Genomic DNA, 88,291 nt, shown 5'->3' on the forward strand with positions numbered 1-88,291 from the left:
GCGCGCCGCCGAAGATGCGGAAGTCGTGCGCGTACACGAAGACCGTGCGGCCCTCGACCGTGCCCCAGCCGGTGATGACACCGTCGGTGTAGGGCTTCTTGCCCTCCAGGCCGAAGCCCGTCGCGCGGTGCCGGCGGAGCTGCTCGACCTCCTTGAAGGAGCCTTCGTCGAGGAGCAGCGCGATGCGCTCGCGGGCGGTCAGCTTGCCCTTGGCGTGCTGGGTCTCGGTCGCGCGGTCACTGGGGCCGCGCCGCGCCTGCTCGCGCAGGGAGTGCAGCTCGGCCACGCGCCCACGGGCGTCCGTCGGCTCGCTCGGGGTCTGGTCCACAACGGTCATGTACCGACCTTACGAAGCGCGAGGTCAAAAACCTCCGTTGATTCCACACAGTCTCGGGTGTCATCAGCTGTCCGGCCCGCACAGAACGGTTCGGGGATGCGCGTACTCCACCAGACGGGGCCGTCGTCCTTTGTCACTCCTCTACAAATCGGCCTGACACCCCGCCTAGAAGTTGAAATTTGAACGAAATGGGTCTAGCGTCGTTCTTGTTGAAAGTTCAACGAACATCCTACCGAGGAGGAAGCCATGGGTCTCTTCACCCGCCGCAACCAGACCGCTCACGTCCAGGAGGGTTCCAGCGCCGTCGCCACGCTCGAAGCGGACCCGGCCCTCGCCGCCCTCACCGGCGACTACGTCATCGACGCCGGTCACAGCAGCATCGGATTCACCGTCCGCCACGCCATGGTGACCAACGTCCGGGGCAGCTTCACCGACCACGAGGGCACTCTGCACCTCGACGGCGGCGACCCGTCCCGCTCCACCGCCGCCATCGACGTCAAGATCGCCTCGATCAGCACCGGGATCGCCGACCGCGACACCCACCTGCGCAGCGGGGACTTCTTCGACGCCGAGGCCTTCCCGCTGATGACGTTCCGCTCCACCGGGGCGGCCCGGGTCGGCGGCGACACGTACCGCATCACCGGCGAGCTGACGATCAAGGACGTCACGCGGCCGCTCTCCATCGACCTGGAGTTCGCCGGCTCCGCCACGGACGTCTACGGCAACGAGCGCGTCGGCTTCGAGGGCTCCGCCGAGATCCTGCGCTCCGACTGGGGTCTGACCTGGAACGCGGCGCTGGAGGCCGGTGGTGTGATGGTCAGCGACAAGGTGAAGCTGACCTTCGACATCTCGGCCATCAAGCAGGCAGCCTGACCCGCCCGCCACCGCCCCGGTGGGGGAGGCTAGAAGCCGCCCCCACCGTCGAATCCGCCGCCTCCGTCGAATCCGCCGCCGCCGCCCCAGTCGCCGCCTCCGAAGTCGGACGGGTTGAAGTCGGCCCCCGAGACGTCCCCGCCCTCGGAACCGCCGCCCCAGTCCCCGCCGCCGAAGTCCGAGGCGTACGCGGGGCTGGACATCATCGAACCGAGCATCGTGCCCACGAGCAGGCCGGGCAGGATGCCGCCGCCGAAGTACCCGCCGGCCCACGGGCCGTACGCCGGGCCCGCGTCGTAGTAGGGACGCCGGCCGTAGTCCGTGTCCACCGTGCGGACCGCGGGGTCCAGGCCGTCGCGCAGCCGGACGGCGTCCGCCGTGCAGACCGGCACGGTACGGGCGGCGCCGCCGGCCGGAGCCCAGGAGGCGTCCTCGGTGCTCGGCCCGTGCCGGGGGTCGAAGAAGCAGGGCGAACGGCGCTCGGGTACCGGCCGCCCCTGACGGCGCGCGTCCAGGCTGGCCAGGGCGAAGCGGCCGTCCTCCAGTGCCTGCGTCACGCCCTGGACCTCGTCGGGCCGCTGCACGGAGGCCATGATCTGCTTGGCCTTCTCGTACGAGTCGAGCCCCTGCTCGTAGTCCCTGCGCATGGCGTCGTCGGCGCCGGGCTCACCGGGGTGGAAGTCGAGGCGGTCGAGTTCCTCGCCGAAGGCGGTGATGTCCTCGTCGACGACCACGCTCAGCCGCTCGATGGCCTCGCGGCGGGCCTCTTCCTTCTTCTTCCGGTTGCGTCGGACCAGCGCGTACGCCCCGCCGCCGCCTACCGCGGCCACCACGCCCAGGGTGATCAGACCGCCGACCGGGGCGCCGCCGTCATCGGCGGCGCCGCCCCAGGAGGCCGGGGCGCTGCCCTTGGCCTGGCTCAGTGCCTGGTCCACGAAGTTGTTGAGCTGCGTGCTCGCGTCCACCGGGGCGCCCGTCTTCACGGCCTCGGTGAGGTTGCGCACGGCATTGGCCGGCATGACCCCCCTGTCGGCGCCGGCGTTGAAACCGTCGCCGAGCCGGATCGCGTAGAGCCCGGTGATCCCGGTCTCGGCGCGGACGGCGCCCAGCACCTTGTCCTGCGGGAATTCGGCGGTGGCCGGCAGCACGGCGACGAAGACCGGCTTCCCCGCGTCCTTGATCTTCTGGGCGAGCGCCTGCGCCGCCGGAGCCGGCAGCTGCGCCTCGGCCCGGGGATCGACGTAGACCGGCCCCTCCTTGAGGGCCTCCGCGACGGCGGCGACTCCGGTGGCCGCGGCTGCCTGCGGCGCGGCCACGAGGGCGCTCGCCGACAGGGCCAGCAGCAGGCCGGACAGCAGGGATCCACAACGTACGGGTAGCAGCCTGATCCTCATACGCACGACGCTACCCGAACCGGCACTTTCCTGTGTGAGCAGGACATAAGTCCCGTCGTGCTCACCGCCGAGGACCTCGCCGGGCCCTGGCCCGGCGAGGTGGGGCGGACTACTCGGCGGGTTCGACGCCCGCGTGGAGCAGGCCGTACGTGAAGGCGTCCTCCAGGGCCTGCCAGGACGCCGCGATCACGTTCGGGGCCACCCCGACCGTGGACCACTCGCGGACGCCGTCCGTCGTGGCGATCAGCACGCGGGTCGTGGACTCCGTGCCGTGCTTGCCCTCCAGGATGCGGACCTTGTAGTCGACCAGCTCGAACTTGGCGAGCTGCGGGTAGAACCGCTCCAGCGCGACCCGCAGTGCCCGGTCCAGGGCGTTGACGGGGCCGTTGCCCTCGGCCGTCGCGACGATCCGCTCGCCCTTGGCCCACAGCTTGACCGTGGCCTCGTTGGCGTGGGTGCCGTCCGGGCGGTCCTCGACGATCGCCCGCCAGGACTCGATGCGGAAGTACTTGCGGGCCCGGCCCTCCGCCTCGGCCCGCAGCAGCAGCTCGAAGGAGGCGTCGGCCGCCTCGTACGTGTAGCCCTGGAGCTCCCGCTCCTTGACCCGCTCCACGACCCGGGAGATCAGCGCGCGGTCCCCGTTCAGCTCGACGCCGAGCTCCTTGCCCTTGAGCTCGATGGAGGCGCGGCCGGCCATGTCGGAGACCAGCATCCGCATGGTGTTGCCGACCCGCTCGGGGTCGATGTGCTGGTAGAGGTCCGGGTCGACCTTGATGGCCGAGGCGTGCAGGCCCGCCTTGTGCGCGAAGGCGGAGACGCCGACGTACGGCTGGTGCGTGGAGGGCGTGAGGTTGACGACCTCGGCGATGGCGTGCGAGATGCGGGTCATCTCGGCGAGCGCGCCCTCGGGGAGCACCTTGCGGCCGTACTTGATCTCCAGGGCGGCGACGACGGGGAAGAGGTTGGCGTTGCCGACGCGCTCGCCGTAGCCGTTCGCCGTGCACTGCACGTGGGTGGCGCCCGCGTCGACCGCGGCCAGGGTGTTGGCGACGGCGCAGCCGGTGTCGTCCTGGGCGTGGATGCCCAGACGGGCGCCGGTGTCGGCGAGGACCGTCGCGACGGTCGCCGCCACCTGCGCGGGCAGCATGCCGCCGTTGGTGTCGCAGAGGATGACGACGTCGGCTCCGGCCTCGTGGGCGGCGCGTACGACGGACTTCGCGTACTCGGCGTTGGCCCGGTAGCCGTCGAAGAAGTGCTCGCAGTCGACGAAGACCCGGCGGCCCTGGCCGACCAGGTAGGAGACGGTGTCCCGGACCATCTCCAGGTTCTCGTCCAGGGTGGTGCGCAGGGCGAGTTCGACGTGACGGTCGTGGGACTTGGCGACGAGCGTGACGACCGGGGCGCCGGACTCCAGCAGGGCCCGCACCTGCGGGTCCTCGGCGGCCGAGCCGCCCGCCCGCCGGGTCGCGCCGAAAGCGACCAGCTGCGCGTTCTTGAAGTCGATCTCGGCGCGGGCGCGGGCGAAGAACTCGGTGTCGCGCGGGTTGGCACCGGGCCAGCCGCCCTCGATGAACCCCACTCCGAACTCGTCGAGGTGACGGGCGATCGTCAGCTTGTCGGCGACCGTGAGGTTGATGCCCTCGCGCTGGGCGCCGTCGCGCAGGGTGGTGTCGAAGACGTGGAAGCAGTCGTCCAGGCCTCCGGACAGCGCGGATGCCGCCTCTGGTGTCGTCGTCATGCTGATCTGACTCCTGTCGGTGAGTGGTTCCGGATGCCCGCCAAAGGGGCAGGCCGCCGCCACTGCCCCCATCATCGCGCGCAGGCCGGTCCCGGCAGGGTTGGGCCGGGAAACGAAAAAACCCCTCGCGGGTAGCGAGAGGTCTGCGCGCGGGTCTGGGGCACGGTGGCCGCTTCCGCGAAGTTCTTCCACGGTTCAGCGGCCACTGGGGACCGGCGCGCTGCTGGCGATAATCATGAGCTGAGCAGGCACGCTCGCAGTGTGCCACAACGCGTGCGGCTCGCGGACACGGATCTCAGCATGCGGGCACGACCCCGTCCGCCGGACGGCGCCGGTGCCGCCCGGCCCGGTGCGGCCCCGTTGCCGGGCTACGGCCGGGGGGCGAGGGATTCCGTGAGGAACTCGCGGACGTGGTCCAGGATCTCCTCCCGGTCCACCGTCGGCAGACCGACCGCCAGCTGGATGCTGAATCCGTCCAGCAGGGCCCTGATGCGGGCCGCCACGCGGTCGGGGTCCACCGGCCGGAACTCGCCGCGCGAGATGCCCTCCGCGAGCAGGGCCACCAGGTCGCGGTGCCAGGCGCCCTCGATGGCCGCCTGGCGGTCGCGCTCCTGGGGTCCGGCGTTCTGGGAGCGGTTCCAGACCTCCAGCCACAGCGTCCAGTGCGGGTCGCGGGCCCGCGTGGGCACGTACAGGTCGACGTAGGCCCGCAGGCGCTCGGCCACCGGGCCGCGCCGGGACAGCAGGGCCCGCCGCTCGGTGCCCAGTTCCGCCTCGCTCCACTCCAGGGTCTGCAGCAGGAGCTCGTCCTTGCTGCGGAAGTAGTAGAGGAGGTGGCCGCTGCTCATGCCGACCTCGCGGCCGAGACCGGCCATGGTCAGGCCTTCCAGGCCCCGCTCGGCGATCGTGGCCATGGCGGCGACGAGTACGTCCTCGCGCGGGGGCGCGTTCTTGCGCGCCGCCCGTACCGGTACTCCACCCGCCGCCATGGGCCCACTCCTCGTTCGTCCGTCCGCCGCCGGTCCCCCGTGGGTCAGACCTTCGGCTGCTGCTGGGTGATGCAGTGGATTCCGCCGCCCCCTGCGAAAATCGTACGTGCGTCGACGAGCGTCACGGTCCGCTCGGGGAACAGTCCGCGGAAGATCTCGGCGGCCTCCTCGTCGCGCGGGTCGTCGAAGGAGCACAGCACGACACCGCCGTTGCACAGGTAGTGGTTGATGTACGAGTAGTCCACCCACTCCCCGTCCTCCTCCAGCACGGTCGGCGCGGGGATCTCCACGACCTCCAGCCGCCGGCCCCGGGCGTCGGTGGAGGCCCGCAGGATGGCGGCGATGGTCTTGCAGCGCTCGTGGTCCGGGTGGGCCGGGTCGGGCTGCGCGTGCACCATGACCACGCCGGGGCGGGCGAAGGCGGCGACGATGTCCACGTGGCCCTGGGTGCCGTAGGTGCCGTAGTCGCCGGCCAGGCCGTACGGGAGCCAGATCGCCTTCGTGGTGCCCAGGTGGGCGTGGATCTCGGCCTCCACCCGCCGGCGGGTCCAGCCGGGATTGCGGCCCTCGCCGAGCTGAACGGTGTCGGTGAGGAGCACGGTGCCCTCGCCGTCGACGTGGATGGCGCCGCCCTCGTTGACGAGCGCGGTGCTGTACGTCCGGGTGCCCGCCAGGTCGGAGACGGCCCGGGCGATCTTCGAGTCGTGGTCCCAGCGCGCCCACTCCTGGGCGCCCCAGCCGTTGAAGGTCCAGTCCACCGCGGCCAGTTCGCCGGCGTCGTTGGTGACGAAGGTCGGACCGATGTCGCGCATCCAGGCGTCGTCGAGCTCGCGCTCGACCAGCTGCACGTCGTCGCCGACGACGGCGCGGGCGCCCTCGGCGTCGCCGGGCGAGACGACCAGGGTCACGGGCTCGTACGAGCGGACCGCCCGGGCCACGGCGCCCCATGCCTCCCGGGCCTCGGCGAGCTCCTGCTCGTTGGTGAAGGTGGGGTTGGGGCCGGGCCAGGCCATCCAGGTGCGCTCGTGGGGGGTCCACTCGGCGGGCATCCGGAAGCCGTCGTTCACGGGCTGTGCGGTCATGGCAGGCGGGTCCTTACGGGCTGTGCTGACTTAAAGGAAGTACAGGCGGTTGAGGGAGACCGACTCGGCGGCTTCGGAGCGCAGCGGTTCCCCGTCGAGGGAGACGAGGCCGCTGCGCGCGTCCACGTCGACCGCGCCCACCCGGGAGTTGAGGAGCAGGTCCTTCGGGCCGATGCCGCGGGTGCCGCGGACGGCCACCCGGCGCCGGCGGGTCGGCATCCCGTCGGAGCCGAGCGCAGCGGCCGCGGCGGAGACGAAGGCGACGGAGATGTCGGCCGCGGTGGCTCCGTACGAGCCGAACTGCGGTCCGAGGACCAGCGGTTCGCAGGTGTCCGTGGCGGCGTTGGGGTCGCCGGTGACCCCGTACGCCGGAAAGCCGGACTTGAGGACCAGCTGCGGTTTGGCGCCGAAGAACTGCGGGCGCCACAGGACGATGTCGGCGAGCTTGCCGACCTCGATGGAGCCGATCTCGTGGGCCAGGCCGTGTGCGATGGCGGGGTTGATGGTCAGCTTGGCCATGTAGCGCAGGACGCGGGCGTTGTCGTCGCCCTCGCCGTCGCCGTCCAGCGGACCCAGCTCGCCCTTCATCTTGGCGGCCATGGCGAAGGTGCGGCGGATGGTCTCGCCCGCGCGGCCCATGCCCTGGGCGTCGGAGGAGGTGATGCCGATGGCGCCCAGGTCGTGCAGGACGTCCTCGGCCCCCATGGTGCCGGCGCGGATCCGGTCGCGGGCCATGGCGGCGTCGCCCGGCAGGTCCGGCTTGAGGTCGTGGACGGAGACGATCATGCCGTAGTGCTCGGCGACCGCGTCCCGGCCGAAGGGCAGGGTGGGATTGGTGGAGGAGCCGATGACGTTCGGTACGCCCGCCATCTTCAGGACGTTCGGTACGTGTCCGCCGCCGCAGCCCTCGATGTGGAAGGCGTGGATGGTCCGGCCGTCCAGTACCCGCAGGGTGTCCTCGACGGAGAGGCACTCGTTGAGGCCGTCGCTGTGCAGGGCGACCTGTACGTCGTGCTCCTCGGCGACCCGCAGGGCGGTGTCCAGGGCGCGGGTGTGCGCGCCCATGTCCTCGTGGACCTTGAAACCGGAGGCACCGCCCTCGGTCAGGGCCTCGACCAGGGGGGCCGCGTCCGAGGAGGAACCCCGGGCCAGGAAGCCGATGTTGACGGGCCAGGCGTCGAAGGCGTTGAAGGCGTGCTTCAGCGCCCACGGGGAGTTGACACCGACGCCCCAGACCGGGCCGAACTCCTGGCCGATGACCGTGGTGACGCCCGCCGCGAGCGAGGCCTCCATGATCCGCGGGGAGAGCAGGTGCACGTGGGTGTCCACGGCGCCGGCGGTGGCGATCAGGCCCTCGCCGGAGACGATGCTCGTGCCGGTTCCGACGACCACGTCCACCCCGTCGAGGGTGTCGGGGTTGCCGGCCCGGCCGATCGCGTGGATGCGGCCCTCGCGGATGCCGACGGAGACCTTCCGGATACCGAGGACGGCGTCGATGACCAGCACGTTGCTGATGACGACGTCGCAGGTCCCGCGCACGGCGGCGGCCTTCAGGTGCAGGCCGTCGCGGGCGGTCTTGCCGAAGCCCGCCAGGAACTCGTCGCCGGGCTTCTGGGCGTCGGACTCCACCCGCACGGTGAGCCCGGAGTCGCCCAGCCGCACCCGGTCGCCCGCGCGGGGGCCGAAGACCGAGGCGTACTCGTGCGGGTCGATGTGCCGGCTGCCGGGCGCGCAGTGATCGCTGTGGGGGGTCTGGCGGCTCACGCCTGTGCTCCTTCGCTGCCGGTGTCACGTACGCCGAGGTAGCCGCAGGCGGCGGCCCGGCGCAGGGCCTCTTCCTTCGCGCCGGGCGCGTCCAGCGGCCCGTCCACCAGGCCGGCGAAGCCGATGGCGATCCGGTCGCCGCCGACCGGCACCAGACCGACCTCGCCCTCTCCGTGCGGGTCGAACCGGACGGACGAGCCGGCCGGGACGCACAGCCGCATGCCGTAGGCCGCCGCGCGGTCGAAGTCGAGCCGCGGGTTGGCCTCGAAGAAGTGGAAGTGGGAGGTGACGCTCACCGGGACGGGCGCGGTGTTGCGCACGCGCAGGTGCACTGCCGGCTCCGGCTGGGGGACGCCGGGTCCCGGGAGGACCGCCCCGGGGGCGTCGTCGCCGAGCGGCACGGCGCCCCTGACGGGGGACGAGACCACCGCGAGCCGGGAGCCGTCGTCGAAGACGGCCTCCACGTGCACCTCGGTGACCACGTCGGCCACGCCCGGCAGGACGTCGTCGGGGCCCAGCACGCTGCGGGCCTCCTCGATGGCCTCCGCGAGCCGCTTGCCGTCGCGCGCGGCCTCGCAGACCGTGTCCGCGATCAGCGCGGTGGCCTCCGGGACGTTGAGCTTCAGGCCCCGGGCCCGTCGGGCCCTGGCCAGTTCCGCAGCGCTGCGGAGCAGCAGCCGGTCGCGCTCCGTAGGGGTCAGCCGCACGCCGATCCACCACCTCTTGAGTCGATGGGTTAGAGCATCACTCTAACTCTTCATTCGTCGGCAAGGAATCATTGACCTGGGACCTGGGCTTAGGTCACATTGAGTGTCGCTCAAAGAATGCGCAACCACCCCCCGCCCTGCCAAGGGAGTCCCCCTATGCCCATCGAACAGCGCGGAGTCGACACCATCCCCGAGGAGGAGCGGACGAGCGGTCCCCGTGACCTGATCTCGATCCTGCTCGGCTCCAACCTCTGCCTCGGCGTGATCGTGTTCGGCTGGCTTCCCCCGTCCTTCGGACTGGGCCTGTGGCCCTCGGTCACCGCCATCGTGACCGGCACGCTCGTCGGCATCGCGTTCACCGCGCCGCTGGCGCTGGTCTCCCTGCGGACCGCCACCAACCTCTCCACCTCCAGCGGTGCGCAGTTCGGCGTCCGCGGCCGCCTCGTCGGCTCGGTGGTCGGACTGCTGCTCTCCCTCGGCTACACCGCGCTGACCCTGTGGATCGGCGGCGACGTGATGGCCGGCGTCCTGTCCCGGCTCACCGGGCTGCCGGACACCGGAGCGTCCAGGGCCGTGATGTACGGGGTGCTGGCCGCGTGCACCGTCGTCGGGGCCGTCTTCGGCTACCGGCTGCTGCTGCGCATGAGCAAGGTCCTGTCCATCGGCATGGTGGTCCTGCTGGCCGCCGGGCTCTTCGCGTACGCGCCGGACTTCACCACCGCCGCGCCGCCGGACACCGCCTACCTGCTCGGCTCCTTCTGGCCGACCTGGCTGCTCGCCGCCGTCGCCGCCGGGCTCAGCGGCCCGGTCGCCTTCATCACCCTGCTCGGCGACTACACGCGCTACATCTCGCCCCGCAAGCACGGCTCGCGCACGGTGTTCCGGGCCACCGGCCTCGGCCTGCTGGCCGGCCTGCTGGTACCGCAGCTCTTCGGCACCTACACCGCGCTCGCCGCCGGAGCCGGCGCCGAGTACGCGGGGCCGCTGGTCGGCGCCGCCCCGTTCTGGTACCTGGTGCCGCTGCTCGCCGCCGCCGCGGCCGGTTCGGTGGGCAACGCCGGCCTGATGCTCTACTCCATGGGCCTCGACCTCGACGCGATCGTCCCCAGGGCCACCCGCACCACGGCCACCGTGATCGCCGCGGCCGTCGCCACCGCCTTCGTGTTCGTCGGCTCCTTCGAGTGGGACGTGCAGTCGGCGATGACCTCCTTCGTCCTGCTGCTGACCGCGGTCGGCACCCCGTGGGCCGTGATCACCCTGATCGGCTACGTGCGCTGCCGCGGGCAGTACGACGCCGACGCCCTCCAGGTCTTCAACCGCCGCACGGTGGGCGGGGTCTACTGGTACCGCGGCGGCTGGAACGTGGCCGCCACCGCTTCCTGGGCGATCGGCGCGGGCGTCGGCCTGCTGTCCGTGACCACCCCCTTCTACGAGGGCCCGCTGCTCGCCCTGACCGGCGGCGTGGACTGTTCCTTCGTCCTCTCCGGCCTGACCGGCGGGCTGGTCTACACGGCCCTGACCGCCCGCACCGCTCCGGCGGCCGTTCCCGCCGAGGACCCGGAGCCCGCGCCCGCGGCCGCCTGAGCCGCCCCGCACGCAGGAAGGCCCGCGCCCCCGGAGACCGGGGCGCGGGCCTTCGTACGTGCGGGGGCCGGGTCAGCCCAGCGGGTGCATCCAGCCGTGGGTGTCGGCCGCGTGGCCGGTCTGGAGTTCCAGCAGGGCCTTGCGCAGGCGCATGGTGACCTGGCCCGGCCGGCCGTCGCCCTGGGTCCAGTTGGCGCGCTCGGACTTGACCGAGCCGACGGGGGTGATCACGGCGGCGGTGCCACAGGCGAACACCTCGGTGAGGGTCCCGTTCGCGTTGTCGCGCTCCCAGTCCTCGGTGGTGAGGCGGCCCTCCTCGGCGGTGTAGCCGAGGTCGCGGGCGATGGTGAGGAGCGAGTCGCGGGTGATGCCGGGAAGGAGCGAGCCCGTCAGCTCCGGGGTGACGATGCGGTCGCCGTACACGAAGTACAGGTTCATCCCGCCCATCTCCTCGATCCAGCGGTGCTCGACGGCGTCGAGCCAGACCACCTGGTCGCAGCCGTGCGAGGCGGCCTGGGCCTGGGCGACGAGGGAGGCCGCGTAGTTGCCGCCGGTCTTGGCGGCGCCGGTGCCGCCCTTGACGGCGCGCACGTACTCCTCGGAGAGCCAGACGGAGACCGGCTTGACGCCGCCGGGGAAGTACGCGCCCGCGGGCGAGGCGATGACGATGAAGAGGAACTCGTTGGCCGGACGGACGCCCAGGCCGACCTCGGAGGCGAACATGAACGGCCGCAGGTACAGGGAGGCCTCGCCGGAGTCCGGGACCCAGCCCCGGTCCTGCGTGACGAGCGCGTCGCAGGCGGCGATGAACAGGTCCACCGGCAGCTCCGGCATCGCCATGCGGCGGGCGGAGGCCTGGAAGCGCTCGGCGTTGGCCTCGGGCCGGAAGGTGGCGACGGTGCCGTCGGGCTGGCGGTAGGCCTTGAGACCCTCGAAGATCGTCTGCGCGTAGTGCAGCGTCATGTTCGCCGGGTCGATCGCCAGGGGCGCGTACGGGACCAGCTCGGCATCGTGCCAGCCGCGGCCCTCGGTCCACTTGATCGTCACCATGTGGTCGGTGAAGTGGCGGCCGAAGCCGGGGCTGGCCAGGATCGCCTCGCGCTCCGCGTCGGACAGCGGGTTCGAGGAGGGCTTGAGCTCGATCGTGGGCGTCGTCATGAGTGCTTGTCCTTCACCGGTTGTGTATGGCGGACCGCGCTCACGGCGTACTAGGACGTCCGAGCTTCCCCGCATTCCGCGGCCTCGCGTTCGATTATCGCGCGCACGGAGGTTTCGGAGAAGCGGGGGTTGCGGCCCAGGGAGATGGTGGCACCCGGGGCCGCACAGGGAAAGCCGCCGGGTCCCCTATCCGACCCGACGGCTTCCTGGAGTGGCGCCGCCGGGTCAGCCGGCTACGCGCGCGGCGAGGGCGTCGCCGATGGCGTCGGTGGAGCGGAAGGTGCCGTCGCGCTCCGCGAGGTCGGCGCTGACCGCGTCCTCGATGCGGCCGGCCTCGGCCTCGTAACCGAGGTGGCGCAGCAGGAGGGCGACCGAGAGGATCGTCGCGGTCGGGTCGGCCTTGCCGGTGCCGGCGATGTCCGGGGCCGAGCCGTGGACGGGCTCGAACATGGACGGGAAGGCACCGGTCGGGTTGATGTTCCCCGAGGCGGCCAGGCCGATTCCGCCGGTCACGGCCGCGGCCAGGTCGGTGAGGATGTCGCCGAAGAGGTTGTCCGTGACGATGACGTCGAAGCGCTCGGGCTGGGTGACGAAGAAGATCGTCGCGGCGTCGACGTGCAGGTAGTCGGTGCTGACCTCGGGGTACTCCTGGCCGACCTTGTCGAAGATGTTCTTCCACAGGTGGCCGGCGTACACGAGGACGTTGTTCTTGTGGACCAGCGTCAGCTTCTTGCGCGGGCGGGCGTTCGCCCGCTCGTACGCGTCACGGACCACGCGCTCCACGCCGTACGCGGTGTTGAGGCTGACCTCGGTGGCCACCTCGGCGGGGGTGCCGGTGCGCAGCGAGCCGCCGTTGCCGGTGTAGGGGCCTTCGGTGCCCTCGCGGACCACGACGAAGTCGATCTCCGGACGGCCGGCCAGCGGGGTGGCCGTGTTGGGGAAGAGCTTCGACGGGCGCAGGTTGATGAAGTGGTCGAAGGCGAAGCGGAGCTTGAGCAGCAGCCCGCGCTCCAGCACGCCCGACGGGACCGAGGGGTCGCCGATGGCTCCCAGCAGGATCGCGTCGTGGTGCCTCAGGGCTTCGAGCTCCGCGTCCGGGAGGGTCTCACCGGTGCGGTGCCAGCGCTGGGCGCCGAGATCGTATTGCCTGGTCTCCAGCTTCACATCCTGGGGCAGGACCGCGGTAAGGACCTTGAGTCCCTGAGCCACGACTTCCTGGCCGATGCCATCACCGGGGATCACTGCGAGATTGATGCTGGTCGACATGGCGAAACCGTACTCCGTGTCCCAGCCCTCAGACATATTGCGTCCAGCATTCGGACCAATGGGGACGCAACATGTCCGGGCCGGACGGTCGTCAGCGGCCGGTCGAGCCGCCGTTGTCACGGCGGTCGAGGGCCCGCTGGAGGGCTGCGGCGGCGTTCTTGCGGTCGGCGTCGGCGGTGGAGGAGTGGCGGACGCGGCGGACGGCAGCGGTGGTGGGGGTCATGTGGATCGACTCCTTGAGATCACGGCGTGGCGGGGCCACGGATGAGGGGGTTCCTTCAAGGCGCCGGAAGAGGCGGGGAGCGGTGCGCGGCAGGGGTTGCCTGCCCGGGGCGCACGCTCTCGACCGCCATTCGCCTGATCGGCGAGACGTTCGGCTCCTACAAAGCTAGGCCAGGTCCCGCTGTATGTCTCCGCAATTACTCGGACTTCCTACTATCTGAGACGCCGGACCGGCCGGTAGGCCTCCCACACGGCTCCGCTTTCAGCTTCTCTCCGAACGAAGTTCCCTGATCAGAGCCACTACGGCGAGAGTTGAGGCGGCTTCCGGTGTGGTGACGTACCCCACGCGCCTCACCGGCCCCCGGGGACCCAATCCAGTGATGTCGACGGCCTCGGTCGCCTCGCGGAGGGACAGCCCGGGCATGATCGCCATGCCGAGCCCGCGGCCGACCATGGTCAGCACCATCGCGTCGTCCTCCGCCTTCACCGTCGCCCGCGGGATCCAGTCCTGCGCCAGCCACCAGGTGCGGGTGTAGGAGCCGCAGTTCTCGTCCCAGTCCATCAGGGGCAGCGCCTTCGGATCGGGATGCCCGGCCGGGTGCACCAGCGCGTACGCATCCTCCATGAGCACCCCGCTCAACAGGCCGGGCGGCAGTCCCCGCGCCATGCCCAGGGTGGCGATGCCCAGGTCGGCGCGGCCGGCCGCCACCTCGCCGGCCGTGCCGGGGCCGATCTCGCGGACCACCCGGACCTCGGGGCGGATGCCCGGGTGCCGGGCCGTGAGCCGGTGCAGGGCGGGCGGCAGCAGGTGCAGGGCCGCGCTGCGGAACGCGGCGATCCGCAGCACGCCCCCGACCGTGTCGCGATCCGGTGCGCCCCGGCCCGCGCCGCGCACCTCCGCGCCCATGACCTCGTACAGCCGCAGGATCCTGCGCGCGTGGCCGACGGCCCGCTCCCCCGCCGGGGTGGGCGCGGCCCCGGTCCGGCCGCGCTCGAAGAGGACCGCGCCGATCTTGGCCTCGCTGCCGCGCACGGAGTGCGAGACGGCCGACTGGGTGAGGCCCAGCGCGGCGGCCGCCGCGGAGAAGCCGCCGGACTCGGCCACGGCGACCAGGATCCGCAGTTCCTGCGGGAGGAGTTCGGACACCGGGGCCCCCACCTCGTTCTATGAGCGTCGTTCATGGCTGTGCGGCTTCCATGAGCGAAACCCCCTGCCCGGCCCGGAGATTCCTTCCTAGCGTCTGGGGCATGACCACCGTTACCGCTCGCGCCGTGCACCAGATCGCCCGCCCCGCCGGCTTCCCCGCCGCCACGGACTTCGCCTACGCCGCCTACCCGGTCCCGGAACCGGGGCCCGGGACCGCCCTGGTGGAGAACCTGCTGCTCTCGGTGGACCCGTACCACCGCGGGCTGATGGACGGCGGCGAGGGAGGTTTCGCGCTCGGCACCCCGCTGGAAGGCCGCTCGGTGGGCCGCGTGGTCGCCTCGCGCGACCCGGGACTGGCGCAGGGCGACCTCGTCTTCCACCGCGAGGGCTGGCGCACGCACGCCCTCGTCACCCTCGGGGTGGCCGGAACGCGCAAACTGCGCGGCCACGCGGGCGTTCCGCTGGAGGCCTACCTCTCGATCCTCGGCGGCACCGGCCTCACCGCGTACGCCGCCCTGACCCGGACCGCGGCGCTGCGGGAGGGCGAGGACCTGTTCGTCTCCGCCGCCGCGGGCGGGGTGGGCGTGGCGACCGGCCACATCGCCCGGCTGCTCGGCGCCCGCCGGATCATCGGGAGCGCGGGATCGGCGGCCAAGGTCCGCCACCTGACGGAGAACCTCGGCTTCGACGCGGCCTTCGACTACCACGACGGCCCGGTCGGCGAGCAGCTCGCGAAGGCGGCCGCGGCGGTGTCCGGGGGAGGCGTCGACGTCTACGTGGACAACGTGGGCGGCGACCACCTGGAGGGCGCGATCGACGTGCTGCGCGAGCACGGGCGGATCGCCTGGGTGGGGGGCATCTCGATGTACAACGGCGACCGCTCCCCCGCCGCGCCCCGCAACCTCTTCGAGGTGGTGCACAAGTCGCTGCGTCTCGAGGGGGTATTGGTTCGCCATCACACCAATCTCCAGGAGGAGCTGGAGGACTTCCTCGTCCCTCATCTGCGCAGCGGCCGGATCGGTACCGATACCACCGTTGTCCAGGGATTCGACCACACGGTGGACGCCTTTCTCGGCATGCTCCGAGGCGAGAACCTGGGCAAGATGCTCGTCCGGATCAGCAGCTGATTCCAGCCACCCGGATGTTCACCGATTTCTTACCGCACGGCTGTAGACCTTTGGTGCCCCTCCCGCCACTCTTGCCGTCGATGTGCCAGCGGGGCACGCGAGTTGGAGGCGAGGGGCCAGTGACACCGATCAGCCGAAGAGGGTTCGTGGGAATCGGCGCCGGGCTCGTGGCGGGAGCGGCCCTGCCCGCCGTCACGGCGACGACGGCGGCCGCGGCCGCCGCGACCGGCACGATCACCGATGTGAAGCACGTGGTGATCCTGATGCAGGAGAACCGCAGCTTCGACCACTACTTCGGAAGGCTGAAGGGTGTCCGCGGGTTCGGCGACCGCGCCGCCGGCAACCTCCCCGGCGGCTGGGGCATGTTCAACCAGCCCAACTGGGGCGGCCGCCAGTACCCGTGGAAGCTCTCCGCCACCCCGGCGGCCGGCGGGGCCGACAGCGAGACCCTGGCCCAGTGCACCGGCGACCTCCCGCACAGCTGGACCTCGCAGCACGCGGCCTGGAACAAGGGCCGGATGGACAACTGGGTCGTCGGCGTCGGCAAGACCCACACCCTCGGCTACCTGGACCGCGGGGACATACCCTTCCACTACGGGCTCGCCGACAACTACACGGTCTGCGACGCGTACTTCTGTTCCACGCTCAGCGCCACCGGCCCGAACCGCACCTTCCTGTGGAGCGGCAAGGTCGACGCCTCCAGCAAGGACGGCGGCGACGAGTCCGGGCTGACCTGGGAGACGTACGCGGAGGCCCTCCAGCGCGCCGGCGTGAGCTGGAAGGTCTACCAGAACGCCCAGGACAACTACGGCGACAACGGCCTGGCCTACTTCAAGAAGTTCACGGACGCCGCCCCCGGCAACCCGCTGTGGGACCGGGGCATGGGCTCCGTCCCCAAGGTCACCGGCTCCACTCCGGACGACATCGCGGCCGCCATCCGCGCGGACGTCGTCGCCGGCACCCTCCCCCAGGTCTCCTGGGTCGTGGCCAACGAGGCCTTCTCGGAGCACCCGTACGCCCCGCCGGGCGACGGCGCCCACTTCGTGGACCTCGTCTACCGGGCGCTGGCGGCCAGCCCCGAGGTCTTCGACTCCACCGTCCTCTTCCTCAACTACGACGAGAACGACGGCTTCTTCGACCACGTGCCGCCGCCGGTCGCCCCGCCCGGCACACCGGGCGAGTACATCGACGGCACCCCGATCGGCCTCGGCTTCCGGGTCCCGATGATCGTCATGTCCCCGTGGACGCGCGGTGGCTGGGTGAGCTCCGAGGTCTTCGACCACACCTCGGTGCTGCGGTTCATGGAGAAGTGGACGGCCGCCCTCGGCACCCCCGCCACCTGTCCCAACATCAGCGCGTGGCGCCGCACGGTGACCGGCGACCTGACCGGCGTCTTCGACTTCGCGCACCCGGTCTACGGGGTCCCCGCCGGCCTGCCGTCCACGGCCAAGGTGATCGGCCAGGCGACCTGCGGCCCGCTGCCCAACCCGGCGCCGCAGGACAACGCCCTCCCTGCGCAGGAGCCCGGCACGCGCCCGGCGCGCGCCCTTCCGTACCAGGTCAACGGCAACCTGGACCGCTTCGAGTTCGGCGCGGCCGGCAAGATCCTGGCGTGGTTCTCGATGACCAACCAGGGCGCGGAGGCGAAGCGGGCGGCGCACTTCTCGATCCACCCGCACCAGTACCGGGACACGGCGGCCTGGCAGTACACGGTGGACGCGGGCGGCACCGGCAGCGACTACTTCAACATCGGCCTCGGATACGGCTCGGGCAAGTACGACATCTCGATGCACGGGCCGAACCGCTTCCTGCGCCGCTTCACCGGCGACGCGTCGAAGGCGGGCAAGGCGATCGAGGTGGCGGCCCGCTTCGCGGTGGAGCCTGGCACGGGCAAGACCGCGATCTACTTCAGGATGACGAACACGTCGGCCGCGCCCGTCACCTTCACGATCCGCTCGAACGCCTACCGCACGGACGGCCCGTGGACGTACACCGTCCCGGCGAACTCCTCCCGCGAGGACTACTTCAACGCCGTGGCCTACAGCAACGGCTGGTACGACTTCACGGTCCTGGCCGACTCCGACGGCACCTGGTCGCGCCGCTACACGGGCCACATCGAGTCGGGGGCGGCCAGCATCTCCGGCTGACGGAGCTACAGCACGTCCCCGTTGCGCCAGTCGAAGTCCAGTCGCCCGGCGGGGTCCGGAAGGGCCCCGCCGGGCGGCACCCACAGGTAGGTGCCGCCCTCCTCGCCCGGGAGCGGCTCGGGCCCCCGCGGCCCGAGCACTCCGATGTGCCCGCCCCACACCTGCCAGCCGCGGCCGCGGTACAGCCCGGCCCCGTCCTGCGACGCCGACAGCGCGCCGAGCACGTAGGCCCGCCCGATGACCGCTTCCAGCCCGGCCATGACGGCGCTCCCGATCCCGCGCCGCCGCCGGTCGGCCCGTACGGCCACGGCCTCGACGTACCCGGCCCGCAGCGCCCGCCCCCGGTGCACGACCCGCCGCTGCACGACGCTCCCGTGCGCGACGAGCTCCCCGCCCTCGTGCACCAGGGCGTGCATCCCGCCGAGCCCGTGCTCGAAGTCCTCGTCGGAGAAGTCCTCCTCGAACGCGCGGTCGAGCAGGGCCCGGATCTCCTCCAGCGCGCCGGGGCCCAGCTGCGAGGTGTGCGCGAGGTGCGTCCGTGTATCGGTCATGGAACCAGTGTCCCTCCGCCAACGATCGGCCTGTAGGTTCCTGGCCGTCGCCGGGCGCGCCCCGCCACACTCGCCCCATGTCGCCTGATGCCCAGCAGTGGACCCCCACCCACGGCCTGCCGTACCGCCCGGCCGCCTACCGGCCCGCGCGGATGCCGAGCCTGGAATCCCTCGCCCGCGCAGCCGAGTTGCGCGCCCGGATGGACGAGCGGCGGACCGTACGCCACTTCTCCACCGACCCCGTGCCCGAGCAGGTCGTCCGGGACGCCGTCGCGTGCGCCGCGACCGCCCCCTCCGGGGCGCACCAGCAGCCCTGGACCTTCGTCCTCGTCAAGGACCCGGCGGTGCGCCGGCGGATCCGCGCCGCCGCCGAGCAGGAGGAGGCGCGCTCCTACGACGGCCGCCTCGGCGACGAGTGGCTCGCCGCCCTGCGCCCGCTCGGCACGGACGCCGTGAAGACCCACCTCACGGACGCCCCGGCCCTGATCGTGGTCTTCCAGCAGCGCTACTGGCTCGGCCCGGACGGCACGAAGCGCAAGCACTACTACGTCGACGAGTCGGTCGGCATCGCGGTCGGCATGCTCCTGACCGCGCTCCACCTGTCCGGCCTGGCGGCCCTGGTCCATACGCCGAGCCCGATGCGTTTCCTCTCCCACGTCCTGGGCCGCCCGGAGAACGAGAAGGCCTTCGCGGTCGTCCCGGTCGGCTACCCGGCGGACGACTGCGAGGTCCCGGACCTGGTCCGCAAGTCCCTGGACCAGGTCATCGTCGAGGTCTGACCACGTCATCGGCGGAGGGCTCCGGGGGCTGCTCCGGAGCCGCTCCGAGGTCCGGAGCGCCACCGAGCGCCGAAGCCAGCCGCATCCCGATCCGGACCCGGTCCTCCGGCGTGCAGGTCTCCATGGCCGCCCGCACCTGCCGCAGGATCAGCCAGTCCCTCACCACCTTGGCGACACCGAGCACGGCCGCCGTCACGATCGCCGCGGTCAGCATCAGCGGTACCTCGCCCGGTTCTGCTCGGTTATCCACTCGGCGGTGAAGGTGGACTCCCCGGTATCGCAAGAGCCCAGCGCGCGCACGACCACATACGCGTCTTCGAGTGCGATGGTCCCCCGCGCGCGCGGCTTTCCGCGGGCCGGGCGGTAGGCGACGCCTTCCGGCGGGGGCGCCGCGAGTCCGCTCCTGCGCAGGTTGCGTTCCACGTCGTCCTGGTCCCTGCCGCAGCACCATTCGATGACCAGGTCGGTATAGGCGTGGCTGTACGTGTTGGCCCAGCCGTGCGCGGCCCCGGCCTCGTTGACCAGGAGCGGGCGCCTGAGCAGCCGGCTGAGCACGACGTCGCGCAGCACCGGCTGCGGGCCGCCGCGCCTGTCGTACCAGGCGGGCAGGTCCTCTTCCTCCCGACGGTCGAGGGCGGTGGGGCTCCCGCGCCACAGCTCGGTCAGCACCTCGGTGTCCTCCGGAAGGCGCGGGCCCCACTCCGGGTCCGGGTGGGTGAGCCGGATCGCGGCGTCGTCTCCGACGTTCCGGAGCGTCCACGCCCCGTCGTGGCCGGCCGGCCTCAGACCGGGCACACCGCGCAGGCCGCCGTAGTCCGAGTCGAACGTGGGCAGCAGTTCCGCGATGACGCGGTGTGCCATCTGCGGGTGGAGCGCGAGCGTCAGTCCGTCCGTCGTCGGTACCGCGCCCGTCACGCCGAGGACGGCACCGTCGACCTGTTCGTCGCGCAGCGCGTTGGCGAGCACGTACGCCACCCGCGCCTCGAAGGCGCGCTGCGCCGCCGAGCGGCCGTCCGGGACCGGCTGGTGTCGTGTGATGAGGCCTGCGGCCGCCCACTGGGCGCACCTGGTGTGGGGGATCCCCGTCGCCCTGGCGCAGAGTGTCGCGGTCCGATGCCGATTGCTGCCGTGCGTGGACATACGTCTCCTCGAAGCCCCGTCCCGGAACGGCGCGCAGAGGTCTCGTACATCTCGACAAGCTGCACAGTCACGTACGGGAACTCGTGAGAGCCCTTTACCCCCCTCGGGTTACCGGGCCCGAGTCTGTGGAGCATGTCTCCGTACCAACGCATCGAAGGCTAGCAGCGGTTACGGGCCCTTGTCCGCCCGCTGCGGGATCTCCCGCAGATGCGCTGAACGGATCGGCGCCCCGGCCGGAAACTGGAACCGCCCCCGCTCCGGACTTGGGGGTACCGGAGCGGGGGCGGGGCTCAGTGGGGCGGGGTTCAGCCCATGTGCGGGTAGCCGTACTCGGTCGGCGCGACCAGGGTCTCCTTGATGGAGCGGGTCGAGGTCCAGCGCTGCAGGTTGGTAGCGGCGCCCGCCTTGTCGTTCGTACCCGAGGCGCGGCCGCCGCCGAAGGGCTGCTGGCCGACCACGGCGCCGGTGGACTTGTCGTTGATGTAGAAGTTGCCCGCCGCGAAGCGGAGCTTCTCCATCGCGTCCGCCGCCGCGTACCGGTCCGCCGCGATGATCGAGCCGGTCAGGGCGTACGCCGAGACGGACTCCATCTGGGCCAGCATCGCGTCGAACTCGGCGTCCTCGTAGACGTGCACGGCGAGGATCGGGCCGAAGTACTCGGTCGTGAAGACCTCGTTCGACGGGTCGGTGCACGCGATGACGGTCGGGCGGACGAAGTAGCCCTCCGAGTCGTCGTACGTGCCGCCCGCGACGATCTCGCAGGTCGGGTCGGCGATGGCGCGGTCGATGGCGGCCTTGTTCTTGGCGAACGACCGCTCGTCGATGACGGCGCCGATGAAGTTGGTCAGGTCGCGGACGTCACCCATGGCGATGCCGTCGACCTCGGCCGCGAAGGCCTCCTTGAAGCCGTCGTTCCAGATCGAGGCCGGAACGTAGGCGCGCGAGGACGCCGAGCACTTCTGGCCCTGGAACTCGAAGGAGCCGCGGGTCAGCGCCGTCTTCAGGACCGCGCGGTCCGCGGACGGGTGCGCGACGACGAAGTCCTTGCCGCCGGTCTCGCCGACCAGGCGCGGGTAGGACTTGTACTTCTCGATGTTGTTGCCGACCGTCTTCCACAGGTACTGGAAGGTCTTGGTCGAGCCGGTGAAGTGGATCCCGGCCAGCTCGGGGTGGTTCAGGGCCACCTCCGACACCGCGATGCCGTCGCCCGTCACCAGGTTGATGACGCCCTTCGGCAGGCCGGCCTCCTCCAGGAGCTCCATGAGGAGGACCGCGGAGTGGGTCTGCGTCGGGGACGGCTTCCACAGGACCACGTTGCCCATGAGGGCGGGGGCGGTCGGCAGGTTGCCGGCGATGGCCGTGAAGTTGAACGGCGTGATCGCGTAGACGAAGCCTTCGAGCGGGCGGTGGTCGCTGCGGTTCCACACGCCGGCGGAGTTCGCGACCGGCTGCTCGGCCAGGATCTGGCGGGCGAAGTGGACGTTGAAGCGCCAGAAGTCGACGAGCTCGCACGGGGTGTCGATCTCGGCCTGCTGCGCGGTCTTCGACTGGCCCAGCATGGTGGAGGCGGCGAGCTTCTCGCGCCACGGGCCGGACAGCAGCTCGGCGGCGCGCAGGATGATCGCGGCGCGGTCGTCGAAGGACATCGAACGCCAGGCCGGGGCGGCGGCGAGGGCGGCGTCGATGGCCTCCTGCGCGTCGGCCTGGGTGGCGTTGGCGTAGGTGCCGAGCACGGACTTGTGGTCGTGCGGCTGGACCACGTCGAAGCGCTCGCCGCCGCCCATCCGCTTGACGCCGTTGATCGTCATCGGGAGGTCGATCGGGTTCTCGGACAGCTGCTTGAGCTGCGTTTCGAGACGTGCGCGCTCCGGGGTGCCGGGGGCGTACGAGTGGACCGGCTCGTTGACCGGAGCGGGGACCTGGGTCACAGCATCCATGGGGCTGGTAACTCCTTGACCTAGTTCTTGGCTAGTTCTTGGTGATCATCGAGCGGAGGAAGAACAGCAGGTTGGCCGGCTTCTCCGCGAGGCGGCGCATGAAGTAGCCGTACCAGTCGGTCCCGTACGCGGTGTAGACCCGCATCCGGTGGCCCTCGGCGGCCAGCCGCAGGTGCTCTTCGCTGCGGATGCCGTACAGCATCTGGAACTCGTACTCGTCCAGTTTGCGCCCGGCCTGGCGGGCCAGCTCCTGGCCGATGGCGATGAGCCGCGGGTCGTGGGACCCGATCATCGGGTAGCCCTCGCCCTCCATGAGGATCTTCATGATCCGGACGTACGCCTTGTCGATCTCACCCTTGTCCTGGTACGCGACCTCGGCGGGCTCCTTGTAGGCGCCCTTCACGATCCGGACGCGGCTGCCGGCGGCGGCCAGGCGGCGGGCGTCGGCCTCGGTGCGGAAGAGGTAGGCCTGGATCACGCAGCCGGTCTGCGGGAAGTCCCGGCGCAGCTCCTCGTGGATGGCGAACATCGAGTCGAGGGTGGTGTGGTCCTCGGCATCGAGCGTCACGGTGGTGCCGATGGCGGCGGCGGCCTCGACGACCGGGCGGACGTTGGCGAGGGCGAGCTCGTGGCCGCCCTCCAGCGCCTGGCCGAACATCGACAGCTTGACCGACATCTCGGCGGTCTCGCCGAGGCCCAGCTCCGCGAGGCGCTCGATCAGCTGGAGGTAGGCGTCGCGGGCGGCGTGCGACTGCGCGACCTCGGTGATGTCCTCGCCCACGACGTCGAGGGTGACCTCCAGGCCCTTGCGCGTGAGGTCCTCGACGATCGGGATGACCTGGTCGACCGTCTCACCGGGGATGAACCGGTTCACCACGGGCTTGGTCACCGGGGCGGCAGAGACGATACGGCGCATCTTGTCGCTGCGCGAAGCGGCGAGGATCACGGGACCCAGCACGGGGCACCTCCAGCGGGTGGCAGAAGAAAAGCTCAAGTAAAACCACCGTGAAACCTAAGGATCGGTTTGATCCTCTGCCATCGACAGCTGTCACGCATCCGTGGCCCCGATCTCATACATCTGTCTGAAGAGCCTCTGCGAGGGTGGGAGAATGCTGGGGTGAAGGGCGATTACCAGGACCTGGTGGACGAGATCTCCGCGCTGCTCGGCGCCCCGGCGACCCTGGAGAACCGGGACTTCCGGCTCATCGCCTTCGGCGCCCACGACAGCGACGACGATCAGGCGATGGACCCGGTACGGACCCGCTCGATCCTGACCCGCCAGTCGACCGCGGCCGTCCGCTCCTGGTTCGAGGGCTTCGGCATCGCCCGCGCCACCGGGCCGGTCCACATCCCGGCGGCGCCCGAGGCCGGGGTGTTCCGGGGGCGGATCTGCCTGCCGGTGCGCTTCCGGGGCATCGTGCAGGGGTACGTGTGGCTCCTCGACCAGGAGCCGGGGCCGGGCCCGGCGGAACTGGCCGCGGCCATGGAGGTGGCCCAGCGGATCGGGGTCCTGCTGGCCGAGGAGGCGAAGGCGGGGGCGGACCTGTCGCGGGAGTTCCAGGCGGTGCTCACGGCCGCGCGGGGCTGGCAGCAGGACATGGCGGTGGCCGCGCTGCGGGTCGCCCTCGGCCCGGGCGGGGACGGGCTGCACGCGGCGGTGTGCGTGGCGCCGTGGTCCGGGGAGGCTCCGCCGTCGGTGCCGGGCGCGGCGGCGCTGTGCGTCGTACCGCGGCGCGGCGGCGCTCACGCGGGCGGGGCCGCGGGCACGGGCACGGGTGGCACCGCGGGCGGGGGCGGTCTGGCGCTGGCGGTGCTGCTCCGGCTGCGCTCGACGGACGCACTGGCTCCGGCCCTGACGGCGGTCGCGCGGCTGCTGCCGCGCGCGCCGGCGCCCGCGGCGGACGCCGCGGCGGCCCCGAGGACCGTGACCGCCGGGGTCGCCGATCCCGTCCGCACCCTCGCGGCGCTGCCCGACGCGTGGGAGCAGGCCGTCGCGGCGGCCCGGGCGGCCGCCGCGCAACCCCGGTTCGGCCCCGTCGCCCAGTGGTCGGCGATCGGCCCGTACCGGCTGCTGGCCGCCGTGGCCGCCGACCCGGTGGACGACCCGGCGACGCGCGCCCTGCTGAGCCCGGCCCACCGCGAACTCTCCCGTACCGCGGAGGTGTTCCTCGACTGCGCCGGCCAGGCGGGCCGCGCGGCGGCGGCCCTGGGCATCCACCGCCAGACGCTGTACTACCGCCTCGCCCGGGTGGAGCAGCTCACCGGACTCGACCTGGACGAGGGCGAGGACCGGCTGCTCCTCCACATGGCCCTGAAGGCCGCCCGCATGGCCTGAGCCGTGCCCTTCGGATCCGGGGCACACCTAGGGGCTGTCCCCGATGTCCGCACCGGCACGAGTCGCCTACCTTCTCCAACAGCGTTGGCCTCCAGGTCAGCCGAACGGAGGTCTGATGAAGGCGATCGTCCAGGACCGGTACGGCTCACCCGACGTGCTGGAGCTCAGGGAGGTCGACAAGCCGGTCGTCGCCGACGGCGAGGTGCTGGTCCGGGTCCGCGCGGCCGCGGTCAACGCGCGCGACTGGCACCTCATGCGGGGCGATCCGTACCTGGCCAGACTGGTGCTGGGGCTGCGCGCGCCGAAGGAGAGGATCCGGGGCACGGACTTCGCGGGCCGGGTGGAGGCGGTGGGCAGGGACGTCACGCGGCTGCGCCCCGGTGACGAGGTGTTCGGCGAGGCCGACGGGGCGTTCGCCGAGTACGTGTGCGCCTCCCAGGCCGTCGTGGAGCCGAAGCCGGACGGCCTGACGTTCGAACAGGCGGCCGCGCTGCCGCTGGCGGGCAACACCGCACTCATGGGCCTTCGCGATCTGGCGCGGGTGCGGCCGGGAGACAGGGTTCTGGTCAACGGGGCGTCAGGCGGGGTGGGGACCTTCGCCGTCCAGATCGCCAAGGCGTTCGGCGCGGAGGTGACCGGGGTGTGCAGTACGAAGAACGCGGAGCTGGTCCGGTCGCTCGGCGCGGATCACGTCGTCGACTACACCCGCGAGGACTTCACCCTCGGCGGCCCCCGCTACGACGTGGTGTTCGACCTGGTGGGGAACCGTTCGCTGGCCGAGTGCCGGCGCGCGCTGACCCCCTCGGGGACGCTCGTCCTGTCCGGTGGCGGGGTGTCCGGTGGCGGCAGCCTGGTCGGGCCGATGGGGCTCCTCGTCAGAGGGTGGATGCTGTCCCGGTTCGTCAGCCAGCGCCTGCTCGTCCTCACGGCGACGCCGGACAGGAAGAACCTGGCCGCGCTGAGGGAACTCGTCGAGCGAGGTGACCTCGCCCCGGTCGTCGACCGGACCTACCCGCTCCCCGACGTCGCCGCGGCCATCCGGTACGTGGAGGTGGAGCACGCCCGCGCGAAGGTCGTCGTCACCGTCTGACGGACCGCCCGGCGCCCTCTTCGGCGCCGGTGGTCCGCTCCTCACGCCAGCTGCCCCGCGGCGAAGGCGAGTTTGCCGGGGCTCAGGACCGTGCGGACGCCGACGACCAGGCCCTCCCGGACCTCGGGGACGAGGACTCCGGCCAGCGCCCCGTCCGCGAGGATGAGGGCCGCCGGCTCGCCGTTCGCCTCGCCGAACTCGAAGGTGAGGAACGCCGTCTGGGGCCGGGAGCCCATGCCCAGCAGATAGCGGAGCACCTTGGCGCGTCCGGTCACCGGCCGACGTGCCGCCGACACCTGGCCGCCTCCGTCGGACCAGGCGACCACCTCGTCGGCGAGCAGCCGCTCAAGGCCGGCCACGTCGCCTTGGAGGGCGGCGGCGAAGAAGCGCTCGACGATCTTCGTGCGCTGTCTCTCGTCGACGTCGAAGCGCCTTCGCGGGTGACCGAGCCGTTCTCGGGCCCGGCGGTGGAGCTGCCGCGAGTGGGCCTCCTCGATGCCCACCGCCCCGGCGACCTCCCGGTGGCTGTGCCCGAAGGCCTCGCGGAGCACGAACACCGCACGTTCGGCGGGAGTGAGCCGCTCCATGAGGGTGAGCAGCGCGAGCGAGACCGACTCGCGCTGCACGATGCTCTCCAGCGGGCCGAGCGGTTCGGCGGCGCCGGCGTGGGTGAGCACCGGCTCGGGCAGCCAGGGCCCGACGTACGTCTCCCGCCGGGCACGGGCCGAGGTGAGCCGGTTGAGGCAGAGGTTCGTCACGACCTTGGTCAGCCAGGCGGCCGGGGCGAGGACGGAGCCGGAGGCAGCACCGCTCCAGCGCAGGTACGCGTCCTGCACGACGTCCTCGGCCTCGCTCGCAGAGCCGAGCATCCGGTAGGCGAGCGAGAAGAGCCGGGGCCGGTGCGCCTCGAACTCCGCGGCGGACGCCGTGGTTTCCCCGGCTTCCGTGGCTTCCCTGGCTTCCGTGCGCCCCGTGGACTCCGTGGTCATATCCGTAGCATGCCACGCGCCTCAGGGGACTCCGCTTGCTCCGGGTCCCCCGTCACTCCCGGTCCCCGGAGGCCTTCGCCGGAGAACGGGTCAGCGCCTCGGACGCCGCCCGCATGCCCTCGGTGAACTCCTCCGCGCTCGCCGCGGTCTTCGGATCGAACAGCCACTGGATCATCAGGCCGTTCAGCAGCGCCTGGTAGAAGGCACCCAGCGTCCGTTCCTCCCGCTCGGTGATCTCCTCCTCGGGGGTGCCGGTCAGCATCGCGATCAGGCCGCGGCGCCCCTCGGCCTGCGAGGCCGCGAGCATCGCGCGCAGATCCGGCATCCGGTCGCGGGCCAGCGCGACCTCCAGGCTGGCCGCCCAGACCGGACCGGCTTCCTCCCGGTGGGTCAGGAAGCCCTGCCAGACCGCGTGGAACCGTTCCAGCGAGCCGCCCTCGCCCTGCACGCCTTCCTGGAAGCCGGCGCCCAGCTCCTGCATCAAGGCGATGAACGCCTCGGTGAGCAGGGCGTCCTTCGAGCCGTAGTGGTAGCCGATGGAGGCCAGGTTCGCGCCCGAAACCTTCACGATGTCGCGCGCCGTGGTGCGCACGAAACCCTTCTCGACCAGGCACTTCTTGGCGCCTTCGAGCAGATCCTCACGATGTCCCATGCCGCCACCGTAGCAAGACGGGCGTCATAGACGGAAGTTCCAGACAAGCGTTCTATACATCCGTCATAGACAAACGTTTATGACGGATGTACATTGCTTCTCATGACGAACCCCGCCGCCACAGCGCGCCTCGCCGGCCGCCGCGAATGGACCGCCTTCACCGTCCTCGTGCTGCCACTGCTCCTGGTCTCGATGGACGTCTCCGTCCTCTACTTCGCCATCCCCGCCATCACCGAGCAGCTGGACCCGAGCGCCACCCAGCAGCTGTGGATCTTCGACAGCTACGCCTTCGCCCTTTCCGGTCTGCTGATCACGATGGGATCGCTCGGTGACCGGATCGGCCGCCGCAAGCTGCTGCTGATCGGCGCGACCGCCTTCGGCCTCGCCTCGATCGGCGCCGGGTACGCCACGAGCGCCGAGATGCTCATCGCCTGCCGCGTCCTGCTCGGCATCGGCGGCGCGACCCTGATGCCCTCCACGCTGGCCCTCGTACGCAACCTCTTCCAGGACGACAAGCAGCGCGGCAAGGCCATCGCCATCTGGTCCGGGGCCATGACCGGCGGCATCGCGCTGGGCTCGGTGCTGAGCGGTGTGATGCTGAACCACTTCTACTGGGGCTCCGTCTTCCTCATCAACGTGCCCGCGATGCTGCTCCTGCTGATCCTGGTCCCCGTGCTGGTCCCCGAGTTCAAGGACCCTGCCCCCGGCCGCTTCGACCTGCTGTCCGTCCCGTTGTCCATGGCCGCCGTGCTCCCGGTCGTCTACGGGCTCAAGGAGATCGCCGCCGAGGGCTTCGAGCCGCTCTACCTCGGCTGCCTGCTGGCCGGCCTGGTCTTCGGCTACGTCTTCGTCCGCCGTCAGCGCACCCGCGACGACGCCATGGTCAGCCGGGCGCTGTTCCGGGGCCGCGGCTTCGGTGCCGGCGTCGGCCTCAACACGATCGCCGCGTTCGCCATGATGGGATCGGCCTACTTCACCACCCAGTACCTGCAGTCCGTGCTCGGCATGGGCACCCTGGAGGCCGCCCTGTGGAGCCTCGCGCCCTCGGTGGTCATCGGCGCCGCGGCCCCCGTCTCCGCCGCCCTGGCCCAGAAGACGGAGCGGGCCTACGTCATCGCCGGCGGGTTCGTCCTCGCCGCCGCCGGATTCGCCCTGGTCGGCATGGTCGGAACCGACTCCCTGTGGCTGCTCCTGACCGGCGCCGGCGTACTGGCCTCGGGCATCGTGACCATCATGTCGCTGGTCTCGGACATGGCACTCGCCTCGGCCCCCGCCGAGAAGGCCGGTTCGGCCGCCTCCCTGCTGGAGACGGGCCAGGAGTTCGGCGGCGCCCTCGGCATGGCGGTCCTCGGCAGCCTGGGCACCGCGGTCTACCGCGGCGACCTGGCGGACTCCGAGCCCGCGGTACGGGAAACCCTCGGCGGCGCCGTGGCCACCGCCCACCAGCTCGGCGGGGCGGCCGGCGAGCAGGTCCTCGCCCTGGCCCGCGAGGCCTTCGTCCACGGAATGCAGTACGCGGCCTGGGGCGCCACGGCGCTGCTGCTCGCGGCGGCCGTACTCGCCACGGCTCTGATGCGGGGTGTGGAGGCACCCGCCACGCCCACGGCGGAGCGGGCCCCGGCTGCGGGGGACGGCGCGCAGGAGCCGACGTACACCTGATCCCGGCCGGTGCGGGGCGGGCAGAGGAACGCGGAAGGGCCCGGGGGTCTCCCCCGGGCCCTTCCCCTGTGTTTCAGCCGTTCAGCCGATCAGCCGAGGCTGACCGTGCGCGCCGAGACGGCGCCGATCTCGGAGGCGATGTCCGCGAGGACGTTCGCCGGGACCTCGGCGTCGACGGTGAGGACGGCGAGCGCCTCGCCGTGCTCCTCGGCGCGGGCGACCTGCATGCCCGCGATGTTCAGGCCGCCTTCACCGAGGACGCGGCCGACGGTGCCGACCACGCCCGGGCGGTCGGTGTAGCGCAGCACGACCATGTGGTCGGCGAGCGCCAGGTCCACGTCGTACTCGCCGACGCCGACGATCTTCTGGAGGTGCTTCGGGCCGGCGAGCGTGCCGGAGACCGAGACCTCCTGGCCGTCCGACAGGGTGCCGCGGACGGTCACCACGTTGCGGTGGTCCGGGGACTCGGAGCTGGTGGTCAGGCGGACCTCGACGCCGCGCTCCTGCGCGAACAGCGGGGCGTTGACGTAGGAGACCGTCTCGTCGACGACGTCCTCGAAGACACCCTTGAGCGCGGAGAGTTCGAGCACCTTGACGTCGTGCTGGGTGATCTCGCCGCAGACCTCGACGTCGAGGCGGACCGCGACCTCGCCCGCGAGGGCGGTGAAGATGCGGCCGAGCTTCTCGGCGAGCGGCAGGCCCGGGCGTACGTCCTCGGCGATGACGCCGCCCTGGACGTTGACCGCGTCCGGCACGAGCTCACCGGCGAGGGCGAGGCGCACCGACTTGGCGACCGAGACACCGGCCTTCTCCTGGGCCTCGTCCGTGGACGCGCCGAGGTGCGGGGTGCAGACCACCTGGTCGAGCTCGAAGAGCGGGGAGTCCGTGCAGGGCTCCTTCGCGTACACGTCGAGGCCGGCGCCGGCGACGCGTCCTTCCTTGATGGCCGAGTACAGCGCGGCCTCGTCCACGATCCCGCCACGGGCGGCGTTGACGATGCGGACGGTCGGCTTCACCTTGTGCAGGGCCTCGTCCCCGATGAGACCGAGGGTCTCGGGGGTCTTGGGCAGGTGCACGGTGATGAAGTCGGCGACCTCCAGGAGCTCGTCCAGCGTCAGCATCTTGACGCCCATCTGGGCGGCGCGCGCGGGCTGTACGTAGGGGTCGTACGCGACGACCTTCATCCCGAAGGCCGACATGCGCTGGGCGACCAGGACGCCGATGCGGCCGAGGCCGACGACGCCGAGGGTCTTCTCGCTGAGCTCGACACCCGTGTACTTGTTCCGCTTCCACTCACCGTTCTTCAGGGCGGTGTTGGCCTGCGGGATGTTGCGGGCGGTGGCGACGAGCAGGCCGCAGGCGAGCTCGGCCGCGGTCACGATGTTCGAGGTCGGCGCGTTGACGACCATCACGCCGGCCTTGGTGGCGGCGGAGACGTCGACGTTGTCCAGACCGACGCCGGCCCGGGCGACGACCCGCAGCTTCTTGGCGACGGCGATGGCCTCGGCGTCGACCTTGGTCGCGGAGCGGACGAGGATCGCGTCGGCGTCGACGATCGCGGGGAGCAGCTCGGCGCGGTCGGCGCCGTTGCAGTGCCGGATCTCGAAGTCCGGGCCGAGCGCCTCGACGGTGGCGGGCGACAGCTCTTCGGCGATGAGTACGACAGGTTTCGAGCTCACGTGGGTCCTCACAAGTCCAGTGCGGACGGCCGTCCCGACGGCCGCAGGCGGTGGAGGGGGTAGCCGCGTGGAAGACGCACGACACTGTGGGCCTGACGCGTATGTGTTGAGCAGTGTAGTGGCGCCGGCGGGCCGGATTTCCGCCTGTACGGAAGGATCACCCTTCCGTGGTTGGCCGAGGTGGACAAGGCGGGCCCGCAGATGCCGCGTGCCCGGCCTTCCCGGCCGTCCGTGCTGTGCGGCGGGGCCGGGACGCGCCGCCCCGGCCCCCGCGCACACGCGATCAGTTCTCGCTGCTGTCGACCCAGCTCATGAGCTTGCGCAGCTTCTTGCCGGTGGTCTCCAGCAGGTGCGCCTCGTCGGCCTTCTTGTACTCGTTGTACTTGGGCAGACCGGCCTTGTACTCGGCCATCCAGGTGTTGGCGAACTCGCCGCTCTGGATCTCCGCGAGGACCTTCTTCATCTCGGCCTTGGTGGCGTCGGTGATGATGCGGGGGCCGGTGATGTAGTCGCCCCACTCGGCGGTCTCGGAGACCGACCAGCGCATCTTCTCCAGGCCGCCCTCGTACATGAGGTCGACGATGAGCTTCAGCTCGTGCAGGCACTCGAAGTACGCGATCTCCGGCTGGTAGCCGGCCTCGGTCAGGGTCTCGAAACCGGCCTTGACGAGGGCGGAGGCGCCACCGCAGAGGACGGCCTGCTCACCGAACAGGTCGGTCTCGGTCTCCTCGGTGAAGGTGGTCTTGATGACGCCGGCGCGGGTGCCGCCGATGCCGGCCGCGTACGAGAGCGCAAGGGCGAAGGCGTTGCCGGAGTGGTCCTGCTCGACGGCCGCGATGCACGGAACGCCGCGGCCCTCCTCGTACTGACGGCGAACCAGGTGGCCCGGGCCCTTCGGGGCGACGAGGGCGACGTCCACGTTGGCCGGGGGCTTGATGAAGCCGTAGCGGACGTTGAAGCCGTGGCCGAAGAACAGCGCGTCGCCGTCCTTGAGGTGGTCCTTGATGGACTCCTCGTAGATCTCGGCCTGGAGCGGGTCCGGGGTCAGGATCATGATGACGTTCGCCCACTCGGCGGCCTCGGCCACGGGGACGACCTTCAGGCCCTGCTCCTCGGCCTTGGCCTTGGACTTCGAGCCCTCCTTCAGGCCGACGACGACGTCGACGCCGGAGTCACGGAGCGACAGCGCGTGGGCGTGGCCCTGGCTGCCGTAACCGATGACCGCGACCTTGCGGCCCTGGATGATGGACAGGTCGGCGTCGTTCTCGTAGAACAGCTCGGCCACTGGGATATCTCCTTGGTGCGCTGGTGTTGCACCCACCGTACGGCGGGGAACGGTATCTGGGTCTGTCGGTCTCGCCATGCGGGCTTGAGCGTGTCCGACGTGTCTTGCGTGTCTGTTGCGTCCGACGTCGCGGGCGCGCCGGACAGGTCGTGCGTGCCGGGCGTCGGGCCCCTCAGGCGCCTCAGGCGCTGCGGTCGAGCGCCCGCAGGCTGCGGTCCGTGATGGACCGTCCGCCACGCCCTATGGCGATCGTGCCGGACTGCACGAGCTCCTTGATGCCGAAGGGCTCCAGCATCTTGAGCATCGCGCCGAGCTTGTCGGTGCCGCCGGTGGCCTCGATGGTGACGGCCTCCGGGGAGACGTCGACCGTCTTGGCGCGGAACAGCTGGACGATCTCGACGATCTGCGACCGGGTCTCGTTGTCGGCCCGGACCTTCACCAGGACGAGTTCGCGCTCGATCGCGTTGTGCGACTCCAGCTCGACGATCTTGAGCACGTTGACCAGCTTGTTGAGCTGCTTGGTCACCTGCTCCAGCGGGAGGTCCTCGACGTTCACGACGATGGTGATGCGGGAGATGTCGGGGTGCTCCGTGACACCGACCGCGAGGGAGTCGATGTTGAACCCGCGGCGGGAGAACAGCGCGGCGATCCGGGCGAGGATGCCGGGCGTGTTCTCGACCAGGACGGAGAGCGTGTGCTTGGACATGTGAGGCGTTCTCTCTCTCGGCTCTCTCGGCTCAGTCGTCTTCGTTGTCGCCGAAGTCGGGACGGACGCCCCGGGCTGCCATGACTTCGTCGTTGGAGGTGCCGGCGGCGACCATCGGCCACACCATGGCGTCCTCGTGGACGATGAAGTCGATGACCACCGTACGGTCGTTGATCGCGTTGGCCTCGGCGATGACCTTGTCGAGGTCGGCCGGGTCCTCGCAGCGCAGGGCGACACAGCCCATGGCCTCGGCCAGCTTGACGAAGTCCGGGACGCGGGTGCCCTTGCGGGGGGCCGTCGACTCGCCGAGCTGGGAGCCGACCGTGTCGTGGCCGGTCTCGTCCGCGTGGAGGACGGTGTTCGAGTAGCGCTGGTTGTAGAACAGGGTCTGCCACTGGCGGACCATGCCCAGCGCGCCGTTGTTGATGATCGCGACCTTGATCGGGATGTTGTTCAGCGCGCAGGTGACCAGTTCCTGATTGGTCATCTGGAAGCAGCCGTCGCCGTCGATCGCCCAGACCGTGCGCTCGGGCATGCCGACCTTGGCACCCATCGCGGCCGGGACCGCGTAGCCCATGGTTCCGGCGCCGCCGGAGTTCAGCCAGGTGCGGGGCTCCTCGTACTTGACGAAGTGCGAGGCCCACATCTGGTGCTGGCCGACGCCGGCCGCGAAGACCGTGCTCTTCGGCGCGAGCGCCCCGATCCGCTCGATGACCTGCTGGGGCGAGAGGCTGCCGTCCGCGGGCAGGTCGTAGCCCAGCGGGTACGTGTCGCGCCAGCGGTTGAGGTCGTTCCACCAGGCGGTGTAGTCGCCCGCGTTGCCCTCGGTGTGCTCGGCCTGGACGGCCTGGATCAGGTCGGCGATGACCTCGCGGGCGTCGCCCACGATCGGCACGTCGACCTCGCGGTTCTTGCCGATCTCGGCCGGGTCGATGTCCGCGTGGATGACCTTGGCGAACGGGGCGAAGCTGTCCAGCTTGCCGGTGACGCGGTCGTCGAAGCGGGTGCCGAGCGCGATCAGCAGGTCCGACTTCTGCAGGGCGGTGACGGCGGTGACGGCACCGTGCATGCCGGGCATGCCGACGTGCAGCGGGTGGCTGTCGGGGAAGGAGCCCAGCGCCATCAGGGTGGTGGTGACCGGGACGCCGGTCAGCTCGGCCAGGACCTTCAGTTCGGCGGTCGCGCCGGACTTCATGACGCCGCCGCCGACGTACAGGACCGGGCGCTTGGCCTGGCAGATGAGCTTGGCGGCCTCGCGGATCTGCTTGGCGTGCGGCTTGGTGACCGGCCGGTAACCGGGGAGGTCCTGGGAGGGCGGCCACGAGAAGGTGGTCTTCGCCTGCAGGGCGTCCTTGGCGATGTCGACCAGGACCGGGCCGGGGCGGCCGGTGGAGGCGATGTGGAAGGCCTCGGCGATCGTCCGCGGGATGTCCTCGGCCTTGGTGACCAGGAAGTTGTGCTTGGTGATCGGCATCGTGATGCCGACGATGTCCGCCTCCTGGAAGGCGTCGGTGCCGATCGCCTTGGAGGAGACCTGGCCGGTGATCGCGACGAGCGGGACGGAGTCCATGTGCGCGTCGGCGATCGGGGTGACCAGGTTCGTGGCGCCCGGACCGGACGTGGCCATGCAGACGCCGACCTTCCCGGTGGCCTGCGCGTAGCCGGTGGCGGCGTGGCCGGCCCCCTGCTCGTGGCGGACCAGGATGTGACGGACCTTCTTGGAGTCCATCATCGGGTCGTACGCGGGAAGGATGGCGCCTCCCGGAATGCCGAAGACGGTGTCGCACCCCACCTCTTCGAGAGAGCGGATGAGGGACTGCGCGCCCGTGACGTGCTCAACTGCGGCGGACTGCTGTCCGCCGGAACGGGGCCGCGGCTGCGGATGGTGGGCCCCGGTGGCCTGCTCGGTCATCGGCATTCTCTTCTCGAAGCTGAGGGTTTTACGCGGATTCGACTCTGTGCCAGTGCAACAAAAAACCCCTCGTGCCGGGAGGCAAGCGAGGGGAGCGCGTCGGGTGCGTTGAGCGGGGACATGCTGGTCCCGGCTTCAGCCGACGCGCTTTCCAAGTACGAGAATTCGGGTGCGCATGGCATTGACCCTCCCTCCGGCGGGAGGGTGATGTCAAGTAGGTGGGACGGGCGTCTCATTATGTGAGCCTCTGTGGATGGCCATCGATCCCCCGGGCGAACCACCGGCCAGGGCGGGCTGCACCGCACCACCCGGTACTGGGAAACTACCGCGCACGAGCGCACGCCGCAGCCTGTATTCGTCCAGTGGCCCGGAGAAAGCCATTCCCTGGCCGTGGGTGCACCCCATGGCGCGCAGGGCCATGACCTGTTCGGGCAGGTCCACCCCGTCGGCCACGGACCGCATGCCCAGGTCGTTTGCGATCCGCAACAGACCTGCGGTGATCTTGTGGAGGCGGGCGGACTCGACGACGCCCTCCACCAGCCCGCGGTCCAGCTTGAGCATGTCCACCGGAAGGCGGCGCAGGGCGCTGATCGCCGCGTAGCCGCTGCCGAAGCCGTCCAGGGCGATTCCCACCCCGAGCCGTTGCAGGGCCGTCAGGCGGCGCTCCAGGTCGTCGAAGGGCACTCTGGGATCGGAAACGGCCAGCTCCAGGACCAGAGCCCCGGAGGGCAGTCCGTGCCTGGTCAGCAGGGCCTCCACACAGCCCAGCGGCATGGCCCGGTCGAGGAGCCGCTGGGCGGTCATCCGGACGGCCACGGGGACGCCGTGCCCGGCCCGGTGGCGGTCGGCCGCCTGCTCCACGGCCTGCTCCAGCAGCCAGCGCCCCAGCTCGGCGGTCCGTGCCGCGTCCTTGCCGGCCGCGGCCGCGGACCCCTCGCTGTACTCCGCCACCCGGAGGAACTCCGCGGGGGTGAAGAGGATGCCCTGGGCCGAACGCCAGCGGGCCTGCGCGACGACGGCGGACACCTCACCGGTGGCCAGCGAGACGACGGGCTGGTGCAGCAGGGCGAACTCGCCCTCGTGCAGTGCGGTCCGCAGCCGCCCCGCCAGTTCGGCCTTCCGGACGATTTCGGCCTGCATCTGCGGCGCGTACATCTCGACGCGGTCCTTGCCTCCCGCCTTGGCGCGGTACATCGCGAGATCCGCGTTGCGCATCAGGTCCGAAGGGGTGATGCCGGGGTCGGCGAAGGCCACGCCGATGCTGGCGGCGACCCGGACCTCGTTGCCCGCGATCCGGTACGGCTGGGAGAGGGTGGTGCGCAGCCGGTCGGCGATCTCGCGCGCCTGGTGCTCGCGGGCGCTGCGGCCCCGGCTGCCGTCGCCGAGGATCAGCGCGGCGAACTCGTCGCCGCCGAGGCGGGCGGCGGTGTCCCCGGCCCGGACCGAGTCCTGGAGCCTGCGCGCGGCCTCGACGAGCAGCTCGTCGCCGGCCTGGTGGCCGATGGTGTCGTTGACCGCCTTGAAGCCGTCGAGGTCGATGAAGAGCACGGCGGTGCTGTGGTCCCCCGCGCGCCGGCCGGTCAGGGCCTGGCGGACCCGCCGCGTGAACAGTGCCCGGTTGGGCAGGTCGGTCAGCGGATCGTGCTCGGCGCTGTGCTGGAGCTGGGCCTGGAGGCGGACCCGCTCGGTGACGTCCCGGCTGTTGAGGATGAGCCCGCCCTGGTGGCGGTTGACGGTGGACTCCACGTTGAGCCATTCGCCGTCGCCCGACTTGAAGCGGCATTCGATGCGCGTGGTGGGCTCCTGGGCCGGCGGCGCGGCGAGGAAGCGGCGCACCTCGTGGACCACCTTGCCGAGGTCGTCGGGGTGGATCAGGGCGGCAAGCTCGGTGCCGACCAGCTCCTCCGCCTCGCGGCCGTAGACCCCTGCGGCGGCGGGGCTCACGTAGTGCAGGGTCCCGGTGGGCGCGGCGATCATGATGACATCGCTGGAGCCCTGGACCAGGGAGCGGAAGTGGTTCTCCTTCTGGGCCAGTTCCTGGGTCAGCGCGATGTTGTCGAGGAGCATGATGCCCTGGCGGATGACGAGGGCGAGGACGACCGTGCAGCCGGTGAAGACGACCATCCGGTCGACCTTCCGGCCGTCCACGACGTTGTAGAGGATGCCCAGGGTGCACACGGCGGCCGCGAGGTACGGGGTGAGGGCAGGCAGTGAGCCGGTGATGGGGCGGCTGTGCGGGCGCTCCCCGCGCGAGTGGCCGACGGGCTCCGGTCCGGGGTGGAGGCGCCGGGCGCCCCAGGGCGCGTACGCGAGGAGCAGCGAGCCCGCGAACCAGCCGGCGTCGAGCAGCTGTCCGGACTGGTACTCCGCGCTCAGCAGCGGCGAGGTGAACAGGGCGTCGCTGAGCACGGTGAGGGCGAGCGCGGCGATGGCGGTGTTGACGGCGGAGCGGTTGGTCTCGGACCGCCGGAAGTGCAGGACCAGGACCATCGAGACCAGCGCGATGTCCAGGAGCGGGTAGGCGAGGGAGAGCGCGGCGCGCGGCACGCTGCCGGGGGCGCCGGACTGGGCGGTCCGCGCCGCGTGGGCCAGGGCCAGGCTCCAGGAGAGGGTGAGCAGGGAGCCGCCGATGAGCCAGGAGTCGAGCCCGAGGCACACCCAGCCGGCGCGGGTGACCGGGCGTTTGGCGAGGACGAGGAGGCCCACGATGGCCGGCGGTGCGAAGCAGAGGAAAGCGAAGTCGGCGAGCGAGGGCTTCGGCACGGCCTGGCCGAGGATCACCTCGTACCAGCCCCAGACCGCGTTGCCGCAGGCGCCCATGAGGGAGGAGAAGGCGAAGAGCAGCCACGCGGGCCGTTCACGGCTGTCGATCGCCCGCGCATAGGAGTAGCAGGAGACCGCGGCGAGTAACCCGGCGGCGCTGAGCCCGAAGTCACCCATGATCTCGGCGACTTCCTCCGACCCCCAGTTGAGGGCGGCGCCGACGGCGTAACCGCCGCTGACCACCGCGAGGAGCAGTTGCATGGCCAGGCCCTTGCCTCCGCCCGAAAGGGACGGGCGGTTCAGGAGCGCCGCCCCCTGGGCACTCACCGGCCCCCCTCGCGAGCTGCTTCCGGCGCACCCCATCGTCGCCTCCGGCGGCTGTGCCGTGTCGGATCCTTCGTCCATTGGCCGTGCATCGCCCGTCGCCCCCCAAAGTGTCCGATCACTCCCCAGCGCCAGACGTTCGTGGCGCAGCCCCTTCTTCCGGACGATACACCACTTTCGTTACTCAGGGACATACCTTCTCTACGCTCCGTTACCATCAAGGGAGTTGGGCCCACTGAAAGCATCCGGGCGACTGCGGAGCGTGCGCATCGCCACGGGCGTCACTCGGTGATCAGCACCGTGTGCTCAACGGGCTGCCCGGCGGCGAACCGGGCGAGCTGGCGCGCGACCATGCGCTTGGCCCGCGGCTCGAAGGCCGAACTGCTGCCGCCCACATGGGGCGTGATCAGGACATTCCGAGCATGCCAGAGCGGGTGGCCCGCGGGCAGCGGTTCGGGGTCGGTGACGTCCAGCGCCGCGCGCAGCCGGCCCGACTCCACTTCCGCCAGCAGGGACTTGGTGTCCACGACGGGGCCGCGCGCGACGTTCACGAGCAGGGCGCCGTCCTTCATGCGGCTCAGGAACTCGGCTCCGGCCAGGCCCCGGGTGCATTCGGTCAGCGGCACGGTGAGGATCACCACGTCGGCCCGCGGCAGGAGTTCGGGCAGGTCGGCGAGGGCGTGGACCCGGCCGCGCGGCGCCGTGCGCGCCGAGCGCGCGACGCGGGCGACCGGCCCGCACTCGAAGGGCTCGAGCCGGTCCTCGACGGCCGAGCCGATCGCTCCGTAGCCGACGACCAGGACGGACTTGTCGGCGAGGGCGTCGTAGAAGCCGGAGCTCCACTCCTCGCGGTCCTGGCCGCGGACCATGCCCGGAATCCCGCGCAGGGAGGCGAGGACGAGGGTGAGGGCGAGCTCGGCGGTGCTGGCCGTGTGGACCCCGACGGCGTTGCACAGCCGTACGCCCGGACGCAAGGCCCCGAGGCCGCCCGGCTCCCCGACGAGGTCGTCGATGCCGGCGGTCAGGGTCTGGACGACCTGGACGGCGGACATCGCCGCCAGCGGACGCAGTGTGACCGCGGGGGCCTTCATGTACGGCGCCACGTAGAAGACGCAGTCGGCCGGGTCGGCGGGGAAGTCGTCCTCGCCGTCCCACAGGCGGTAGCGGAAGGAGTCGGGCAGGCCCTCGACCTCCGCGGCGGGGAAGGGGAGCCAGACATCCCAGGTCTTTGCAGTCATGATCACGAGGCTATGCCAAGCCATCGCGATCAAGCCGTTAGTTTGATTGCCGGACCGCGAGCGGCGGGAGGGGGACACACGGGTGGAACGCAGGTCGATCGGGGCCGGAGCACTGGCGGTGGGCGCCGTCGGGCTCGGCTGCATGCCGATGAGCTGGGCGTACGCGCCTTCGCGGCGGCGGGGGCAGGAGTCGGTGGCGGCGGTGCACACGGCACTGGACCTGGGGTCGAACCTGCTGGACACGGCCGACGTGTACGGACCGTTCACCAATGAGCTGCTGCTGGGGCGGGTGCTGCGGGAGCGGCGGTCCGAGGCGTTCGTCTCGGCCAAGGTCGGGCTGCGGGCGGGCGACCAGCACGTGGTGGCCGACGGCCGGCCCGGCTATCTGCGGCGGGCCTGCGACGCCTCGCTGCGGCGGCTGCGGACCGATGTCATAGACCTCTACCAGTTGCACCGGGTGGATCCGGAGGTGCCGGTGGAGGAGACCTGGGGCGCGATGGCGGAGCTGGTGGGCGCCGGCAAGGTGCGGGCGCTCGGCTTCTGCGCGCTGGGCGCGGGGGCCGGGCCGGGTGCCGGCCGGCGCGGGGACCGGGCGTACGCGACGACTGTGCGGCACCTTGAACGGGCGCAGCAGGTGTTCCCGGTGAGCGCGGTGCAGGCGGAGCTGTCGGTGTGGTCTCCGGAGGCGGCGTGGCAACTGCTGCCGTGGTGCGCGGCGCGCGGGGTGGGTTTCCTGGCGGCGATGCCGCTGGGCAGCGGGTTCCTGACGGGGACGCTCACCCCGGGTGAGGGGTTCGAGTCGGAGGACGTGCGGGCCCGGCATCCGCGATTCACGGCGCACGCGATGGCGTCGAACCAGGCGCTGGTGGCCGGGCTGCGGCGGGTGGCGGGGCGGCACGGGCCCGAGGTCACGGCCGCGCAGGTGGCGCTGGCGTGGGTGCTGGCGCAGGGACCGCAGGTGGTGCCGGTGCCGGGGGCCGACCGGGCGCGGTGGGCGGCGGAGAACGCGCGGGCCGCGCAGGTGCGGCTCACGGCGGGGGACCTGGCCGAGATCGCGGCCCTTCCGGCCGCGGTGGGAGCCTGGGACTGATCGGGACAGGTCCGGAACGGGTCCGGGTCCGGGTCCGGGTCCGGGTCCGGGTCCGGGACGGGCCCGCCCGGGACAGGTCCGGGGGCCCCACAACCACTCGATCGGGTGTACGAGTGGTGGAACTTCGGGAACCTCTGCGGCTGTTGAAACGGGTGAAGGGGCAGGATCGGAGCACCGGAAGGGAGCAGGGCGATGCGATACGGAAGTTCTCGCGGGCGGCGGGCGGGGTTCGAGGGCAAGGGCGCTCGGCGCCGGGGTGTGGTGGCGGCGGTCGCGCTGGCGGGGTGCGGCGCCCTGCTCGCCACGGGATGCTCGCCGGCGGGCGGCCCCGGCGCGGCGGCGGGCGGCTCTCCACCGGGCCCGGCCGCGGCCGGCTCCGGATCACCCGGCCCGTCCGGGAGCCCGTCCGCTTCCCCGGGCACCGCGGGCCCGCCGGCCAAGGGCTCCGTGACGGTGACCGGTGAGGTCGCCAAGGGCCTGGAGTCCCCGTGGGGCGTGGCCCCGCTGCCCGGCGGGGACCTGCTGGTCGCCTCGCGGGACAAGGGGACGATCAGCAGGGTCGCGGCGGGCTCGGGCGCGGTGACGCAGATCGGCAGGGTACCGGGGGTGGCCCCGGGCGGGGAGGGCGGGCTGCTGGGTCTCGCCCTGTCGCCGTCCTTCGCCTCGGACCGTCTGGTGTACGCGTACTTCACGACGGAGTCCGACAACCGCATCGCACGGATGCGTTATGACGAGCAGAGACCGGCCGGGCAGCAACTGGGCGCCCCGGACACGGTGTTCCGGGGCATTCCCAAGGGCCTCGTCCACAACGGCGGCCGGATCGCCTTCGGCCCGGACAAGATGCTCTACGCGGGGACGGGCGAGACGGGTGACAAGGGGCTCGCGCAGGACAGGAAGTCGCTGGGCGGCAAGATCCTGCGGATGACCCCGGACGGGGATCCGGTGCACGGCAATCCCGAGGCCGATTCGGTCGTCTACTCCTACGGGCACCGCAATGTGCAGGGGCTCGCGTGGGACAAGGACAAACGGCTGTGGGCGGCCGAGTTCGGCCAGAACACGTGGGACGAACTGAATCTGATCGAGCCCGGCGCGAACTACGGCTGGCCGGAGGCCGAGGGGAAGGCGGGCAAGCCGGGTATGCGGGATCCGGTGGCCGTCTGGAAGACCGACGAGGCCTCCCCGAGCGGCATCGCCTGGGCCGAGGGGTCGGTGTGGATGGCGGCGCTGAAGGGGAACCGGCTGTGGCGGATCCCGCTGGCCGGAGCGGAACTCGCGGCGGAGCCCGAAGCGTTCCTGGAGGGGAAGTACGGGCGGCTGCGCACGGTGCTGGCGCTCGGCGGGGACTCACTGCTGCTGGTCACCAGCGAGACGGATGGGCGCGGGTCGCCGGAAGCGGGCGACGACAGGATCCTGACACTGACAGTGCGATAGCCGGCCCGGACAGGGCCTTGGCCCCCGTGGGGGACGGAAGGCACGGTGGACGCGGTGTTCAACATGATCGAGGAGCTTTTCAGCCCGGGACGCAAGCACACGCACGACGAGAAGAAGCGGCTGGAGTTGTCCCGGGTCGACGTCAATGACGGGGACCCGGGACGGGGGCCGATAGATCTGGAATCCGGCCAGGTGCTCATACGCCTCGGCGAGCGTCCCGCGGGCGGGGAACGGCCGGCCCGGTCGGGGTGAAGAGGCGCAGCCGGTGGGCCAGGGCGGCCGCTTCGCCGCGACCGGCGACACCCAGCTTCGCCAGGATGTTCGAGACGTGCACGCTCGCCGTCTTCGGGGAGATGAACAGCTCCTCGGCGATCTTGCGGTTGGTACTGCCCGCCGCGACCAGACGCAGCACCTCCCGCTCGCGGCTGGTCAGGCCCAGCTCCTCCACGGGGTCTGCGTGCGGTACGTGCGCGGCCCCGGGCGTATCCGTGGTGGACAGCGGGAGCCGGGCGCGCTGTGCGAGCAGGGCCAGGTCCTCACGCAGCCGGCGTGAGCCGAGGCGGTCGGCGGTGGCGTGTGCCTCGCGCAGGAGGGCGGCGGCTCGCTCGCGGTCGGCGCCGGCGGCCAGCAGGGCCTCGGCGAGCCGGTGGCGGGCCCGGGCCAACAGGTACGGGCGCTCCAGCGGGCGGACGGCCTGCTCCACGGCGGCCCAGTCGGCGGCGGTGTCCCGGGCCTCGGCCCGCAGCAGCTCGGCCCGGAGGTACTCGGCGTGGGCGCACCACACCGGGGCCGGGGTGGGCAGTGCGCGGGTGGCCTTGCGCAGCACGTCCAGGGCGGAGTCCCGGTCGGCGTCGGCGGCCGGGAATCCCCGGGAGTCCGCCTCGGCGGTGGCGGAGGCGAGCAGCAGCGGCCAGCCGTAGCGGTGCTGCCCGAGCGGGAATCCGTAGCCGACGGCGGCGGCCGTCTCGGCGCGGACGTCGGCGATCCGGCTCTCCCCCGCGGCGACACCGATCGCGAGGCGGTACAGCGGTATCCGGTGCTGGGGCTGGATGGCGTGGGTGCCGAAGTGGGCGTGGGCGGCGGCGAGCTGTTGGGTGGCCTCGGTCAGTTCACCGCGGGCCAGTGCCAGATGGGCGAGCCGGGTCGCGGCGGCGCCGCGTGGGGCCGCGCTCTGCCCGACGAGCAGGGTGCGACGGGCCGCCTCGGCGGCCTCGTCCCAGCGGCCGAGGCTGTAGAGGCTCTCCGCCATGTTGCCGCTGACCCAGGCCTCGGAGTCCAGCAGCCGGGATTCGCGTACCAGTTCAGTGCCTTGTTCGGCCAGTTCCACGGCTTCGCGGGACCGGCCCAGACCTTCCAACTGAGAGCTGAGGTTGATATGTGCACGACCCGCGAGCATGGCGAGGCCGAGTTCCGTGGCCCGTTCCCTGACCGAGTGCATTTCGGCGAGACCGGCTTCCGGGTCCCCGGCGTCGGTGAGCAGGCTGCCGACGGTGATGCGGGCATTGAGTTCGATGTCCTCGGCGCCGACCATCCGCGCGTACTCGACGGCCCGTTCGGCGGCGTCGATGTTGCCGGGGCCGGGGTCGTGGAGCATGCCCCAGCCCGCGGCCCGGACGAGGACCTCGGCATGCACCTGGGACGGGGGCAGCCCCTGTACGAGCTCCTGGGCCTTGGCGATCTCGTCCCAGCCGTCGCCCCGGCCGAGGCTCGCGACCAGCCGGGAGCGTTCGGTCCAGAACCAGGCGGCCCGCAGCGGGTCGTGGCCGTCGTCCAGCATGCGCACGGCCGTCTTGCAGAACTTCAGGGCCCGTTCCCGCTCCCCGCCGTAGCGGGCGGCGACGGTCGCCTCGGCCAGCAGGTCCAGCCGCTGCAGCGGCGTGGTGGCCGGGTCGCAGCCGCACGGAGGGTATACGTCGGTGTAGTCCGCCGGGCGAAGCGCCTCGCGGATGTCCTCCGGGGCGCTCTCCCACAGGTCCATCGCCCTCTCCAGCAGGCGCAGTTGCTCGGAGTAGGCGTGTCGGCGGCGGGCGGCCACGGAGGCGGCGAGTACGGCGGGCAGCGCCTTGGACGGGTCGTTCGCGTGGTACCAGTAGCTGGCGAGCCGGATGACCCGCTCCTCGGTGCGGATCAGGGATTCGTCGGCCACCAGGGCTTCGGCGTAGCGGCGGTTGACGCGGGAGCGCTCGCCGGGCAGCAGGTCGTCGCTCACCGCCTCGCGGACCAGGGAGTGGCGGAAGCGGTAGCCGTCCCCGTCGGTGGTGGCGAGCAGGATGTTGGCGCCTACAGCGGCACGGAGAGCCTCGATGAGCTCGTCCTCGCCGAGCCCGGCCACGGCGCGCAGGAGCGGGTACTCGACGGTGGAGCCGCCTTCGGCGACCAGGCGCACGACGCCCTGGGCCCGCTCGGGAAGGACCTCGACACGGACGAGGAGCAGATCGCGCAGGGATTCGGTGAGTCCGGCGCGGCAGCCGCTCGCCCGGGAGGCGACGAGTTCCTCGACGAAGAAGGCGTTGCCGTCGGAACGGTCGAAGACGGAGTCCACGAAGTCCTCGTCGGGCTGCGAGGCGAGGATGCCGGCGAGCTGGCGGCGCACCTCGGCCCGGTTGAAGCGGGGCAGCTCGATGCGCTGGACGGTGCGGAGCCGGTCCAGTTCGGCGAGGAGGGGGCGCAGCGGGTGGCGGCGGTGGACGTCGTCCGCGCGGTAGGTGGCGACGACGACGAGACGGCCGCTGGAGAGGGTGCGGAAGAGGTAGGAGAGCAGGTGGCGCGTGGAGGTGTCCGCCCAGTGCAGGTCCTCCAGGACGAGGACGACGGTGCGGTCGGCGGCGAGCCGCTCCAGCATCCGGGCCGTCAGTTCGAAGAGCCGGGCGGTGCTCTCCTCGTCGTGGGGGCCGCGCGGGGTGTCGCCGAGTTCGGGCAGGATCCGGGCGAGTTCGTCCTCCTGGCCCGCGGCCGCGGCGGCGAGCTCCCCGGGGAGCTGCCGGTGCAGGGTGCGCAGCGCCGTCGAGAACGGGGCGAAGGGAAGTCCCTCCGCCCCGATCTCCATACAGCCTCCGACGGCGACCACGGCGCCGCGGCGGGTCGCTTCGCCGAGGAACTCCTCGGTGAGGCGGGTCTTGCCGACCCCGGCCTCTCCCCCGATGAGCATCGCCTGCGGCTCACGGCCGGCGGCGCGGGTGAGGGCGTCGGTGAGTACGGCCAGCTCGTCGGCGCGGCCGACGAACACCGGGCTGACAGATCTGGTCTCCACGTCGCCGAGCATCGCACAGACGTCCCTGGCGGCGGCACTCGTTATCCCCGCACTTCTCATCACGCGTCAGTTCACGCGGCCGGCGCGGGTCACGCGGCGCGGGTGAAGCGGCTCCGGTGTCCCCTCACCGCCCTTTCGCGTTCCTGGTTTCGCGGGGAGACGCGGCGCGCCTGCTCGGCCTCCCGCACCAGGCGGTACTCGTCGGCCTCGCGGATGAGGTCGGCGTTGCGGGCTGCTGCGATCTCGTACTCGAACATCTCGTACTCCCTGGTCGCGTTTCTCGGGCACCTCGTTCGGTGTGATCCAAGATTCGCGTCCCAGGGGGTACCGGCACATCGGTCGCATGCCGCATCTGCCACGGGCAGGGGACCTTAGTCCGGGGCGAAGGTTTCCCGAGCTTGACCGCGGAGACCTAAGGCGGTGCCTAGTGCCGTGGCCGGGTGGACCTTGCCGGTCACAGCACTAGGCGGCTGCCTTCGGGATGGCGAGCAGGAGGTCGAAGTACATGAGGACGAAGAGCAGGATGCCCAGGGCGCCCAGCGCGATGGCCGCCCAGGAGACGGACCGTACCCAGGCGGGGAGGGTGCGCTCGGGGGTGCTGAAGGCGGGCAGGGCCAGCACGAAGACGGCGATGATCAGGGCGAGGGTGGCGAAGATGCCGTTGACCAGGGCGGTGGAGTGCCACGGGCCGATGAACTGGGCGGCGATCTGCGCGTTGGCGTCGGCGGCCTGGGTCAGCTCAAGGCGGCCGGTGATGCTCTTGCGCTCGGACACGATGCCGGCGACCCAGCTGCCGCTGAGCGCGACGACGGAGAGACCTGCGGCGACGATCGCGGAGGCTGCGGCTCCGACGTGGCTCGGCTGCTCGTCCCCTGCCGCGCCCTCGGCGAACGTGTCGTCGTCCAGGTCCGCGTCGGTGAGTTCGGCGTCGGCCTCGGCCTCTGCCTCGGCGGGCTGGGGGATCTCGGCCTTTTCGAGGTCGGCGGGGGTGGTGTCCGCCTCGGAGGCGTTCGGGGCGGGGGTCTTCGTGGTGTCCATGCGGGGCACCGTAGGCGGCGAGTCTGAGAGGTTCATGAGAATTGCGGCGGGCCCCGCGGCCGCGGGGCCCGCACCGGACTCAGGCGGGACGGGCCGCGGACCACTCGTGGGCGAGGACCGCCCAGATCTCGGTGCTCTGGCGCACGCCCCGGTGCAGGTGGTTCTCGCGCATCACGCCCTCGCGGGTCAGGCCGAGGCGCTCGGCGACCGCGATGCTCTTCTTGTTCCCGGTGGCGACGTGCCACTCCACACGGTGCATCCCGCGCCCGTTGAAGGCCCAGTCGATGAGCACCCGGCAGGAGGCCGTGACCAGACCGCGTCCGGCGGCGGCGGGCTCCAGCCAGCAGCCCACCTCGCAGTTGCCGCCCGCGGCGTCGAAGGCCCGGTAGAGGACGCCGCCGACGAGCGTGCCCTCGACCCAGATTCCGAACAAGCGGGTGCCGTCGTTCGCTGCCTTCTCGGCGTTCGAACGGAGCAGCTCGCGCGCCGAGTCCAGGTCGGTGGCACGGTCGGGGAGGCCGACGTACTGGCCGATGAACTCGCGGCCACGGTCCATGTGGGCGAGGAATTCCTCGGCGTGCCACACCTCCAGCGGCCGCAGCTGGGCGTCTTCGGCCAGGTCTATCGCGAACATGCGGGGAGTCCTTACGGCTGGTCAGCGGGACACGGGTACGGCTTCAGCCGGCTCCGCGCCGTCATCGCTCGGCCGCTGTGCCGGAAGTTTCGCACGGGGGCGGGATTCCGGGGGCTCGATGCTGATCCGGGGCAGCCGCCGGTCGAGCCAGGCGGGCAGCCACCAGTTCGCGCCGCCGAGCATGTGCATCAGGGCCGGGACGAGGAGGGTGCGCAGCACGAAGGCGTCGAGTGCCACGGCCGCGGCGAGGGCGATGCCGAACATCGCGATGATCCGGTCGCCGCTGAGGACGAAGGCCAGGAAGACGGAGATCATGATGACGGCGGCCGAGTTGATGACCCGGCTGGTCTCGGTGAGGCCCACGCGGACGGCCCGCCGGTTGTCGCCGGTCTTCAGCCATTCCTCGTACATCCGGCTGACGAGGAAGACCTGGTAGTCCATCGACAGTCCGAACAGCACGGACACCATGATCACGGGCAGGAAGGGTTCGATCGGCCCGGCGCTGCCCAGGCCGAGCAGCTCGCTTCCCCAGCCCCATTGGAAGACCGCCACGACGACTCCGAAGGAGGAGGCGACGGCGGCGACGTTCATGACCGCAGCCTTGACGGGGATGCCGATGGACCGGAAAGCCAGCAGCAGGAGCACACAGCCGAGGGTGATGACCACGCCGACGAACAGCGGCAGTTTCCCGATGATGACCTCGGCGAAGTCGTCGTATCCGGCCGTCACGCCGCCGACGTGGACCTCCATGGAGTTGCCGTGCCCGGCGCGCGGGATGACGTCCTCGCGGAGCCTGTCGACGAGTTCGCTGGTGGCCCGGGACTGGGGGGCGGAGTCCGGTACGACGGTGAGGACGGCGGTGTCCCCGCTGCGGTTGAGGACGGCCGGGCCGGTGGAGGCGACACCCTTCGTCGTACGGAGCGCCTCGGCCAGGCGGTCGACGGCGAGCCGGTCGCCGGCGCCGTCCAGGCGGGCGACCACGGCGAGCGGGCCGTTCGTGCCGGGCCCGAAGCCCTCGGCCAGCAGGTCGTAGGCCCGGCGGGTGGTGGAGCCGGCCGGATTGTTGCCCTGGTCGGAGGTGCCGAGGTGGAGGAAGAGCGTCGGCAGCGCCAGCACCAGCATGACCGTGGCGGCGACGGCGCCGAGCAGCTTGGGGTGTCGCTCCACGAAGGCGGACCAGCGGGCGGCGAAGCCGGTGGTGTGGTCGGGCCGCGGGCCGTCGGTGGCGAGTCTGCGGCGCTCGCGGCGCGAGAGGGCGCGCGTGCCGATGTACGACAGGAGGGCGGGCAGCAGCGTGACCGAGGCGGCGACCGTGAGGACCACCGTCACGGAGGCGGCTATCGCGACGCCGTCCAGGAAGTTGAGCCGCAGCACCAGCATGCCGAGCAGCGCGATGCAGACGGTGGCTCCGGCGAAGACCACGGCCCGGCCGGTGGTGGCGACGGCGTTCTCGGCCGCCGCCTCGACGGAAAGTCCGCGCGCGAGGCCCTTGCGGTGGCGGGTGACGATGAACAGCGCGTAGTCGATGCCGACGCCGAGGCCCACGAGGGTGCCGAGCATCGGGGCGAAGTCGGCGACCGGCATCGCGTGGCCGAGCAGGGTGATGCCGAAATAGGCGGTGCCCACGCTGACCAGGGCGGTCGCGATGGGCAGCAGGCTCGCGGCGAGCGAGCCGAAGGCGAGGAAGAGGACCAGGGCCGCGACGGCGACGCCGATGACCTCGGCGAGGTGCGCGGTGGGCGCCTCGGTCAGCCCGATGGCGCGCCCGCCGAGTTCGACCTGGAGGCCGTCGGCCTCGGTGGCCGGGTTCTTCGCCGCGTCGACGACTGCCTCCGCCTGAACCTTGGGTACGGCGTCGGCCGGCCGCTCGAAGGTCACCACGGCGTAGGCGGTGCGCCCGTCGGGGCTGATCCGGGCGGCGCTGTCGGGGCCCGGGCCGTAGGGACCGGCGACCGATCCGACGCCGGGGAGCGCGGCTACGGCGTCGAGCGCCCGGGTCATGCGCTGCTGGACGTCCGGGGTGCGGGCGCTCTGGTGGTCCGGGGCCCGCCACACGATGGTGTCGGTGTCGCCGCCCTGGCCGTGGAAGCCCTCCCGCAGGAGGTCGCCCGCCTTGCCGGACTCGGTGCCGGGCACCTCGTAGTCGTTGGAGAACGCCGACCCGGCGGCCCCCGCGGCCGCCGCGGTCCCCCCGAGGGCGAGCAGCCAGATCATGACGGCGAGGAGTCGGTGCCGCATGCACCATCGTGTGAGTGCTGCCAACGGAAACGTGCTCCCTGGTGGTTCGGATCTTTACCGGGAGACAGCCCGTCGCAAAGAACGCTTGAACTCGTGAAGGACCGGCCGAGAGCCCGGGGGATCGCCCCGGGAGTGCGGCAAAGACGGTCTACACCTCAACGATTCCAGCGTTTCGTGATCGTTGGCCCCTTTCGTGTGCATCGTCACAGGGGGACCGGGAACCGAGGGCGCCGGTCATCCCGAGGGGTGGCCGACCGGTTCGGGCCGGCCCCGGTCATCGGGTTCGTCGACCCGGTACCCGGGGATCGAAGGCCACCTGACGGTGAGGACCACCGCGTCCTCCTCCGCGTACCAGGAGTGGTCGACGCCGCGCCCCCAGAGCACGTAGTCCCCCTGCTCGGCGAGGACGACCGTCCGCCCCGGGAACTCCAGCCGGAAACGGCCGCTGATCAGCACCAGCAGCGCGGTCCGCTTCTCCGCGGTCGCCCAGCGCTCCCGCTCGTCGCCCTTCGGGTGGACGCCCCATTTGATCTCCACGTCCTCGCTGTGACGGGGGTCGGAAGGGGCCTTGAAGTGGCCGAGGAGCCAGCCGCGGTCGGCCGCAGCATCGGGGGTGGCCTTGCCGGTGTAGATGGTGGAGTCGTCGTTCACGGGGTGAGGTTAATGCAGTTGTGGGGCCGGTCGGCCACTGATGAGCTGGGCCGATGACGACGATGGATGGTGACGGGCTCCGCCGGGTGCGGGCCGAGTACGACGCCCGGATGCGCCGCGGCGCGCAGCCGGACGCGGCGTCGGCCCGCGTGGAGCGGGCCGGCGCCGTGGTGCGGCAGACCGCGGCCGGGGCCGGATGGAACGGCGTGCTCTGGTCGGACCTCGACGAGGGGACGGCGGACGCGGAGATCGCGGCGCAGGTCGCGTACTTCGACGCGCTGGGAACGCCCGGGTTCGAGTGGAAGCTCTACGACCACGACGGGCCGGCGGACCTCGGGGAACGGCTGCGGGAGGCGGGCTTCGTGCCGGAGCCGGCCGAGACGCTGATGGTCGGGCGGACGGAGGAGCTCGCCGTGCTCCCGGCGGAGCCGCCGGCGGGCGTCACCCTGCGGGTGGTGACGGACGAGGCGGGGGTGGACCTGATGATGGACGTCCACGCGCGGGCCTTCGGAACGGAGCGGCCGCAGATCCGGGAACAGATGCTGAGCCTGCTGCGGGACCAGCCGGACGCCATCGAGGCCGTCCTGGCGCTGGCGGACGGCATCCCGGTGAGCGCGGCCCGGCTGGAGATGCCGCCGGGTGCCCCGTTCGCGGGCCTGTGGGGCGGCGGCACGGACCCGCGGTGGCGTGGCCGCGGCATCTACCGGCTGCTGGTCGCCCACCGGGCCCGTGTGGCGGCCGGGCGCGGGATCCCGTACCTCCAGGTGGACGCCTCGGCCGACAGCCGCCCGATCCTGGAGCGGCTGGGATTCCGCGTGCTGGGCGTGACGGTGCCGTACGTGTGGACGCGCGCGCAGGACCGCGACGGCGACCGGCCCCTGCCCTGCCCCGCCGCCGGGCTTCCGGTCGACGGCACCCGACCGGCATGATCACCCGCATGGAACGCATCGACCCGCCCCTGACCGGCCGTGAGCGCGAGACGCTCCGGGCCTACCTCGACTACCACCGGGCCACCCTCGCCTGGAAGTGCGAGGGCCTCGACGACGAGCAGCTGCGGCGCGCCTCGATGCCCCCGTCCACACTGTCCCTGCTGGGACTGGTGCGGCACATGGCCGAGGTCGAGCGGCACTGGTTCCGCCGCGTTCTGAGCGGCGAGGACCTCCCCCACCTGTGGTCGGACGCCCACGACTTCCAGGCCGCCTACGACGCCTCCGGGTCCGGCCGCGCAGAGGCGTTCGCCGCCTGGGAGGCCGAGGTCGCGCACGCCCGCCGCATCGAGGCCGCCGCCGAGTCCCTGGACGTGACGGTGTACGTGCCGAACTGGAAGCAGGAGGCCTCGCTGCGCCTGCTCATGCTCCACCTCATCCACGAGTACGCGCGCCACAACGGCCACGCCGACCTGATCCGCGAGGCGATCGACGGCGTCACCGGCGACTGAGTCCGCCTCGCAGGGGCCCGGAGCGGCTCAGGGGACGAGCTCTTCCCCGACACCCCTATAGTTAGGCCAGCCTAACCTAATGCACCGTGGGGAAGAGTGTGAGCAGCGTGAGCAGTGTGAGCGGCGAGAGCATCGGCGCGTGCGGGAAGTACGGGGCGTACGAGGTCTACCGCGACGCCTGGGGCATCCCCCACCTCCGCGCCGCCGACGACCTCGGCCTCGCCTACGCCCAGGGCCGCGTCACCGCCTTCGACCGCGCCTGGCAGCTGGAGGTCGAACGCCACCGCGCCCAGGGCTCCAGCGCCTCCTTCCTCGGCGGGGACTGCGCGGCCTGGGACACGTTCGCCCGCCAGTGCCGCATCGACGACACCGCGCGCCGCTGCCACGAGGCCCTCGACCCGGAGACGGCCGCCTGGGTCGGCGCCTTCGTCGAGGGCGTCAACGACGGGCTGACCGCCGGCGCCGCCCGCGACGAGCGCTTCGCCCGTACCGGCCTCACCCCCACTCCGTGGGAGCCGTGGGTTCCGCTCGCCGTCTGGACCGCCACCCACGTCCTGTTCGCCGGCTTCGCCACCAAGCTGTGGCGCGAGCGCGTGGCCCGCGCGCTGGGCGAGGAGGCCGTCACCCTCTTCGCGACCGACGGCCCCGGCACCGCCGGCAGCAACGGCTGGCTGGTGCCGGGCGACCGCACCGCCACCGGCGCGGCGATCATCGCGGGCGACCCGCACCGATTCATCGAGGACCCGGGCGTCTACCAGCAGATACGTATCTCCTGCCCGGAGTACGACGTCCTCGGCCTGGCCGTCCCCGGCGTCCCGGGCCTCGCCCACTTCGGGCACACCGGCACCGCGGCCTGGGCCATCACCAACGCCATGGCCGACTACCAGGACCTGTACGTCGAGCGGTTGCGCGGGGAGGGCCCCACCCTGGAGGCGCTCGGCCCGGACGGCGGCTGGGAGGCCGTCGCCCGTCACACCGAGACCGTCACCGTGGCCGACGGCGCGGACATCGAGGTCGAGGTCCTGGAGACCGCCCGCGGCCCGGTCGTCTTCCGCGAGGGCGAGGACACCCTCTCGCTGCGCTACCCGCCGCGCGTACGCCGCGACCTCGGCTTCGCCGCCCTCCCCGCCCTCCTGCGCGCCCGTACCGTCGCCGACGTCGACCGCGCCCTCGACGGCTGGGCCGAGCCGGTCAACGTCGTCCACGCCGCCGACTCCGCGGGCGGCCTGCTGCACCGCGTCGCGGGCGCCGTCCCGCTGCGCGACCCCGCCAACCGGCTGCGCCCCGTGCCCGCCTGGGACCAGCGGTACCTCTGGCAGGGCTGGGCCCCGACCCCCGCCGAGCCCGTGCAGGACCTCGCCGTCATGGCGAACGCCCGCGGGATCGCCTCACCGCTCGGCGTGGAGTTCGCGCCCCCGCACCGAGCCGACCGCATCCGCGAGCTGCTCAGCGGGTCCTCGGACTGGTCCCCGAAGGCGATGGCGGCCGTCCACGCGGACACGCACCTCGCCTCCGCCGGACCGCTGCTCGCCCTGCTGCCCGCGCTCGACGGCCTGTCCCCCGCGGCGCAGGCCCTGCGCGGCCGGCTGCTGGCCTGGGACCGTCACATGGCGGCCGACAGCACCGACGCCACCGTCTTCTCGGCCCTGCGGGCCAGGACCGTGCGCCGTCTCGCCGCCGACCCCGTCTTCGCGGACCTGGCGGGCGCCCCCACGGGCCCGGAGGTCTTCCACCCCTGGCTGTACCTGGTCCCCCGGGTCGGCTACGCCCTCGAAGGCCTGCTCACCACCTCGCTCCTGCCGGACCTCGACCGGGGTGCGCACGTCCGCGCCGCCCTGGAGGAGACGGCCGCGGCCGGTGCGCCCGACACCCCCTGGGCGGAGGTGCACCGCCTCTCCCCCTGGTCGGCACTGCCGGACCAGGAGGCGCGGTGGCCCGGCCTCGGCGGCGACCACGACTGCGTGAACGCCACCTCCTCCGTCCCCGGCTTCACCGACCTCACCGCCCGCGCTTCGGCGGCCCGTTACGTCTGGGACCTCGCCCGCCGCGAGGACAGCCTGTGGGCGGTCCCGCTCGGCGCGGACGGCGTCACCGGCTCGCCCCACCACCGCGATCAGCTCCCGCTGTGGGCGCGGTGCGAACTCGTCCCGGTCGTCACCGACTGGACCCGGCTCACCAAGGAATCGATATGAGCTCCGCCCCGACCTCCGCCTCCGCCCCCACCTCCGCCTCCACCCGGCAGCCCGTGTACACCCACCTCGTCGAGGGCTTCGGCACGGTCACCGTCACGCCGGTCGACCCGGCCGCCGACTCCGCCCTCATCCACGGCTGGGTCACGCAGGAGCGTGCCCGCTTCTGGGGCATGGGCGAGGCCGGCCCCGAGCTGGTCCAGGAGATCTACGAGGACGTCGACCGCCGCACCACCCACCACGCGTTCATGATCGCGCGCGACGGCGAGCAGGTCGCGCTGTTCCAGACGTACGACTGCGCCGAGGACCGGGTCAGCGAGTGCTACGAGGTCCAGCCGGGGGACGTCGGCGTGCACCTGCTGATCGGACCGCGCAAGGGAGCCGCCCGGCACGGCTTCACCGCGGGCCTGATGACCGCCTTCATCTCCTACCTGTTCTCCGACGGCGGCGCCCGGCGCGTGGTCGCCGAGCCGGACGCCCGCAACGCCAAGGCCCTGGCCCTCCTGGAGCGCACCGGCTTCGTACTCGGCCCGGAGGTCGGGCTCCCGGAGATCGACCTGCCCGAGGTCTACCTCCCGGCCAAGCGGGCCCGGCTCGCCTTCCTCAGCCCGCCGGCGTCCTCGCAGGAGATCGGCTGACCGGCTCGGGCCCCTCGGCCCCGCCGGCGCCCGGCCCCAGCGGCCCCGGCCTGCCCGTCCGCCCCGGTGCGGCGCCCCGACCGGTACCGGTTGCTCGGTCCACCGGGCGCGGCGGGGCCGGGTCCGTCGGCGTCAGCGTGCCGGAGCGCCGCCCCGGTGACCGGCGTCCGACTGCGGGTTCGCGCTCATATCTTCACCCCAACGGGAATCCCGATTCCCGTTGACCCCGCCCGCCCGGCGGCTGGAAGCTGATCCCCTATCAAACCACTGGCGCTGGGGGGAAATTGACCAGCCAGAACCTGCACATCGGGCCGGATGCGGCGGCGGACCGCTACCGGTTGCTCCGGTCGATCGGGCGCGGCGGGGAGGCCGTGCTCTACCTCGCGGAGATCGAGCTCGCCGGCGGATCCGAACCCGTGGTCGTCAAGGTGCTCGACTCCAAGACGACCATCACGCCCGAGATCTTCGACCGGATCAGCCAGAAGTGGAACGAGCAGGCGGAACTGCTGCGCTTCGTCCACCGTCCCGGTGTGGTCGGCGTGCGGGAGCACTTCGAGGGACCGCCGATCCACCGGCCCGGCGAGTCGTCGACGCTGACCGGGCGGGCGCTCGTCCTCGTCATGAACCACGTCGACGGGCTCGACCTGCGGGACTGGCGCGCGGAGCGGACGCTCACCACCCCCGCCGAGCGGCGCGAGGTGATGCGCACGCTGGAGCAACTGGCCGACGTACTGGACTGGCTGCACTCGGGGAAGGCCACGCCGTCCGGGCGCCAGGTGATCCACGGTGACCTGTCCCCCGGCAACGTGATGGTCGACGCGCACGGGCAGGCCACGCTGGTGGACTTCGGCCTCAGCAAGCTGACCGCCGACCATCAGACGGCCGAGGTCTGGTTCACGCCGGGTTACGCGGCGCCCGAGGTCTTCGACGGGAAGCGGACGCCCGGCACGGACCGGTACGCGTTCGGTGCCATCGCGTACTTCCTGCTGAGCGGGCAGTCGCCGCCCGCCACCCCGGAGCAGCTCGCCCGGGCGCTGACGTCGCTGCCGCAGATCGCCGTGCTGGACTCCGGGCAGCGGGACCGGATCGCCTCGATCTACTCGGCCGATCCCGGGAACCGGCCGGTGAGCCTGGCCGGCTGGATGAAAGACGTCCGCCACGCGGTGGTGTCCACGACCGCCTCCACCTCGCGTCCGGCCGCCCTCCAGGACACCCCGCCGAGGCCGGCCGCACCACCGGCCGCACCAACGGCGGCGCCGCTGGTCCCGCCGCAGCCGGTCACGCCGCCCGCGGTGGTGGTGCCCACGGCTCCGGTGACGGCCCCCGATCCGGGGCCGGCCACGGTTCCCGACCCGGTGCCCGCCGGATACGGGCCCGCCCACCACCCGAGCCCGGCACCCGCCCCCGCCCCCGCACCGGAGCCGTCCCGTCCCGCCAAGAAGCGGCGGACCGGGCTGATCCTGGGCTCGGTGGCCGCCGTGGTCGTACTGGCGGCCCTCGCGGTGGCCGGCGTGAGGCTCCTGGGCGACAGGGACGGGCAGGACGCCGCGGGGAACGGGAAGCCCGGCGGGTCGAGTGCGCCGCAGGCACCCGCGTCGGCCGCGGAATCGGCTGCTCCGTCCGCGGAACCCTCGGCGTCCGATGCGGACCCCACGCAGTCCGCGACTCCGGAGGCCTCGACGAGCCCGGGGGGTCCCGGTTCGGTCAAGGACAGCAACGTGGCCGATCTGACCGTGCTGGCGTCGGTCGGCGAAGCCCACAACTTCGAGGTCGGTTCGGCCAAGCTGAACACGAAGGAGTACGGGGCGGCCCTCCTCGGCAGCTGCTACTACGGAGCGACCGTCGAGTACGACGTGAACCGAGCCTGGTCCACGCTGGAGTTCACCGCGGGCATCGACGACGGCTCGACCATGGAACAGGCCCGCGTGACCATCTCCGTGGACGACAAGCCCGCGCTCTTCTCCGAGCAGGTCCACCTGGGCAAGCCCGTCACCAAGTCCCTGGACATCAAGGGGGCGCTGCGCCTGCGGCTGAAGGTGGACGAGGGCTGCCGGGACAACGGCAACGCCGTCATCGCCGCCCCCGTCCTCAAGCGCTGACGAAAGAGCGGTGGCCCGTACCGGTACGTCGTACGGTACGGGCCACCGCGGTGCCGACTGCTGCCGGCTCAGCCCTCGGAGACGCCCAGGCGCTCCAGGATGAGCTCCTTGACGCGCGCCGCGTCGGCCTGGCCGCGGGTGGTCTTCATGACCGCGCCGACCAGCGCGCCGACGGCCGCGACCTTGCCGCCGCGGATCTTGTCCGCGATGGCCGCGTTGCCCGCGATGGCCTCGTCCACGGCCGCGCCGAGCGCGCCCTCGTCCGAGACGACCTTCAGGCCGCGCTTCTCGACGACCTCGTCCGGGGTGCCCTCGCCTGCGAGGACGCCTTCGAACACCTTGCGCGCGAGCTTGTCGTTGAGCGAACCGTCGGCGACCAGCGCCGCGACCCGGGCCACCTGGGCCGGGGTGACCGGCAGCTCGTCGACGACGACGCCCTGCTCGTTGGCGTTGCGCGCCAGCTCGCCCATCCACCACTTGCGCGCGGCGGCCGAGTCGGCGCCCGCCTCGATCGTGGCGACGATGGAGTCCACCGCGCCCGCGTTGAGGATCGACTGCATGTCGTGCTCGGTGACGCCCCACTCCTCGCGGAGCCGGTTGCGGCGCACGCGCGGCATCTCGGGGAGGCCGGCGCGCAGCTCCTCGACCCAGTCGCGGGCCGGGGCCACGGGGACCAGGTCGGGCTCCGGGAAGTACCGGTAGTCCTCGGCGTTGTCCTTGATGCGGCCGGCCGTGGTGGAGCCGTCCTCCTCGTGGAAGTGCCGGGTCTCCTGCACGATCGTCCCGCCCGACGAGAGCACGGCCGCGTGGCGCTGGATCTCGAAACGGGCCGCGCGCTCGACGGAGCGCAGCGAGTTGACGTTCTTGGTCTCCGAGCGGGTACCGAACTCGGACTCGGGGGTCGGGCGCAGCGACAGGTTCACGTCGCAGCGCATCTGGCCCTTGTCCATGCGGGCCTCGGAGACGCCCAGCGCCTTGATGACCTCGCGCAGCTCGGCGACGTACGCCTTGGCGACCTCGGGGGCGCGCTCGCCCGCGCCCTCGATCGGCTTGGTGACGATCTCGATGAGCGGGATGCCGGCGCGGTTGTAGTCCAGCAGGGAGTGGGACGCGCCGTGGATACGGCCGGTGGCGCCGCCGACGTGCAGCGACTTGCCGGTGTCCTCCTCCATGTGGGCGCGCTCGATCTCCACGCGGAAGACCTCGCCGTCCTCCAGCTGGACGTCCAGGAAGCCGTTGAAGGCGATGGGCTCGTCGTACTGGGAGGTCTGGAAGTTCTTCGGCATGTCCGGATAGAAGTAGTTCTTCCGGGCGAAGCGGCACCATTCGGCGATCTCGCAGTTCAGCGCGAGACCGATCTTGATGGCGGACTCGACGCCGATCGCGTTGACGACCGGCAGGGAGCCGGGCAGACCGAGGCAGGTGGGGCAGGTCTGCGAGTTGGGCTCGGCGCCCAGCTCGGTGGAACAGCCGCAGAACATCTTGGTCTTGGTGCCGAGCTCGACATGGACCTCAAGGCCCATGACGGGGTCGTACGAGGCGAGAGCGTCCTCGTACGACAGCAGTTCGGTGAAGGTGGTCACGGTGAAACTTTCCCTCTCAGCCCAGCAGGACGTCGTCGTCGCCCAGGCGCTTCAGCTCGCGGTACAGGATCGCGAGGCCGGTGACGATGGCGGCGGCGGACACGGCGGCGTCGACCAGCTTCAGCACGTCGTTCTCGCTGCGGGCCTTCTTGACCTGCTTGATCACGCTGATGGCGCCGAAGGCGGTGGTGCCGATCGACAGGTAGGTGCCGGTCTTGGACTTCTTGAAGCCCTTGGCCTTGGACAGTGCACTGGTGCTCACAGCGACGGTGCCTCCTCGAGCAGCGGGTGACCCCAGCGCGCGACGAAGGCGGCCTCGACGGCTGCACCGACCTTGTAGAGCCGGTCGTCCTTCATCGCCGGGGCGATGATCTGCAGCCCGACCGGGAGGCCATCCTCCGGCGCCAGGCCGCAGGGCAGCGACATGGCGGAGTTGCCGGCCAGGTTGGTCGGGATGGTGCACAGGTCCGCGAGGTACATCGCCAGCGGGTCGTCGGTGCGCTCACCGATCGGGAAGGCGGTGGTCGGGGTCGTCGGGGAGACGATCACGTCGACCTGCTCGAAGGACTTCTCGAAGTCCTGCGAAATGAGCGTGCGGACCTTCTGGGCGGAGCCGTAGTACGCGTCGTAGTAGCCGGAGCTGAGCGCGTACGTGCCGAGGATGACGCGGCGCTTGACCTCGTCGCCGAAGCCGGCTTCGCGGGTCAGGGCGGTGACGTCCTCGGCGGACTTGGTGCCGTCGTCGCCGACGCGCAGGCCGTAGCGCATGGCGTCGAAGCGGGCCAGGTTCGAGGAGCACTCGGACGGCGCGATCAGGTAGTACGCGGCCATCGCGAGGTCGAAGGACGGGCAGTCCAGCTCGACGATCTCGGCGCCGAGCTCGCCCAGGAGCTCCACCGCCTCGTTGAAGCGCTGGACGACGCCGGCCTGGTAGCCCTCGCCGGCGAACTGCTTGACGACGCCGACGCGCATGCCGGCGACGGAGCCGTTGCGGGCGGCCTCGACGACCGGCGGGACCGGCGCGTCGATGGAGGTGGAGTCGAGCGGGTCGTGCCCGGCGATGACCTCGTGGAGGAGGGCCGCGTCCAGGACCGTACGGGCGCAGGGCCCGCCCTGGTCGAGCGAGGAGGAGAAGGCCACCATGCCGTAGCGGGAGACACCGCCGTACGTGGGCTTCACGCCGACCGTGCCGGTGACGGCGGCGGGCTGGCGGATGGAGCCGCCGGTGTCCGTGCCGATGGCGAGGGGCGCCTGGAAGGCGGCCAGCGCGGCCGCGGAGCCGCCGCCGGAACCGCCGGGGATCCGGGTCAGGTCCCACGGGTTGCCGGTGGGCCCGTACGCGCTGTTCTCGGTGGAGGACCCCATGGCGAACTCGTCCATGTTGGTCTTGCCGAGGATGACGACGTCGGCTTCCTTGAGCTTGCGCGTCAGGGTGGCGTCGTACGGCGGGATCCAGCCTTCGAGGATCTTCGAGCCGACGGTGGTCGGGACCCCGACGGTGGTGAAGATGTCCTTGAGGGCCAGGGGCACGCCGGCCAGCGGGCCGAGCTTCTCGCCGGCCGCGCGCTTGGCGTCGACGGCGCGGGCCTGGGCGAGCGCGCCGTCGCGGTCGACGTGCAGGAAGGCGTGGACCTTCTCGTCGGTCGCGTCGATGCGGGCCAGGTGGGCCTCGGTGACCTCGACGGCCGTGAGCTCGCCGGAGGCGATCTTCTCGGCGGTTTCGGCGGCCGTGAGCTTGATGATGTCGGTCATGGCTGTTAGTCCTCCCCCAGGATCTGCGGCACCTTGAATCGCTGCTGCTCCTGGGCGGGAGCGCCGGAGAGCGCCTGCTCGGGGGTGAGCGAGGGACGGACCTCGTCCGCGCGCATGACGTTCGTCAGGGGCAGCGGGTGGGAGGTCGGCGGGACGTCTTGGTCGGCGACCTCGGACACGCGGGCGACCGCGCCGATGATGTCGCCGAGCTGTCCGGCGAAGTGATCCAGCTCGTTGCTGGACAGCTCAAGGCGCGCCAGCCGAGCGAGGTGGACGACCTCCTCGCGCGTAATGCCAGGCATGCAGCGATCCTCTGGGGGTGGGTGGATGTGTAGTTTCGGGCTCAATCCTATGGGGCCGGGCCCCCCACCCACGAAACGGTTTGCCGTTGTGCCGGTACGAGGCCGGGCGCGGGCCCGCCGCGCGGGGCTTCCCGGGCTCCGCTCGGACCCGCGCCCCCATTGCCGGCGGGGCTGAGAATCGGCCCGCACCGGCCGCATCCAGCCCTGCCGGCGTCTGAGGCGCGGGGTCGGGGGCGGGGCCCCGGCAGCGGCGGCGCGCCGGGCCGACTCAGCCCGCGTCGGCCTCGGCCGCGGCCAGTTCCGCCGAGATGTCGGCCGGGCGGCGCCAGCCGCGCTCGCCGCGGGCCAGCAGCCAGGCGGTGGCCTCCTGCGGCGGCATCGCGGCGGCGACCAGCCAGCCCTGCACCGCGTCGCAGCCCAGGTCCCGCAGCCGCTCCCACGTCTCGTCGTCCTCCACGCCCTCGGCGACGACCAGCAGGCCCAGCGAGTGCGCCAGGTCCACCGTGCAGCGGACGATCTCGGCGTCCTGCGCGTCGACGGCGAGCCGCCCGACGAAGGACCGGTCGATCTTCAGCTCACTGACCGGCAGCCGGCGCAGGTGCACCAGCGAGGAGTACCCGGTGCCGAAGTCGTCCAGGGACATCTTCACGCCGTGGCCGGTGAGCCCCGCCATGGTGTCCGCCGCCCGCTGCGGGTCCTCCAGCAGCACGTGCTCCGTTATCTCCAGCTGGAGACCGCTCGCCGGGACCCCGTGCCGGGCCAGCCGCGCGGCGACCGCTCCCGCGAAGCCGGGGGTGTGGACGTCGCGCGGCGAGACGTTGACGGCCACCGGGACCTTCAGGCCCTGGGCCCGCCACCGCGCGACCTGGGCGAGGGCCGTCTCCAGGACGTACTCCGTCAGGTGCGGCATCAGCCCGGAGGTCTCGGCGATCGCGATGAACTCGTCCGGGGACACCCGACCGCGTTCCGGATGTACCCAGCGCACCAGGGCTTCGAGCCCGGCGACCTGCCCGTCGAAGCGGACCTTCGGCTGGTAGTGGAGTTCCACCTCGCCGGCGTCGAGGGCCCGGCGGAGATCGCCGAGGAGGCCCAGGCGGTCGGGGGTGTTGCTGTCCCGCTTGGACTCGTACACCTCCACGCCCGTGCGGTCGCGCTTCGCCTGGTACATCGCCACGTCCGCGCGCCGCAGCAGCCCCTCCGCGTCGAGCGCGTGGTCGGGGAAGACGGCGAGGCCGGCGCTGGCCTCCAGGACGAGGGTGAGCCCGTCCAGGTCCAGCGGGGAGCTGAGCTCCGCGACCAGGTGGCGGGCGATGCGCTGGGCGCTGGTGGTGGAGTCGGCGACGGGGAGCAGCACGGCGAACTCGTCACCGCCGAGCCGGGCCGCCTCGGCTTCCTCGGGCAGGGCCTGGCGCAGCCGGTCGGCGATCTGGAGGAGCAGCCGGTCGCCCGCCAGGTGGCCCAGGGTGTCGTTGACCGCGCGGAAGCGGTCCAGGTCGATCAGCACGAGAGCTGCCCGGGTGCCCAGACGTTCGGCCTCGTCCAGGGCGCTCCAGGCCCGTTCCAGCAGCCACTGCCGGTTCGGCAGCCCGGTCAGCGGATCGCGCAGCTGCTCCTCGGCGCGTGCCCGGGCGATCCACAGGGTGGAGTCCAGGGCGATCAGCGGTACGGCGAACAGCGGCAGCAGCACCGGCTGCGTGACCGCGACGACGCAGATCAGCGGGGCGATGCCGAGCAGGGCGACGGCTACTAAGGCTTGCCGGAGCAGGGCCGTACGGGCGACCGTGGGCAGGCCGCCGCCGCGCGGGGCCAGCGCGACCCACAGCAGGAACCGGGTGGCGAGCAGGTAGGCGACGGCGACGAGGACGACCTCGGGTACCGCGTCCAGGCCCCAGGTGGTGGGGTTCCAGGGGGTCTCGACGGACGGGGACTCGCCGAAGGCGGTCAGTACGAGGGCTCCCGCGCCGATGCCGAGGATGTCCACGGAGCCGTGCAGCAGGCCCTGCCGCCAGCGGTGCCGGCGGGCGGCGCCGACCAGGGAGACCACCGCCAGCGAGACGAGGCCGGCCGGCACCCACCCGTAGAGGATGAGCACGCCGAGGGTGAGGGCGGCGCCCGATCCTGTGCCGCCCCACCAGCGGTCGCGGCCGAGCGCGACGAGGTGGCCGACGATGATGCCGGTGAGCAGGGCGAGCGCCCAGCCCACCGTGCCTCCGGGGAACAGGGCATGACGGTGGGTCAGGGCGGAGGCGATCCCGGCCGCGAGCACCACGACGGACAGGCCCACGACGGCCAGGGACAGCACCCCGCGCCGTCCCACTCCGGGCCCGCCGGCCGCGAGCGGCCGGGTCTCCGGTGTCCTGGCCCCCAGGACACCCATCCGCCCCGCCCGCATGGACGGGATGTCCCCGCCGAATTCATGTGACGGGTCGGCGCTTTCGGTGGGTTTCATACCCGTCCCTCTCACAGCCGGCGATGCCGATGTCACGCAATGGCCCCGTTGTCGTGCCATCACGGCTGGAATCGCATCCTGCAGCCGCGCACAAGGGGCGCACCCCTCAACAGTAGGACGCGAGAGGGGCCCAGGGGCAGCGGTCGGCGGTGGTTGCCCGAATGCGACCCAGCCATCCTCATCAGTACGGTATCCGCCGAACGGGTGAGTTTGAACCAGGACCCCCTGGCCACCCATCCGATGATCCGACAGGTCGCCGCCCTGCCACCAGGCTTGTACCAGCCGTTTACCACCGTCCGCCGCGCCCGGCGTGCGCCCGCCCGTACGGCCGCACCCCACGCATCCGTTCGCCTTCGCTACTCCCGTCGGGCCCGTCCTGCGATTACCCCTCCCGAAGGGTCCTACTCCGCTCCGCCGTCTCCGTCCACCGCAAGCGCCGCCTCCCGCGCCGCGTCCGGGCCCTGCTCCAGCAGGACCTCGAAACCGGCGTCGTCGAGGATGGAGAGCTTCAACTGCACCGCCTTGTCGTACTTCGAGCCGGGGTTGTCGCCGACCACGACGAAGGAGGTCTTCTTCGAGACCGAACCGGTGACCTTGGCCCCGCGTCTCTGCAGGGCCTCCTTCGCGCCGTCCCGGGTGTGGTTCTGCAACGTGCCGGTGACGACGACGGTCAGCCCCTCCAGCGGACGCGGCCCCTCCTCCTCACCGGAGACCTCCTCCTCCATGCGGACACCGGCGGCCCGCCACTTGCGCAGGATCTCCTGGTGCCATTCCTCGGCGAACCATTCCTTGACCGAGGTCGCGATGATCGCGCCGACCCCGTCGGTGGCCGCCAGCTCCTCCTCGGTCGCCTGCTCGATCCGCTCGATGGAGCGGAACGCGCGGGCCAGCGCCGCCGCCGCGACCGGGCCGACGTGGCGGATCGACAGGCCGTTGATGACGCGGGCCAGCGGCTGGGTCTTGGCCGCCTCGATGTTCGCGAGCATGGCCACCGTGTTGGCCTTCGGCTCGCCCTCCTTGTTGGCGAAGAAGGTGACGACCTTCGCCTCGCCGGTCTTCGGGTCGATCTTGGGCAGACCCGAGTCCTGGTCGCGCACGTAGGAGGTGATGGGGAGCAGCTGCTCCAGGGTGAGGCCGAAGAGGTCGCCCTCGTCCGCCATCGGCGGGGTCGCCGGCTCGAGCGGCTGGGTGAGCGCCGACGAGGCCACGTACCCGAAGTTCTTGATGTCCAGGCAGGCGCGGCCGACCAGGTAGAAGAGCCGCTCGCGCAACTGCGCGGGGCAGGTGCGGGCATTGGGGCACCGGACGTCGATGTCCCCCTCCTTCATCGGCCGCAGCGGCGTCCCGCATTCGGGGCACTCGGCGGGCATGACGAACTCCCGCTCGCTGCCGTCCCGCAGGTCGGCGACCGGGCCGAGGATCTCGGGGATGACGTCGCCCGCCTTGCGCAGCACGACCGTGTCCCCGATGAGCACGCCCTTGGCCTTGACGACCTCCTGGTTGTGCAGCGTCGCGAACTCGACCTCCGAGCCCGCCACCGTCACGGGCTCCACCTGCGCGTACGGGGTCACGCGCCCGGTGCGCCCGACGCCGACCTTGATGTCGATGAGCTTGGTGTTGACCTCTTCGGGCGCGTACTTCCAGGCGATGGCCCAGCGCGGGGCCCGGGCGGTGGAACCGAGGCGGCCCTGGAGGGCGATCTCGTCGAGCTTGACGACGACGCCGTCGATCTCGTGCTCCACCGAGTGCCGGTTCTCACCGAAGTACGCGATGAACTCCCGGACCTCGGCGAGCGTCGAGAGGACCTTGTTGTGCCGGGCGGTCGGCAGACCCCATTCGTGCAGCAGCTCGTACGCCTGCGACTGGCGCTCGATCTCGAAGCCCTCGCGGGCGCCGATGCCGTGGACGACCATGTGCAGCGGGCGGCTCGCGGTGACCTTCGGGTCCTTCTGGCGCAGCGAACCGGCCGCGGCGTTGCGCGGGTTGGCGAAGGGCTTGCCCTCGCTCTCGACGAGCCGCGCGTTGAGTTCCTCGAACTTCTCCATCGGGAAGTAGACCTCGCCGCGGATCTCGACGAGTGCCGGGATCCGGTCGCCCTTGAGCCGGTCCGGGATCTCGGCGATGGTGCGGACGTTGGGCGTGATGTCCTCACCGGTGCGGCCGTCGCCGCGGGTGGCCGCCCGGGTGAGGCGGCCGTTCTCGTAGGTGAGGTTGACGGCGAGGCCGTCCACCTTCAGCTCGCACAGGTAGTGGTAGTCGGCGGTGCCGGTGTCCCGGGCCACCCGCTCGGCCCAGGCGGACAGTTCCTCGTCGTCGAAGGCGTTGTCGAGGGAGAGCATGCGCTCGCGGTGCTCGACGGAGGCGAAGTCCGTCTCGTACGCCCCGGCCACCTTCTGGGTCGGCGAGTCGGGGGTGCGCAGCTCGGGGTACTGCTCCTCCAGGGCCTCCAGCGAGCGCAGCAGCTGGTCGAACTCGGCGTCGCTGACGACCGGCTGGTCGTTCACGTAGTACCGGAAGCGGTGCTCCTCGACCTGCTCGGCGAGCAGCTGGTGCTGCTCGCGCGCCGCCGTCGGTACTGCCGTGTCCTGCTGTTCGGCTGCCATGCCGTGTCCTCCCGTGCCCCGTCTCGACCGTCACTCAGGGTTGTCGGCGAGTGACCTCGCCGCCCTGACGCAATGTGCCTGCACCGCGCGCGCGTAGGCGGGTGAAGCGCCCGCCAGACCGCACGACGGGGTGACCACGACGGACTCCGCCAGAGTCCCCGGGGCCAGCCCCAGCCTGCGCCAGAGCTTCCTGACACCCATGACGCTACCGGCAGGGTCTGACAACGGGACGTCGGTGCCCGCCACCACTCCGGCGAAGAGTTTCGTACCGCCTTCGACGGCCTCCCCGATGGCGTCGTCCTCGCGCTCGGTGAGCAACGAGAAATCGAACGACACGCCCGTGGCGCCGGCTCGCCGCAGCAGCCCGAAGGGGACCTCGGGCGCGCAGGAGTGGACGACGACCTCCCCGTCATGGACGGCGAACAGCTCGCGCAGGGTGCCCTCGACGACCTGCCGGTCCACGGCGCGGTAGGTGCGGTAGCCGCTCGCGGACCGCACCCGGCCGAGCAGCACCGACGTCAGGGACGGCTCGTCGAACTGCAGCACGATCTCGGCGCCGGGAATGCGCTTGTGCACGTCGGCCAGGTGCCCGCGCAGTCCCTCGGCCAGCGATCCGGCCAGGTCCCGGCAGGCGCCCGCGTCCTGGAGCACGGCCTCGCCGCCGTGCAGCTCCAGCGCGGCGGCCAGCGTCCACGGGCCGACGGCCTGGACCTTGAGCTTCCCGGTGTAGCCCTGGGTGAACTCTTCCAGGGCGTCGAGGTCCTCGCCGAGCCAGGACCGGGCCCTGCGCGTGTCCCGCCCGGGGCGGTCGCTGATCCGCCAGCCGCTGGGTTCCACGTGCGCGTACATCTCGACCAGCAGCCCGAGGGAGCGGCCGATCATGTCGGCGCCGGGGCCCCGGGCGGGCAGCTCGGCCAGGTACGGGAACTCCTCGAAGGAGCCAGTGACGGTCTTCGCCGCCTCGCGGGCGTCGCCCCCGGGCAGCGAGCCGACGCCGGTGGCGCTCGCGCTCATCGGCCGGGCCTGACGCTCAGGTCGTTGACCTCGGCGTCGCGCGGCAGATCGATGGCCATGACGATGGTCGTCGCCACGGACTCGGGGTCGATCCACCGCGCGGGGTCGTACTCCTTGCCCTCCTGCGAGTGCACCTTGGCCTGCATGGGGCTGGCGGTGCGGCCGGGGTAGACGGAGGTCACGCGGATGCCGTTGGGCTTCTCCTCCTCCCTGAGGGAGTCGGCGAGCGCCTTGAGACCGTGCTTGGAGGCCGCGTACGCGCTCCACTCGGCGTGCGCGTGGAGTCCGGCGCCGGAGTTCACGAAGACGATGTCGGCGTGCGAGGCGCGCAGGGTGGGCAGCAGCAGCCGGGTCACCTCGGCGGGGGCGATCAGGTTCACGTTGAGCTGCTGGTGCCAGGTCGTGGGCCGCAGGTCGCCCACCGGTCCGAGGTCCACGATCCCGGCGATGTGCAGGAGCGAGTCGATCCGCTCGGGGACGGGCTGCTTGGAGAAGGCCCACGAGAGCCGGTCGGGATCGGCCAGGTCGCCGACGAGGGCCCGCGCCCCGGGGTACCGCTCGACGAGCTGCTTGCCGCGTCCGGCGTCGCGGGCGAGGAGGACGAGGTCGTCGCCGCGGGCGTGCAGGCGGGCGGCGACGGCGGCGCCGATGCCGGATCCGGCACCGGTGATCAGGTGAGTAGCCATACCGCCCATGCTCGCACCCGTCAGGTACCGGCGGCCTCGCGGTACGCCGCCTCCATCACGGCGCGGGCGGTGGCGGCCGGACCGGCGCCTACGGCGGGGCCGAAGCCGTCACCGGCCAGGAGGTGCGGGTGCGCCGCGACCAGCGCGGCCCGCGCGTCACGCCGCGGCCCGGCCCAGTGCTCCAGGGCCTCCCCGCACTCCCCCAGCTACCGCTGGGAGGTGCCCCCAGGCCAGCGCGGCGGCGCGGTCGGGCGCGGGCGGGTCGAAGCGGCGGCCGGAGGCCCTGCGGTGCTCGGTCCAGCGGTCCTCCCAGAACTCCACGGTCCAGCCGGGCCAGCGGGCGGCGACGGTCCCGGCGCGGGCGCGTTGCCGTGTTCAGCCACCAGCCGACCCGGCGCCGGCCGGGGTCGACGTGGATCCCGGCGTCGGCGCCCAGCCGGTGGCTTGCGTGGTCGGGGGCGTCGCGGAGCCGGTCCAGCAGGGCGGGACCCTCCTCGACGGGGTGGTCGCCTATGTCGGCGAGGACGTGACAGCGGTGGTGGCCGATGGTGACCACCGCCACCATCGGGTCCGGGTCCGCCAGTTCCTCGTCGCCCGCGTCGAGCGGAGGGCCGGGATACGCCCGGCCGTGGTCGTCGTCCGCCGGGTCGAGCCCGAGGTGGCCGCGCAGGCCGCTCTGGCCGTCGTAGAGCCACCGCACCTCCCAGCCGGGCCAGGCGCGCCGCAGCAGCTCCAGGGCGGCCGGCCGGGTGCGCAGGCCTGTGGCGGGACCTTCCTGGGCGAAGGTCAGCAGGAGCCGGCGGGCGGGGTCGACGAGGACTCCGGCCTCGACGGCGTCGTCCGGGTGTCACCCCTGCTCCCTGCCGTGCCCGGCCAGGAAGGGCAGGACCACCTCGGGCCCGGCGAGCAGGTCGAGGTCCAGTCCGACCGCTCCGTGGGAGGAACGGTGGCGCACCGGCCCGTCGGGGCCGACGATCACGAAGGTGGCGCGGTTGCCCACGGTCAGAGCCCGGCGGCTTCGCGCAGGGCGGCGGCCGTCTTCGAGGCGTCGTAGTCGGCGGGGACGCCCTCGACCAGGATGACCTCGCCCGCGATGTGGTCGGTGCGCAGCGGGATGAGGGCCTGGTAGGCGTCGGAGGCGTACCAGGCGCGGGCCTTGTCGATGTCCGGGAAGCCGATGACGACGACCGTGCCGGGCCAGGGGCCCTCCTTGACCTCGACCTCCTTGCCGTGGACCAGGAAGCGGCCGCCGAAGGGGTCCATGGTGGACTGGATCTCCTCGATGTAGCGCAGGACGTCCTCGTTCATCGTGTCGGGGCGGATGTGTCCGATGGCGTATGCGGTCATGATGGTCTCCCCCTTCAACCGGCCCTCGGATTAGGGCTGTTGACCAGATCCTGTCAGGACGCGACGTCGGAGGCGATTACTCCGGAGGTCATGCCGGAGACGGGGCTGTGCGGCTGGAAGGTGCGGCGGTAGGCGATCGGGGAGATGCCGAGGGCGGTGCGCATGTGCTGGCGCAGGGAGCCCGCGGAGCCGAAGCCGGCCCGGTGGGCGACCAGGTCGACCGGCAGGTCGCTGGACTCCAGCAGGTGCCGGGCCACTTGGAGGCGTTGGGTGGTGAGCCACTGCACCGGGGTCATGCCGACCTCGTCGCGGAAACGCCGGGTGAAGGTGCGCAGGCTCATCCGGGCGTGGGCGGCCAGCTCGCCCAGGGTGATCGGCGAGTCGAGGCGTTCCAGGGCCCAGGCGCGGGTGGCGGTGGTGGTGGCGACGGTGGGTTCGGGGACGGGCCGGTCGATGTACTGGGCCTGCCCGCCGTCGCGCCACGGCGGTACGACGCACACCCGGGCGGCGCGGTTGGCGACGGCGGAGCCGTGGTCGCGGCGGATCAGGTGCAGGCACAGGTCCACCCCGGCGGCGACCCCGGCGGAGGTCAGGACGTCGCCGTCGTCCACGAAGAGGACGTCCTCGTCCACCAGGACGCGGGGGTAGGCCCGCCGGAACTCGGGCGCGAGGTTCCAGTGCGTGGTGGCGGGGCGGCCGTCGAGGAGCCCGGCCGCGGCGAGGACGTACGAGCCGGTGCAGATGGAGACCAGGCGGGTGCCGGGGCGGATCGCTGCGATGGCCGCGGTGACCTCGGGGGGCAGCGGTCCGCCGAGGGCCAGCTCGGGCATGGCGTGCGTGGGCGGGACGATCACGGTGTCGGCGGCGGCGAGGGCTTCGGGGCCCGCGGCGGGCTGGACGGTGAACCCGGCGTCGCTGGGCACGGGGCCGCCGTCGGCGGTGCAGACGGTGACCTCGTACAGGGCCCCGCCTCCTTCGTGCAGGGCGCTGCCGAAGACCCGGGAGGGGATGCCGAGCTCGAAGGGGGGCACGCCGGGCAGCGCCAGGACCGCGACCCGGTGCGGGCGGGGGGCGCTGCGCCGGTCCCGACCCTGGTCGAGGTCCTCCGCCGGCGCCGTCCGCACACTGTCCATGGCCAGATCCTGTCACACAGTGGCCATTCGGCCAATACCACAGGGCTCCCGGGTGTCCGAGTGTGGGACGTGTCGCCGGGAGAACCCGGTATCGGATGGAATCGAATGAAATGAGGCGGACAGGCATGCGCGCGGTGATCGTGAACGGATGGGGCGGCCCCGAGACGCTGGTCGAGCGCGAGGTGGACCGGCCGGAGCCGGGCCTGGGCGAGATCCTCGTACGGGTCCACGCGGCCGGGGTGAACCCCGTCGACTGGAAGACCCGGGCCAGCGGCGCCCTGATCGCCTGGGGCGAGGTCCCGATCGTCGGCTGGGACGTCTCGGGCACCGTCGAGGCGGTCGGGCCGGGCGTGACGCTCCACCGCGTCGGCGACGAGGTGTACGGGATGCCGAGCTTCCCACGGCAGGCCGGCGGATACGCCGAGTACGTGGCGGGGCCGGCGCGGCACTTCGCCCGCAAGCCCGCCTCCCTGGACCACGTGCAGGCGGCCGCGCTGCCGCTGGCGGCGCTGACCGCCTGGCAGGCGCTGGTGGACACCGCCGGGGTGGCGGCCGGGCAGCGGGTGCTGGTGCATGCGGCGGCGGGCGGCGTGGGCCACCTGGCGGTGCAGATCGCCAAGGCGCGCGGGGCGTACGTGATCGGCACCGCGAGCGCGGGCAAGCACGGCCTGCTGCGCGAGCTGGGCGCCGACGAGGTGATCGACTACCGCGAGCAGGACTTCGCCGACGCGGTCTCGGACGTCGACGTGGTGCTGGACGCGCTGGGCGGGGACGTCGCCGTGCGCTCCCTGAAGGTCCTGCGACCGGGCGGACACCTGGTGTCGCTGCCCGGGCCGGACTCCGTCCCGGCCGGGGCGGAATCGGTGAACGCGTCCTGGGTGCTGGTCGAGCCGGACCTCAAGGGCCTGGAGGAGATCGCCGCCCTGGCGGACTCGGGCCGGCTGAAGCCGCTGGTCGACACGGTCCTGCCGCTGGAACAGGCCGCGAAGGCCCACGAGATCGGCGAGCAGGGCCGCACGACCGGCAAGATCGTCCTGACGGTCGTCTAGGCAGAGGCAGAGGCAGAGGTGGAGGCGGACGCGGAGGCCCGGGTGGTCGTGGCGATGGTGGCGGAGCCGACCACGCGGGTGCCGTCGTAGAGCACGATCGCCTGGCCGGGGGCAACGCCGCGGACCGGTTCGGTGAAGGAGACGCGCAGCTCGCCGTCCACGAGCTCGGCGAAGACCTCGGTCTCGCCGCCGTGGGCGCGCAGCTGGGCGGTGTAGGTGCCCGCGGCGGCGGCCGTGGATCCGCACCAGCGGGGGCGGATCGCGGTCAGGGCGCTGACGTCGAGGGCCTCGACGGGGCCGACGGTGACGGTGTTGTTCACCGGGGAGATGTCGAGGACGTAGCGCGGCTTGCCGTCGGCGGCGGGGTGGCCGATGCGCAGGCCCTTGCGCTGGCCGATCGTGAAGCCGAAGGCTCCCTCGTGGGTGCCGACCTTCTCACCGGACTCGTCGACGATGTCGCCCTCGGCCTTGCCGAGGCGGTTCGCGAGGAAGCCCTGGGTGTCGCCGTCGGCGATGAAGCAGATGTCGTGGCTGTCGGGCTTCTTCGCCACGGCCAGGCCCCGCTCCTCGGCCTCGGCGCGGATCTCTTCCTTGGTGGTGAGGGTGTCGCCGAGCGGGAAGAGGGCGTGGGCGAGCTGCTTCTCGTCGAGGACGCCGAGGACGTACGACTGGTCCTTGGCCATGTCCGAGGCGCGGTGCAGCTCGCGCGTTCCGTCCTCGTTCAGGACGACGGTGGCGTAGTGGCCGGTGCAGACGGCGTCGAAGCCGAGGGCGAGGGCCTTGTCGAGCAGCGCCGCGAACTTGATCTTCTCGTTGCAGCGCAGGCAGGGGTTCGGGGTGCGCCCGGCCTCGTACTCGGAGATGAAGTCCTCGACCACGTCCTCGCGGAAGCGCTCGGCGAGGTCCCAGACGTAGAACGGGATGCCGATGACGTCGGCGGCGCGGCGGGCGTCGCGGGAGTCCTCGATGGTGCAGCAGCCGCGGGCGCCGGTCCGGAAGGACTGCGGGTTCGCGGAGAGCGCCAGGTGGACGCCGGTCACGTCGTGCCCGGCTTCGACCGCGCGGGCGGCGGCGACGGCGGAGTCCACGCCGCCGGACATGGCGGCCAGGACGCGAAGGGGGCGGGCGGTACGCGGCAGGTTCTCAGTCATAGCACCGTCCAGAGTACGGGGGAACCGAGCGGGGTCACAGCGCGTTATCGGGGTACGGGGGTGGATCACATGGTCGAGCAGCGGAACGCGGGGAAGAAGGCGCCGAGGAAAGCGCCCGGGAAAGTACCGGAGAAGGCCAACGGGAAGGCGACCGGGAAAGCGCGGGGCCGGACCCGCAGGGCGGTGCTCTTCGGGGGGCTCGGGATCTTCACGGCGGCGGCGATCGCCGGCCATGAGGATCTGCAGCGCGCCTGGTGGCTCCTGCCGGGAGTGGGCAAGCCGCGGAAGGAGGGCGCGGTGGACCATGCGGGCGTGGGCTGGACGGCGGCCTCACCGGTGAACTGGCGGCTGGCGGACCGGCCCGACGACTACCGGGTGGACCGGATCGTCATCCACGTCACGCAGGGCAGCTTCGCGTCCTCGGTGGATGCCTTCAAGAACCCGTGGCACCAGGCGTCGGCGCATTACATAGTCGCCCAGGACGGCCGTGTCGAGCAGATGGTGCGCGAGCTGGACGTCGCCTTTCACGCGGGCAACCGCTCGATGAACGAGCGCAGCGTGGGCATCGAGCACGAGGGCTACGTGGACCGGCCGCAGGACTTCACGGACGCGATGTACGCGGCCTCGGCCCGGCTGGCCGCCGACATCTGCCGGAGGTACGGCATACGTGTGGACCGCACCCACATCCTGGGTCACTCCGAGGTACCGGGGGCCGACCACACGGACCCGGGCCGCCACTGGGACTGGGACCGGTACCTGGGGCTGGTCCGCGCGGAGCTCGCGGCGGCCCCCCGCTAAGCCCCCGCTGAGCCCTGGCTGAGCCCTAGCTGAGGCCTGCCGTACGGGCGCGTTCCACGGCGGGGCCGATGGCGGCGGCCAGCGCGGCGACGTCCTCCTCGGTGGAGGTGTGGCCCAGGGAGAAGCGCAGGGTTCCGCGGGCCAGCTCGGGGTCGGTACCGGCGGCCAGCAGGACGTGGCTCGGCTGGGCCACTCCGGCGGTGCAGGCCGAGCCCGTCGAGCACTCGATGCCCTGGGCGTCGAGCAGGAGCAGCAGGGAGTCGCCCTCGCAGCCGGGGAAGCTGAAGTGGGCATTGGCCGGGAGCCGGTCATCGGGGTCTCCGCCGAGGACGGCGTCCGGCACGGCCGCGCGGACGGCGGCGACCAGCTCGTCCCGCAGTCCGCCGATCTCGGTGGCGAACCGCTCGCGCCGCTCGGCGGCGAGGACGGCGGCGACAGCGAAGGCGGCGATGGCGGGCACGTCGAGGGTGCCGGAGCGGACGTGCCGTTCCTGACCGCCGCCGTGCAGCACGGGGACGGGGCTCTGGTCACGGCCCAGCAGCAGTGCGCCGATGCCGTACGGGCCGCCGACCTTGTGGCCGCTGACGGTCATGGCGGCGAGGCCGCTGCCGCCGAAGGCGACGTCGAGCTGCCCGAAGGCCTGCACGGCGTCGGAGTGCAGCGGGATCCCGTACTCCCCCGCGACGGCGGCCAGTTCACGGACCGGCATGACGGTGCCGATCTCGTTGTTGGCCCACATGACGGTGGCCAGGGCCACGTCGTCGGGGTTGCGCTCGACGGCCTCGCGGAAGGCGTCGGCGTGCACGCGCCCGTAGTGGTCCACCGGCAGGTATTCGACCTGGGCGCCCTCGTGCTCGGCGAGCCAGTGGACCGCGTCGAGCACGGCGTGGTGCTCGACGGGACTGGCCAGGACCCGGGTCCGGGCGGGGTCGGCGTCGCGGCGGGCCCAGTAGAGGCCCTTGACGGCGAGGTTGTCGGCCTCCGTACCGCCGGCGGTGAAGACCACCTCGCTCGGGCGGGCACCGATCGCGTCGGCGAAGGCCTCACGGGCCTCCTCGACGGTGCGGCGGGCCCGGCGGCCGGCGGCGTGCAGGGAGGACGCGTTCCCCGTGGCGGCGAACTGCGCGGTCATCGCCGCGGCGGCCTCCGGCAGCATCGGGGTGGTGGCGGCGTGGTCGAGGTAGGCCATGATCCCCCGATTCTACGAGTGCGCGGGCGCCCTCCCGCGCCGCGGTCCCGTCAGACCGCCCGCTGCGGGCCCGCCGGGGCCCCTCGGGTCCCGCGGGCCCCCGGCGAGGACCGGCGGACGGAGTCCGTCGCCGCGCCCCCGAAGCCCGCCGGGGCCGAGCGGTGCGCGGGGGCGCGTCGGGAAGGAATCAGGACTGGCGCGGGGCGCGGGCCAGCTGGCGGGACTGGGCGACCAGGCGGTCCGCCGAGTCCCAGACCTCGGCGTCCTCCTCCAGGAAACCGCCGGCCAGGTTGCGGGTGGTGATGGCGACCCGCAGCGGGCCCGGAGCCGGGCGGCGGCGGATGTGGGTGGTGAGTTCCACGGTCGGCGCCCAGCCGATCAGGCCCAGGTCGAAGGCGGTGGGCGGCAACGCGTCCACGGCGAGGAGTATGGACAGCGGGTCGGCGTCGCGGCCGTCGGCCAGCTCGAACCAGGCCCGCATCTCACCCTTGCCCGACGGCGCGCCCACGGCCCAGCCAGCGGTCGCGGGGTCCAGCCGCAGCCGCAGCCGGTCGACGATCGCGGAGCTCCCGGGGATGGGGGCCGAGCCGGCTTCGGCGCCGAGGCAGTCCTCATAGGCCGGCATGACGGGCACCGCGGCCACCGTCCGCACGTCGTCCGGCAGGGACGAGAGGTCGCCGTAGGAGGCGAGGACGCGGATGCGCTCGATCTCGGCGCCGCTCTCGTCGTACTGGAACAGCGAGGCCTGGCCGGTCGAGAGGGTGCGGCCGATTCGTACGACCTGCGTGCGGATCACGGCGGGGCCGGGCACCGAGGAGGTCAGGTAGTGCGCGGAGACGGTGAAGGGGTCCGGGTGCGGGAGGGCCGCCGACAGGGCCCGGCCGACCAGGGCCAGCAGGTAGCCGCCGTTGACGGCGGTGATGATCGTCCACCCGGCGGAGAGCTCCGCGTCGTACACCCCGGGCTCGCCCGCGCGCGCGGTGATCGTGGTGTCGCGGTCGAACTCGCTGTCGCCGATGGTTGCCTGGGCAGCTGCGTTTGACATGAAAAGGACCGTACACCGTGAAGCTACTAAGCGGTAGCTTTCTCTTCCTACTGCTCTTCGGCCACCGACGACCGCCGGTTCCAGGCCAGTGGCGCCCGCCAGTGGTAGCGCATGGCGAGGAGCCGCAGGACGAAGGTGGTGATGATCGCGACGGCGGTGGTCGCGGCGTTGAGGACTTCGAAGCCGATGAAGACGGCGATCATCGAGGCGCCGACCACGGCGGGCACGGCGTACATCTCGCGGTCGCGCAGCAGCGAGGGCACCTCGTTGGCGAGTACGTCGCGCAGCACGCCCCCGCCGACCGCCGTGGCCAGCCCGAGCGCGGCGGACGCGGTGAGGCCGAGGCCGTACTCGTACGCCTTGGTGGTGCCCGTCACGCAGAACAGCGCGAGACCGGCCGCGTCGAAGACGTTGATGGCGCGGTTGATCCGCTGCACCTCGGGGTGCAGGAAGAACACGAACCCGGCGGCGATCAGCGGCGTGACGAAGAAGCTGAGCTCACCGAAGGCGGCCGGGGGGACGGCGCCGATGACGAGGTCGCGGAAGAGGCCGCCGCCGAGGGCGGTGACCAGGGCGAGCACGGCGATGCCGAAGACGTCGAAGTTCTTGCGGACGGCGAGCAGGGCGCCCGCGGTGGCGAAGACGAAGATGCCGGCCAGGTCCAGGGCATGCTGGACCCCCGGCGGGAAGAGATCGTGGAACACCGGGCCATTGTCGCTTGCGGCGGGCCCGTCGGGCTCCGGGGCCCGGGCCGGCCGCCTGCGCGTCGGCCGCGGCTCCGCGTCAGGGCCGGGCTGCCCGGCCCCGGTGCTCCGCCCCGGGCCCCGCCCCCGACCGCCGGCGGGGCCGGATTTCGCGCGGCGGCGCAGGAAGGTCCCTCGCCGGGAAAGCAGTGGGCGGGGCCGCGCGCGCCGCGCGCGTTCGGCCCCGCCCACACCCGCGGCCCCTACTCCGAGACCGTGACCACCGCGTCCGCCGCACCCGGCAGGGGCTGGTCGCCCGGAGCCTGGTCGGGGGCGTTCTCCGGGTGGTGGCAGGCCACCTTGTGGCCGGTCTTCAGTTCCAGCACCGGCGGTTCCTGCGTCGTGCAGACCTGCGTCGCCTTCCAGCACCGCGTGTGGAAGCGGCAGCCGCTCGGCGGGGAGATCGGCGAGGGCACGTCGCCCTTGAGCAGGATGCGGCCCGTCGCCGCGCCCCGCCGCCTCGGGTCGGGCACCGGGACGGCCGACAGCAGGGCCTTGGTGTACGGGTGCATCGGGTTCTCGTAGAGCGACTTGCGGTCCGTCAGCTCCACGATCTTGCCGAGGTACATCACCGCGATGCGGTCGGAGACGTGCCGGATGACCGACAGGTCGTGCGCGATGATCACGTACGTCAGGCCCAGCTCCTCCTGGAGGTCGTCCAGCAGGTTCACCACCTGGGCCTGGATCGACACGTCCAGCGCCGAGACCGGCTCGTCGGCGACGACCAGCTTCGGCTTCAGGGCCAGGGCCCGGGCGATGCCGATGCGCTGGCGCTGGCCGCCGGAGAACTCGTGCGGGTAGCGGTTGTAGTGCTCCGGGTTCAGGCCGACCAGCGACAGCAGCCGCTGCACCTCGGCCTTGAGGCCGCCCTCCGGGTTCACCCCCTGCAGCTTGAAGGGGGCGCCGACGATCGTGCCGACCGTGTGCCGGGGATTCAGCGAGCCGTACGGGTCCTGGAAGATCATCTGCACATCACGGCGCAGCGGCCGCATGCCCGCCACGCCGAGGTGCGTGATGTCCTTGCCCTCGAACTCCACCGTTCCGCCGGTCGGTTCCAGCAGCCGCGTGATCAGCCGGCCCATGGTCGACTTGCCGCAGCCGGACTCGCCGACCACGCCCAGCGTCTCACCGCGCCGGACCTCGAAGTCGATCCCGTCGACGGCCTTGACGGCCCCGACCTGCCGGCGCAGCAGCCCCTTGTTGATGGGGAAGTGCTTGACCAGGCCGGTCACCTTCAGCAGCGTTTCCGCGGGCGCCTTCTCGGAGGCCTTGTCGGAGGCCTGCTCGGAGGCCTCCACCGCGCCGGTCTTCTTCATGTCGGTCACAGCTTCGGCGCAATCTCTTCGGTCCAGATCCGGGTCCGCTCCTCCTGCGACATGTGGCAGGCGGACCAGTGCCGGCTGTCGTCCTGGGTCAGCTCGGGCCGCTGGGTGCGGGTGATGCCGCCCTTGGGGATGTCGGCGTACGGACAGCGCGGGTTGAAGGCGCAGCCGCTGGGGATGTTGATGAGGCTGGGCGGCGAGCCCTTGACCGGGATCAGGCGCTCGGTCTGGTCGCGGTCGATGCGCGGCATCGAGCCCAGCAGGCCCCAGGTGTACGGGTGGCGGGGCTCGTAGAAGACCTTCTCGGCGGTGCCCCGCTCGACGCACCGGCCGCCGTACATGACGAGGATGTCGTCGGCCATCTCGGCGACCACGCCGAGGTCGTGCGTGATCATGATGACCGCGGAGCCGAACTCCTTCTGCAGGTCCCGGATCAGGTCCAGGATCTGCGCCTGGACGGTGACGTCCAGGGCGGTGGTCGGCTCGTCCGCGATGAGCAGCTCGGGGTTGTTGACCAGCGCCATCGCGATCATCGCGCGCTGGCGCATACCGCCGGAGAACTCGTGGGGGTACGCGTCCACGCGCCGGTGCGGCTCCGGGATGCCGACGCGGTCGAGCATCTCGACGGCCCGCTTGCGCGCCGTCTTCTTGTCGACGTCCTGGTGGGTCCGGTACGCCTCGATGATCTGCTTGCCGACCGAGTAGTACGGGTGCATCGCGGACAGCGGGTCCTGGAAGACCATCGCCATCTTGCGCCCGCGCAGCTTGCGCACGTGGTCCGCGTCGGCCCGGACGAGGTCCTCGCCGTCGAGCACCACCTCGCCCGAGATGTGCGGACGGCTGCGCGCGTTGCCGGTGCGGTGCAGGCCCATGATCGCCAGCGAGGTCACCGACTTGCCGGAGCCGGACTCGCCCACGATGCCGAGGGTCTTGCCGCGCTCCAGGTCGAAGGAGAGCCCGTCCACGGACTTGACCAGACCGTCGTCGGTCGGGAAGTGCACCTTCAGGTCGCGCACGGAGAGGAAGGCCTCGGACGGCGGGCCGGCCTGCTCGGGCACGAAGGCGGGTCGGCTGGAGGAGGGGGTGTCGGTCACGTCAGCCTCACGCGCGGGTCGATGACGGCGTACAGCAGGTCCACGATCAGGTTGGCCATCACCACGAACAGCGCGGCGATCAGGGTGACTCCCATGATCACGGGGAGGTCGCCGGCGCCGATGGCGGCCACGGCCGCCGTTCCCAGACCCTGGAAGTTGAAGGTCGTCTCGGTGAGCACCGCACCGCCGAGGAGTCCGCCGAGGTCGAGGCCGAACATCGTGACGATCGGGGTGAGCGTGGAGCGCAGGGCGTGCTTGCGGATGACCACGCCCTCCTTGAGGCCCTTGGCGCGGGCCGTGCGGATGTAGTCCTCGCCGAGGACCTCCAGCATCGTGGCGCGGGTGATGCGGGCGTAGGTGGCGGCGAAGAGGAAGGCCAGGGTGACCCAGGGCAGGATCAGGCTGTTGAGCCAGGCTCCCGGATCCTCGGTCAGGGGTTTGTAGTTGGACACGTCCAGCCAGCCGAGGCTGTAGACGAAGATCGCGGGGGCCACCATGCCGGTGAAGAAGATCGGCAGGGAGACACCGGCGAGCGCGCCGACCATAACGGTGCGGTCGATGGCGGTCCGGCGCTTGAGCGCCGAGATCACACCGGTGGCCACACCGGCGATCACCCAGATCACGGCCGCCCCGAGGGCGAGCGAGAGGGTGACCGGCATGCGGTCGATCATCGTCTCCCAGACGGGCGCGTCGGTCTTGAAGGAGTACCCGAAGCACGGCGCCGCACAGTGCGTGACGTCGGTGCCGCCGTCGTAGTCACGGCCGACGAAGATGCCCTTGAGGAAGAGCAGGTACTGCTCGGAGATGGGCTTGTCGAAGCCCATCTTCACGCGGATGCCCGCCAGGGCGGTCTCATTGGTCTCGCGTCCGGCGTACATGAGCGCGGGATCGCTGCCGGTCAGCTTCGGGACCGCGAAGAAGATGCCGAAGGTGACCACGGAGACCACCAGCAGCGTGGCGGCGACGTTGAACAGCCGCCGTATGAGGTAGACGAGCACTGCAGTCGGCCGCCCGGGGCGGGTGGCCGCCGCCCCTTGTGGGGACGGCGGCCACCGCCTGCGGCCTTCACCTGCCCTTCGGACTAGCGCATGTGCGGTGAAGGCACTTACTTACTTGCGTGCTGGGTTGATTCCCTGCACCGGACCGGACTACTTGGCGGCGATGCCCACGGTGGCAAGGTCGATCTTGCCCATGGAGTCGTTGAAGTAGACGTTGGTCAGACGCGGGTTGTGGTAGACGAAGGCCTTGTCGAAGTTGATCGGCAGGTAGAGCGCCTTCTCCATGACCTTCTTGTTGATGTCCGTGTAGAACGGCGCGGCGGCTTCCGGCGTGGCGGCGGAGGCGGCCTTGTCGAAGAGGCCGTTGATCTCCGGGTCGTTCAGCTCGGTGTAGTTGTTGTTGCCGTTCGGCAGGATGAACGATCCGTCGACCAGCGGCTGCATGAAGCCCGAGCCGGAGTTGTAGTCGGCGCCCCAGCCCATGACGATGATGCCGTAGTTCTTCTTCTTCACGTTCTCGGGCGAACCGATCGTGGAGGAGGAGAGCTTGCCGTCGTACTGGTCGATCGTCGCCTTGATGCCGACCTTGGCGAGCGCCGCCTGCAGGGACTCGGCGGTCTTCACCTCGGGGGCGCGGTTGTTGCGCACGGCGATGGTGGTCTCGAAGCCGTCCGCCTTGCCACAGGCCTTGAGGGCCTCCTTGGCCTTGGCCTCCTGCGGCTCGCCCTTCGTCAGACCGAAGGGGTCGTAGGACTTGTCCGAGCCGGGGATGCCGGGCGGCAGCATGTTGGCGCCGAGGTCACCGCTGGTCGGGCCGCCGCGGGCGGTCTGCAGGGACTTCGGGTCGGCCGCGTAGATGACGGCCTTGCGGCACTCGATGTTGTCGAACGGCGCGACCGTCTGCGGGAAGGCGAAGTAGCGGATGTAGCCCGTGAACGGGTTGTCCGCGTTCGCCTTGAGCTTCTCGTCCTTGAGGATCTTGTTCTTCGCGGCCTGCTGGACGCCGGTGCCGTCGACCGCGAGGTCGATGTCGCCCGACAGCAGACGCTGGTCCATGTCGTCCGGGTTCGTCGTCACCGTGAAGGAGACCTTGTCCGGCAGACCCTTGCGGATCGTGTCGGTCTTGGGGTCCCAGTTCTCGTTGCGGACGAAGGTCGCGCCCTTGCCGGCGGTGAAGCTCTCCACCTTGTACGGGCCGGTGGACATCGGCTTGTTGGTGTACGTGGCACCCGTGTCCTTGGCCGCCGGGACCGGCGAGGAGGACGGCATGGCCAGCAGGTAGCTGAAGTCGGAGTTCGCGCTCGCCAGGTTGAAGACGATCGTCTTGTCGTCCGGCGTCTCGACGGACTTCAGACCCATCTTGTCGGGGTCGGTGTCCTTGTACGGGCCCGGGTACTTCTGGCCCTGGTCGAGCACGTCGACCAGGTAGGTCGGGCCGCCGGACAGCACGTCCTGCGCGAAGACGCGCTCGATGCCGTACTTGATGTCCTTCGAGGTGATCGGCGTACCGTCCTCGAACTTCACGCCGTCCTTGAGCTTGAGCGTGTACGTCTTGCCGTCGTTGCTCAGGACCGGCAGGGCCTCGGCGAGGTCCGGGACCAGCTTGGTGCCGTCCTTGCCCGGCTTGCTGTCGTAGGCCAGCAGCTGGCGTATGTACAGGCGCTGCATGTTCCAGACGAAGCCGTAGTAGGCACGCGCCGGGTCGAGGTAGTCGACGTCCTGCGGCGACCAGAGCTTGAGCTCCCCGCCCTTGGCGTCCGACGGGTTCACCATGCCGGTGGTGGCGGCGTTGAACGCGGCGGCACCGGAGCCCTTCCCCTCGGTCTTGCTGCCGTCGTCGCCACCGCACGCGGCGGTCAGCGACAGGGCGGCGATCACGGCGGTGATCGCGAATGCCTGCTTTCTGCGGATCACGGTTGTCCAACCTCCATGGTGGGTGAATCGATGAAGCGCTTCAGTTGCCCTTGGGGTCGAGTGCGTCGCGCAGCCCGTCCCCGAAGAGGTTGAACGCCAGGACGGTGATGAAGATCGTGATACCGGGGACCACCATGTACATGGGGTCGTCCTGGTAGATGGGGACGGCGTCGGACAGCATCTTTCCCCAGGAGGCCGTGGGCGGCTTGACCCCGGCGCCGAGGAAGCTGAGGGCCGCTTCCGTGAGGATGTTGGTCGGGATGATCAGCGTCGCGTAGACGAGGATCGGGGCGACCAGGTTGGGCAGCAGCTCCTTGATCAGGATGTAGCCGCGGCCCGCCCCGAGGCTGCGCGCGGCCTCGACGTACTCGCGCTCCCGCAGGGAGATCGTCTGGCCCCGGACGATGCGGCCGATGTACGGCCAGCCGAAGAAGCCGATGACGACGATCAGCACGCCCATGCGGACGCCGGAGCCCTCGAACCCCCAGAGGGAGTTGGGGACCACGGAGACCAGGGCGATGGTGAACAGGAGCTGCGGGAAGGCCAGCAGCAGGTCCATCGTGCGGCTGATGAGACCGTCGACCCAGCCGCCGAGGAACCCGGCGAGCGCGCCGAGCAGGCTGCCGATGACGACCGACACGAAGGCCGCCAGGAAGGCGACGACCAGCGAGATCCGGGCGCCGAAGACGATCCGGCTGAACACGTCGCGCCCATTGGTGGGTTCGACGCCCAGCAGGAAGTCGGAGCTCATGCCGCCGAAGGAACCGAGCGGCGTGCCCAGGTCCGGGTCGATCAGGTCCTCGTGGAACTCGTTGGGCGGGTGGCCCAGCAGGCTCACGATCTGCGGCGCGAAGAGCGCAACCAGGATCAGGAGGATCACGACCACGCCGCCGGTCAGCGCGACCTTGTCGCGCTTGAGCCGCATCCAGGCGATGCGGCCGGGCGAGCGGCCTTCGATGGCCTTGACAGGGACGTCGGCTACGGACACAGGTGCGGGTGTTTCCGCGCTCGTGTCATGCAGTGGTGCCGTCATCGTGGTGGGGACCCCTCTCGGCCGACTGGTGGCCGGCCCATGCCCGCCGCTGTGGCGGCGTTGGTGCGGAGTGGCGCTCGGAGTGCTTGGGACACACAGGACGCGTGTGAAGTGCAGGAATTGCGGGAATTGCCGTGCCGGACAACAAGCAGAGGTGCACATGCCGAGCCGGGTCTCGGAGGACTGACCGGCTCTTGGGTGGGGAGTCTTCATCGGGCGCTCAAGCGGCCGCCAGACCTGCCGGTGATGTGATGCGCAACCGTGATCTGCGCCTACACCTTCCGTTATCCGAACCGTGAGCCCTGTTGAGCGGTGAAACACCTCCCCTTCGGCGCGGAACGGACATCCGGCCCAACTGCCATTTCAGGAGCGGTACTTGGGTGCAGTCCACGGATACGCCGAAGGCCGCACCGATGGGGTCGGGTGCGGCCTTCGCGACACATGTCTGGATATACGGATGTCTGGGGACCGGGCGGAGCGGTCGGGCGGCGCGGTCGGCGGCGCCGGTCAGTAGGGCGGCGCCTGGCCCTCGCGGTCGTAGAACGGACGGGCCTGCGCGCGCAGCCACATCGCGACGGGGTCGTGCTCGTCCGCCAGCGCGACCGTGCACACCGGGACGCCCTCGGGGACCACGCCGACCGACTGCCGCATCATCTCCCGTACGGATTCCAGCGCGGGCGCGGAGGCGTCGTACAGGTCGAGCCCGACCGCGAGGTACGGGGACCCGAGCGCGGGTTGGACCCAGGCGCGGCGCAGCGACCTGACGGCCGGGGTGCGGTGCGCGTGCTGGGTCAGCAGCCCGTAGAACTGCGGGAGCTCGATGGCGGGCTCGGACAGCCGCAGTGGGCCGGCCGGCATCCGGTCCAGACCGGTCGCGATCCGGCGCAGGTCGGCCCAGGGGATGCCGAGGCCGCCGCCCTGGGCGTGCGGGTTGAGCCACAGGCCCCAGCGGTCCGGATAGAGCGCGCGGGCGATGTCCCGCCCGGTGACCACCTCGTAGCCCCGGTTCCAGCCGCTGGCGGCCAGTTCCTGCGGGGAGGTCACGCAGGGCGCGTACCCGAGGCTCTCGACCTCCATGCCGCCGTACTGGGCGTCCGGGGATCCCGGCTGCCCCTGCCACAGGAGCATCCACAGCCGGCCCTCGGAGAGGGCGTGCAAAAGCGACTCGTAACCCTCATACCGCCCTGGAGTCACCTGGCGCAGCATGTGCTCGACCTGCCCGGCCGCGGCCGTGCCTGACGCACTCACCCGGTACCCCTCTTCGTCCGCCCGTCGTCCACACGTACCAACAGCTTAAGCGGCCCTAGGCGAGGTAGAAGGGGCGTACGCGCTCACGAATCCAGTCCGTGACCGGGTCCTGGGCGGCGTCGAGGAGGATCAACTGGACGGGCCAGGGCGCCGGTACGCGGGCCAGGGCCCGGCCGAGGGCCTCCATCGGGGCGCTGCGCATCCCGGCGTCCCATCCCACCAGGCGGACACCGATGAACAGCTCCGGGTCCGCCCCCTCGACGCTGGCGAGGCAGCGGTGTGCCGCGGCGACCACGCCGGCGGCGCGGAACTCCTCGGCGGCGGCGGCCAGGAAGTCCACCGGGTCCTCCTGCCAGTCGGGCTCGTAGAGCCGTACCCGGCCGCCGGAGGACGGGCCGTCGAGCGGGGTCCGGCCGGTGCGGCACAGCTCCGCGACGGCGGGCGGGGGCAGGGGGACGCCGACCGCGCCCTCGGGGTTGAGCGCGATGCCGAGCTGCGGGGGCAGGCCGCGGGCGAACTCGACGGCCGGGGCCACCGCGAAGTCGGTGCCGGGGCCGACGCAGGCGAGGAACTGGGCCTCGGAGCTGTAGACGGGGACGTACGCCGCCCCGCCGATGTCCATCGTGGGCAGGTCCAGGGCGGCCGAGTCCGGTCCGCCGCCGCCGGGCAGCGGCACCCACACCTGGCTGCGGCCGAGCACCTCCAGGATCCGCCCGCCGGCGTCCGGCTGCCCGAGCGCCGCCCCGAGCACCTGCTCCAGCTCATTCCCCGGCCAGCCGCTGCCCTGCATGTGCGTGTGCCTCCGTTGGTTCCGCGGTTCGTCGTGGCCGAGGTTATCGGCCCGGGTGCGGCGCCGCTGCCGCGGCTCCGCCCCAAGGGCTCAGCCGTGGAACGCGATCCGCGTCAGGGCTGCGGCCGAGCGCCGGTCCAGCAGCGTCACCGAGGCGCAGCCGGGCGGTGGGTGGCCGGCCTCCGCGGCGCGCAGCAGGCGGGTCACCGCTCCCCGGTGGCGGGCGAAGGCGTACGCCGACACCCGGCGCCCCCGCGCCGCCTGCCCGGCCAGGGCTTCGGCGGGGCTGCTGTCCAGCAGGAGCAGGTGCAGCGCCCGGCCCCGGCGGCGCGCGGCCGCCGCGAGCAGGCCCCGTACCCAGCTCTGCGTACCGCAGTCGTGGACGATCACCGAGGCCCCGGAGCGCAGGGTCCGCCACAGGCCCCAGTAGTGGGCGGCGCGCACCAGCGGCCGGTAGACCGCGTACGGCAGCGCGCCCGGCATCCGCAGCTCCCAGCGCTCACGGGCGTCCTGGGAGTCGATGGCCGTGCCCTCGCCCGCCGCCCGCTTGATCAGCGTGCTCTTGCCGCCGCCGGGCAGGCCGGACACCACGACGATGTCCCCCGCGGCGAAGGCCAGCCCGTGCGGGCCTCCCGGCCCCGGTCCGCGGAGGTCGCGTACGGGACCGGCCCGCCCGCTCCGCACGCGCGCACCGCGCTGCGCCGGCACCGCGTCCACGGTCGCCGCGGCCGCCGCACTCACGAATCTCCGCACAGTGATCGCCTCCCCCGAATCGGGTCGCCAGGACCCTTGCCCACTGAGTGTAAAGAGACGGTAATCCGGCAGCGCCGGTTCCGGTCCGGCCGCTCGGGCACCGCACGAACTTTCGGGGGCCCACCCCCGATCACCGCGGTGGCGTGCAATGATGTGCGCCATCTGGACCAACTGCATACCGGCCGCTTGAATCCGCGCGGGAGAGTCCCGGCACGCCGCAAGGCCGTGCACGGGCGCCGAAGGAGCAAGAACCTCCCTTGAATCTCTCAGGCCCCGTACCGCGTGGATGAGGCAGATCTGAAAAGCGAGCTGTACGACAGCTCCACCCAAGGTGCAAGCCGAGGATCCCGGGCAACCAGGAACTCTCGGCGAACCTCTCAGGTTCCGATGACAGATGGGGAGGACCCTCCTCGTCATGTCATGCCCTGGGACTCGGGAGCCACACCCATGAGCACTGCCCCCCGTCTGACCGCCCTCGATGCGCTGCACCGTTCCCTCGGTGCGACCATGACCGACTTCGCGGGCTGGGACATGCCGCTGCGGTACGCGAGCGAGCGCGACGAGCACAACGCCGTACGCACCAAGGCCGGCCTCTTCGACCTGTCCCACATGGGCGAGATCACGCTGACCGGCCCGGAGGCCGTCAAGGCCCTGGACTACGCGCTGGTCGGCAACATCTCCACCGTCGGCGTCGGCCGCGCCCGCTACACGCACATCTGCCAGGCGGACGGCGGCATCGTCGACGACCTGATCGTCTACCGCCTCGGCGAGACCGAGTACATGGTCGTCGCCAACGCCTCCAACGCCCAGGTCGTCCTCGACGCCCTGACCGAGCGCGCCGCCGGCTTCGACACCGAGGTCCGTGACGACCGCGACGCGTACGCGCTCATCGCCGTCCAGGGCCCGGAGTCCCCCGGCATCCTCGCCTCGCTCACCGACGCCGACCTGGACGGGCTCAAGTACTACGCCGGTCTGCCGGGCACGGTGGCCGGGGTGCCGGCGCTGATCGCCCGTACGGGCTACACCGGTGAGGACGGCTTCGAGCTGTTCGTCTCCCCCGAGCACGCCGTGGAGCTGTGGCAGGCGCTGACCAAGGCGGGCGAGGGCGTCGGCCTGGTCCCGGCCGGGCTGTCCTGCCGCGACACGCTGCGCCTGGAGGCGGGCATGCCGCTGTACGGGCACGAGCTGACCACCTCCCTCACCCCGTTCGACGCGGGGCTGGGCCGGGTCGTGAAGTTCGAGAAGGAGGGGGACTTCGTCGGCCGCGCCGCACTGGAGGCCGCCGCCGAGCGCGCCGCCACGAACCCGCCGCGCAAGCTGGTCGGCCTGATCGCCGAGGGCCGCCGCGTCCCGCGCGCCGGTTTCCCGGTCGTGGCCGACGGACAGGTCATCGGCGAGGTCACCTCCGGCGCCCCGTCCCCGACGCTCGGCAAGCCGATCGCGATGGCGTACGTGGACGCGGCGCACGCCGCGCCCGGCACCTCCGGCGTCGGCGTCGACATTCGCGGTACGCATGAGCCGTACGAGGTCGTGGCCCTGCCCTTCTACAAGCGGCAGAAGTAACACTTCACACGACCCGGCGTGCAGGCGGTCGTACGGACATCCGTGCGGCGCCGTCTCAGTACCCAAGACCACTGTTCGTATCCACTCCCCCGCATCCAGGAGAATCAGGTCATGAGCACCCCCCAGCAGCTGCGTTACACCAAGGAGCACGAGTGGCTGTCGGACGCCGTGGACGGCGTTTCGACGGTCGGCATCACGGAGTTCGCGGCCAACGCGCTCGGTGACGTCGTCTACGCCCAGCTCCCCGAGGTCGGCGAGACCGTCACCGAGGGCGAGACCTGCGGCGAGCTGGAGTCGACGAAGTCGGTCAGCGACCTGTACTCCCCCGTCTCCGGCGAGATCGTCGAGTTCAACCAGGACGTCGTCGACGACCCGGCCCTGGTGAACTCCGCTCCCTTCGAGGGCGGCTGGCTGTTCAAGGTGCGCATCTCGGAGGAGCCCAAGGACGCGCTCTCCGCCGAGGAGTACACCAAGCTCACCGCCGGTAACTGACCCCAGGGGATCCTGATGTCCGTACTGAACACCCCTCTCCACGAGCTCGACCCCGACGTCGCCGCAGCCGTCGACGCCGAGCTCGTGCGCCAGCAGTCCACCCTCGAAATGATCGCGTCGGAGAACTTCGCTCCGATCGCCGTCATGGAGGCCCAGGGCTCGGTCCTCACCAACAAGTACGCCGAGGGCTACCCCGGCCGCCGCTACTACGGCGGGTGCGAGCACGTCGACGTGGTCGAGCAGATCGCGATCGACCGCATCAAGGCGCTGTTCGGCGCCGAGCACGCGAACGTGCAGCCCCACTCCGGTGCGCAGGCGAACGCCGCCGCGATGTTCGCGCTGCTGAAGCCGGGCGACACGATCATGGGCCTGAACCTGGCCCACGGCGGTCACCTGACCCACGGCATGAAGATCAACTTCTCCGGCAAGCTCTACAACGTGGTCCCGTACCACGTCGACGAGACCGGCCAGGTCGACATGGCCGAGGTCGAGCGCCTCGCCAAGGAGTCCAAGCCGCAGCTGATCGTCGCCGGCTGGTCCGCCTACCCGCGCCAGCTGGACTTCGCCGCCTTCCGCCGCATCGCGGACGAGGTCGGCGCGTACCTGATGGTCGACATGGCGCACTTCGCGGGCCTGGTCGCCGCGGGCCTGCACCCGAACCCGGTGCCGCACGCCCACGTCGTCACCACCACCACGCACAAGACCCTCGGCGGTCCGCGCGGCGGTGTCATCCTGTCGACGCAGGAGCTGGCCAAGAAGATCAACTCCGCGGTCTTCCCGGGTCAGCAGGGCGGCCCGCTGGAGCACGTGATCGCGGCCAAGGCGGTCTCCTTCAAGATCGCCGCCTCGCCCGAGTTCAAGGAGCGCCAGGAGCGCACCCTGGAGGGCGCGAAGATCCTCGCCGCCCGCCTGGTCCAGGACGACGTCAAGGCCGTGGGTGTGGACGTCCTCACCGGCGGCACCGACGTGCACCTGGTCCTGGTCGACCTGCGCAACTCCGAGCTGGACGGCCAGCAGGCCGAGGACCGCCTCCACGAGGTCGGGATCACGGTCAACCGCAACGCCATCCCGAACGACCCGCGGCCCCCGATGGTCACCTCGGGTCTGCGGATCGGTACGCCGGCCCTCGCCACCCGCGGGTTCGACGCCGAGGCCTTCACCGAGGTCGCCGAGATCATCGCGCAGGCGCTGAAGCCGACGTACGACTCCGAGGGCCTCAAGGCGCGCGTCTCGGCGCTCGCCGCGAAGTTCCCGCTGTACCCGTCGCTCTAGTCAGCACTGGGGAGGGGCCCGGCCTGCTTGTGCACAGGCCGGGCCCTTCCCATGACCGGCCCTTCCCATGACCGGGGACGGGGCGGATACGGCTCGCGGCCACACGGGCCGGTGCCTGCGGGAACGTGAGCGACACCCGCGCGACCCCCCTCCGCCCCTTTCCGGCGGACGAGCCGTTCATTTCACCGCGATAAGCTCGTCTGCGGGACAAAATCCGAACAATCCACCCCTCCCGCCCCCTCCCGCCCCACGAGCAGACAAGGGAGTCCGCCAGTGGCCATCTCCGTCTTCGACCTCTTCTCCATCGGCATCGGCCCGTCCTCCTCCCACACGGTCGGCCCGATGCGTGCCGCGCGCATGTTCGTGATGCGGCTGAAGAAGGACGGTGTCCTCGCCCAGACCGCGTCCGTCCGCGCCGAGCTCTTCGGCTCCCTCGGCGCGACCGGCCACGGCCACGGCACTCCCAAGGCGGTCCTGCTGGGCCTGGAGGGCCACTCCCCCCGCACGGTGAACGTCGAGACCGCCGACGACGAGGTCGAGCGCATCCGCAAGAGCGGCCGCCTGCGCCTGCTCGGCACGGAGATAGGCGACGGGCACGAGATCGCCTTCGACGAGCCGAACCAGCTGATCCTGCACCGTCGGCGCTCCCTGCCGTACCACGCGAACGGCATGACGCTCTTCGCGTACGACGAGAGCGGCACCCCGCTGCTGGAGAAGACCTACTACTCGGTCGGCGGCGGCTTCGTCGTGGACGAGGACGCGGTCGGCGAGGACCGGATCAAGCTCGACGACACGGTGCTGAAGTACCCCTTCCGTTCCGGCGACGAGATGCTGCGCCTGGCGAACGAGACCGGCCTGTCGATCTCCTCCCTCATGCTGGAGAACGAGAAGGCCTGGCGCACCGAGGACGAGATCCGCGAGGGCCTGCTGGAGATCTGGCGCGTCATGCAGTCCTGCGTCGCGCGCGGCATGTCCCGCGAGGGCATCCTCCCGGGCGGTCTGCGCGTCAAGCGCCGCGCCGCCTCCACGGCGCGCCAGCTGCGCACCGAGGGCGACCCGATGATGCACCGCAGCGAGTGGACGACGATCTACGCGATGGCGGTCAACGAGGAGAACGCGGCGGGCGGCCGGGTCGTCACCGCGCCCACCAACGGCGCGGCCGGGGTGCTGCCCGCCGTCCTGCACTACTACACGAACTTCGTGCCGGGCGCGGACGAGGACGGCGTGGTCCGCTTCCTCCTCGCCGCGGGCGCGATCGGCATGCTCTTCAAGGAGAACGCCTCGATCTCCGGCGCCGAGGTCGGCTGCCAGGGCGAGGTGGGCTCGGCCTGCTCGATGGCGGCCGGCGCCCTCGCCGAGGTCCTGGGCGGCACCCCGGAGCAGGTCGAGAACGCGGCCGAGATCGGCATGGAGCACAACCTGGGCCTGACCTGCGACCCGGTCGGCGGCCTCGTCCAGATCCCCTGCATCGAGCGCAACGGCATGGCGGCGGTGAAGGCCGTCACGGCGGCCAAGATGGCCATGCGCGGCGACGGCAGCCACAAGGTCTCCCTCGACAAGGTCATCAAGACCATGAAGGAGACCGGTGCGGACATGAAGGTCAAGTACAAGGAGACCGCCCGCGGCGGCCTCGCGGTCAACGTCATCGAGTGCTGATCCACCGCAGGTGACGAGCGGGGCCCGGCGCACGCGCCGGGC

General features: G+C 71.8%; 75 protein-coding genes and 1 riboswitch. Of the genes, 23 read left to right on the forward strand and 52 right to left on the reverse strand.

Going from position 1 to position 88,291, the window contains the following annotated elements; all coding sequences use genetic code 11:
* The coding region (locus ACFCZ1_RS27495) for a carboxyl transferase domain-containing protein (protein ID WP_376680958.1) at positions 1-337 on the reverse strand (337 nt) is incomplete at its 3' end.
* Between the two features lie 246 nt (positions 338-583).
* Between ACFCZ1_RS27495 and ACFCZ1_RS27500 the strand changes: the two genes are divergently transcribed.
* Positions 584-1,210, forward strand: coding sequence for a YceI family protein (locus ACFCZ1_RS27500; protein ID WP_376680959.1), 627 nt, complete (start codon positions 584-586; stop codon positions 1,208-1,210).
* A gap of 29 nt (positions 1,211-1,239) precedes the next feature.
* Here the strand turns inward: ACFCZ1_RS27500 and ACFCZ1_RS27505 are convergent, their stop codons facing one another.
* The 6 genes from ACFCZ1_RS27505 to ureA form a co-directional block, all read right to left on the reverse strand.
* Positions 1,240-2,604 (reverse strand): hypothetical protein, encoded by a 1,365-nt coding sequence (locus ACFCZ1_RS27505; RefSeq protein WP_376680960.1) that lies wholly within the window; start codon positions 2,602-2,604, stop codon positions 1,240-1,242.
* Positions 2,605-2,713: 109 nt separating this feature from the next.
* On the reverse strand, positions 2,714-4,342 hold the full coding sequence (gene cimA / locus ACFCZ1_RS27510) for a citramalate synthase (RefSeq protein WP_376680961.1): 1,629 nt from the start codon (positions 4,340-4,342) through the stop codon (positions 2,714-2,716).
* Between the two features lie 368 nt (positions 4,343-4,710).
* Positions 4,711-5,331 (reverse strand): TetR/AcrR family transcriptional regulator, encoded by a 621-nt coding sequence (locus ACFCZ1_RS27515; RefSeq protein ID WP_376680962.1) that lies wholly within the window; start codon positions 5,329-5,331, stop codon positions 4,711-4,713.
* A 44-nt stretch (positions 5,332-5,375) separates the two neighbouring features.
* Complete coding sequence (locus ACFCZ1_RS27520; protein WP_376680963.1) at positions 5,376-6,413, reverse strand: agmatine/peptidylarginine deiminase; 1,038 nt, start codon at positions 6,411-6,413, stop codon at positions 5,376-5,378.
* Positions 6,414-6,443: 30 nt separating this feature from the next.
* The gene (locus ACFCZ1_RS27525) at positions 6,444-8,177 is read right to left on the reverse strand and encodes an urease subunit alpha (protein WP_376680964.1); all 1,734 of its coding nucleotides are present in this window, start codon (positions 8,175-8,177) and stop codon (positions 6,444-6,446) included.
* Positions 8,174-8,884: an urease subunit gamma gene (gene ureA, locus ACFCZ1_RS27530; protein WP_376680965.1), complete on the reverse strand. Its 711-nt coding sequence runs from the start codon at positions 8,882-8,884 to the stop codon at positions 8,174-8,176. Before ureA ends, ACFCZ1_RS27525 begins: the two co-directional genes overlap by 4 nt.
* Before the next feature lie 156 nt (positions 8,885-9,040).
* Between ureA and ACFCZ1_RS27535 the strand changes: the two genes are divergently transcribed.
* A complete protein-coding gene (locus ACFCZ1_RS27535) occupies positions 9,041-10,468 on the forward strand; it encodes a cytosine permease (protein ID WP_376680966.1) in 1,428 nt (475 codons plus the stop codon).
* 72 nt (positions 10,469-10,540) lie between these two features.
* Here ACFCZ1_RS27535 and ACFCZ1_RS27540 read toward each other — a convergent pair whose 3' ends face one another.
* From ACFCZ1_RS27540 to ACFCZ1_RS27555, 4 genes are all read right to left on the reverse strand, one after another.
* Complete coding sequence (locus ACFCZ1_RS27540) at positions 10,541-11,626, reverse strand: branched-chain amino acid aminotransferase (protein WP_376680967.1); 1,086 nt, start codon at positions 11,624-11,626, stop codon at positions 10,541-10,543.
* Between the two features lie 225 nt (positions 11,627-11,851).
* Positions 11,852-12,892, reverse strand: a complete 1,041-nt coding sequence (locus tag ACFCZ1_RS27545) for a 3-isopropylmalate dehydrogenase (protein ID WP_376680968.1) — start codon at positions 12,890-12,892, stop codon at positions 11,852-11,854.
* Positions 12,893-12,983: 91 nt separating this feature from the next.
* A complete protein-coding gene (locus tag ACFCZ1_RS27550) occupies positions 12,984-13,115 on the reverse strand; it encodes a hypothetical protein (RefSeq protein ID WP_328927824.1) in 132 nt (43 codons plus the stop codon).
* Positions 13,116-13,376: 261 nt separating this feature from the next.
* On the reverse strand, positions 13,377-14,261 hold the full coding sequence (locus tag ACFCZ1_RS27555; RefSeq protein ID WP_376680969.1) for a LysR family transcriptional regulator: 885 nt from the start codon (positions 14,259-14,261) through the stop codon (positions 13,377-13,379).
* Positions 14,262-14,362: 101 nt separating this feature from the next.
* Between ACFCZ1_RS27555 and ACFCZ1_RS27560 the strand changes: the two genes are divergently transcribed.
* Positions 14,363-15,388: an NADP-dependent oxidoreductase gene (locus tag ACFCZ1_RS27560; protein ID WP_376680970.1), complete on the forward strand. Its 1,026-nt coding sequence runs from the start codon at positions 14,363-14,365 to the stop codon at positions 15,386-15,388.
* A 119-nt stretch (positions 15,389-15,507) separates the two neighbouring features.
* Positions 15,508-17,535, forward strand: a complete 2,028-nt coding sequence (locus ACFCZ1_RS27565) for a phosphocholine-specific phospholipase C (protein ID WP_376680971.1) — start codon at positions 15,508-15,510, stop codon at positions 17,533-17,535.
* A gap of 5 nt (positions 17,536-17,540) precedes the next feature.
* Here the strand turns inward: ACFCZ1_RS27565 and ACFCZ1_RS27570 are convergent, their stop codons facing one another.
* Positions 17,541-18,086 (reverse strand): GNAT family N-acetyltransferase, encoded by a 546-nt coding sequence (locus tag ACFCZ1_RS27570; RefSeq protein ID WP_376680972.1) that lies wholly within the window; start codon positions 18,084-18,086, stop codon positions 17,541-17,543.
* 77 nt (positions 18,087-18,163) lie between these two features.
* On the opposite strand from ACFCZ1_RS27570, the gene ACFCZ1_RS27575 reads away from it, so the two are divergent.
* Positions 18,164-18,865: a nitroreductase family protein gene (locus ACFCZ1_RS27575; RefSeq protein ID WP_376680973.1), complete on the forward strand. Its 702-nt coding sequence runs from the start codon at positions 18,164-18,166 to the stop codon at positions 18,863-18,865.
* Here ACFCZ1_RS27575 and ACFCZ1_RS27580 read toward each other — a convergent pair.
* The 4 genes from ACFCZ1_RS27580 to ACFCZ1_RS27595 all read right to left on the reverse strand — a co-directional run bounded on the left by ACFCZ1_RS27580 (position 18,849) and on the right by ACFCZ1_RS27595 (position 22,900).
* Positions 18,849-19,079 (reverse strand): hypothetical protein, encoded by a 231-nt coding sequence (locus ACFCZ1_RS27580; RefSeq protein ID WP_376680974.1) that lies wholly within the window; start codon positions 19,077-19,079, stop codon positions 18,849-18,851. The two genes, ACFCZ1_RS27575 and ACFCZ1_RS27580, sit on opposite strands and share 17 nt — an antisense overlap.
* Complete coding sequence (locus ACFCZ1_RS27585; protein ID WP_376680975.1) at positions 19,079-20,005, reverse strand: hypothetical protein; 927 nt, start codon at positions 20,003-20,005, stop codon at positions 19,079-19,081. The genes ACFCZ1_RS27580 and ACFCZ1_RS27585 overlap by 1 nt, the downstream gene beginning before the upstream one ends.
* A 305-nt stretch (positions 20,006-20,310) precedes the next feature.
* Positions 20,311-21,942, reverse strand: coding sequence for an L-glutamate gamma-semialdehyde dehydrogenase (gene pruA / locus ACFCZ1_RS27590; RefSeq protein ID WP_376680976.1), 1,632 nt, complete (start codon positions 21,940-21,942; stop codon positions 20,311-20,313).
* Between the two features lie 31 nt (positions 21,943-21,973).
* Complete coding sequence (locus tag ACFCZ1_RS27595; protein ID WP_328927816.1) at positions 21,974-22,900, reverse strand: proline dehydrogenase family protein; 927 nt, start codon at positions 22,898-22,900, stop codon at positions 21,974-21,976.
* A 159-nt stretch (positions 22,901-23,059) separates the two neighbouring features.
* Here ACFCZ1_RS27595 and ACFCZ1_RS27600 point away from each other — a divergent pair, with 159 nt between their 5' ends.
* Together ACFCZ1_RS27600 and ACFCZ1_RS27605 are read left to right on the forward strand one after the other, a co-directional pair.
* A complete protein-coding gene (locus ACFCZ1_RS27600) occupies positions 23,060-24,277 on the forward strand; it encodes a PucR family transcriptional regulator (protein WP_376680977.1) in 1,218 nt (405 codons plus the stop codon).
* A gap of 115 nt (positions 24,278-24,392) precedes the next feature.
* Positions 24,393-25,367, forward strand: a complete 975-nt coding sequence (locus tag ACFCZ1_RS27605) for an NAD(P)-dependent alcohol dehydrogenase (protein ID WP_376680978.1) — start codon at positions 24,393-24,395, stop codon at positions 25,365-25,367.
* 41 nt (positions 25,368-25,408) lie between these two features.
* Here the strand turns inward: ACFCZ1_RS27605 and sigJ are convergent, their stop codons facing one another.
* Together sigJ and ACFCZ1_RS27615 are read right to left on the reverse strand one after the other, a co-directional pair.
* The gene (gene sigJ / locus ACFCZ1_RS27610) at positions 25,409-26,356 is read right to left on the reverse strand and encodes an RNA polymerase sigma factor SigJ (RefSeq protein ID WP_376680979.1); all 948 of its coding nucleotides are present in this window, start codon (positions 26,354-26,356) and stop codon (positions 25,409-25,411) included.
* 52 nt (positions 26,357-26,408) lie between these two features.
* Positions 26,409-27,008, reverse strand: a complete 600-nt coding sequence (locus ACFCZ1_RS27615; protein WP_376680980.1) for a TetR/AcrR family transcriptional regulator — start codon at positions 27,006-27,008, stop codon at positions 26,409-26,411.
* 102 nt (positions 27,009-27,110) lie between these two features.
* On the opposite strand from ACFCZ1_RS27615, the gene ACFCZ1_RS27620 reads away from it, so the two are divergent.
* Positions 27,111-28,667, forward strand: a complete 1,557-nt coding sequence (locus ACFCZ1_RS27620) for an MFS transporter (RefSeq protein WP_376680981.1) — start codon at positions 27,111-27,113, stop codon at positions 28,665-28,667.
* A gap of 89 nt (positions 28,668-28,756) precedes the next feature.
* On the opposite strand, the gene serA is transcribed toward ACFCZ1_RS27620, so the two are convergent.
* From serA to ACFCZ1_RS27650, 6 genes are all read right to left on the reverse strand, one after another.
* A complete protein-coding gene (gene serA / locus ACFCZ1_RS27625; protein ID WP_376680982.1) occupies positions 28,757-30,346 on the reverse strand; it encodes a phosphoglycerate dehydrogenase in 1,590 nt (529 codons plus the stop codon).
* Between the two features lie 283 nt (positions 30,347-30,629).
* Positions 30,630-31,631 carry a ketol-acid reductoisomerase gene (gene ilvC, locus ACFCZ1_RS27630; protein WP_376680983.1) on the reverse strand — a complete coding sequence of 334 codons (1,002 nt, stop codon included), beginning with the start codon at positions 31,629-31,631 and terminating at the stop codon, positions 30,630-30,632.
* A gap of 181 nt (positions 31,632-31,812) precedes the next feature.
* Entirely contained in the window at positions 31,813-32,337 is a 525-nt protein-coding gene (gene ilvN / locus ACFCZ1_RS27635) for an acetolactate synthase small subunit (RefSeq protein ID WP_267824446.1), read from the reverse strand.
* Between the two features lie 31 nt (positions 32,338-32,368).
* Positions 32,369-34,255: an acetolactate synthase large subunit gene (locus ACFCZ1_RS27640; protein WP_376680984.1), complete on the reverse strand. Its 1,887-nt coding sequence runs from the start codon at positions 34,253-34,255 to the stop codon at positions 32,369-32,371.
* Positions 34,256-34,459: 204 nt separating this feature from the next.
* On the reverse strand, positions 34,460-37,339 hold the full coding sequence (locus ACFCZ1_RS27645) for a putative bifunctional diguanylate cyclase/phosphodiesterase (RefSeq protein WP_376680985.1): 2,880 nt from the start codon (positions 37,337-37,339) through the stop codon (positions 34,460-34,462).
* Between the two features lie 278 nt (positions 37,340-37,617).
* Entirely contained in the window at positions 37,618-38,574 is a 957-nt protein-coding gene (locus tag ACFCZ1_RS27650) for a 2-hydroxyacid dehydrogenase (RefSeq protein ID WP_376680986.1), read from the reverse strand.
* 82 nt (positions 38,575-38,656) lie between these two features.
* Here ACFCZ1_RS27650 and ACFCZ1_RS27655 point away from each other — a divergent pair, with 82 nt between their 5' ends.
* The 3 genes from ACFCZ1_RS27655 (at position 38,657) to ACFCZ1_RS27665 (ending at position 41,347) form a co-directional block, all read left to right on the forward strand.
* Positions 38,657-39,664: an aldo/keto reductase gene (locus ACFCZ1_RS27655; RefSeq protein ID WP_376680987.1), complete on the forward strand. Its 1,008-nt coding sequence runs from the start codon at positions 38,657-38,659 to the stop codon at positions 39,662-39,664.
* 192 nt (positions 39,665-39,856) lie between these two features.
* Positions 39,857-41,095 (forward strand): PQQ-dependent sugar dehydrogenase, encoded by a 1,239-nt coding sequence (locus ACFCZ1_RS27660; protein WP_376680988.1) that lies wholly within the window; start codon positions 39,857-39,859, stop codon positions 41,093-41,095.
* 63 nt (positions 41,096-41,158) lie between these two features.
* The gene (locus tag ACFCZ1_RS27665) at positions 41,159-41,347 is read left to right on the forward strand and encodes a DUF6191 domain-containing protein (protein ID WP_376680989.1); all 189 of its coding nucleotides are present in this window, start codon (positions 41,159-41,161) and stop codon (positions 41,345-41,347) included.
* On the opposite strand, the gene ACFCZ1_RS27670 is transcribed toward ACFCZ1_RS27665, so the two are convergent.
* From ACFCZ1_RS27670 to ACFCZ1_RS27695, 6 genes are all read right to left on the reverse strand, one after another.
* Positions 41,292-44,357 (reverse strand): AAA family ATPase, encoded by a 3,066-nt coding sequence (locus ACFCZ1_RS27670; protein ID WP_376680990.1) that lies wholly within the window; start codon positions 44,355-44,357, stop codon positions 41,292-41,294. The genes ACFCZ1_RS27665 and ACFCZ1_RS27670 overlap by 56 nt on opposite strands.
* A 77-nt stretch (positions 44,358-44,434) precedes the next feature.
* Positions 44,435-44,602: a hypothetical protein gene (locus ACFCZ1_RS27675; protein WP_376680991.1), complete on the reverse strand. Its 168-nt coding sequence runs from the start codon at positions 44,600-44,602 to the stop codon at positions 44,435-44,437.
* A 205-nt stretch (positions 44,603-44,807) separates the two neighbouring features.
* Complete coding sequence (locus tag ACFCZ1_RS27680; protein WP_376680992.1) at positions 44,808-45,383, reverse strand: hypothetical protein; 576 nt, start codon at positions 45,381-45,383, stop codon at positions 44,808-44,810.
* Positions 45,384-45,462: 79 nt separating this feature from the next.
* Entirely contained in the window at positions 45,463-46,017 is a 555-nt protein-coding gene (locus ACFCZ1_RS27685; protein WP_376680993.1) for a GNAT family N-acetyltransferase, read from the reverse strand.
* A gap of 21 nt (positions 46,018-46,038) precedes the next feature.
* Complete coding sequence (locus tag ACFCZ1_RS27690; protein ID WP_376680994.1) at positions 46,039-48,279, reverse strand: MMPL family transporter; 2,241 nt, start codon at positions 48,277-48,279, stop codon at positions 46,039-46,041.
* Between the two features lie 210 nt (positions 48,280-48,489).
* Entirely contained in the window at positions 48,490-48,906 is a 417-nt protein-coding gene (locus ACFCZ1_RS27695; protein ID WP_376680995.1) for a signal peptidase I, read from the reverse strand.
* A gap of 53 nt (positions 48,907-48,959) precedes the next feature.
* Here ACFCZ1_RS27695 and ACFCZ1_RS27700 point away from each other — a divergent pair, with 53 nt between their 5' ends.
* The 5 genes from ACFCZ1_RS27700 (at position 48,960) to ACFCZ1_RS27720 (ending at position 55,270) form a co-directional block, all read left to right on the forward strand.
* Positions 48,960-49,835 carry a GNAT family N-acetyltransferase gene (locus ACFCZ1_RS27700; RefSeq protein WP_376680996.1) on the forward strand — a complete coding sequence of 292 codons (876 nt, stop codon included), beginning with the start codon at positions 48,960-48,962 and terminating at the stop codon, positions 49,833-49,835.
* Positions 49,836-49,843: 8 nt separating this feature from the next.
* The gene (locus ACFCZ1_RS27705; protein WP_376680997.1) at positions 49,844-50,344 is read left to right on the forward strand and encodes a DinB family protein; all 501 of its coding nucleotides are present in this window, start codon (positions 49,844-49,846) and stop codon (positions 50,342-50,344) included.
* Between the two features lie 107 nt (positions 50,345-50,451).
* Entirely contained in the window at positions 50,452-52,536 is a 2,085-nt protein-coding gene (locus tag ACFCZ1_RS27710; RefSeq protein ID WP_376680998.1) for a penicillin acylase family protein, read from the forward strand.
* Positions 52,533-53,171 carry a GNAT family N-acetyltransferase gene (locus tag ACFCZ1_RS27715; protein WP_376680999.1) on the forward strand — a complete coding sequence of 213 codons (639 nt, stop codon included), beginning with the start codon at positions 52,533-52,535 and terminating at the stop codon, positions 53,169-53,171. Before ACFCZ1_RS27710 ends, ACFCZ1_RS27715 begins: the two co-directional genes overlap by 4 nt.
* A gap of 284 nt (positions 53,172-53,455) precedes the next feature.
* The gene (locus ACFCZ1_RS27720; protein WP_376681000.1) at positions 53,456-55,270 is read left to right on the forward strand and encodes a protein kinase; all 1,815 of its coding nucleotides are present in this window, start codon (positions 53,456-53,458) and stop codon (positions 55,268-55,270) included.
* A gap of 68 nt (positions 55,271-55,338) precedes the next feature.
* Here ACFCZ1_RS27720 and gatB read toward each other — a convergent pair whose 3' ends face one another.
* The 8 genes from gatB to ACFCZ1_RS27760 form a co-directional block, all read right to left on the reverse strand.
* Positions 55,339-56,853, reverse strand: coding sequence for an Asp-tRNA(Asn)/Glu-tRNA(Gln) amidotransferase subunit GatB (gene gatB / locus ACFCZ1_RS27725; protein WP_376681001.1), 1,515 nt, complete (start codon positions 56,851-56,853; stop codon positions 55,339-55,341).
* A gap of 16 nt (positions 56,854-56,869) precedes the next feature.
* Entirely contained in the window at positions 56,870-57,115 is a 246-nt protein-coding gene (locus tag ACFCZ1_RS27730) for a hypothetical protein (protein ID WP_030769206.1), read from the reverse strand.
* Positions 57,112-58,605: an Asp-tRNA(Asn)/Glu-tRNA(Gln) amidotransferase subunit GatA gene (gatA, locus tag ACFCZ1_RS27735; RefSeq protein WP_376681002.1), complete on the reverse strand. Its 1,494-nt coding sequence runs from the start codon at positions 58,603-58,605 to the stop codon at positions 57,112-57,114. The genes ACFCZ1_RS27730 and gatA overlap by 4 nt, the downstream gene beginning before the upstream one ends.
* 5 nt (positions 58,606-58,610) lie before the next feature.
* Entirely contained in the window at positions 58,611-58,907 is a 297-nt protein-coding gene (gene gatC / locus ACFCZ1_RS27740; RefSeq protein WP_030010586.1) for an Asp-tRNA(Asn)/Glu-tRNA(Gln) amidotransferase subunit GatC, read from the reverse strand.
* A gap of 268 nt (positions 58,908-59,175) precedes the next feature.
* A complete protein-coding gene (locus tag ACFCZ1_RS27745; RefSeq protein WP_376681003.1) occupies positions 59,176-61,356 on the reverse strand; it encodes a putative bifunctional diguanylate cyclase/phosphodiesterase in 2,181 nt (726 codons plus the stop codon).
* A 401-nt stretch (positions 61,357-61,757) separates the two neighbouring features.
* Complete coding sequence (gene ligA, locus ACFCZ1_RS27750; protein WP_376681004.1) at positions 61,758-63,959, reverse strand: NAD-dependent DNA ligase LigA; 2,202 nt, start codon at positions 63,957-63,959, stop codon at positions 61,758-61,760.
* Positions 63,960-63,989: 30 nt separating this feature from the next.
* On the reverse strand, positions 63,990-64,973 hold the full coding sequence (locus ACFCZ1_RS27755) for a methionine synthase (RefSeq protein ID WP_376681005.1): 984 nt from the start codon (positions 64,971-64,973) through the stop codon (positions 63,990-63,992).
* Positions 64,970-65,659 carry an SDR family oxidoreductase gene (locus ACFCZ1_RS27760; RefSeq protein WP_376681006.1) on the reverse strand — a complete coding sequence of 230 codons (690 nt, stop codon included), beginning with the start codon at positions 65,657-65,659 and terminating at the stop codon, positions 64,970-64,972. The genes ACFCZ1_RS27755 and ACFCZ1_RS27760 overlap by 4 nt, the downstream gene beginning before the upstream one ends.
* 412 nt (positions 65,660-66,071) lie before the next feature.
* Here ACFCZ1_RS27760 and ACFCZ1_RS27765 point away from each other — a divergent pair, with 412 nt between their 5' ends.
* On the forward strand, positions 66,072-66,713 hold the full coding sequence (locus tag ACFCZ1_RS27765; protein ID WP_376681007.1) for a hypothetical protein: 642 nt from the start codon (positions 66,072-66,074) through the stop codon (positions 66,711-66,713).
* Here ACFCZ1_RS27765 and ACFCZ1_RS27770 read toward each other — a convergent pair.
* The gene (locus tag ACFCZ1_RS27770; RefSeq protein ID WP_376681008.1) at positions 66,662-67,006 is read right to left on the reverse strand and encodes a DUF1330 domain-containing protein; all 345 of its coding nucleotides are present in this window, start codon (positions 67,004-67,006) and stop codon (positions 66,662-66,664) included. The two genes, ACFCZ1_RS27765 and ACFCZ1_RS27770, sit on opposite strands and share 52 nt — an antisense overlap.
* Positions 67,007-67,059: 53 nt before the next feature.
* Positions 67,060-68,139, reverse strand: a complete 1,080-nt coding sequence (locus tag ACFCZ1_RS27775) for a GlxA family transcriptional regulator (protein ID WP_376681009.1) — start codon at positions 68,137-68,139, stop codon at positions 67,060-67,062.
* Between the two features lie 125 nt (positions 68,140-68,264).
* Here ACFCZ1_RS27775 and ACFCZ1_RS27780 point away from each other — a divergent pair, with 125 nt between their 5' ends.
* A complete protein-coding gene (locus ACFCZ1_RS27780; RefSeq protein WP_376681010.1) occupies positions 68,265-69,188 on the forward strand; it encodes an NADP-dependent oxidoreductase in 924 nt (307 codons plus the stop codon).
* Here ACFCZ1_RS27780 and mnmA read toward each other — a convergent pair.
* Positions 69,185-70,339 carry a tRNA 2-thiouridine(34) synthase MnmA gene (gene mnmA, locus ACFCZ1_RS27785; RefSeq protein WP_376681011.1) on the reverse strand — a complete coding sequence of 385 codons (1,155 nt, stop codon included), beginning with the start codon at positions 70,337-70,339 and terminating at the stop codon, positions 69,185-69,187. The genes ACFCZ1_RS27780 and mnmA overlap by 4 nt on opposite strands.
* A 69-nt stretch (positions 70,340-70,408) precedes the next feature.
* Between mnmA and ACFCZ1_RS27790 the strand changes: the two genes are divergently transcribed.
* Complete coding sequence (locus ACFCZ1_RS27790; protein ID WP_376681012.1) at positions 70,409-71,137, forward strand: N-acetylmuramoyl-L-alanine amidase; 729 nt, start codon at positions 70,409-70,411, stop codon at positions 71,135-71,137.
* 25 nt (positions 71,138-71,162) lie between these two features.
* Here ACFCZ1_RS27790 and ACFCZ1_RS27795 read toward each other — a convergent pair whose 3' ends face one another.
* The 11 genes from ACFCZ1_RS27795 to ACFCZ1_RS27845 all read right to left on the reverse strand — a co-directional run bounded on the left by ACFCZ1_RS27795 (position 71,163) and on the right by ACFCZ1_RS27845 (position 83,254).
* Positions 71,163-72,326, reverse strand: coding sequence for a cysteine desulfurase family protein (locus ACFCZ1_RS27795; RefSeq protein ID WP_376681013.1), 1,164 nt, complete (start codon positions 72,324-72,326; stop codon positions 71,163-71,165).
* 187 nt (positions 72,327-72,513) lie between these two features.
* Positions 72,514-73,371, reverse strand: a complete 858-nt coding sequence (locus ACFCZ1_RS27800) for a thioesterase family protein (RefSeq protein WP_376681014.1) — start codon at positions 73,369-73,371, stop codon at positions 72,514-72,516.
* Between the two features lie 47 nt (positions 73,372-73,418).
* A complete protein-coding gene (locus ACFCZ1_RS27805; protein ID WP_376681015.1) occupies positions 73,419-74,075 on the reverse strand; it encodes a trimeric intracellular cation channel family protein in 657 nt (218 codons plus the stop codon).
* A 242-nt stretch (positions 74,076-74,317) separates the two neighbouring features.
* Positions 74,318-75,439 carry an ABC transporter ATP-binding protein gene (locus ACFCZ1_RS27810; protein ID WP_376681016.1) on the reverse strand — a complete coding sequence of 374 codons (1,122 nt, stop codon included), beginning with the start codon at positions 75,437-75,439 and terminating at the stop codon, positions 74,318-74,320.
* Positions 75,436-76,530, reverse strand: a complete 1,095-nt coding sequence (locus ACFCZ1_RS27815; protein ID WP_376681017.1) for an ABC transporter ATP-binding protein — start codon at positions 76,528-76,530, stop codon at positions 75,436-75,438. Before ACFCZ1_RS27815 ends, ACFCZ1_RS27810 begins: the two co-directional genes overlap by 4 nt.
* Positions 76,527-77,528, reverse strand: coding sequence for an ABC transporter permease (locus tag ACFCZ1_RS27820; protein ID WP_376681018.1), 1,002 nt, complete (start codon positions 77,526-77,528; stop codon positions 76,527-76,529). The genes ACFCZ1_RS27815 and ACFCZ1_RS27820 overlap by 4 nt, the downstream gene beginning before the upstream one ends.
* Before the next feature lie 150 nt (positions 77,529-77,678).
* Positions 77,679-79,442, reverse strand: a complete 1,764-nt coding sequence (locus tag ACFCZ1_RS27825; RefSeq protein WP_376681019.1) for an ABC transporter substrate-binding protein — start codon at positions 79,440-79,442, stop codon at positions 77,679-77,681.
* 40 nt (positions 79,443-79,482) lie between these two features.
* Complete coding sequence (locus ACFCZ1_RS27830) at positions 79,483-80,475, reverse strand: ABC transporter permease (RefSeq protein WP_376681020.1); 993 nt, start codon at positions 80,473-80,475, stop codon at positions 79,483-79,485.
* A 507-nt stretch (positions 80,476-80,982) separates the two neighbouring features.
* Positions 80,983-81,723, reverse strand: a complete 741-nt coding sequence (locus ACFCZ1_RS27835; protein WP_376681021.1) for an enhanced serine sensitivity protein SseB C-terminal domain-containing protein — start codon at positions 81,721-81,723, stop codon at positions 80,983-80,985.
* Positions 81,724-81,778: 55 nt separating this feature from the next.
* A complete protein-coding gene (locus tag ACFCZ1_RS27840; protein WP_376681022.1) occupies positions 81,779-82,513 on the reverse strand; it encodes an enhanced serine sensitivity protein SseB in 735 nt (244 codons plus the stop codon).
* A 90-nt stretch (positions 82,514-82,603) separates the two neighbouring features.
* On the reverse strand, positions 82,604-83,254 hold the full coding sequence (locus ACFCZ1_RS27845; protein WP_376681023.1) for an AAA family ATPase: 651 nt from the start codon (positions 83,252-83,254) through the stop codon (positions 82,604-82,606).
* A gap of 199 nt (positions 83,255-83,453) precedes the next feature.
* Positions 83,454-83,557: riboswitch (glycine riboswitch) on the forward strand.
* A 156-nt stretch (positions 83,558-83,713) separates the two neighbouring features.
* Here ACFCZ1_RS27845 and gcvT point away from each other — a divergent pair.
* The 4 genes from gcvT (at position 83,714) to ACFCZ1_RS27865 (ending at position 88,249) form a co-directional block, all read left to right on the forward strand.
* Complete coding sequence (gcvT, locus tag ACFCZ1_RS27850) at positions 83,714-84,829, forward strand: glycine cleavage system aminomethyltransferase GcvT (RefSeq protein WP_376681024.1); 1,116 nt, start codon at positions 83,714-83,716, stop codon at positions 84,827-84,829.
* Positions 84,830-84,940: 111 nt separating this feature from the next.
* Positions 84,941-85,321, forward strand: a complete 381-nt coding sequence (gcvH, locus tag ACFCZ1_RS27855; protein WP_362405118.1) for a glycine cleavage system protein GcvH — start codon at positions 84,941-84,943, stop codon at positions 85,319-85,321.
* Positions 85,322-85,336: 15 nt separating this feature from the next.
* A complete protein-coding gene (glyA, locus tag ACFCZ1_RS27860; RefSeq protein ID WP_376681025.1) occupies positions 85,337-86,593 on the forward strand; it encodes a serine hydroxymethyltransferase in 1,257 nt (418 codons plus the stop codon).
* Between the two features lie 273 nt (positions 86,594-86,866).
* The gene (locus ACFCZ1_RS27865) at positions 86,867-88,249 is read left to right on the forward strand and encodes an L-serine ammonia-lyase (RefSeq protein WP_376681026.1); all 1,383 of its coding nucleotides are present in this window, start codon (positions 86,867-86,869) and stop codon (positions 88,247-88,249) included.
* Positions 88,250-88,291 lie beyond the last annotated feature (42 nt).

It is taken from the genome of Streptomyces sp. NPDC056224 (assembly GCF_042267665.1).
GTDB lineage: Bacteria > Actinomycetota > Actinomycetes > Streptomycetales > Streptomycetaceae > Streptomyces.

Coding starts and splice junctions, on each gene's coding strand:
- ACFCZ1_RS27500 (WP_376680959.1), top strand. CDS start 584: ATGGGTCTCTTCACCCGCCGCAACCAGACCGCTCACGTCCAGGAGGGT.
- ACFCZ1_RS27505 (WP_376680960.1), bottom strand. CDS start 2,604: ATGAGGATCAGGCTGCTACCCGTACGTTGTGGATCCCTGCTGTCCGGC.
- cimA (WP_376680961.1), bottom strand. CDS start 4,342: ATGACGACGACACCAGAGGCGGCATCCGCGCTGTCCGGAGGCCTGGAC.
- ACFCZ1_RS27515 (WP_376680962.1), bottom strand. CDS start 5,331: ATGGCGGCGGGTGGAGTACCGGTACGGGCGGCGCGCAAGAACGCGCCC.
- ACFCZ1_RS27520 (WP_376680963.1), bottom strand. CDS start 6,413: ATGACCGCACAGCCCGTGAACGACGGCTTCCGGATGCCCGCCGAGTGG.
- ACFCZ1_RS27535 (WP_376680966.1), top strand. CDS start 9,041: ATGCCCATCGAACAGCGCGGAGTCGACACCATCCCCGAGGAGGAGCGG.
- ACFCZ1_RS27540 (WP_376680967.1), bottom strand. CDS start 11,626: ATGACGACGCCCACGATCGAGCTCAAGCCCTCCTCGAACCCGCTGTCC.
- ACFCZ1_RS27545 (WP_376680968.1), bottom strand. CDS start 12,892: ATGTCGACCAGCATCAATCTCGCAGTGATCCCCGGTGATGGCATCGGC.
- ACFCZ1_RS27550 (WP_328927824.1), bottom strand. CDS start 13,115: ATGACCCCCACCACCGCTGCCGTCCGCCGCGTCCGCCACTCCTCCACC.
- ACFCZ1_RS27560 (WP_376680970.1), top strand. CDS start 14,363: ATGACCACCGTTACCGCTCGCGCCGTGCACCAGATCGCCCGCCCCGCC.
- ACFCZ1_RS27570 (WP_376680972.1), bottom strand. CDS start 18,086: ATGACCGATACACGGACGCACCTCGCGCACACCTCGCAGCTGGGCCCC.
- ACFCZ1_RS27575 (WP_376680973.1), top strand. CDS start 18,164: ATGTCGCCTGATGCCCAGCAGTGGACCCCCACCCACGGCCTGCCGTAC.
- ACFCZ1_RS27580 (WP_376680974.1), bottom strand. CDS start 19,079: ATGCTGACCGCGGCGATCGTGACGGCGGCCGTGCTCGGTGTCGCCAAG.
- ACFCZ1_RS27585 (WP_376680975.1), bottom strand. CDS start 20,005: ATGTCCACGCACGGCAGCAATCGGCATCGGACCGCGACACTCTGCGCC.
- pruA (WP_376680976.1), bottom strand. CDS start 21,942: ATGGATGCTGTGACCCAGGTCCCCGCTCCGGTCAACGAGCCGGTCCAC.
- ACFCZ1_RS27605 (WP_376680978.1), top strand. CDS start 24,393: ATGAAGGCGATCGTCCAGGACCGGTACGGCTCACCCGACGTGCTGGAG.
- sigJ (WP_376680979.1), bottom strand. CDS start 26,356: ATGACCACGGAGTCCACGGGGCGCACGGAAGCCAGGGAAGCCACGGAA.
- ACFCZ1_RS27615 (WP_376680980.1), bottom strand. CDS start 27,008: ATGGGACATCGTGAGGATCTGCTCGAAGGCGCCAAGAAGTGCCTGGTC.
- ACFCZ1_RS27620 (WP_376680981.1), top strand. CDS start 27,111: ATGACGAACCCCGCCGCCACAGCGCGCCTCGCCGGCCGCCGCGAATGG.
- ilvN (WP_267824446.1), bottom strand. CDS start 32,337: ATGTCCAAGCACACGCTCTCCGTCCTGGTCGAGAACACGCCCGGCATC.
- ACFCZ1_RS27640 (WP_376680984.1), bottom strand. CDS start 34,255: ATGCCGATGACCGAGCAGGCCACCGGGGCCCACCATCCGCAGCCGCGG.
- ACFCZ1_RS27650 (WP_376680986.1), bottom strand. CDS start 38,574: ATGACTGCAAAGACCTGGGATGTCTGGCTCCCCTTCCCCGCCGCGGAG.
- ACFCZ1_RS27660 (WP_376680988.1), top strand. CDS start 39,857: ATGCGATACGGAAGTTCTCGCGGGCGGCGGGCGGGGTTCGAGGGCAAG.
- ACFCZ1_RS27665 (WP_376680989.1), top strand. CDS start 41,159: ATGATCGAGGAGCTTTTCAGCCCGGGACGCAAGCACACGCACGACGAG.
- ACFCZ1_RS27670 (WP_376680990.1), bottom strand. CDS start 44,357: ATGCTCGGCGACGTGGAGACCAGATCTGTCAGCCCGGTGTTCGTCGGC.
- ACFCZ1_RS27675 (WP_376680991.1), bottom strand. CDS start 44,602: ATGTTCGAGTACGAGATCGCAGCAGCCCGCAACGCCGACCTCATCCGC.
- ACFCZ1_RS27680 (WP_376680992.1), bottom strand. CDS start 45,383: ATGGACACCACGAAGACCCCCGCCCCGAACGCCTCCGAGGCGGACACC.
- ACFCZ1_RS27685 (WP_376680993.1), bottom strand. CDS start 46,017: ATGTTCGCGATAGACCTGGCCGAAGACGCCCAGCTGCGGCCGCTGGAG.
- ACFCZ1_RS27700 (WP_376680996.1), top strand. CDS start 48,960: ATGACGACGATGGATGGTGACGGGCTCCGCCGGGTGCGGGCCGAGTAC.
- ACFCZ1_RS27705 (WP_376680997.1), top strand. CDS start 49,844: ATGGAACGCATCGACCCGCCCCTGACCGGCCGTGAGCGCGAGACGCTC.
- ACFCZ1_RS27715 (WP_376680999.1), top strand. CDS start 52,533: ATGAGCTCCGCCCCGACCTCCGCCTCCGCCCCCACCTCCGCCTCCACC.
- gatA (WP_376681002.1), bottom strand. CDS start 58,605: ATGACCGACATCATCAAGCTCACGGCCGCCGAAACCGCCGAGAAGATC.
- gatC (WP_030010586.1), bottom strand. CDS start 58,907: ATGCCTGGCATTACGCGCGAGGAGGTCGTCCACCTCGCTCGGCTGGCG.
- ACFCZ1_RS27745 (WP_376681003.1), bottom strand. CDS start 61,356: ATGAAACCCACCGAAAGCGCCGACCCGTCACATGAATTCGGCGGGGAC.
- ligA (WP_376681004.1), bottom strand. CDS start 63,959: ATGGCAGCCGAACAGCAGGACACGGCAGTACCGACGGCGGCGCGCGAG.
- ACFCZ1_RS27755 (WP_376681005.1), bottom strand. CDS start 64,973: ATGAGCGCGAGCGCCACCGGCGTCGGCTCGCTGCCCGGGGGCGACGCC.
- ACFCZ1_RS27760 (WP_376681006.1), bottom strand. CDS start 65,659: ATGGCTACTCACCTGATCACCGGTGCCGGATCCGGCATCGGCGCCGCC.
- ACFCZ1_RS27770 (WP_376681008.1), bottom strand. CDS start 67,006: ATGACCGCATACGCCATCGGACACATCCGCCCCGACACGATGAACGAG.
- ACFCZ1_RS27775 (WP_376681009.1), bottom strand. CDS start 68,139: ATGGACAGTGTGCGGACGGCGCCGGCGGAGGACCTCGACCAGGGTCGG.
- ACFCZ1_RS27780 (WP_376681010.1), top strand. CDS start 68,265: ATGCGCGCGGTGATCGTGAACGGATGGGGCGGCCCCGAGACGCTGGTC.
- mnmA (WP_376681011.1), bottom strand. CDS start 70,339: ATGACTGAGAACCTGCCGCGTACCGCCCGCCCCCTTCGCGTCCTGGCC.
- ACFCZ1_RS27790 (WP_376681012.1), top strand. CDS start 70,409: ATGGTCGAGCAGCGGAACGCGGGGAAGAAGGCGCCGAGGAAAGCGCCC.
- ACFCZ1_RS27795 (WP_376681013.1), bottom strand. CDS start 72,326: ATGGCCTACCTCGACCACGCCGCCACCACCCCGATGCTGCCGGAGGCC.
- ACFCZ1_RS27800 (WP_376681014.1), bottom strand. CDS start 73,371: ATGTCAAACGCAGCTGCCCAGGCAACCATCGGCGACAGCGAGTTCGAC.
- ACFCZ1_RS27830 (WP_376681020.1), bottom strand. CDS start 80,475: ATGACGGCACCACTGCATGACACGAGCGCGGAAACACCCGCACCTGTG.
- ACFCZ1_RS27840 (WP_376681022.1), bottom strand. CDS start 82,513: ATGCAGGGCAGCGGCTGGCCGGGGAATGAGCTGGAGCAGGTGCTCGGG.
- gcvT (WP_376681024.1), top strand. CDS start 83,714: ATGAGCACTGCCCCCCGTCTGACCGCCCTCGATGCGCTGCACCGTTCC.
- gcvH (WP_362405118.1), top strand. CDS start 84,941: ATGAGCACCCCCCAGCAGCTGCGTTACACCAAGGAGCACGAGTGGCTG.
- glyA (WP_376681025.1), top strand. CDS start 85,337: ATGTCCGTACTGAACACCCCTCTCCACGAGCTCGACCCCGACGTCGCC.